111 protein-coding genes, 1 tRNA gene, 1 other RNA gene, 2 pseudogenes, 1 riboswitch and 1 other annotated feature (2 of these 117 cut by a window edge) are annotated in these 115,343 nt (G+C 36.9%); of the genes and pseudogenes, 88 read left to right on the plus strand and 27 right to left on the minus strand.

Translation table 11 applies throughout. From position 1 onward, the window contains the following. Positions 1-178 carry the start of a polysaccharide deacetylase family protein gene (locus AC3WTI_RS20255; protein ID WP_087959278.1) on the minus strand. It extends 560 nt beyond the left edge of the window, so the window shows 178 of its 738 coding nt (coding positions 1-178); its start codon is at positions 176-178; the stop codon falls past the left edge of the window. A gap of 207 nt (positions 179-385) precedes the next feature. Then, positions 386-1,459, minus strand: a complete 1,074-nt coding sequence (gene tagO, locus AC3WTI_RS20260) for a UDP-N-acetylglucosamine--undecaprenyl-phosphate N-acetylglucosaminephosphotransferase TagO (protein ID WP_016718934.1) — start codon at positions 1,457-1,459, stop codon at positions 386-388. Between the two features lie 559 nt (positions 1,460-2,018). Here tagO and AC3WTI_RS20265 point away from each other — a divergent pair. Together AC3WTI_RS20265 and wecB are read left to right on the plus strand one after the other, a co-directional pair. After that, positions 2,019-3,389, plus strand: a complete 1,371-nt coding sequence (locus AC3WTI_RS20265; RefSeq protein WP_144488548.1) for a UDP-glucose dehydrogenase family protein — start codon at positions 2,019-2,021, stop codon at positions 3,387-3,389. 74 nt (positions 3,390-3,463) lie between these two features. Continuing rightward, positions 3,464-4,579, plus strand: a complete 1,116-nt coding sequence (wecB, locus tag AC3WTI_RS20270) for a non-hydrolyzing UDP-N-acetylglucosamine 2-epimerase (RefSeq protein ID WP_087959282.1) — start codon at positions 3,464-3,466, stop codon at positions 4,577-4,579. Between the two features lie 39 nt (positions 4,580-4,618). Here the strand turns inward: wecB and AC3WTI_RS20275 are convergent, their stop codons facing one another. Next, positions 4,619-5,752, minus strand: coding sequence for an LCP family protein (locus tag AC3WTI_RS20275; RefSeq protein WP_087959284.1), 1,134 nt, complete (start codon positions 5,750-5,752; stop codon positions 4,619-4,621). A 74-nt stretch (positions 5,753-5,826) separates the two neighbouring features. Next, complete coding sequence (locus AC3WTI_RS20280; protein WP_087959287.1) at positions 5,827-6,462, minus strand: YigZ family protein; 636 nt, start codon at positions 6,460-6,462, stop codon at positions 5,827-5,829. 239 nt (positions 6,463-6,701) lie between these two features. On the opposite strand from AC3WTI_RS20280, the gene AC3WTI_RS20285 reads away from it, so the two are divergent. From AC3WTI_RS20285 to AC3WTI_RS20360, 16 genes are all read left to right on the plus strand, one after another. After that, positions 6,702-7,544, plus strand: coding sequence for a DegV family protein (locus tag AC3WTI_RS20285; protein WP_087959288.1), 843 nt, complete (start codon positions 6,702-6,704; stop codon positions 7,542-7,544). A gap of 172 nt (positions 7,545-7,716) precedes the next feature. Further along, positions 7,717-8,031 carry a winged helix-turn-helix transcriptional regulator gene (locus AC3WTI_RS20290; protein ID WP_000400857.1) on the plus strand — a complete coding sequence of 105 codons (315 nt, stop codon included), beginning with the start codon at positions 7,717-7,719 and terminating at the stop codon, positions 8,029-8,031. 148 nt (positions 8,032-8,179) lie between these two features. Continuing rightward, positions 8,180-9,610 carry a C40 family peptidase gene (locus tag AC3WTI_RS20295; protein WP_142286720.1) on the plus strand — a complete coding sequence of 477 codons (1,431 nt, stop codon included), beginning with the start codon at positions 8,180-8,182 and terminating at the stop codon, positions 9,608-9,610. Between the two features lie 126 nt (positions 9,611-9,736). Then, complete coding sequence (gene comFA / locus AC3WTI_RS20300; RefSeq protein WP_087959289.1) at positions 9,737-11,086, plus strand: ATP-dependent helicase ComFA; 1,350 nt, start codon at positions 9,737-9,739, stop codon at positions 11,084-11,086. Then, entirely contained in the window at positions 11,086-11,790 is a 705-nt protein-coding gene (locus AC3WTI_RS20305) for a ComFC family protein (RefSeq protein ID WP_087959290.1), read from the plus strand. The genes comFA and AC3WTI_RS20305 overlap by 1 nt, the downstream gene beginning before the upstream one ends. A 126-nt stretch (positions 11,791-11,916) precedes the next feature. After that, a complete protein-coding gene (gene cspC / locus AC3WTI_RS20310) occupies positions 11,917-12,114 on the plus strand; it encodes a cold shock protein CspC (RefSeq protein ID WP_001990088.1) in 198 nt (65 codons plus the stop codon). A gap of 320 nt (positions 12,115-12,434) precedes the next feature. After that, positions 12,435-12,977, plus strand: a complete 543-nt coding sequence (gene hpf / locus AC3WTI_RS20315) for a ribosome hibernation-promoting factor, HPF/YfiA family (RefSeq protein ID WP_087959291.1) — start codon at positions 12,435-12,437, stop codon at positions 12,975-12,977. A gap of 274 nt (positions 12,978-13,251) precedes the next feature. Then, positions 13,252-15,759, plus strand: a complete 2,508-nt coding sequence (secA, locus tag AC3WTI_RS20320) for a preprotein translocase subunit SecA (protein WP_087959293.1) — start codon at positions 13,252-13,254, stop codon at positions 15,757-15,759. Positions 15,760-15,903: 144 nt separating this feature from the next. Further along, positions 15,904-17,002, plus strand: a protein-coding gene (gene prfB / locus AC3WTI_RS20325) for a peptide chain release factor 2 (protein WP_097840497.1) whose coding sequence is annotated in 2 segments (ribosomal slippage) — positions 15,904-15,975 and positions 15,977-17,002 — 1,098 coding nt in all. Because the reading frame shifts where the segments join, the coding sequence is not laid out codon by codon here. Between the two features lie 443 nt (positions 17,003-17,445). Next, entirely contained in the window at positions 17,446-17,769 is a 324-nt protein-coding gene (cccB, locus tag AC3WTI_RS20330) for a cytochrome c551 (protein ID WP_087959294.1), read from the plus strand. A gap of 277 nt (positions 17,770-18,046) precedes the next feature. Then, a complete protein-coding gene (gene ftsE, locus AC3WTI_RS20335; RefSeq protein WP_000594323.1) occupies positions 18,047-18,733 on the plus strand; it encodes a cell division ATP-binding protein FtsE in 687 nt (228 codons plus the stop codon). After that, positions 18,723-19,616: a permease-like cell division protein FtsX gene (gene ftsX, locus AC3WTI_RS20340; RefSeq protein WP_087959295.1), complete on the plus strand. Its 894-nt coding sequence runs from the start codon at positions 18,723-18,725 to the stop codon at positions 19,614-19,616. Before ftsE ends, ftsX begins: the two co-directional genes overlap by 11 nt. A gap of 118 nt (positions 19,617-19,734) precedes the next feature. Next, positions 19,735-21,171, plus strand: a complete 1,437-nt coding sequence (locus AC3WTI_RS20345) for a S41 family peptidase (protein WP_087959296.1) — start codon at positions 19,735-19,737, stop codon at positions 21,169-21,171. A 243-nt stretch (positions 21,172-21,414) separates the two neighbouring features. Further along, complete coding sequence (locus AC3WTI_RS20350; RefSeq protein ID WP_087959297.1) at positions 21,415-22,617, plus strand: PDZ domain-containing protein; 1,203 nt, start codon at positions 21,415-21,417, stop codon at positions 22,615-22,617. A gap of 253 nt (positions 22,618-22,870) precedes the next feature. Beyond that, a complete protein-coding gene (locus tag AC3WTI_RS20355; RefSeq protein WP_087959298.1) occupies positions 22,871-24,586 on the plus strand; it encodes an ABC transporter ATP-binding protein in 1,716 nt (571 codons plus the stop codon). Positions 24,587-24,651: 65 nt separating this feature from the next. Next, the gene (locus tag AC3WTI_RS20360; RefSeq protein WP_000637523.1) at positions 24,652-24,963 is read left to right on the plus strand and encodes a heavy metal-binding domain-containing protein; all 312 of its coding nucleotides are present in this window, start codon (positions 24,652-24,654) and stop codon (positions 24,961-24,963) included. A gap of 99 nt (positions 24,964-25,062) precedes the next feature. Here the strand turns inward: AC3WTI_RS20360 and abc-f are convergent, their stop codons facing one another. Next, entirely contained in the window at positions 25,063-26,697 is a 1,635-nt protein-coding gene (gene abc-f / locus AC3WTI_RS20365; RefSeq protein ID WP_097840499.1) for a ribosomal protection-like ABC-F family protein, read from the minus strand. 348 nt (positions 26,698-27,045) lie between these two features. Next, positions 27,046-27,939 carry a LysR family transcriptional regulator gene (locus AC3WTI_RS20370; RefSeq protein WP_097840500.1) on the minus strand — a complete coding sequence of 298 codons (894 nt, stop codon included), beginning with the start codon at positions 27,937-27,939 and terminating at the stop codon, positions 27,046-27,048. A gap of 151 nt (positions 27,940-28,090) precedes the next feature. Between AC3WTI_RS20370 and AC3WTI_RS20375 the strand changes: the two genes are divergently transcribed. The 25 genes and pseudogenes from AC3WTI_RS20375 (at position 28,091) to AC3WTI_RS20495 (ending at position 49,858) form a co-directional block, all read left to right on the plus strand. After that, positions 28,091-29,113, plus strand: coding sequence for a YeiH family protein (locus AC3WTI_RS20375; protein WP_142305792.1), 1,023 nt, complete (start codon positions 28,091-28,093; stop codon positions 29,111-29,113). 243 nt (positions 29,114-29,356) lie between these two features. Continuing rightward, entirely contained in the window at positions 29,357-29,554 is a 198-nt protein-coding gene (locus AC3WTI_RS20380; protein ID WP_000538358.1) for a helix-turn-helix transcriptional regulator, read from the plus strand. Positions 29,555-29,565: 11 nt separating this feature from the next. Continuing rightward, positions 29,566-29,955: a hypothetical protein gene (locus AC3WTI_RS20385; RefSeq protein WP_087959302.1), complete on the plus strand. Its 390-nt coding sequence runs from the start codon at positions 29,566-29,568 to the stop codon at positions 29,953-29,955. An 18-nt stretch (positions 29,956-29,973) separates the two neighbouring features. Then, a complete protein-coding gene (locus AC3WTI_RS20390; RefSeq protein ID WP_144488545.1) occupies positions 29,974-30,195 on the plus strand; it encodes a hypothetical protein in 222 nt (73 codons plus the stop codon). Next, positions 30,192-30,557 (plus strand): annotated as a pseudogene (locus tag AC3WTI_RS20395) (ATPase). The gene AC3WTI_RS20390 and the pseudogene AC3WTI_RS20395 overlap by 4 nt, the downstream one beginning before the upstream one ends. Positions 30,558-30,753: 196 nt before the next feature. Next, a complete protein-coding gene (locus tag AC3WTI_RS20400) occupies positions 30,754-30,981 on the plus strand; it encodes a hypothetical protein (RefSeq protein ID WP_087959303.1) in 228 nt (75 codons plus the stop codon). A gap of 100 nt (positions 30,982-31,081) precedes the next feature. Continuing rightward, positions 31,082-31,843: a MerR family transcriptional regulator gene (locus AC3WTI_RS20405; RefSeq protein ID WP_142286722.1), complete on the plus strand. Its 762-nt coding sequence runs from the start codon at positions 31,082-31,084 to the stop codon at positions 31,841-31,843. Next, positions 31,840-32,460 carry a hypothetical protein gene (locus tag AC3WTI_RS20410; protein WP_097840924.1) on the plus strand — a complete coding sequence of 207 codons (621 nt, stop codon included), beginning with the start codon at positions 31,840-31,842 and terminating at the stop codon, positions 32,458-32,460. Before AC3WTI_RS20405 ends, AC3WTI_RS20410 begins: the two co-directional genes overlap by 4 nt. A 45-nt stretch (positions 32,461-32,505) precedes the next feature. Then, complete coding sequence (locus AC3WTI_RS20415; RefSeq protein WP_087959305.1) at positions 32,506-32,937, plus strand: DUF4362 domain-containing protein; 432 nt, start codon at positions 32,506-32,508, stop codon at positions 32,935-32,937. A 152-nt stretch (positions 32,938-33,089) separates the two neighbouring features. Next, positions 33,090-35,066, plus strand: a complete 1,977-nt coding sequence (uvrB, locus tag AC3WTI_RS20420) for an excinuclease ABC subunit B (protein ID WP_087959306.1) — start codon at positions 33,090-33,092, stop codon at positions 35,064-35,066. An 11-nt stretch (positions 35,067-35,077) separates the two neighbouring features. Beyond that, positions 35,078-37,948, plus strand: a complete 2,871-nt coding sequence (uvrA, locus tag AC3WTI_RS20425; RefSeq protein ID WP_142305838.1) for an excinuclease ABC subunit UvrA — start codon at positions 35,078-35,080, stop codon at positions 37,946-37,948. Positions 37,949-38,007: 59 nt separating this feature from the next. After that, positions 38,008-38,609: pseudogene (locus AC3WTI_RS20430) on the plus strand (DUF4275 family protein). Positions 38,610-38,723: 114 nt separating this feature from the next. Further along, positions 38,724-39,104, plus strand: a complete 381-nt coding sequence (locus tag AC3WTI_RS20435; protein ID WP_001267308.1) for a phage holin family protein — start codon at positions 38,724-38,726, stop codon at positions 39,102-39,104. 156 nt (positions 39,105-39,260) lie between these two features. Further along, entirely contained in the window at positions 39,261-40,190 is a 930-nt protein-coding gene (hprK, locus tag AC3WTI_RS20440; RefSeq protein WP_001975188.1) for an HPr(Ser) kinase/phosphatase, read from the plus strand. Between the two features lie 24 nt (positions 40,191-40,214). Further along, positions 40,215-41,027: a prolipoprotein diacylglyceryl transferase gene (gene lgt / locus AC3WTI_RS20445; protein ID WP_087959308.1), complete on the plus strand. Its 813-nt coding sequence runs from the start codon at positions 40,215-40,217 to the stop codon at positions 41,025-41,027. 67 nt (positions 41,028-41,094) lie between these two features. Beyond that, positions 41,095-41,745, plus strand: a complete 651-nt coding sequence (ppaX, locus tag AC3WTI_RS20450) for a pyrophosphatase PpaX (protein ID WP_048528166.1) — start codon at positions 41,095-41,097, stop codon at positions 41,743-41,745. A 76-nt stretch (positions 41,746-41,821) separates the two neighbouring features. Next, positions 41,822-42,328, plus strand: coding sequence for an acyltransferase (locus AC3WTI_RS20455; protein ID WP_097840928.1), 507 nt, complete (start codon positions 41,822-41,824; stop codon positions 42,326-42,328). A 145-nt stretch (positions 42,329-42,473) separates the two neighbouring features. Further along, positions 42,474-43,985, plus strand: coding sequence for a tetratricopeptide repeat protein (locus AC3WTI_RS20460; RefSeq protein WP_144488533.1), 1,512 nt, complete (start codon positions 42,474-42,476; stop codon positions 43,983-43,985). A gap of 86 nt (positions 43,986-44,071) precedes the next feature. Further along, positions 44,072-45,028, plus strand: coding sequence for a thioredoxin-disulfide reductase (trxB, locus tag AC3WTI_RS20465; protein WP_142286723.1), 957 nt, complete (start codon positions 44,072-44,074; stop codon positions 45,026-45,028). Between the two features lie 165 nt (positions 45,029-45,193). After that, positions 45,194-46,000 carry a DUF368 domain-containing protein gene (locus AC3WTI_RS20470; RefSeq protein WP_087959312.1) on the plus strand — a complete coding sequence of 269 codons (807 nt, stop codon included), beginning with the start codon at positions 45,194-45,196 and terminating at the stop codon, positions 45,998-46,000. A 228-nt stretch (positions 46,001-46,228) separates the two neighbouring features. Continuing rightward, entirely contained in the window at positions 46,229-46,687 is a 459-nt protein-coding gene (locus AC3WTI_RS20475) for an NUDIX hydrolase (protein WP_001190080.1), read from the plus strand. A gap of 20 nt (positions 46,688-46,707) precedes the next feature. After that, positions 46,708-47,589 carry an RNase adapter RapZ gene (gene rapZ / locus AC3WTI_RS20480; protein ID WP_000138462.1) on the plus strand — a complete coding sequence of 294 codons (882 nt, stop codon included), beginning with the start codon at positions 46,708-46,710 and terminating at the stop codon, positions 47,587-47,589. A 3-nt stretch (positions 47,590-47,592) separates the two neighbouring features. Continuing rightward, positions 47,593-48,546, plus strand: a complete 954-nt coding sequence (locus AC3WTI_RS20485) for a gluconeogenesis factor YvcK family protein (protein ID WP_144488534.1) — start codon at positions 47,593-47,595, stop codon at positions 48,544-48,546. A gap of 89 nt (positions 48,547-48,635) precedes the next feature. Then, positions 48,636-49,586, plus strand: coding sequence for a DNA-binding protein WhiA (gene whiA / locus AC3WTI_RS20490; protein WP_097840930.1), 951 nt, complete (start codon positions 48,636-48,638; stop codon positions 49,584-49,586). A 23-nt stretch (positions 49,587-49,609) separates the two neighbouring features. Next, positions 49,610-49,858 (plus strand): HPr family phosphocarrier protein, encoded by a 249-nt coding sequence (locus AC3WTI_RS20495; RefSeq protein ID WP_063259557.1) that lies wholly within the window; start codon positions 49,610-49,612, stop codon positions 49,856-49,858. A gap of 399 nt (positions 49,859-50,257) precedes the next feature. On the opposite strand, the gene clpP is transcribed toward AC3WTI_RS20495, so the two are convergent. From clpP to AC3WTI_RS20535, 8 genes are all read right to left on the minus strand, one after another. Continuing rightward, complete coding sequence (gene clpP / locus AC3WTI_RS20500) at positions 50,258-50,839, minus strand: ATP-dependent Clp endopeptidase proteolytic subunit ClpP (protein ID WP_001049162.1); 582 nt, start codon at positions 50,837-50,839, stop codon at positions 50,258-50,260. 241 nt (positions 50,840-51,080) lie between these two features. Next, positions 51,081-51,950, minus strand: coding sequence for a DUF421 domain-containing protein (locus tag AC3WTI_RS20505; protein ID WP_087959315.1), 870 nt, complete (start codon positions 51,948-51,950; stop codon positions 51,081-51,083). 20 nt (positions 51,951-51,970) lie between these two features. Then, positions 51,971-52,177 carry a DUF1657 domain-containing protein gene (locus AC3WTI_RS20510; RefSeq protein ID WP_002167398.1) on the minus strand — a complete coding sequence of 69 codons (207 nt, stop codon included), beginning with the start codon at positions 52,175-52,177 and terminating at the stop codon, positions 51,971-51,973. 9 nt (positions 52,178-52,186) lie between these two features. Continuing rightward, complete coding sequence (gene spoVAE / locus AC3WTI_RS20515) at positions 52,187-52,537, minus strand: stage V sporulation protein AE (RefSeq protein ID WP_000575924.1); 351 nt, start codon at positions 52,535-52,537, stop codon at positions 52,187-52,189. Continuing rightward, positions 52,534-53,550 carry a stage V sporulation protein AD gene (spoVAD, locus tag AC3WTI_RS20520; protein ID WP_000938958.1) on the minus strand — a complete coding sequence of 339 codons (1,017 nt, stop codon included), beginning with the start codon at positions 53,548-53,550 and terminating at the stop codon, positions 52,534-52,536. The genes spoVAE and spoVAD overlap by 4 nt, the downstream gene beginning before the upstream one ends. Beyond that, positions 53,551-54,027, minus strand: a complete 477-nt coding sequence (gene spoVAC, locus AC3WTI_RS20525; RefSeq protein WP_000095399.1) for a stage V sporulation protein AC — start codon at positions 54,025-54,027, stop codon at positions 53,551-53,553. It lies immediately after the preceding gene. A 29-nt stretch (positions 54,028-54,056) separates the two neighbouring features. Continuing rightward, entirely contained in the window at positions 54,057-54,542 is a 486-nt protein-coding gene (locus AC3WTI_RS20530; protein ID WP_087959316.1) for a YhcN/YlaJ family sporulation lipoprotein, read from the minus strand. A gap of 94 nt (positions 54,543-54,636) precedes the next feature. Next, positions 54,637-54,843: a DUF1657 domain-containing protein gene (locus tag AC3WTI_RS20535; RefSeq protein ID WP_000216166.1), complete on the minus strand. Its 207-nt coding sequence runs from the start codon at positions 54,841-54,843 to the stop codon at positions 54,637-54,639. A 205-nt stretch (positions 54,844-55,048) separates the two neighbouring features. Here AC3WTI_RS20535 and AC3WTI_RS20540 point away from each other — a divergent pair. From AC3WTI_RS20540 to AC3WTI_RS20565, 6 genes are all read left to right on the plus strand, one after another. Further along, positions 55,049-55,124 (plus strand) — tRNA-Arg (locus tag AC3WTI_RS20540). A 229-nt stretch (positions 55,125-55,353) separates the two neighbouring features. Then, complete coding sequence (locus tag AC3WTI_RS20545; protein WP_097840932.1) at positions 55,354-56,334, plus strand: tyrosine-type recombinase/integrase; 981 nt, start codon at positions 55,354-55,356, stop codon at positions 56,332-56,334. A gap of 2,808 nt (positions 56,335-59,142) precedes the next feature. Continuing rightward, positions 59,143-59,412: a helix-turn-helix domain-containing protein gene (locus AC3WTI_RS20550; protein WP_097840934.1), complete on the plus strand. Its 270-nt coding sequence runs from the start codon at positions 59,143-59,145 to the stop codon at positions 59,410-59,412. Continuing rightward, entirely contained in the window at positions 59,409-59,798 is a 390-nt protein-coding gene (locus AC3WTI_RS20555; RefSeq protein WP_097840935.1) for a phBC6A51 family helix-turn-helix protein, read from the plus strand. Before AC3WTI_RS20550 ends, AC3WTI_RS20555 begins: the two co-directional genes overlap by 4 nt. An 8-nt stretch (positions 59,799-59,806) precedes the next feature. After that, the gene (locus AC3WTI_RS20560; RefSeq protein ID WP_097840936.1) at positions 59,807-60,412 is read left to right on the plus strand and encodes a hypothetical protein; all 606 of its coding nucleotides are present in this window, start codon (positions 59,807-59,809) and stop codon (positions 60,410-60,412) included. A gap of 18 nt (positions 60,413-60,430) precedes the next feature. Beyond that, on the plus strand, positions 60,431-60,790 hold the full coding sequence (locus AC3WTI_RS20565) for a hypothetical protein (RefSeq protein WP_097840937.1): 360 nt from the start codon (positions 60,431-60,433) through the stop codon (positions 60,788-60,790). Between the two features lie 62 nt (positions 60,791-60,852). Here AC3WTI_RS20565 and AC3WTI_RS20570 read toward each other — a convergent pair whose 3' ends face one another. Beyond that, positions 60,853-61,056, minus strand: coding sequence for a hypothetical protein (locus AC3WTI_RS20570; RefSeq protein WP_064460075.1), 204 nt, complete (start codon positions 61,054-61,056; stop codon positions 60,853-60,855). 1,317 nt (positions 61,057-62,373) lie between these two features. Here AC3WTI_RS20570 and AC3WTI_RS20575 point away from each other — a divergent pair. From AC3WTI_RS20575 to eno, 9 genes are all read left to right on the plus strand, one after another. Further along, positions 62,374-63,255 (plus strand): hypothetical protein, encoded by an 882-nt coding sequence (locus tag AC3WTI_RS20575; RefSeq protein ID WP_255258664.1) that lies wholly within the window; start codon positions 62,374-62,376, stop codon positions 63,253-63,255. 623 nt (positions 63,256-63,878) lie between these two features. Next, positions 63,879-65,186 carry an RNA polymerase factor sigma-54 gene (gene rpoN, locus AC3WTI_RS20580; protein WP_087959317.1) on the plus strand — a complete coding sequence of 436 codons (1,308 nt, stop codon included), beginning with the start codon at positions 63,879-63,881 and terminating at the stop codon, positions 65,184-65,186. 9 nt (positions 65,187-65,195) lie between these two features. After that, positions 65,196-65,441, plus strand: a complete 246-nt coding sequence (locus AC3WTI_RS20585; RefSeq protein ID WP_144488536.1) for a glutaredoxin family protein — start codon at positions 65,196-65,198, stop codon at positions 65,439-65,441. Positions 65,442-65,576: 135 nt separating this feature from the next. Then, positions 65,577-66,605, plus strand: coding sequence for a gapA transcriptional regulator CggR (cggR, locus tag AC3WTI_RS20590; protein WP_087959319.1), 1,029 nt, complete (start codon positions 65,577-65,579; stop codon positions 66,603-66,605). 26 nt (positions 66,606-66,631) lie between these two features. Beyond that, entirely contained in the window at positions 66,632-67,636 is a 1,005-nt protein-coding gene (gap, locus tag AC3WTI_RS20595) for a type I glyceraldehyde-3-phosphate dehydrogenase (RefSeq protein WP_000161236.1), read from the plus strand. Between the two features lie 139 nt (positions 67,637-67,775). Then, positions 67,776-68,960: a phosphoglycerate kinase gene (locus tag AC3WTI_RS20600; protein WP_087959320.1), complete on the plus strand. Its 1,185-nt coding sequence runs from the start codon at positions 67,776-67,778 to the stop codon at positions 68,958-68,960. A gap of 32 nt (positions 68,961-68,992) precedes the next feature. After that, positions 68,993-69,748 (plus strand): triose-phosphate isomerase, encoded by a 756-nt coding sequence (gene tpiA, locus AC3WTI_RS20605; protein WP_001231038.1) that lies wholly within the window; start codon positions 68,993-68,995, stop codon positions 69,746-69,748. Continuing rightward, positions 69,745-71,274 (plus strand): 2,3-bisphosphoglycerate-independent phosphoglycerate mutase, encoded by a 1,530-nt coding sequence (gpmI, locus tag AC3WTI_RS20610; protein ID WP_098904021.1) that lies wholly within the window; start codon positions 69,745-69,747, stop codon positions 71,272-71,274. The genes tpiA and gpmI overlap by 4 nt, the downstream gene beginning before the upstream one ends. Before the next feature lie 30 nt (positions 71,275-71,304). Beyond that, entirely contained in the window at positions 71,305-72,600 is a 1,296-nt protein-coding gene (gene eno / locus AC3WTI_RS20615) for a phosphopyruvate hydratase (protein ID WP_062921916.1), read from the plus strand. Between the two features lie 204 nt (positions 72,601-72,804). Here the strand turns inward: eno and AC3WTI_RS20620 are convergent, their stop codons facing one another. Further along, on the minus strand, positions 72,805-73,755 hold the full coding sequence (locus AC3WTI_RS20620) for a nucleoside hydrolase (protein WP_097840939.1): 951 nt from the start codon (positions 73,753-73,755) through the stop codon (positions 72,805-72,807). Between the two features lie 324 nt (positions 73,756-74,079). On the opposite strand from AC3WTI_RS20620, the gene AC3WTI_RS20625 reads away from it, so the two are divergent. From AC3WTI_RS20625 to AC3WTI_RS20680, 12 genes are all read left to right on the plus strand, one after another. Continuing rightward, the gene (locus AC3WTI_RS20625) at positions 74,080-74,448 is read left to right on the plus strand and encodes a CidA/LrgA family holin-like protein (protein WP_000673220.1); all 369 of its coding nucleotides are present in this window, start codon (positions 74,080-74,082) and stop codon (positions 74,446-74,448) included. After that, complete coding sequence (locus AC3WTI_RS20630) at positions 74,445-75,137, plus strand: LrgB family protein (RefSeq protein WP_000078299.1); 693 nt, start codon at positions 74,445-74,447, stop codon at positions 75,135-75,137. Before AC3WTI_RS20625 ends, AC3WTI_RS20630 begins: the two co-directional genes overlap by 4 nt. A 94-nt stretch (positions 75,138-75,231) precedes the next feature. After that, entirely contained in the window at positions 75,232-75,465 is a 234-nt protein-coding gene (gene secG / locus AC3WTI_RS20635) for a preprotein translocase subunit SecG (protein ID WP_087959322.1), read from the plus strand. Between the two features lie 155 nt (positions 75,466-75,620). Then, on the plus strand, positions 75,621-76,361 hold the full coding sequence (gene estA / locus AC3WTI_RS20640) for a carboxylesterase (RefSeq protein WP_000761976.1): 741 nt from the start codon (positions 75,621-75,623) through the stop codon (positions 76,359-76,361). A gap of 142 nt (positions 76,362-76,503) precedes the next feature. Then, a complete protein-coding gene (gene rnr / locus AC3WTI_RS20645; RefSeq protein WP_087959323.1) occupies positions 76,504-78,930 on the plus strand; it encodes a ribonuclease R in 2,427 nt (808 codons plus the stop codon). Positions 78,931-79,179: 249 nt separating this feature from the next. Continuing rightward, positions 79,180-79,647, plus strand: a complete 468-nt coding sequence (gene smpB, locus AC3WTI_RS20650) for an SsrA-binding protein (protein ID WP_048528182.1) — start codon at positions 79,180-79,182, stop codon at positions 79,645-79,647. Positions 79,648-79,772: 125 nt separating this feature from the next. Beyond that, positions 79,773-80,127, plus strand: a transfer-messenger RNA (tmRNA) gene (ssrA, locus tag AC3WTI_RS20655). Between the two features lie 380 nt (positions 80,128-80,507). After that, a complete protein-coding gene (locus AC3WTI_RS20660; protein WP_097840946.1) occupies positions 80,508-81,185 on the plus strand; it encodes a response regulator transcription factor in 678 nt (225 codons plus the stop codon). 322 nt (positions 81,186-81,507) lie between these two features. Then, on the plus strand, positions 81,508-82,527 hold the full coding sequence (locus AC3WTI_RS20665) for a siderophore ABC transporter substrate-binding protein (RefSeq protein WP_098904023.1): 1,020 nt from the start codon (positions 81,508-81,510) through the stop codon (positions 82,525-82,527). A 19-nt stretch (positions 82,528-82,546) separates the two neighbouring features. Then, positions 82,547-83,563 carry an ABC transporter permease gene (locus AC3WTI_RS20670; protein WP_061679285.1) on the plus strand — a complete coding sequence of 339 codons (1,017 nt, stop codon included), beginning with the start codon at positions 82,547-82,549 and terminating at the stop codon, positions 83,561-83,563. Then, positions 83,560-84,624, plus strand: a complete 1,065-nt coding sequence (locus AC3WTI_RS20675) for an iron chelate uptake ABC transporter family permease subunit (RefSeq protein ID WP_087959326.1) — start codon at positions 83,560-83,562, stop codon at positions 84,622-84,624. Before AC3WTI_RS20670 ends, AC3WTI_RS20675 begins: the two co-directional genes overlap by 4 nt. Further along, positions 84,621-85,373 (plus strand): iron ABC transporter ATP-binding protein, encoded by a 753-nt coding sequence (locus tag AC3WTI_RS20680; RefSeq protein WP_087959327.1) that lies wholly within the window; start codon positions 84,621-84,623, stop codon positions 85,371-85,373. Before AC3WTI_RS20675 ends, AC3WTI_RS20680 begins: the two co-directional genes overlap by 4 nt. A 135-nt stretch (positions 85,374-85,508) precedes the next feature. Here AC3WTI_RS20680 and AC3WTI_RS20685 read toward each other — a convergent pair whose 3' ends face one another. From AC3WTI_RS20685 to AC3WTI_RS20695, 3 genes are all read right to left on the minus strand, one after another. Further along, positions 85,509-86,789 (minus strand): purine/pyrimidine permease, encoded by a 1,281-nt coding sequence (locus AC3WTI_RS20685; protein WP_098904024.1) that lies wholly within the window; start codon positions 86,787-86,789, stop codon positions 85,509-85,511. Positions 86,790-86,911: 122 nt separating this feature from the next. Further along, positions 86,912-87,361: a cyanase gene (gene cynS, locus AC3WTI_RS20690; RefSeq protein WP_097840961.1), complete on the minus strand. Its 450-nt coding sequence runs from the start codon at positions 87,359-87,361 to the stop codon at positions 86,912-86,914. A gap of 55 nt (positions 87,362-87,416) precedes the next feature. Beyond that, positions 87,417-87,998, minus strand: coding sequence for a beta-class carbonic anhydrase (locus AC3WTI_RS20695; RefSeq protein ID WP_097840948.1), 582 nt, complete (start codon positions 87,996-87,998; stop codon positions 87,417-87,419). A 167-nt stretch (positions 87,999-88,165) separates the two neighbouring features. On the opposite strand from AC3WTI_RS20695, the gene AC3WTI_RS20700 reads away from it, so the two are divergent. Continuing rightward, positions 88,166-88,597 carry an Lrp/AsnC family transcriptional regulator gene (locus AC3WTI_RS20700; protein WP_002008929.1) on the plus strand — a complete coding sequence of 144 codons (432 nt, stop codon included), beginning with the start codon at positions 88,166-88,168 and terminating at the stop codon, positions 88,595-88,597. A gap of 201 nt (positions 88,598-88,798) precedes the next feature. On the opposite strand, the gene AC3WTI_RS20705 is transcribed toward AC3WTI_RS20700, so the two are convergent. Further along, entirely contained in the window at positions 88,799-89,764 is a 966-nt protein-coding gene (locus AC3WTI_RS20705) for a DUF4822 domain-containing protein (protein ID WP_097840949.1), read from the minus strand. Positions 89,765-90,207: 443 nt separating this feature from the next. Between AC3WTI_RS20705 and AC3WTI_RS20710 the strand changes: the two genes are divergently transcribed. After that, positions 90,208-90,636, plus strand: a complete 429-nt coding sequence (locus AC3WTI_RS20710; protein WP_098904025.1) for an Lrp/AsnC family transcriptional regulator — start codon at positions 90,208-90,210, stop codon at positions 90,634-90,636. A gap of 40 nt (positions 90,637-90,676) precedes the next feature. Here the strand turns inward: AC3WTI_RS20710 and AC3WTI_RS20715 are convergent, their stop codons facing one another. Then, the gene (locus AC3WTI_RS20715; RefSeq protein ID WP_098904026.1) at positions 90,677-91,234 is read right to left on the minus strand and encodes a cysteine hydrolase family protein; all 558 of its coding nucleotides are present in this window, start codon (positions 91,232-91,234) and stop codon (positions 90,677-90,679) included. A gap of 288 nt (positions 91,235-91,522) precedes the next feature. Here AC3WTI_RS20715 and psiE point away from each other — a divergent pair, with 288 nt between their 5' ends. The 6 genes from psiE to AC3WTI_RS20745 all read left to right on the plus strand — a co-directional run bounded on the left by psiE (position 91,523) and on the right by AC3WTI_RS20745 (position 96,537). Further along, a complete protein-coding gene (gene psiE / locus AC3WTI_RS20720; protein WP_000671179.1) occupies positions 91,523-91,924 on the plus strand; it encodes a phosphate-starvation-inducible protein PsiE in 402 nt (133 codons plus the stop codon). A 139-nt stretch (positions 91,925-92,063) separates the two neighbouring features. Further along, positions 92,064-92,579: a spermidine N1-acetyltransferase gene (gene speG / locus AC3WTI_RS20725; RefSeq protein ID WP_000076820.1), complete on the plus strand. Its 516-nt coding sequence runs from the start codon at positions 92,064-92,066 to the stop codon at positions 92,577-92,579. Between the two features lie 437 nt (positions 92,580-93,016). After that, positions 93,017-94,564: an ABC-F family ATP-binding cassette domain-containing protein gene (locus AC3WTI_RS20730; RefSeq protein WP_097840952.1), complete on the plus strand. Its 1,548-nt coding sequence runs from the start codon at positions 93,017-93,019 to the stop codon at positions 94,562-94,564. A 5-nt stretch (positions 94,565-94,569) separates the two neighbouring features. Further along, positions 94,570-95,763, plus strand: a complete 1,194-nt coding sequence (locus tag AC3WTI_RS20735) for an MFS transporter (protein ID WP_142306596.1) — start codon at positions 94,570-94,572, stop codon at positions 95,761-95,763. Between the two features lie 189 nt (positions 95,764-95,952). After that, entirely contained in the window at positions 95,953-96,159 is a 207-nt protein-coding gene (locus AC3WTI_RS20740) for a DUF3955 domain-containing protein (protein ID WP_087959337.1), read from the plus strand. A gap of 138 nt (positions 96,160-96,297) precedes the next feature. Beyond that, entirely contained in the window at positions 96,298-96,537 is a 240-nt protein-coding gene (locus AC3WTI_RS20745) for a DUF3947 family protein (RefSeq protein WP_087959338.1), read from the plus strand. Positions 96,538-96,570: 33 nt separating this feature from the next. On the opposite strand, the gene crcB (AC3WTI_RS20750) is transcribed toward AC3WTI_RS20745, so the two are convergent. After that, entirely contained in the window at positions 96,571-96,927 is a 357-nt protein-coding gene (gene crcB, locus AC3WTI_RS20750; protein ID WP_097840954.1) for a fluoride efflux transporter CrcB, read from the minus strand. Beyond that, positions 96,924-97,328 carry a fluoride efflux transporter CrcB gene (crcB, locus tag AC3WTI_RS20755; RefSeq protein ID WP_142286741.1) on the minus strand — a complete coding sequence of 135 codons (405 nt, stop codon included), beginning with the start codon at positions 97,326-97,328 and terminating at the stop codon, positions 96,924-96,926. The genes crcB (AC3WTI_RS20750) and crcB (AC3WTI_RS20755) overlap by 4 nt, the downstream gene beginning before the upstream one ends. A gap of 54 nt (positions 97,329-97,382) precedes the next feature. Beyond that, a riboswitch (Fluoride riboswitch) is annotated at positions 97,383-97,442 on the minus strand. Between the two features lie 217 nt (positions 97,443-97,659). Between crcB (AC3WTI_RS20755) and AC3WTI_RS20760 the strand changes: the two genes are divergently transcribed. The 5 genes from AC3WTI_RS20760 (at position 97,660) to tyrS (ending at position 103,775) form a co-directional block, all read left to right on the plus strand. Next, positions 97,660-98,718 carry an endonuclease/exonuclease/phosphatase family protein gene (locus AC3WTI_RS20760; RefSeq protein ID WP_253621667.1) on the plus strand — a complete coding sequence of 353 codons (1,059 nt, stop codon included), beginning with the start codon at positions 97,660-97,662 and terminating at the stop codon, positions 98,716-98,718. 27 nt (positions 98,719-98,745) lie between these two features. Next, positions 98,746-100,248, plus strand: coding sequence for a DUF4077 domain-containing protein (locus AC3WTI_RS20765; RefSeq protein WP_087959341.1), 1,503 nt, complete (start codon positions 98,746-98,748; stop codon positions 100,246-100,248). A gap of 196 nt (positions 100,249-100,444) precedes the next feature. Further along, on the plus strand, positions 100,445-100,840 hold the full coding sequence (locus tag AC3WTI_RS20770; protein ID WP_000573651.1) for an SET domain-containing protein: 396 nt from the start codon (positions 100,445-100,447) through the stop codon (positions 100,838-100,840). A gap of 391 nt (positions 100,841-101,231) precedes the next feature. Further along, positions 101,232-102,149: a UDP-N-acetylmuramate dehydrogenase gene (murB, locus tag AC3WTI_RS20775; protein ID WP_087959342.1), complete on the plus strand. Its 918-nt coding sequence runs from the start codon at positions 101,232-101,234 to the stop codon at positions 102,147-102,149. A 95-nt stretch (positions 102,150-102,244) separates the two neighbouring features. Beyond that, positions 102,245-102,460: a binding site (T-box leader), on the plus strand. Between the two features lie 52 nt (positions 102,461-102,512). Next, complete coding sequence (tyrS, locus tag AC3WTI_RS20780) at positions 102,513-103,775, plus strand: tyrosine--tRNA ligase (protein ID WP_087959343.1); 1,263 nt, start codon at positions 102,513-102,515, stop codon at positions 103,773-103,775. A 190-nt stretch (positions 103,776-103,965) separates the two neighbouring features. On the opposite strand, the gene AC3WTI_RS20785 is transcribed toward tyrS, so the two are convergent. The 3 genes from AC3WTI_RS20785 to AC3WTI_RS20795 form a co-directional block, all read right to left on the minus strand. Further along, the gene (locus tag AC3WTI_RS20785; RefSeq protein WP_000043198.1) at positions 103,966-105,144 is read right to left on the minus strand and encodes an NAD(P)/FAD-dependent oxidoreductase; all 1,179 of its coding nucleotides are present in this window, start codon (positions 105,142-105,144) and stop codon (positions 103,966-103,968) included. Positions 105,145-105,188: 44 nt separating this feature from the next. Continuing rightward, positions 105,189-105,629, minus strand: coding sequence for a DUF1641 domain-containing protein (locus tag AC3WTI_RS20790; RefSeq protein ID WP_001115309.1), 441 nt, complete (start codon positions 105,627-105,629; stop codon positions 105,189-105,191). 430 nt (positions 105,630-106,059) lie between these two features. Continuing rightward, complete coding sequence (locus AC3WTI_RS20795; RefSeq protein ID WP_076541693.1) at positions 106,060-106,407, minus strand: winged helix-turn-helix transcriptional regulator; 348 nt, start codon at positions 106,405-106,407, stop codon at positions 106,060-106,062. A gap of 371 nt (positions 106,408-106,778) precedes the next feature. Between AC3WTI_RS20795 and AC3WTI_RS20800 the strand changes: the two genes are divergently transcribed. The 4 genes from AC3WTI_RS20800 to AC3WTI_RS20815 all read left to right on the plus strand — a co-directional run bounded on the left by AC3WTI_RS20800 (position 106,779) and on the right by AC3WTI_RS20815 (position 114,264). Next, positions 106,779-107,963 (plus strand): MFS transporter, encoded by a 1,185-nt coding sequence (locus AC3WTI_RS20800; RefSeq protein WP_179192028.1) that lies wholly within the window; start codon positions 106,779-106,781, stop codon positions 107,961-107,963. A 15-nt stretch (positions 107,964-107,978) separates the two neighbouring features. Further along, positions 107,979-108,818, plus strand: a complete 840-nt coding sequence (locus AC3WTI_RS20805; protein WP_097840956.1) for an aldo/keto reductase — start codon at positions 107,979-107,981, stop codon at positions 108,816-108,818. A gap of 125 nt (positions 108,819-108,943) precedes the next feature. Beyond that, positions 108,944-109,873 carry a thioester domain-containing protein gene (locus AC3WTI_RS20810; RefSeq protein ID WP_253621666.1) on the plus strand — a complete coding sequence of 310 codons (930 nt, stop codon included), beginning with the start codon at positions 108,944-108,946 and terminating at the stop codon, positions 109,871-109,873. A gap of 578 nt (positions 109,874-110,451) precedes the next feature. Further along, the gene (locus AC3WTI_RS20815; protein ID WP_098904029.1) at positions 110,452-114,264 is read left to right on the plus strand and encodes a putative mucin/carbohydrate-binding domain-containing protein; all 3,813 of its coding nucleotides are present in this window, start codon (positions 110,452-110,454) and stop codon (positions 114,262-114,264) included. A 39-nt stretch (positions 114,265-114,303) separates the two neighbouring features. Here the strand turns inward: AC3WTI_RS20815 and AC3WTI_RS20820 are convergent, their stop codons facing one another. Next, on the minus strand, positions 114,304-114,942 hold the full coding sequence (locus AC3WTI_RS20820; protein WP_087959348.1) for an NAD(P)-dependent oxidoreductase: 639 nt from the start codon (positions 114,940-114,942) through the stop codon (positions 114,304-114,306). A gap of 300 nt (positions 114,943-115,242) precedes the next feature. Here AC3WTI_RS20820 and AC3WTI_RS20825 point away from each other — a divergent pair, with 300 nt between their 5' ends. Next, on the plus strand, positions 115,243-115,343 hold the 5' portion of the coding sequence (locus tag AC3WTI_RS20825) for an alanine/glycine:cation symporter family protein (RefSeq protein WP_087959349.1). 1,330 nt of this gene lie beyond the right edge of the window; only the first 101 of its 1,431 coding nucleotides appear in the window; the start codon lies at positions 115,243-115,245; its stop codon lies off the right edge, out of view.

The following is a 115,343-nucleotide window of genomic DNA, read 5'->3' on the forward strand; positions in this document are numbered from 1 at the left end:
TAGTATATTTGTTTGGTCCGTCATCAAATGTTAAGTACGCGATCTTTTGGGTAGAAGAGGTAGTTTCGGTATTTGGATGATGTTCAGCAGGGGGAATTGTAGTTGCTCCTGCATAAGATGACGCGTACATCGTAATCGTTAAAAATAAAATAGTGTATTGGAATACTCGCTTGATCATAACATTCACCCTCAGTTTGACAATCAAGATGTAAAAAAGAAAATATAATCCTTTTCCTATTATGTATATCTTTCTCCAATAGTGGGACTCTCAAACAAACTATATTTTGGAAATATAAAATGAGGAGTAAAGAATAAAAAATAGCATCCTCTTATAAGAAGGAGGATGCTATTTGAATATTTCATAATTGTAAAGGCTATACTACAATTAGTCTTCGCGTTTTTTCACTTTTTTATAAAAGGAAATAAGTGGTTTGTAACGTTCGTGTACAAGCCCAATTACTTCAGCAATAATCTCTGTAAAGAAGATTAAAACGAAAAGAAGAATAATGGATAACCATAGTGTTGCACTAGAGAAAATAATTGCATTTACACTAAAGAAAATACCGAATGCGTATATAATTAGTACCGTTTTACGATGAGAGAAGCCCATTGCAAGTAAACGGTGATGTAAATGCGATTTATCTGGTGCTGAAATAGGTTTTTTATTTACGATACGACGAATAATTGCAAATGTCGTATCAAATACAGGTACGCCTAAAATGATAACTGGAACGATAAAGCTGAATAACGTTACACTTTTGTATAATCCAAGTAACGATATAACAGAAATACAGTATCCTAAAAATAGTGCGCCTGTATCTCCCATGAAGATTTTTGCTGGATGGAAGTTGTAGAATAAAAATCCGATTGTACTTGCTAATGTAATTAATGCTAGTGGTAAGATAATAGCAGCTCCAGTGCCCCATGGGCTAGTGAAGGCCATATATGCTAGCGTTGCAAGTACGATAGATGAAATACCAGCAGATAATCCATCTAAGCCATCAATTAAGTTGATTGCATTTGTAATACCTACAATCCAAAATACTGTAATTGGATAAGCGAGCCATCCAAGTTCAGTATCCCCGAGGATTGGGATGTATAATACTTGCACTAATAATCCACTTTTAACAATCATAATGGCAACTAGTAGTTGTCCACCGAATTTTACCTTCGCAGATAACTCGTACATATCATCTAAAATACCGATGATTACAATGATAATCGCACCTAGCGTTATCGATAACATTCTTTGTTCGTATAAGCCGCCGACAACAAATCCTACAGCCACACCAATAAATATCGCTAACCCGCCAAGACGAGGCATAATCTTTTGGTGCACTTTACGAGCGTTTGGCTTATCTGTTGCTCCTATTTTAAAAGCTAACTTAATAACTAAAGGAGTAACGACGAGTACAGTGATGAAAGATGCCAAAATGGCATAAATCACTTGTGAGTCCATTAATACCCCACCCTTTTATAGTCTAACGTAATTTTTAAAAATATATTTATCTGAAAATTATGATGTTTATTTACAGGCTCATAACATATGGTATCACAAAAAGATTAGAATTCAATCTTTTTTTCTATTTACGTTAAATGGAAGCAGATAGAATATATGACAATTGTATACAGAATGTAGAATCATTTGAGAAGGTTGATCGTATTAGGCTTTGGAATATGACATTTTCTCATTTTCTTTAATGGTGAATACTTTTATTTCAGTATTATAAGTGTTACACGTAGAAATGAGTAAGTTCCGTGTTAAAATGTGGGAATTTATCTGCATGAACGGGCAGTAAGGTTTCAGCCTCAAAATTCAGTTGGAGCAAAGAGGTGAGGGGGGAACCTTAATTCCTGTAAAATCCCGATTGGTGAAGGCTGATTAAAGTTTCACTTTATATTGATGCATTTAATTTTACAAAAACTTAAAAAAGAATGGGAAAAGTAATTCATATAATAAAGAAGTAAAAGAGTTTTCTCATTTTTAATGTGAGAGGGGGAAGCACAGGGAGAATTCTATGTATCCGTATATTTTCTATTGTATATTCCTGTGCGAAAAGGAAATGAAAATTACGATAATAGGTACCGGATATGTTGGATTGATTACAGGAGTAGGATTGGCGATGTTAGGCCACTCGGTCACATGTTTTGATATAAATGATGAGAAAATTGAACGGATAAAGCAAGGGGATTTGCCTATTTATGAAGCTGGTTTATATGAATTAATAAATGATGCGTGTGAGAATAATCATTTAACTTTTACAACAAGTAGAGTAAGAGCATTTAACGATGCAGAATTTATATTCATTGCAGTTGGAACGCCATCTTTGTTAGATGGAACAGCGGATTTAACATATATTCAAAATGCTTGTGAAGATATCGGAACATATGCGACTAACGATGTTATTGTTGTTACAAAAAGTACGGTTCCTGTAGGGACGAATGATGTTATGAGGGGATGGATTGAGGAGAAATTACAAAATAGATATGAATTACATATCGTATCAAATCCAGAATTTTTACGGGAAGGTTCAGGGATTTACGATTTTTTTCAAGGAGATCGTATTGTAATTGGAGCAGATAATGAGGAAGCAGCACGAAAAGTTGAGAATTTGTATAGTGAATTACGCTTAAAAACGTATGTTACAGATATAAAAAGTGCAGAGATGATTAAGTATGCATCGAATGCTTTTTTAGCCACAAAAATTAGTTTTATCAATGAAATTTCAAATATATGTGAAAAAGTAGGAGCTAATGTATTAGACGTTGCAAAAGGGATGGGAATGGATAAGCGAATTGGTGCGTCTTTTTTAAATGCGGGCATTGGTTACGGCGGATCGTGTTTTCCGAAAGATACGAAAGCACTTGTGCAAATTGCAGGGAATGTGGCGCATGACTTTCGCTTGTTAAAAGCAGTCATTGAAGTAAATAATAAACAACAGTTGTTATTGATTGAGAAAGCGAAGGAAGTAATAAATATGAACAAGAAGCGGATTGCTGTGCTAGGGGCGGCATTTAAACCGAATACGGATGATATAAGAGACGCACCGTCCCTTATTATGATACAAGAATTAATTCATATGGGTGCGGATGTAGTTCTATATGATCCGAAGGCGATTCGCAATATGAAAAATATCTTTGGGGAGACTATACAATATAGCGAATGTATAGATGAATCGATTAGAGGAGCGAGTGCGGCTTTTATTATAACGGAATGGGAAACAATTAGAGCTTATCCGTTAGAAAAGTACGCACAACTTATGAGAGAGCCTATTTTATTCGATGGAAGAAATTGTTATACTATTGAGGGTGTCAAAGAGCAAGGGATAGATTATTATTCGATTGGAAGAGAAAGTATTTGTAAGAGAGACTTTTCCGTTACTCGTTAAAAAGGTATGTATTCATGTATATTCTTATATGTCATAATAGAATTTGTAACTAGTGAAAGAAAAGAGGCAATGAAATGACTGAACGTTTAAAAGTAATGACAATTTTCGGGACACGTCCAGAAGCAATTAAAATGGCACCTCTTGTATTAGAGCTGCAAAAGCATTCAGACAAAATTGAATCGATTGTGACTGTAACAGCGCAACATCGTCAAATGTTAGACCAAGTATTAAGTATTTTTGGAATTACGCCAGATTTCGATTTAAATATTATGAAGGACCGCCAAACTTTAATTGATATTACAACGCGTGGCTTAGAAGGTTTGGATAAAGTAATGAAAGAAGCAAAGCCGGATATTGTACTTGTACATGGTGATACAACGACAACATTTATTGCGAGTTTAGCTGCTTTCTACAATCAAATTCCAGTAGGTCATGTTGAAGCAGGACTTCGTACATGGGATAAATATTCTCCATACCCAGAAGAGATGAACCGCCAATTAACAGGCGTAATGGCAGATCTTCACTTCTCACCTACAGCGAAATCAGCGACGAACTTACAGAAAGAAAATAAAGATGAGTCACGCATTTTCATAACAGGAAATACAGCGATTGACGCGCTAAAAACGACTGTAAAAGAAACATATAGTCATCCTGTACTAGAGAAACTTGGAAATGATCGTCTTGTACTTATGACAGCTCACCGTCGTGAAAACTTAGGAGAGCCAATGCGTAACATGTTCCGTGCAATTAAACGTCTTGTTGATAAGCATGAAGACGTACAAGTTGTGTATCCTGTTCATATGAACCCTGTTGTTCGTGAAACTGCAAATGATATTTTAGGCGATCATGGCCGCATTCATTTAATTGAGCCGCTAGATGTAATTGATTTCCATAATGTTGCAGCTCGTTCATACTTAATGCTAACTGATTCTGGTGGAGTACAAGAGGAAGCACCATCACTTGGTGTACCAGTTCTTGTTCTTCGTGATACAACAGAGCGCCCAGAAGGTATTGAAGCGGGTACATTGAAATTAGCAGGAACAGACGAAGAGACAATCTTTAGCCTTGCTGATGAATTGTTATCAGATAAAGAAGCTCATGATAAGATGTCGAAAGCATCTAACCCATACGGTGATGGCCGTGCATCAGAGCGTATTGTAGAAGCAATTTTACAGCACTTTAATAAGTAAAGAAAAAAGAGCCAAATCATTTGCGATTTGGCTCTTTTGTTATTGCTGATTTCTCATAATCCACTCTGCATGAGCATTTGTGGATGGAGGAGGTTCAGTTGGTGTTTGGTTCTGATTCTGATTCGTTTCTTTCTTCGTTTTTTCGTTAGAATTAGCATTTGAAGAAGGATTTGATTCGGTTTTTGTCGTTGCATTGTCTTGCGTGTTGGCTGCTTCGCCTAATTCTTTTTTTATTTCGTTACGTACTGCCTCAACACCGTTTGGATCAGGAAGGAAGTAATAAATACCACCTACTTTTTTGTCTTCTCCTTCAAGTTTGAACGTTTGTATTGTAGAAGGATCAAATCCAGATAGTTTATTGTAAAGAGCCAGTCCGTCTGAAATAGGAATGTCAGTTTTTATATATTTTCCCACGACTGTCGTTAAATCTTTAATTTTAAATACGGTAGAAGTGGAATTTAGCTTTTGAGCAACAGCGGCTAGTAATTGTCTTTGTCTAGCAGCCCGGCCATAATCACCGTTTGGATCTTGCTTTCGCATACGAACGTAAGCGAGTGCTTCTTCACCATTTAATTCTTGTTGTCCTTGCTTAAATTCGATTTTTTTGTAGTAATCTTCGTCAGAACGTTCCCAGAAATTGAAGGGAACATCTACGGTAACACCGCCAACAGCATCAACGATACCTTTAAAGCCTTGGAAATCAATTTTAAGATAATGGTCTACAGGCACTTTTAGAAAACCTTCGACTGTTTTGATTGCCATTTCTTCTCCGCCATAAGCGTGCGCAGCGTTAATTTTGTCCTCTTTATTCTTTCCAACAATTGGGACACGACTATCACGAGGGATACTCATAAGCGAAATCTTCTTCGTTTTCGGATTGACTGTTGCAAACATTAATGAATCTGTACGGCCATTTTGTCCGTCTGTCGCATAATCTTCTATACCCATAATGAGGATTGTAAAAGGTTCTTTTGTAATTTCTACATCTTCACTTCTCAAATCCGATTTTTCACGAGTAAAACCACTATACATCCCCATGAGAGAAGAGTAGGAATTTAATATATAAAGTCCTACACTACCAAATAAAAATAAGAAAATAAGGAAGTAGAAAAACTTTCTTCTTCGTTTCTTTTTTATTCTGCTATTTTGGAGATGATAATAACGTTCTTCCATATATAATCTCCTTAGTTCATTTGTAGGGAAGTAATTCACTACATTAATCTTTGAAGGGGATAATATAGTTATTCTTAGATAACATCTTGTTCTAAGTACAACATATCTCCCTCTGTAATTGTACATTTCCCATTTGTTAATTCAATCATCCAATCTGTGAATGCTTGTTTTCCATCTTCTTCTACATACGTATCAAATGTGACATTTTCGAGATAATGTATATCTTTAATGGCATATTTTGAATTACGTAATTCATTTTCAATTTTGCCAAGTAATGTGTAATCAATTTCGGTCTGCATAACACGCATGAGTTTTCGCTCGACAACACCGACATGATTAATGCCTTCACTTGTACATTTTCCATATGCGCGAATTAATCCACCTGCACCAAGTTTAATGCCACCAAAATAACGGGTAACGACAACGACGGTATCTTTTAAACCGCGTTTTTTTAGTACCTCTAACATAGGTACGCCAGCTGTACCGCTAGGCTCGCCATCATCATTTGCCTTTTGGATTTGATCTTGTTCGCCAATTAAATATGCGGAACAATTATGTGTCGCATTCCAGTTTTGTTTTTTTATTTTTTGGATAAATTCTTGAGCTTCTTCTTCGGTTGTAGCTCGGCTAATGTAACAGATAAATCTTGATTTTTGAATGACAATTTCGTGTTCACCGTAGTCTTTGATTGTTAAATATTGTAATAACACTCGAATACGCCCCTATCTACCAAAGTGACTAGTACTTTACATTTTAAAAGCGAGCGTTTTTATATTCAAACATTTTTTATAAATAAGTTAAAATTTTTGGTGAGTATTTCATCTTTTTGTTGTAATTTGTCGAGATGGTGAGTATAATTTCAAACCGGCATTTTCATGTATGGATGCACCATTTTTAGTTTTCGTGTAAACTTAGGGAATAAAAACTTTTTTATAAGGCAGGTACGCAAATGAAAACAGCTATTGTTACTGATAGTACAGCATATATACCGAAGCATATTCGTGATGAACTCAATATATATATGATTCCATTAAACGTTGTGTTTGGAACGGAATCTTATCAAGAAGAAGCTGAAATTTCAGTAGATGATTTCTATGTAAAAGTACGTGAGCAAGAAGAACTTCCGAAAACTTCTCAGCCAGCAATCGGAAAGTTTGTTGAGTTATTTGAAGAACTATCTAAGGAGTATGATGCGGTTATTAGCATTCATCTTTCAAGTGGGATTAGTGGTACATATCAAACGGCAACGACAGCCGGGCAAATGGTAGAGGGTATTGATGTATATACGTACGACTCTGAAATTAGTTGTGAGGTACAAGGATTCTATGTGCGTGAAGGTGCAAGGCTAGCAAGTGAAGGGAAGGATCCGAAAGAGATTATCGCCCGTTTTGATGAAATGAAACAAACGATGGACGCTTATTTTGTGGTCGATGATTTACATCATTTACAACGCGGCGGACGATTAAATAGTGCACAAGCTTTCATTGGTAGTTTGTTACAAGTAAAACCGGTTTTATATTTTAGAGATAAAATCATTATTCCGTTTGAAAAGATTCGTACGCGTAAAAAAGCGTTAAAACGAATTGTTGAAATTTTTGATGAGCAAGCAAGTAAAGGTGTACCTATGGAAGCAGTTATCATTCATGCACAGCGTGAAGAGGAAGCGAATGAATGGAAGGCTGAATTAGAAGCAAAATATCCTCATGTCACAATCCGCACAGGTTATTTTGGCGCTGTAATTGGTACGCATTTAGGTGAAGGTGCATTAGGTCTTGGATGGTATACGAAGTAATAAAGATATAAAAAGCTCTCTTTTTAAGAGGGTTTTTTTACGGATATTTTACGTGAAGTTGACAAGTTAATATTTGGAAATGGTAAAATGTACGTAAAATAAAATAATGAGGAAAGTTTTATAACTTACTTTTTACAAGAGACTATATTATAATGGAAGAGAGGTGAAACATATGGAGCATAATTCTTGTTTATGTCCAAAGTTTGAGTCAGCTTTTACTTTGCTTAGTAAAAAATGGACTGGCTTGATTATTAAATCTTTGCTTGAAGAGTCAAAGCGTTTTAGAGAAATCGCAGATATTATACCGAATATGAGCGATCGTATGTTGTCAGAGCGTTTGAAGGAATTGGAGAGCGAAGGCATTGTAGTTCGTAATGTTTATCCAGAAGTACCAGTTCGAATTGAGTACGGCTTAACTGACAAAGGAAAAGCATTAGAAAGTGTTATGGATGAAGTCCAAAATTGGGCTGAAAAATGGATGAAATAACGCTTGGATTGCATTCGTATTAGTATATTTAATAAAACGTAAGGGAAACCTTACGTTTTTTTCTTTGCTTATAAAAAAACGTTTAAAATCCTACACATACATACAAAAATATGCATATTTCGCGATAGAGTTACATATAATATTACATTTGTTTTACAATAGCGTAACATTAGCAAAAAAAATCCCGAATTATGGTATAAATTTTATAGGTTATATACGGAAAAAGAAAAAAGAAAGCGGTGTAAAAAATAAAATGAAAAAGCTAAAAATGGCATCTTGCGCATTAGTTGCAGGGTTAATGTTTTCAGGACTAACACCAAATGTATTTGCAGAAGATAAAATTTCTGACGTGAAATCACAAATTAATACACAAAATGACACTTTACATAAACAACAACAAGAACGTGATGAATTACAAAAACAAATGAATGACTTAAACAAAACAATTCAAGGATTGGATAAGTCTGTTCAAGAGAATGCTTCAAAACTTGATGAAACAACGAAAAAAGTAGCAGATACTGAGCAATTAATCGAAAAGAAAAATAAAGATATTGCAGAACTACAAACGAAAATTGCAAAACGTGAAGAGTTATTAAGAAAACGTTTAGTTGCACTTCAAGAACAACCAAACACAAATGTTGTAACAGAAGTTCTTGTAAACTCTAAAAACATTGCAGATTTAGTTGATCGTTTAAATTCAGTTTCTAAAATTCTTGAGTCTGACGAAGACATCATGAAAACGCAACAAGAAGATCAAGCGAACGTGAAAAAAGATGTTGAAACGGTAAAAACAAAACAAAAAGAATTAAAAGAAGCACAAGCTCAAATTGAAACTGCTAAAAAAGAACTTGACGCTGAAAAAGCGAAAAAAGCAACAGCAGTAAACGATTTAAGCGGTAAAATGGATACAGTTGTAACTTCAATGACAAGTACGGAAGATCAATTGAAGGAGCTTGAACAACAGGCATTAAAATTACAACAAATTGCTGAAAAAGAAGCACAAGAAAAAGCTGCACAAGAAGTTGCTGCTCAAAAGCAGGCAGAGCAAGCGGCTCAAGCAGCAGCTCAGCCAGCACAGGCTCCAGCTCAACCAGCACAAACACAGGCTCAACCAGCGGCGCCAGCAAACAATGATGGACAAGATAAAAAAGAAGAGCCTAAGAAAAAAGAAGAGAAAAAAGCAACACCAGCTCCAGAAGTACCAGCTGACACTGGTGGCGGTAGACAAGATGTTGTCTCAAAAGCTAAAGGTTTAGTAGGTCTGAAATATGTATGGGGTAGTGCGTCAATTTCAAATGGTGGATTTGACTGCAGTGGTTTAATCTCTTATGTTTATGGTTTAGGTCGTCAAGATACTAGAGGTTTATGGAACTCTGTACAAAAGATTAGCCCATCTGAAGCAAAACCAGGAGATCTTATCTTCTTACAAGGTACTTACAGAGCAGGCGTATCTCACGTTGGTATTTACATTGGTGGCGGTCAAATGATCCATGCTGCTGATGAATCAACGGGTGTTACTTACGGTAGTGTAAATAGTTCTTATAACCAAAAACATTTCTTAGGTTACGGTAGATTATAGAATTATAATTGAATAAAAAAACGTGTATAAAGTCGATAGCTTACTATTTTATAAGTAGGTTATCGGCTTTTTTGAGTTTTTACGAGATTATGAGAAAGGTTTATAGTAGTGCTGGAGGTGGCGTGAATGCTTGCTGGAAAACAGTTGCTATTAGAAGAACTCTCTTCAGATTTACGGAGAGAATTAAGTGACTTGAAAAAGAAGGGAGAGGTCGTATGTGTACAAGGCATAACAAAGAATGCTTCTAAATATATATGTCAGCGCTGCGGAAATATAGAGCAGCGATTATTTACATCATTTTTATGTAAAAGATGCAGTAAAAGATGCGCGTATTGCCGGAAGTGCATCACAATGGGGAGAGTTAGTGAATGTACTGTACTCGTTCGTGGGATTCAGGAAAGAGAAGAAGAAAGAGAGTTAAATCCGTTGCAGTGGAAAGGGGTTTTGTCTACTGGTCAGGAATTGGCGGCGCAAGGTGTGGTAGAAGCTATTAAGCAGAAAGAATCTTTTTTTATTTGGGCTGTATGCGGGGCTGGAAAAACAGAAATGTTATTTTACGGTATTGCAGAGGCGCTTCAAAAAGGAGAAAGGGTTTGTATCGCAACGCCAAGAACAGACGTTGTACTGGAATTAGCGCCGAGATTACAAGAAGTGTTTCCTAATATAAATGTAGCTGCTTTATACGGAGGGAGTGCGGATCGTGAAAAAGATGCAGCGTTAGTCGTTGCAACGACGCATCAATTGTTACGTTATTATAGAGCGTTTCATGTCATGATTGTAGATGAGATTGATGCTTTCCCGTATCATGCAGATCAAATGTTACAGTATGCGGTGCAACAAGCGATGAAAGAGAAAGCGGCGCGTATTTATTTAACTGCAACTCCTGATGAAAAGTGGAAGCGTAATTTTAGAAAGGGGAAGCAAAAAGGTATCATTGTTTCAGGACGATACCATCGTCATCCGTTACCAGTTCCTCTATTTAGCTGGTGCGGAAATTGGAAGAAAAGCCTTCATCATAAAAAAATTCCTCGAGTGTTACTACAATGGTTAAAAATGTACGTAAACAAAAAACATCCTATTTTTTTATTTGTTCCTCATGTGCGATATATAGAAGAAATGAGTCAGTTATTGAAAGGGTTGGATAATAGAATCGACGGCGTACATGCAGAAGATTCGATGAGAAAAGAAAAAGTAGCAGCGTTTAGAAAGGGAGATATTCCGTTATTAGTTACAACGACAATTTTAGAAAGGGGAGTAACTGTGAAGAACTTACAAGTGGCGGTGCTAGGGGCAGAAGAAGAAATTTTTTCAGAGAGCGCGCTCGTACAAATTGCAGGCCGAGCGGGTCGTAGTTTTGAAGAGCCATATGGCGAGGTTATGTATTTTCATTACGGTAAGACGGAGTCGATGGTACGCGCGAGAAAACACATTCAAAGTATGAACAAAAATGCGAAGGAACAAGGATTGATCGATTAATGCATTGTTTGCTTTGTGATGAGTTTATAGTGGAAACAGTTAGTTGGTACACCTTCTTTGTAAAGTCCCATAAAAAATATGTATGTAATAGATGTGAGCGGAAACTTTCCTATATTATAGGAGAGATTTGCAAGGAGTGCGGGAGGCCTTTAGAGGATTTACCTTCCGAATATAAAGAAAATGATATTTGTGTGGATTGCGTAAGGTGGATAAATGAGGAGAAGTATCGTCCTTTTAAAAATCGTTCTTTGCATGTGTACAATGATGAGATGAAAGAAATAGTAGCACAGTTTAAGTTTCGAGGGGATGCGGAGTTAGTTCGTATTTTTCATCAATCCTTTCGAGAGCTATTTCAAAAATATTTTACGAACGTTTCAACTGTTATTGCTGTTCCGCTTAGTAGGGAACGGCAATATGAACGTGGTTTTAATCAGGCAGAGTTATTAGCAACTTGTTTACCTGTCAACACTTCGTATCCATCATTAAGAAGAAGGGAAACAGAAAAGCAAAGTAAGAAGACGCGTAAAGAAAGGCTTTCGGGAAGTAATCCTTTTTATTTTCAGGGAGAAGAGATGTTTTATGGTCAACACATTTTACTCGTGGATGATGTATATACGACAGGAATTACAGTGAGACAAATTGGAAGTCTTTTATATGATAGAGGAGCAAGAGAAGTTTCTAGTTTGACGCTCTGTAGAAGTTGATCTGTAACTGTCGAAAGAGATAATAAAAAGACGATAAGTCTTCTTTGACTTCGTAAGTTGTCATTCGTTATAGTCAAATTATGGGGCAAATGCCCTGATTTTTAGAGTGAAGGGAATGGAATGAACATGCAAGGAAGAGTGAAATGGTTCAATGCAGAAAAGGGATTTGGGTTTATTGAGCGTGAAGACGGTGATGATGTGTTTGTTCATTTTTCTGCGATTCAACAAGATGGTTATAAGTCATTAGAAGAAGGGCAACAAGTTGAATTTGACATTGTAGATGGAGCACGTGGGCCACAAGCAGCTAATGTTGTAAAACTGTAGGAATATTGTTTTTGGGAAGAGAAAGCTGCGTTTGTGGCAACGTTATATATATGGTAGAACCTCTTGTTTTTTGCAAGGGGTTTTTGTTATGAATCGAGTTGTCAAAAAGTTGTTTCTTTTCTGTAACGAATTGTCCACAGTTATATTCGTTATTCACGATGTTAATAGGATAAAATAAAGATAGAAACGATGCATCTTTTCATTTCAACAAAAAACGATAAAAAAATCGCAATTCCACTAATTTTTTTAAAAAAGTTAGAAGGAGTTTTTAAGCCAGTGTCGAAATTATAGTACATAGGCTTGAAAGGAGGAATTCATCTATGAAATTCAACATTCGTGGTGAAAATATTGAAGTAACTCCAGCATTAAAGGAATATGTAGAGAAAAAACTAGGTAAGTTAGAGCGTTATTTTGATACATTCCCAGAGATTAAAGTTAATTTAAAAGTATACTCTGACAAGCAACGTGTCGAGGTAACAATTCCATTTACTGATTTATTACTTCGTGCAGAAGAAACTAATAGCGATATGTACGCTGCTATCGATTTAGTAGTTGATAAACTTGAGCGACAAATTCGTAAACATAAAACAAAAGTAAATCGTAAGTTACGTGAGAAAGGTTCTATGAAAACGAACTTTATCCTTCCAGAAGCAGTAGCTGTTCTGGATGAGGTCGAAGAGGATGAACTAGAACTTGTACGTACAAAACGATTCGATTTAAAACCGATGGACGTTGAAGAAGCAATCCTACAAATGGATATGCTAGGACATAATTTCTTCGTCTTCACAAATGCTGATACAAATGAAACTAATGTTGTATATGGCCGTAAAGATGGGAAATATGGTTTAATCGAAACTAAATAATAATTCAAAAGCGCAGCCGAAATGGCTGCGCTTTTTTTGCTGGAAATAGATTTCTATAAAAAGTTTTCCTAATTTAGAACGAGACATTCGGCCGATTGTTGTCATAGTTATAAGACAAGTGTTACAATTATCATTAGGTATATACATTTTAGTTTTTTTAATTAGGAGAAAAATTGGCATAACATACATTTGATTTTTATAACGACTGATTGTAATAGAGAAAAAGAAAAACAATCGGAAGTTTTATTTTAATAAAAAGAGGAGCGTATTTCCTATGATCGGTATTTTAAAAAAGGTGTTTGATGTAAATCAACGCCAAATTAAACGTATGCAGAAGACAGTTGAGCAAATTGATGCACTAGAGCCATCTATTAAGCCATTAACTGATGAACAATTAAAAGGGAAGACGCTTGAATTTAAAGAACGTCTAACAAAAGGTGAAACAGTAGATGATCTACTACCTGAAGCTTTTGCGGTTGTTCGTGAAGCTGCGACTCGTGTTCTTGGAATGCGTCCATATGGCGTACAGTTAATGGGTGGTATTGCCTTACATGAAGGGAATATCTCTGAGATGAAAACGGGTGAAGGTAAAACGTTAACATCTACATTACCTGTATATTTAAATGCTTTAACAGGAAAAGGTGTTCACGTTGTTACAGTCAACGAATACTTAGCACAACGTGATGCGAACGAAATGGGACAACTGCATGAGTTCTTAGGATTAACAGTAGGAATTAACTTAAACAGTATGTCACGCGAAGAAAAACAAGAAGCTTATGCTGCTGATATTACGTATAGCACAAATAATGAGCTTGGATTTGATTACTTACGTGACAACATGGTTTTATATAAAGAGCAGTGCGTTCAACGCCCACTTCACTTTGCTATTATCGATGAGGTCGATTCTATCTTAGTCGATGAAGCGCGTACGCCGCTTATTATTTCTGGACAAGCTCAAAAATCAACAGAGCTATACATGTTTGCAAATGCATTCGTTCGTACGTTAGAAAATGAAAAAGAATATTCATTTGATGTGAAAACGAAAAATGTAATGTTAACAGAAGATGGTATTACGAAAGCCGAGAAAGCTTTCCACATTGAAAACTTATTCGATTTAAAACATGTAGCACTTCTTCACCATATTAATCAGGCACTTCGTGCGCACGTTGTTATGCACCGTGATACAGATTATGTTGTACAAGAAGGCGAAATCGTAATTGTAGACCAATTTACTGGTCGTCTTATGAAAGGCCGTCGTTATAGCGAAGGTTTACACCAAGCTATCGAGGCAAAAGAAGGCGTAGAAATTCAAAATGAAAGTATGACGCTTGCGACAATTACATTCCAGAACTACTTCCGTATGTACGAAAAGTTATCTGGTATGACTGGTACAGCGAAAACTGAGGAAGAGGAATTCCGTAACATTTACAATATGAACGTTATCGTAATTCCAACAAACAAACCGATTGTTCGTGATGACCGTGCTGATTTAATCTTCAAATCAATGGAAGGTAAATTTAATGCTGTTGTTGAGGATATTGTAAATCGTCATAAACAAGGACAACCTGTTCTTGTTGGTACAGTTGCGATTGAAACGTCAGAGCTTATTTCAAAAATGTTAACGCGTAAAGGCGTACGTCATAACATCTTAAACGCGAAAAACCATGCGCGTGAAGCAGATATCATTGCAGAAGCTGGTATGAAAGGTGCTGTAACGATTGCGACGAACATGGCGGGTCGTGGTACGGATATTAAGCTTGGAGACGATATTAAAAACGTTGGTTTAGCAGTTATCGGTACAGAGCGTCACGAAAGTCGTCGTATTGATAATCAGTTACGTGGTCGTGCTGGTCGTCAAGGAGACCCTGGTGTTACGCAGTTCTACTTATCAATGGAAGATGAACTAATGCGCCGCTTCGGTTCTGACAATATGAAAGCAATGATGGACCGCCTTGGTATGGATGATTCTCAGCCAATCGAAAGTAAAATGGTTTCTCGTGCAGTAGAATCTGCGCAAAAACGTGTAGAAGGAAATAACTATGATGCACGTAAGCAGTTACTACAATATGATGATGTACTTCGTCAGCAACGTGAAGTTATTTACAAACAGCGTCAAGAGGTAATGGAGTCTGAAAACTTACGCGGCATTATTGAAGGTATGATGAAATCTACAGTAGAGCGTGCGGTTGCACTTCATACACAAGAGGAAATCGAAGAAGATTGGAACATTAAAGGTCTTGTTGACTACTTAAATACAAACCTTCTGCAAGAAGGAGATGTAAAAGAAGAAGAATTACGTCGCCTTGCTCCAGAGGAAATGAGCGAGCCAATTATCGCGAAATTAATAGAGCGTTACAACGACAAAGAAAAGCTTATGCCAGAAGAGCAAATGCGTGAGTTCGAAAAGGTTGTTGTATTCCGTGTTGTAGATACGAAATGGACAGAGCATATTGATGCGATGGATCACCTTCGTGAAGGTATTCATTTACGTGCTTACGGTCAAATTGACCCACTTCGTGAGTATCAAATGGAAGGATTCGCAATGTTCGAATCAATGATTGCTTCTATTGAAGAAGAAATTTCTCGTTACATTATGAAAGCTGAAATTGAACAAAACCTAGAGCGTCAAGAAGTTGTTCAAGGTGAAGCTGTTCACCCATCTAGCGATGGCGAAGAAGCAAAGAAAAAGCCAGTTGTAAAAGGTGACCAAGTGGGCCGAAACGATGTATGTAAATGTGGTAGCGGTAAAAAATATAAAAACTGCTGCGGTATTGGGAAGTAATACAGGGCGGTAGCTTAGGCTACTTTGCAAACTTTTATATCAAAAATGTATAATTAAGAAGGATTAAACTCTCTCCGTCATAAGTGGAGAGAGTTTCCCTTGTTTTCATACGAAAGTAACAGCAATTACATAGAGGTGAAGGAAATGGAATTAGTAGAAATTAGACAGGAATTAGAAAAAATGGCTAAGAGATTAGCGGCTTTTAGGGGGTCTCTTTGACCTTCCTACTAAGGAGAAACAAATTGCAGAATTAGAAGAGAAAATGATGGGCGCAGGATTTTGGGATGACCAACAAGGCGCGCAAGCTGTAATTAACGAAGCGAATGCACTGAAAGATATGGTTGGAAAGTTCCGTCAGTTAGATGAGACATTCGAAAATTTAGAAATTACGCATGAGCTTTTAAAAGAAGAGTATGATGAAGATTTACATGAGGAGCTCGAATCAGAAGTAAAAGGCTTAATTCAAGAAATGAATGAGTATGAACTTCAGTTACTACTAAGCGATCCTTATGATAAAAATAACGCGATTTTAGAATTACACCCAGGTGCTGGTGGAACAGAGTCACAAGACTGGGGTTCTATGTTATTACGTATGTACACACGTTGGGCTGAAAAACGTGGATTTAAAGTAGAAACAGTTGACTATTTACCAGGTGATGAAGCTGGTATTAAGAGTGTTACTTTATTAATTAAAGGTCATAACGCTTACGGTTATTTAAAGGCAGAGAAAGGTGTACATCGTCTAGTGCGTATTTCACCATTCGATTCTTCAGGTCGCCGTCATACATCGTTCGTATCTTGTGAAGTTGTTCCTGAGTTCAATGATGAAGTTGAAATCGAAATACGTTCAGAAGACTTAAAAATTGATACGTACCGTGCAAGTGGTGCAGGTGGACAGCATATTAATACGACGGACTCAGCAGTTCGTATTACACATACACCGACAAACACAGTTGTAACATGTCAGTCAGAGCGTTCGCAAATTAAAAACCGTGAGCATGCGATGAAAATGTTAAAAGCGAAATTATATCAAAAGAAATTAGAAGAACAACAAGCGGAGTTAGATGAAATTCGCGGTGAACAAAAAGAAATCGGATGGGGTAGCCAAATTCGTTCTTACGTATTCCACCCGTATTCTCTTGTGAAAGACCACCGTACAAACACAGAGGTTGGTAACGTGCAGGCGGTAATGGATGGAGAAATCGATCCATTTATCGATGCTTACTTACGTTCTCGCATTTAATAAACTACGCGAAAAAAAGCCAACAAAATTGTTGGCACATGTTGAGGATATAGAGGATATAAAAAGTGTTATTTTATCTATATGGATGAAGTACAGAGGAAGAGAAGTTGGAAACGACAACTTCTCTTTTTGATGGGATTATATGTAGCATACAATGTTGTATATTGTTTTGTAAAAAGTAGAGAATAGTAAAACAGAGCGGCCATAGAGTAAGACTTTATACAGAACTTTTTTAATTTCCCGTTCAAAAAGGGTACTTTATATAAGTTTTTATGTTGTTCACAGAATTGAAACAACTTATAAAAGCTTTATATTATTAGGGTTTTCGCTGTATTTTTGAAGAATATGAAATATACCTTAGTTTTTCTATATAAAGATAATGCTTATAATGAAAATGAGTGTGTTACAAATGAAAAGAATATCAACAATGGGGAGCGATAAAAGTGAAAAAGAAATTGTTGGCTATTGCACTAGGAACATCAGTCGTTTTTGCTTTAGGGGCGTGTGGAAATAAAGAAGAGAGTAAGCCTTCAAAACAATCTGCAAGCACGGATAGCGCAGAGCAAATTTATCAAAAAAGTTGTATAGGCTGTCACGCGAAAGATTTATCAGGAGCAACTGGACCGGATTTACGAAAAGTGGGACAGAAGTATGATGCAGCGGAGATTGAAAAAATTATTGAAAAAGGTCGCGGTTCTATGTCGCCAGGAATTATTCAAGGTGAGGATGCGAAAAAAGTAGCTGAGTGGTTAGCTGACCATAAATAAAGAGAGTAAAATAGACGAGATGGTTATATAGCCAACTCGTTTTCCTTTTTGTGGAATGTAACATAACTGTAACAAAAATGTATCCGAACTGGAAACCGTTTGATGTTACAATGGGGTTTGTAGAATTTTGCTGAAATATATTACATAGTAGTATTACTTATAAAAAATTGTAAGTAGACTACCTTCAACAAGAGTGGTTAAGTGAGAATAAAGTTTTTATTTTCAGGTGTACAGAAAAGTATTTCGAAAAAAATCATTAAGTATTGGGTGATAAATAATGATAAAAATGACGAATGTTTATAAGGAGTACCCGAATGGTATGAAAGCCATTGCTGGTCTCACAGTTAACATTAAACAGGGTGAGTTTGTATACGTAGTTGGACCGAGTGGAGCCGGGAAATCTACATTTATTAAAATGATGTATCGTGAAGAGAAGCCATCTACAGGATCAATTAATGTAAATGGGCTTGTTATCGAAACATTAGCAGAAAGAGATGTTCCATATTTCCGTCGTCAATTAGGCGTAATTTTCCAAGATTTTAAATTGTTACCTAAGTTAACGGTATATGAGAATGTTGCGTTTGCCTTAGAGGTAATTGAAGAAGAAAAAGAAGCAATTCTTGAGCGTGTAACAGAAGTTTTAGGTCTTGTAGGTCTTGAAGATCGTGCAGATGCACTTCCAAGCGAACTTTCAGGCGGAGAGCAGCAACGTGTTGCGATTGCGAGAGCAATTGTTAATAGACCAAAGGTTGTAATTGCCGATGAGCCAACAGGTAACTTAGATATTGAAACAGCTCTTGATATTATGAAGATTTTCACGCGCATTAATGAGCGTGGTACAACGATTGTTATGGCGACACATAACGCAGATATCGTAAATACAATCCGTCATCGTGTAATCGCGATTGAAGGCGGAAAAATTGTTCGAGATGAGATTGAGGGAGGATATGGATATGAAGGCTAAGACCCTTAGTCGACATTTGCGAGAAGGTGTAAAGAATCTATCACGTAACGGATGGATGACGTTTGCTTCTGTTAGTGCAGTAACAGTTACATTATTACTTGTAGGTGTCTTCTTAACAGCGATTATGAATATGAACCATTTTGCGACGAAAGTAGAGCAAGATGTAGAGATTCGTGTACACGTTGATCCAGCAGCAAAAGAAGCTGATCAAAAGAAATTAGAAGATGATATGAGTAAGATTGCAAAAGTAGACTCTATTAAATATTCTTCTAAAGAAGAAGAGTTAAAACGTTTAATTAAAAGCTTAGGCGATAGTGGAAAAACGTTTGAGTTATTTGAACAAGATAACCCACTTAAAAACGTATTCGTTGTAAAAGCAAAAGAACCAACAGATACAGCGGCAATCGCGAAAAAGATTGAAAAAATGCAGTTTGTAAGTAATGTTCAGTACGGAAAAGGGCAAGTTGAACGATTATTTGATACTGTAAAAACTGGTCGTAATATCGGGATTGTGTTAATTGCTGGTCTTTTATTCACAGCGATGTTCTTAATCTCTAATACAATTAAAATTACAATTTATGCTCGTAGTACAGAAATCGAAATTATGAAACTTGTAGGTGCGACAAACTGGTTTATTCGTTGGCCGTTCTTATTAGAGGGATTATTCTTAGGAGTATTAGGATCAATTATTCCAATTGGCTTAATTCTAGTCACGTATAATTCACTACAAGGTGTGTTTAACGAGAAACTTGGCGGAACAATTTTCGAACTTCTACCATACAGCCCATTCGTATTCCAATTAGCTGGTTTACTAGTGTTAATCGGGGCTTTAATCGGTATGTGGGGAAGTGTAATGTCAATTCGTCGCTTCTTAAAAGTATAAAAAGTTGCAAACATAATTCGTACAAGCTTATCATATAGTAGAAATAGGTAAAGGCATCACACACTGTGTGATGCCTTTTGCTACACCACCTGTGTGTTTTGGAAAGGGGAATTCCGCATTGAAACGTAGAGTTGCAATTATTGGAATGGTTGTTGCATTTTTAATTGGTGCTGGCGGAATGTTTGCAGGTATGTCTTTATTTGGGGTTAACCCAGCAGAAGTAACGCAAACAATTTCGAGTGGAAACGCTAGCACAGCGCAAGGGAATTTGGCAAAAATTAATGAGGCGTATGCACTAATTGATTCACGTTATGTGGAAGACGTGAAGGATGAAAAATTAGTCGAAGGTGCAATACAAGGAATGTTGTCTACGCTGAAGGACCCTTATTCCACGTATATGGATAAAGAAACGGCTAAACAGTTTAGTGAATCACTCGATCCTGAGCTAGAGGGGATTGGGGCTGAGGTGAACAAGACGGACGGTAAGCTTATTATCGTATCTCCAATTAAAGGATCACCGGCAGAAAAGATTGGAATTAAACCGAATGACCAAATTTTATCTGTAGATGGAAATAGTGTGAAAGATTTATCACGTGAAGAAGCGGTATTAAAGATTCGTGGTAAAAAAGGAACGACTGTTGCGATTGAAATTAAGCGTGCAGGAGTAGCTGATCCGATTGTATTTAAAATTAAACGTGAAAAAATTCCGATTTTCACAGTGTTTAGCTCTGTGAAACAAGAGAGCGGAAAAGATATCGGTTATATGCAAATCACTTCCTTTGCTGAAAATACAGCGAAAGAATTTAAGGATCAGTTAAAAGAGTTAGAGAAGAAAAACATAAAAGGCTTAGTTATTGACGTACGTGGTAATCCTGGTGGCTACTTAAATAGTGTAGAAGAGATACTAGGGGAAATTATGACAGATAAAAAGCCGATGCTACAAGTAGAAGAGCGAAATGGTGCGAAGAAGAAGTTCTCTACGGAACTGAAACAAAGAAAGCCATATCCAATTTCAGTATTAATTGATAATGGAAGTGCTTCTGCTTCAGAGATTTTAGCGGGTGCGCTAAAAGAAGGAGAAGGATACGATTTAGTTGGTGAAAAAACATTTGGTAAAGGCACTGTTCAGCAAGCCGTTCCATTTAAAGATGGCAGCAACATTAAATTAACGATGTTTAAATGGTTAACGCCAGATGGAAACTGGATTCATAAAAAAGGAATTGCGCCAACAGTAGAAGTGAAGCAACCAGATTATTATCATGCGACACCAATTCAAATTGAAAAGACACTTTCATACAATTCAAATGATGTACAAGTAAAACACGCGCAAGAGATGCTTAAGAGTTTAGGGTATGTAACAGGACGTGAAGATGGATACTTTAGTAAAGAAACAGAATCAGCGCTGAAAGCATTCCAAAATGCCAATAAAATGGATGCGACAGGACAGCTTGATAAAAAGACAGCTGAGGCGATTCAAACGAAAATTATTGAAAAAATCCGTTCTGGAGAAAATGATCTACAACTACAGTCAGCATTAAAATTAATAGCGAAATAAAGTGAAACTTTAATCAGCGGGGGGTTCTTCATCCCCCACTGATTATCAGCCCTCACCAATCGGACTTTTATGGGCAGTTGATCCCCTACCTAAATACTTTGTTTTCGCTAAATTTTGAGGTGGGGGTCTTACTGCCCATTAAAGTGGGGTAAAGTGAAATACAGGCAGTTTGCTGCCTGTATTTTTTTGTGTTAAACAAACGTTTGTCCAGTTATGATAATATAAAAAGAAAGAATGATATAAATGGTGGTGAATGGGTTCGTGGAGGCATGGATTTTTGAAATAATGCGGGCGGTTGGACGTTTTTTCTTACACCCTGCTGTCTATGTATTTTTAATAAGTAGTATCTTCGTCGGATACTTACGTATGTTACGAGAACGAAAGGACTTTTCCTTTAAAGTTTATGATATTTGGTTTGAACTGCGAACATCCTTATTTGCGGGAGTTAAATACGGATTAATCGTATCTATTATTACAATTGGCTTTGGACTTGTTGTTTCCAAAGCGAGCTTATGGATCATCTTACTTTGGACACTTCTATTTGGATTAACTGCTACGTATCGATATTTATCAGCGGCTTATACGTTTAGCATCGCAATTGTATGTGTTCTATTATCTTCTAAGCTACCAGTTTCCTTCTTACAGCTTGGAGAAGGTGAAGAGAGTACAATTGTATCTCTTGCTATTTTGCTAGGCGTCATGCTCGTTGTAGAGGGCTTATTGATTTCTAAAAATGCAGTAGGCTATTCCACGCCGAAGATGAGGAAGGGTAAGCGCGGATTAAAGGTCGGCTTACACGAATCAAAGCGTTTATGGATCGTTCCTATTTTTATTCTTATACCAGGTGACGCGGTAACGCAGTTTATTTCATGGTGGCCTGTCGTTTCAATCGGTTCAGATACATATTCTTTATTCCTCGTTCCATTTTTGATTGGATTTATGAGAAGGATTAGAAGTTATGAGCCGACAGAAGCTTTATTATTTACAGGAAGACGTGTATACGGATTAGCAGGACTTGTGCTAGTTTTAGGAATCGCAAGTTATTGGTGGCACGTACTTGCAATTATCGCGATGGGTGTTGCGATGCTTGGACGTTTCACAATTTCCATGCAAGAGAAAATTGCGGATGAAACAAGACCAGCGTACTTCGCTGCACGTAATGATGGACTCGTTGTATTAGATACAATCCCGAATACAATTGGGGCAGAGCTGAATTTACTACCTGGAGAAATGATTACGAAAGTAAATGGAGTCATTCCAAGAAGTGCTGAAGAATTTTATGATGCGCTTCAAACGAAGACGACAGGAGCATTTTGTAAATTAGAAGTATTAGATACAAATGGAGAGCTTCGCCTCGCTCAAACGGCATTATACGCCGGAGGACATCACGAATTAGGTATTGTGTTTGTTCAGCAGGAGCATGAGTGGGATTCGGAAGCTATGTAATAGAAGTGGGGGTGTCACCTTGTGGTGATACCCTTTTTGTATGGGATGGGGGGGCGGTAGGATAGTAAATGAAATTTATATCGTCGATTATTGGGATATATCAGCGATTATTCCAATATATCGACTTTCCGGCAAAAAACGACAACTATCGCAAACCTTCTTTTGAAGTTTCATAGACGGATAACTTGAATAATTATTTGATAATGGTTATCATTTAGGGAGTCTTTTTAATTTTGAAAAATGGGGGGAAGGTATGCTACGTAAATTTTTTTCTTACTATAAACCGTATAAAGGTTTATTTATACTCGACTTTTCTTGCGCAGTTGTCGCAGGGTTATTAGAACTTGGTTTCCCGCTTATCGTAAATCAATTTATTGATAAGTTATTGCCAGGGCAAAACTGGACGCTTATTTTATGGGCTTGTTTCGGTTTACTTGCAGTGTATATATTAAATGCAGGCTTACAATATGTCGTTACATATTGGGGGCATATGCTTGGCGTTAACATTGAAACGGATATGAGGCAGAAATTATTTGATCACATTCAAAAGCTATCATTTAGATTTTTTGACAATAATAAAACAGGTCATTTAATTTCACGTCTTACAAACGACTTAATGGAAATTGGGGAAATTGCTCACCACGGGCCAGAAGATTTATTTATCGCCGTTATGACTTTAGTTGGGGCATTCTCATTTATGATGATGATCAACTGGAAATTAGCGCTATTAACGTTCTTCGTCATTCCATTCTTATTATGGTTAGCACTTTACTTCAACAAAAAAATGACAGGTACATTTAGACGTTTATTTTCAGACGTTGCTGATTTCAATGCATGTATTGAGAATAACGTCGGTGGTATCCGCGTTGTACAAGCATTCGGAAATGAAAAGTTTGAGAAAGAGCAATTTGCTGTTAACAATGCTCGTTTCCGTACAACGAAATTAATGGCGTATAAAATTATGGCGTTAAATTCGTCAATCAGTTATATGCTTATGCGTCTCGTAACGCTCTTCGTTTTAATATGTGGTACATGGTTTGTTCTGCAAGGTGAATTAACGTACGGTGGATTTATCGGATTCGTTCTATTAACGAATATTTTCTTCCGCCCAATTGAAAAAATTAATGCGGTAATCGAAAGTTATCCGAAAGGGATCGCTGGTTTTAAGAGATATGTAGAGCTTCTTGAAACAGAGCCAGATATTGTAGACGCTAAAGATGCGATCGAAGTTAAACATGTACACGGTGATATTCAATATAGCAACATTACGTTCGGATATGAAAATAAAGAACCGATTTTAAATGATATTAGTTTGAAAATACATGCAGGTGAAACAGTTGCATTCGTTGGACCATCAGGAGCAGGGAAAACAACGTTATGTAGTTTACTCCCACGTTTTTATGAGCAATCGTCTGGATCGATTCAAATTGATGGTATTGATACGAAAGATATGACATTATCTTCACTTCGTAAGCAGATTGGAATTGTGCAGCAAGACGTGTTCTTATTCTCTGGAACGATTCGTGAAAATATTGCTTACGGAAATTTAAAGGCGTCAGAAGCGGAAATTTGGCAGGCAGTAAAACGTGCGCAATTAGAAGACTTAATTTACTCACAACCAGACGGTTTAGATACCGTTATTGGTGAGCGCGGCGTGAAACTTTCTGGTGGACAAAAGCAGCGTCTAGCGATTGCTCGTATGTTCTTGAAAAACCCGCCAATTTTAATATTAGATGAAGCGACTTCTGCATTAGATACAGAGACGGAACTAGCGATTCAAAAATCACTTGCTGAATTAGCAGTTGGTCGTACAACGTTAGTTATTGCTCACAGACTTGCGACGATTAAAAATGCAGATCGTATCGTCGTTGTAAATAAAGATGGTATTGCGGAACAAGGTTCACATGATGAATTAATTGAACAAGGCGGAGGATACAGCAGGTTATACGAAGCGCAGTTTAGTTCGTAAATATAATTTGTACTGAATTAGTGCACCATAAGTAGGTGAAAATCTCATATGGGAGGCTATAAAGTATGATTGTAACAACAACGTCTACAATTCAAGGAAAAGAAATTATTGAGTACATCGATATCGTCAATGGAGAAGCGATTATGGGTGCGAATATCGTTCGCGACCTTTTTGCCTCTGTCCGTGACGTTGTCGGCGGTCGTGCTGGCGCTTATGAAAGTAAATTAAAAGAAGCGCGTGACATCGCAATGGAAGAGATGAAAACTTTCGCAAGACAAAAAAATGCAAATGCAATTGTCGGCATCGACGTGGATTATGAAGTAGTTCGCGAAGGGATGCTAATGGTTGCAGTGAGCGGGACAGCTGTCCGTATTTAAAGTAAAAGCCGTGCACACCAGCACGGCTTTTTTTGTTATGTCGAAGTTTCAATATTTCTTGGGAAATGTGGAAGGCACCGTCGATATATAGGGAAGACATTAGAGCGCTTCTTTACATTTCCGGATTTGAACTAATAATGTTTCGTATTCTTGTTCGAGAGATGGGATGTTATCTTGCTGATTTGGCATGGAAATTCGTCCGATAATTTCCGTTAATTTTGTTTGTAAACGTAATAATTCTTGTTCAGTAACATTGACAGAATCCCCGGTTGTTCTTTTTGTGTATTGCTCGTAATTACCGTGGAATACTCTTGGTTCACTCTCATCTACTTGTAGAATATGGTCGGCAACAGAGCGAATAAAGGCACGGTCATGGCTAATGAAAAGTATTGTGCCCGGATATTCTCGTAACATGAGTTCTAATTCCTCTTGCGTTGCTAAGTCTAAATAGTTTGTCGGTTCATCGAGCAGAAGCAAATTATAGTTTCCTAAAAATACTTTTGCGAGTGCAACCTTCATTCGCTCGCCACCGCTTAGAACGTGTACAGGCTTATGAACGTCTTCACGGCGGAATAGGAGCCTTGCAAGTATTGTTCGAACGAACGATTCAGTATAATTTGTTTCTTCTAGAACGTTTTCTAAAATGGTTTTATCTGTTTTTAAAATGGATAGTGTTTGTTCGAAGTATCCAATTTTACAACTTTTCGAAAGCTGCATACCACGCTCGTTTGCGAGAAGCATGTTGAACAAAGTTGTTTTTCCACTTCCGTTTGCACCTAACACAGCAAGTTTTGCACCAGGAGCAATAGTTCCGTTCATACTTTTAAATAGTGTGCGGTCACCTATTTTCTTTGTTGCTTTATTGAACTGTACTGCCACTTTACTATGAATGGGTGTATGGTATTGCACGTCAAACTGAGCTTGAGGAAAATCTTTTGGCTTTTCTTTCTTTTCTAGTTTTTCGAGACGTGTTTCCAGTGCCTTTGCTGCTTTGCTAACCTGTTCTTGGCCGTGAGCCCCACTTAATTTATGCAGTTTAGATTCAGATGAACTGAACCGCGTTGGGATTTTTGTCATGTTAGAAGCACGTTGTTTTCTTTGTGAAATGGACTGCTCTAAACGATTTTTTTCTTGTGCATATTGCTCATACTCTGCTTGTTTTTGTGTTCGTTCACGTTTTTTTTGTTTTCGATAGTTGGAATAATTCCCTTTATACTCTTGAATCGTACCGTCTTCAATTTCAATAATTTTAGTACATATATTATCTAGAAATTCACGATCATGCGATATTAAAACAAGTGCCCCTTTATAAGATAAAAGTGCCTTTTCTAATTGCTCTGTACCGATCATATCTAAATGGCTTGTTGGTTCATCAGCGAATAAAATACCTGCCTCATGTTCGAGGGCATGAGCAATCTTTAGGCGCATTCGTTCACCACCGCTCATTGCATCTGTAACGTTTGAAATACTCCATTTTCCTTTTGCAAGAGAAGATGCAGTTTCCGGTAGTTCCTCACTAAGCTGAGGAATGACGCTGATAGAACTATGATGAGTTACTATGCCTTTGTCGGCTTCTATTTCTTTACTTAATATTTGTAATAACGTAGATTTACCAGCCCCGTTAACTCCAACAATTCCTATACGGTCGTGTGCTTGTATTTCCAGTGACGGTAACGTAAATAGTGTGCGATCACCAAAGCTCTTTTCAATATTACGTGCGAATAAAATAGTCATAAAAAAACCTCCCTAGTTTCACTAGAGAGGATAAACGTCGCCCTTGCATGTAAAAATCGTACATAAATAAACGATTTTTTACATGATTGTTTCGAAAGAAAGTATCGACAAATGGACAGACTAATCCCCTGCTAGTTTTCATCATTTTTTGTTCACTATTTGTGATGGATGAAATAAATAAGAGAATTAGAACTTCATTGGTCAAAGTACCTTCCTTTCATAATATTACTTTTATTGTATGCGCATACAAAATGGTTTGTCAAACTTATTTCTGTTTATGATTTTTGAATTCGTTATTATGCAATTGTACTTTTATCTGTATTTTAAATCTTTACACGAATGTGAAGGTCAAACCTGTTTTTTCGCAAAGGAATTTACATGATTTAAAAATACTTGAATAGCTTTAGACGGAATAAAATATTTACCGCGCACGATGGAGAATGGACGGATGAGTTGTTCATTTGGAACTTCGACGTGGAATAGTTCTTTTGCCAGTAGCTCTTTCCGTACAGTCCAATCAGAAAGGATAGCGATGCCAAGCCCGGCACTAACTGCTTCCTTTACGCTTTGGATACTACTAAATGTAAAGAATCGTTTCATTTTCAAATGGTGTTGATGAATAAAACGATCACTGTAAGCACGTGTACCAGAGCCGCTTTCTCTTAATACCCATACTTGATCTTGGAGTGTGCTTTCATTTATTTCATTTGTGCGGAGCAGTGGATGATTTGGCGGAACGACGAGCTTCATTTCATCTTGCATAAATGTTTCAACGTCAACGTCGGCGTATACGACTTGCCCTTCCACTAAGCCGATATCAATTTGATTAGAGCGAAGGTTTTGCAAAACATCTTCTGTATTTGAGATAAAAGTATGAACTTCGACGTGTGGATTTTCATTCGCATAGTTAGCCAGTATTTTTGGAAGTAAGTATTCACCGATTGTAAAACTAGCACCGATGCGAAGAGTTCCTGTTACAACGTTATGTAGTTCGTTAATTTCTTGTTTAGCATCTTCGTAAAGGGAGAGCATTTGCTTTGCGTGTATATATAAAATGTTTCCAGCCTCTGTCACTTGAACGTGCTTCGGGGAGCGCTGAATGAGTGTAGTTCCAAATTCATTTTCTAAGTTGCGAATGTGCATACTTACGCCAGGCTGTGAAAGGTTTAATAATTCTGCTGCACGGGAGAAGTGTTTCTGTTCTACGACAGTAACGAAAATTTTTAAAATATCTACGTTCATGTAATGAGCTCCTTTCTTTTTCTTTCATCTTATCATAAGTATTTCTGATGATAGAGATTTGGTATTGGTATTAAACTTATTATAGAAACTCTCTTATAATGTAAGTAGATAGAACATGCATGTTCCAATACGATTATTGGAGTGGTTCACAGTGGAACAAACACTTGTTATACAAAAGAAGAAGCGTTTTGGGTTTTCGCAAGGAATTGGGATTACACTATTAATCGCAATTGCGGCGAAATATTTAGCAGAGCTTCCATTTTTAAATATTATGGGACAATTAGTAATTGCTATTCTAATCGGGATGGTTTGGCGTGCGGTAATTGGAATTCCTCATGATGCAATTGCAGGGACGAACTTTGCGAGTAAGAAGTTACTTCGCTTCGGAATCATTTTACTTGGAATGCGATTAAATCTTGTTGATATTGCGAAGGCGGGGCCGAAAGTATTGGTCATCGCAGCGGTTGTGATTACATTTACGATTTTCGTAGTATATGGACTAACGAAAGTATTTAAAGTAGAGAAGAAACTTGGAATTTTAACAGCGTGCGGGACGGCAATTTGCGGCGCGGCAGCGGTCGTGGCAATTGCACCGCAAGTGAAAGCGAAGGATGAGGAAACGGCAGTCGGCGCAGCGATTATTGCCATTTTAGGTACAATATTTACACTTATTTATACGCTATTATACCCAGTGCTTGGCTTCTCACCGTACGGTTACGGTGTATTCTCAGGTGCGACGCTTCATGAAATCGCCCATGTGATCGCAGCCGCGGCACCAGGAGGAAGCGCAGCTGTAGACATTGCAGTTATTGTGAAGCTAACGCGCGTTGCAATGCTTGTGCCGGTAGCGATTTTAATTGGGTTATGGTTTGGTAAGAGCGAAGGTAGCGAAGAAAAAAGATCGTGGCGCGATCTTCCGATTCCGTGGTTCATCTTCGGATTTTTAGCGATGAGTGCGGTACACTCGCTTGGGGTTATACCAGAAGTTGTTGCGGGATACATTGTTGTCCTTGCTTACATGCTTATCGCAATGGCGATGGCGGGGCTTGGTTTAAATGTAGAATTTAAAACGTTCCGTAAGTTAGGAAGCAAAGCGTTTGTGGCAGGGCTAATTGGTTCGGTTTGCCTTTCTATTCTTGGATACGTTCTTGTATATGTGTTAGGATTTATGTAGTAGGGCGGAGAAGCTGTTCCCAGAGGTATTTGGGAACAGCTTTTTCTTATAATTATAGGGCTATGGATGTCGGTAAATCGATATATTAAAAAAATCGCTGATATAAATTGAATTACGCCTGTACTTTGTTAAAGAAGGTGCATAGTGAAATGTTTTTCTAAAATTTGTAAAGATATCTTTACTTGTAACTGGAAAATATTTATAATTAAAGTAAAGATATCTTTACTTTTGAAGGTGGAGCCTATGGGTGTAAAAAATAAAATAAAAGAATTAAGAAAGCAACATCATATAACGCAAGTTGAAATGGCAAAGGCGATGCAGGTGACGCGGCAGACGATTGTGGCGATTGAAAATCATCATTATAACCCGAGTCTAGAGTTATCCTTAAAAATCGCCAAATATTTTGGGATGAAGGTGGAGGAAATCTTTACGCTAGAGTAAGGGGAGAGAAAATGGACGATACTAAAAAGTTATTGATTGGTGCGACTATTGGATTGTTTTTGGGAGACATTGTAGTTCATATTATGAATCCGGCTATACCAATTTTACCGCTCGTAGTGAGTAACATTTTAGCAATTGTATTTTTCATAGTGTATACGTATTACAAAAAGCGTAAGTACAAAAAAGAAGAACTTCCAGATATAGACGAGCGAGTAAATGAAAATATAAAAAAATATGTAAATGTTTCATTTGTATTCGCGTTTCTATTGCTTATTGTTTATATTGTTGCGAGTAAAGCAATAGGAAGAGCTGTTATGCCTATCCAAGAAATATTTACAATATGTAGTTCCTTGTTTGCAGGTAGTCTCATCATAGGAGTTATGATAGGAAAACGAGCATAGGGATAGGAGGAATGAAAAATTCAAGATGAGTTTGAGAGATTTCAGTCGGATAAAGCGTTTAAATATGTAGGGTTGTTTTTTACGATTAGTTTGGCAATATGGAGTTTATATAATTTAATTGTAGATAGAAATGCTGGTATGCCGTTTGTTTTGTTTGTACTAGGGCAGTGGGTGTATTTTCTTGTGAACTATTGGCCGAAGTGGAAATATAGAAATCAAAAAGAGGCTGATCATGTATGAGTAAGCAACATATTATACGTTTTATAGGAAGTTTGTTTTTAGCAGGTCTTGTTTTAAATGTGAGTTTAATGATTGTAAGTATTTCGTGGGGAACTATTTTTATATCGAATGTAGCACTAGTCATTTTATATAGTATTGCGGAATATAGAGAATAGAAGCGTTTGAAAGAAGAGGGAGTACCGTCAATTGATGAGCGAGTTGTGAACAAGATGAAGTCATATTTTACGACTAGTATGACAAGCTTCGTGTTATTGTTCATTGTGTATCTTTGTGTAAATAAGTGTTTAGATAGGCAAGTAGTACATGTAAATGAGTTATTATATATTGTAATTTTTGGTTTATCCGACTTTAATGGGCAGTAAGACCCCCACCTCAAAATTCAGCGAAAGCAAAGAATTTAGGTGGGGGGATCAACTGCCCATAAAAGTCCGATTGGTTCAACTAATAATCAGTGGGGGATGAAGAAAACCCCCACTGCTTAAAGTTTCACTTTATTAATAAGTATGGCATCGACGAGTGTGTTAGCAACAAGGAATAGATAGAAAAAGGGGAACTGGAATGGGATTACCGGTATTATGTGTCGCTACGGCTATTTTTGCTTTGTTTTGGGGAATGCAAAACTTCTCTCGTTATCCAGTGCCAAGCGTTTGTATTATGATTGGTACTGTCGGTTTATCTTATTATTTATTACTATCAGCTCATTATCATAAAACAGCAACGAGTGTTGTTGTTGGAGCACTTATTTTATTTTGTGGGCGCGCTGTACAAAAAGGATTATTTCCGTAAAAGCTGTTTATACGAAGAGTATAAACAGCTTTTTGTATTTTTTTTACAAAAGTCTTGAAAGTGACGTAACGTCATCTTTTATAATGAAGGAGAAGAGGTGATGGTAGTGATTTCAATACAACAATTGACGAAAGAAACAGGGGTAACAGTACGTACATTACGTTACTATGATCAGATAGATTTATTAAAGCCGAGCGGGAAAACAGAAGGTGGGCATCGTTTATATAGTGAAGCTGACGTAATACGTCTCCAACAGATTTTATTTTTAAAGGAAATGGGATTTTCATTAAAAGAGTCTGCGAATATGTTAGTAAAAGGTGAGCTTAATTTAAAGGACTCGCTTGAAAAACAACTTCGATTTGTACAGGAAGAACAAAAGAAATTCAATCGAATGGAGCGTGTTTTACAAGCTGTTGTTTATTCGGTAGATGTAGAGGGTGAACTTGATTGGAAAGTTATGTTTGAACTGATTCAGCTTTCGAAACAGTCGTCTCGTATACGTGAAATATTTCAAAATGAAGTATTTTCAAAGGAAGAACAAAAATTGCTTCATAATTTGCCAAATATGAGTGAAGAAGATCCGAATGTTTTAGAGTGGGTAGATTTATTAAAGCAATTTCGCACTTTTATGAAAGATGGTAAAGAAATTGCAAGTGATGAGGTACAAGGGGCAACGAAAAGATTAATGCAGAAGTGTTTAGAAATGGCCAATGGTGATGAAGCATTTTTAGATAAGTTATGGGAAGTTAGAAAATCGAAGGAAGATTCACAGAAAATGAGCATGTATCCAATTGAAGAAGAACTTTTATTATATATGGATGAAGCTTTTCGTATATATGATGAAAAGGAGAAGGATAAATGAGTATACTTGCAGAATATCGTTGGTATTTTTTAATTGGGGCAGAGATTGTATTTTGGTTATCGGCTATTGGTTTCTTTTTACTCCGTTACGGATTCCGTTTGAAGAAGGCAAGCTTTATTATGGGGATTGTACTCCTCGTAAATGAAGTGTTCATTTTAACCTTAGGAGTAGTGGATTATTACCAAACAGGAAAGTTCTCTAACTTTCAAATCATTACAGTAATTATTTTATTGTATGCAGTTTTCTACGGGAAAAAGGATTTGAAGAAGCTTGATATATTTGCGCAAAAGCTAGTTGCGAAATGGCGGAATGAACCAGCGCCAATTATGGAAGAGCACGTAGAATTAACAGGTATGGCTTATGCGAAGCAGGAAATAAAAAATTGGGTATTACATGTTGTCTTATTTGTTGGTGTGCACATATTCTTTTTCTTCGCGTATGGATTTATTCCATTTGAACAATGGGGTAATTGGTTAGAATCGGGAATCGTTTTAAATAAAGCTGCAAGTCGTGTTAGCCAAGTTTGGGCGATTATACTTTTAGTGGATACAGTTATTTCATTTTCATATGTTCTTTTTCCGAAGAAGGAGAAAGGAAAAGAGAAGCTACTTTCGTAGAGGAAAGTAGCTTCTGCAGTATACAAATGCTTTTTCTAGGAGAGGATGACAATAGGAAAAAGAAGTGGTTTTATATGCCTATTTTTCTTTAGTTTAGTAGCATGCTCGCAATCTAACATTGCAATTGATAAAGAGAATGATGTCATTGTAAAGAGAGAGGGAATTTCCAATCTAGATAAATTCGAAAAGTTCATTTTGAATGTGGACCAAGGGGAAGTTGATAAAATAAGAATTGTACATTATACACATGAAGGTGATCCGATTTTTCAAACATTAGAGTATAGTGGGACAGATATAATTCATATGTTAGATAATAGGCAAGATCGATTTGCTGGTAATCATACAGGCATGGATGAAGATAGCTGTAAAAGGATTGTTAAAGAGCAGCGTGAATCACAAACGGCTTATAGGTTAATAGACTGTGTGAATGAAAATGGGCGCAATGGATATGATTTATTATATGTACCTAAAAAATAGAGTTAGTAGAGGAAGGAAGTTTTTACTCCTTCCTTTTTCTATGTATATATTGTCGAAAATTTTACCGAATATCTGTTCGTTTTTTTAGGTTTTTTATGGGCATTCGTGGTAAAATAATAATACAGATTTTTTATGAGGAGGTCGGACTTTCATTGGAACATCAATTTGAAATTATTTCAGCGTATTCCCCGCAAGGTGATCAGCCGGTAGCTATAGAGAAGCTTGTAGAGGGGATTAATAGTGGAAAGAAAAAGCAAGTGTTGCTTGGAGCGACAGGAACGGGTAAGACATTTACGATTTCAAATGTCATTAAAGAAGTGCAGAAGCCAACACTTGTCATGGCTCATAATAAAACGTTAGCGGGACAGCTATATAGTGAGCTGAAAGATTTTTTCCCGAATAATGCAGTTGAATATTTTGTTAGTTATTACGATTATTATCAGCCAGAAGCGTATGTGCCGCAAACAGATACGTTTATTGAGAAAGATGCGCAAATTAATGATGAAATTGATAAATTGCGTCACTCAGCAACGTCCGCATTATTTGAACGGGATGATGTAATTATTGTTGCGAGTGTTTCGTGTATATATGGTTTAGGTTCTCCAGAAGAATACCGCGAGTTAGTTGTTTCACTTCGAGTTGGTATGGAAAAGGACCGCAATCAATTGCTTCGTGAACTTGTTGATGTGCAGTATGGACGTAATGATATTGATTTCAAGCGTGGTACATTCCGTGTGCGCGGAGATGTAGTTGAAATCTTCCCAGCATCACTTGACGAGCATTGTATTCGAATTGAGTTTTTCGGCGACGAAATTGATCGTATTCGCGAAGTAAATGCGTTAACAGGTGAAGTATTAGCAGAACGTGATCATGTAGCAATCTTCCCAGCATCTCACTTCGTTACACGTGAAGAAAAGATGAAGGTCGCTATTGAAAATATCGAAAAAGAATTAGAAGAGCGTTTAAAGGAATTAAATGATAATGGCAAGTTGTTAGAAGCGCAGCGTATAGAGCAGCGAACACGTTATGATTTAGAAATGATGCGCGAGATGGGCTTTTGTTCAGGGATTGAAAACTACTCTCGTCATTTAACGCTTCGTCCGGCAGGTGCAACACCATATACGTTATTAGACTATTTCCCAGAAGATTTCTTAATCGTTATGGATGAGTCACACGTATCCGTGCCACAAGTAAGAGCGATGTATAACGGTGACCAAGCACGTAAACAAGTGCTTGTGGATCATGGATTCCGTCTGCCTTCAGCTTTAGATAATAGACCGCTCACATTCGATGAGTTTGAAGAGAAAACGAATCAAGTTATTTACGTTTCGGCAACGCCAGGACCGTACGAATTAGAGCAGTCACCAGAAGTAATAGAACAAATTATTCGTCCAACAGGGCTTTTAGATCCACCTATTGATATACGACCAATTGAAGGGCAAATTGACGATTTATTAGGAGAGATTCAAGATCGTATTGCAAAAAATGAACGTGTATTAATTACGACTTTAACGAAGAAGATGTCAGAGGATTTAACGGATTACTTAAAAGATGTAGGAATTAAAGTGAACTATCTTCACTCTGAAATTAAAACGTTAGAACGTATTGAAATTATCCGTGACCTTCGTCTTGGTAAGTTTGATGTACTTGTCGGTATTAACTTATTACGAGAAGGCTTAGATATTCCAGAAGTATCACTTGTAGCTATTTTAGATGCTGATAAGGAAGGGTTCTTACGTTCAGAACGCTCATTAATTCAAACAATCGGTCGTGCAGCACGTAATGAAAACGGACGCGTAATTATGTACGCAGATCGTATAACGAGGTCGATGGGAATTGCGATTGAAGAAACGCAGCGTCGTCGTACGATACAAGAAGCTTACAATAAAGAGCACGGTATTACGCCGAAAACGATTCAAAAAGGTGTGCGTGATGTGATACGTGCAACGACAGCTGCTGAAGAAACAGAAACATATGAAGCAGCGCCAGCTAAGAAGATGACGAAAAAAGAGCGTGAAAAGACAATTGCGAAGATGGAAGCAGAGATGAAAGAAGCAGCAAAAGCGTTAGATTTCGAGCGTGCAGCTGAATTGAGAGATTTACTATTAGAATTAAAAGCGGAAGGGTGAACAGAGTGAGCATGAGCAAGGATTTTATTGTTGTAAAAGGTGCTAGAGCACATAACTTAAAAAATATTGATGTAACCATTCCGAGAAATCAGCTTGTTGTTGTGACAGGATTGTCTGGTTCAGGGAAATCATCATTAGCGTTTGATACGATTTATGCAGAAGGGCAGCGCAGATACGTAGAATCGTTATCTGCGTATGCGCGTCAGTTTTTAGGGCAAATGGATAAGCCGGATGTAGATACAATTGAAGGATTGTCACCAGCGATTTCAATTGATCAAAAAACGACGAGTCGTAATCCACGTTCAACTGTCGGAACGGTAACGGAGATTTATGATTATTTACGTTTATTATTTGCGCGAATTGGTACGCCAATTTGTCCGAATCACGGCATTGAAATTACATCACAAACAGTAGAGCAGATGGTAGACCGTGTTCTTGAATATCCTGAACGTACGAAATTACAAGTGTTAGCTCCTATCGTTTCTGGACGTAAAGGTGCACATGTGAAAGTGCTTGAAGATATTAAGAAGCAAGGATATGTTCGTGTACGTGTTGACGGTGAAATGCTTGATGTATCTGAAGAGATTACGTTAGATAAAAATAAGAAACATTCTATTGAAGTTGTAATTGACCGTATTGTTGTAAAGGAAGGAATCGCAAGCCGTCTTGCGGATTCACTTGAAAGTGCATTAAAGCTTGGCGGAGGCCGAGTGTTAATCGATGTAATGGGAGAAGAGGAACTTTTATTTAGTGAACATCATGCTTGTCCGCATTGTGGTTTTTCAATCGGAGAATTAGAGCCACGTATGTTCTCATTCAACAGTCCATTCGGGGCATGCCCTTCTTGTGATGGACTCGGTTCAAAGTTAGAGGTGGATTTAGAACTCGTTATTCCGAACTGGGATTTATCATTAAATGAACATGCGATTGCTCCTTGGGAACCGACAAGCTCACAATATTACCCGCAGCTTTTACAATCTGTATGTAATCATTACGGCGTTGATATGGATGTGCCTGTGAAAGATATACCAAAAGATTTATTTGATAAAGTGTTGTACGGAAGCGGTGAAGAGAAAGTTTATTTCCGCTATGTAAATGAATTTGGTCAAGTAAAGGAAAATGAGATTTTATTTGAAGGTGTTATTCCGAATATTGAACGTCGTTATCGTGAGACGAGTTCTGATTATGTTCGTGAGCAAATGGAAAAGTATATGGCAGAGCAAGCTTGTCCGAAGTGTAAAGGTGGGCGCTTAAAGCCTGAAAGTTTAGCTGTTTTCGTTGGCGGGAAAACGATTGCTGACGTAACGAAGTATTCTGTTCAAGAAGTACAGGAATTCTTCTCGAATGTGGAGCTAACGGAGAAACAACAAAAAATTGCTCATTTAATTTTAAGAGAAATCCAAGAGCGCGTTGGGTTCTTAGTAAACGTCGGTTTAGACTATTTAACGTTAAGTCGTGCTGCAGGAACTTTATCAGGTGGTGAGGCGCAGCGTATTCGTTTAGCGACGCAAATCGGTTCTCGTCTTACTGGCGTACTTTACATTCTTGATGAGCCTTCTATCGGTTTACATCAGCGCGATAACGATCGTCTTATTCGTACATTGCAAGAAATGCGCGATTTAGGTAATACGTTAATTGTCGTTGAACACGATGAAGATACGATGATGGCTGCTGATTATTTACTTGATATCGGGCCTGGTGCAGGTATTCACGGTGGTCAAGTTGTGTCAGCAGGTACGCCAGCTGAAGTGATGCAAGATGAGAATTCGCTAACGGGTAATTATTTAAGCGGTAAAGAGTTTATTCCAGTTCCACTTGAAAGACGTAAAGGTGACGGACGTAAAGTGGAAATTATCGGTGCAAAAGAGAATAACTTAAAGAATGCGAAGATGTCATTCCCGCTTGGTACATTTGTAGCGGTAACGGGTGTATCTGGATCAGGTAAAAGTACGATGATTAATGAAGTACTATATAAATCGTTAGCGCAAAAGTTATATAAAGCGAAAGCGAAGCCAGGTACTCATAAAGAGATTAAAGGTCTTGAGCATTTAGATAAAGTAATCGATATTGATCAATCACCAATCGGCCGTACACCACGTTCTAATCCAGCGACGTATACAGGTGTATTCGATGATATTCGTGATGTGTTTGCGCAAACGAATGAAGCGAAAGTGCGCGGATATCAAAAAGGACGTTTCAGTTTTAATGTAAAAGGTGGACGTTGCGAAGCGTGCCGTGGTGATGGAATTATTAAAATCGAAATGCACTTCTTACCAGACGTATATGTTCCGTGTGAAGTTTGTCACGGTAAACGTTACAACCGTGAAACGTTAGAAGTGAAATATAAAGATAAAAACATTTCTGAAGTGTTAGGGATGACAATTGAAGATGGAGTAGAGTTCTTCGCTAATATCCCAAAAATTAAGCGTAAACTTCAAACACTTGTAGACGTAGGGCTTGGTTATATGAAATTAGGGCAACCAGCTACGACGTTATCTGGTGGCGAAGCGCAGCGCGTGAAATTAGCTTCTGAATTACACCGACGTTCTACAGGACGTACGTTATACATTTTAGACGAGCCAACGACTGGTTTACATGCGCATGATATCGCACGTCTTCTAGAAGTGTTGCAACGTCTTGTTGAGAGCGGTGAAACGGTACTTGTAATTGAACATAATTTAGATGTAATTAAAACAGCTGATTATATCGTTGACCTTGGCCCAGAGGGCGGGGACAAGGGTGGACAAATCGTTGCTTCCGGAACGCCAGAGCAAGTAGTGAAAGAAGAGCGCTCATATACAGGTAAATATTTAAAAGAGATTTTAAATCGTGATAAAGCAAGAATGAAAGAGAAAATAAAAGAAGTAGAGTTATCTCAATAAGTGTATTACGAAAAACCGAGTGGAAATGGCACTCGGTTTTTCGTTCATAGGGGGAGAAGATGGAGTTTACAGATGTTTTAAGAAAGAAAAACATGAAGGTAAGAGAGTTTAAAAATTGGGGTGTTTATCCCGCTTTAATGGGCAGTAAGACCCCCACCTCAAAATTCAGCGAAAGCAAAGAAGTTAGGCGGGGGATCAACTGCCCATAAAAGTCCGATTGGTTCAACTAATAATCAGTGGGGGATGGAGAAAACCCCCACTGATTAAAGTTTCACTTTATTTTCGCAAGCGCTGGGAGGATAACTTTGCAAATCATTTAAGTGATGAGGAAAAGGAAGACATCTTTCTGTATGGAGATAAGTATGCATGTGGGTATCTTTGGCACATATTTAGTTATGGGAAAAAGAAGTGTTTAGGGGGTAAAGAAGCGGAGAATGCGTTTCATAATGAAGTGAAAAAGGATTGCTATATATTCTATCAACATTGTGATGATGTACTGCTAATAAAAGATGCGAGTTTATTACATATGGATGATATATTGTGTGAGAGGGACGATATGTATAAAGGCGATATCTATATTGTAGGTAAAGATTTTACTTGGACCTTTGTGAAAACTCATGAACATAGATGGTGTGGTCCCTATTTCACAAAGAGATGTTAGTAGGTATACAAGCAGGAAGAGTAGAATAAGTTGATATAAGTGTTTGCATGATACTTGCGTTTATAATCTATTAGCGTATGATGAAATATATATGTCAAAAGGATGTGTAAGAAAATGAGATGGATTGTATCACTTCTTGTAAATAGCGTTGTGTTAATCGCTGTATCCGGACTTTTAAAAGGGATTGCACCAGACGCGTTTTACGTAGCGAATATACAAACTGCAATTATTGCGAGTATTATTTTGGCTGTTTTAAATGTGTTCGTAAAACCGTTTTTAATTTTAATTACGTTACCAATTACTGTTGTAACTTTCGGTTTCTTCTTGATTGTTATTAATGCGATTACGTTAAAAATAGCAGATTCATTATTAGGAGATGCATTTAATATATCAGGATTTGGTGTAGCAATTGTTGCGGCAATTTGTATTTCAATTTTTAATATGATTATTGAAAAGGCAATTGTGGAACCTTTATACGAAAAAAAGAGAAAATGACAAAAAGAAAAACATTTCATGATTTGTATGAAATGTTTTTTTCTATTTATTAGAAACCGTATTTCTTGTTTCCAGAAAAAAATGGTACAATATCCGGTAGAATGGAATTTTACATCAAATGAGACTGAACCCGCAGCGGAGTGGAGGTTTATACATATGCCGAAAGTAAGGACAAAAGATTTAATTGAACAATTTCAATTGGAGTTAATCAGTGGTGAAGAAGGAATTCATCGTCCGATTGATACAAGTGATTTATCACGACCTGGAATTGAAATGGCAGGATTTTTTACATATTATCCAGCTGATCGCGTACAGCTTCTTGGAAAGACGGAGCTTACGTTCTTTGACACGTTAACGTCAGAGCAAAAGCAAGAGAGAATGAAAGCGCTTTGTACTGAGGAGACGCCATGTATTATTGTAACTCGTAATCAAGATGTACCAGATGAGTTACTGCAAGCATCGCGTGAATCAGGCATGCCTTTATTGCGTTCTGCTCAAACGACAACAAGATTATCAAGTCGTTTAACAAATTATTTAGAAGGTAAGTTAGCGCCAACAACAGCTGTACATGGTGTATTAGTTGATATTTACGGTGTTGGTGTGTTAATTACAGGTCAAAGTGGTGTCGGTAAAAGTGAGACAGCTCTTGAGCTTGTGAAACGTGGTCACCGTCTTGTTGCGGATGATAGTGTAGAAATTCGTCAAGAAGATGAGGATATGTTAGTTGGAAGCTCACCAGATTTAATTGAGCATTTATTAGAAATTCGTGGTCTAGGTATCATTAACGTTATGACGTTATTCGGTGCAGGGGCAGTGCGAAATTATAAGCGTATTACACTTGTTATTAATCTTGAAATTTGGGATCAAAAGAAAAATTACGATCGCTTAGGTCTTGATGAAGAGAAGATGAAGATTATTGATACAGAACTTACGAAGATTACACTTCCAGTTCGCCCTGGTCGAAACTTGGCTGTTATTATTGAAGTGGCAGCGATGAACTTCCGTCTAAAACGTATGGGAGTCAATGCGGCACAACAGTTCTCTGAACGATTAATGAGTGCAATTGAGTTAGGGAATCAGGAGTAAACTTTGGAGAGGGAGGTCATACATATGCTGTTAGGTTCTGTACCACAGCTTGACCGCGTAGCGATCCAACTTGGACCGTTTCCTGTTTATTGGTACGGGATTATTATCGGTACAGGTGTGCTATTAGGTCTTTGGCTAGCAACTCGCGAGGGAGAAAGGCTAGGTATTCCAAAAGATACATTTGTTGACCTTGTATTAATTGCAGTACCAATCGCTATTCTATTTGCGAGAATGTACTATGTTATTTTTGAATGGGAATATTACGCGCAAAATCCGAGTCAAATTATTAATATTCGTCAAGGTGGCTTGGCGATTCATGGTGGTTTAATCGGGGCTGTTATTACAGGGATTCTTTTTGCGAAACGCCGCGGGGTTTCATTCTGGAAGTTGGCTGATATTGCTGCGCCAAGTATTTTACTAGGGCAAGCAATTGGTCGATGGGGAAACTTTATGAATCAAGAGGCACATGGTGATGAAGTAACGAGACAGTTTTTAGAAGGCCTTCATTTACCGGATTTCATTATTAATCAAATGTACATTGATGGTGTGTACTACCACCCGACGTTTTTATATGAATCATTATGGAATTTTGCAGGTGTCATTTTATTACTTGCATTACGAAAAGTGAACTTACGACGCGGGGAACTGTTCTTCACATATTTAATTTGGTATTCAGTAGGGCGCTTCTTCGTAGAAGGCTTACGTACAGATAGTTTAATGCTAGGACCACTTCGTATCGCGCAAGTAATGTCAATTGGACTTGTTGTTCTTTCTATTATTTTCATTATTGTGAGACGAAAAATGGGGCAAGCTGATAAAAGATATTCGGAAAATTAGAGAAAAGTAGCATCTTATTATGAGATGCTGCTTCTTTCATATTCAGGAAAGAGAAAGGACTAAGGCAATGAGAATAAATACAGTGTTATTTGATTTAGATGGAACTTTAATTAATACAAACGAACTTATTATTTCTTCTTTTTTACATGTGTTACATACATATTATCCAAATCAATATAAGCGTGAAGATGTATTGCCATTCATCGGTCCGTCTTTACATGACACTTTCAGCAAGATTGATGAAAACAAGGTTGAAGAGATGATTACATGTTATCGTCAATTTAACCATGATCATCATGATGAATTAGTAGAAGAATATGAAACTGTATATGAAACAGTCCAAGAGTTGAAGAAGCAAGGCTATAAAGTTGGGATTGTTACAACGAAAGCGAGACAAACCGTTGAAATGGGATTAAAGTTGTCAAAGCTTGATGAATTTTTTGATGTTGTCGTGACAATTGATGATGTGGAGCATGTGAAACCACATCCAGAGCCACTTCAAAAAGCACTTCAGTTATTAGATGCGAAACCGGAAGAAGCATTGATGGTTGGGGATAACCATCATGATGTTGTTGGTGGACAAAATGCGGGTACGAAAACAGCTGCTGTTTCATGGACACTGAAAGGTAGAGCGTATTTAGAGGCTTACAAGCCGGACTTTATGCTAGATAAAATGAGTGATTTGCTACCAATTTTGTCTAATATGAACCGTTCATAAAGGTCCAAGTAAGTTAGTAGGGGAGACATTTCTCTACTAACTTACAGTTTCACTTTTTAGTAGAGGAGCGAGCAAAGTGCGACGGACAACGCGCTACCCTGTTACGGGAGAAAATTCATTATGGAATGTGTATAAAACAGTGTCCTTTTGGAAGGTAATGAAGAACTTTTTTATTATCCAAATTGCTCGTTATACACCATTTTTATCCGTCAAGAATTGGTTGTACCGCACATTTTTACGGATGAAAGTCGGAAAGAAAACATCGTTTGCGCTTATGGTCATGCCGGACATTATGTTCCCAGAAAAGATAACTGTAGGAGAGAATTCGATTATCGGCTATAATACAACGCTTTTAGCACATGAATATTTAATTCGCGAATATCGACTTGGAGAGATTGTCATAGGAAATGAAGTGATGATTGGAGCGAATACAACGATATTACCAGGTGTAAAAATTGGAGATGGCGCGATTGTTTCAGCTGGCACACTTGTTCATAGGGATGTCCCAAGTGGTGCTTTCGTGGGTGGAAATCCAATGCGTGTTATTTATACGAAAGAGGAAATGGATGCTAGAGAAGGTTGATACTAAAAATGTAACATTTCTCTTCTTTTTTAATGAATAAAAAGGAAATAATTGAGTATAATATACTGTTTTGTTTTTTACGGAATCGTTTATACTTATAGATAGAAGAATGTGTGAACGAAGAAAACAAAAAACTGGAGGATATATGGGGAAAAATCAAGGAATATATAAGGAGAACGGACAAGTTATCTCTTTTAATCAATTAGCGGACTTCTTTTATAAAAAAGGGATGAGGGCTTATAAAGGGCAAAAATTGCAAGATGCAATTAAATATTTTCGAAGAGCGGCACAAAGTGAGAAAGAGCCGTTTATTTTATGCCAATTAGCAACAGTATTATCTGAGGCTGGTGAATATCAAGAGTCGAATCAAACCTTTTTTAAGCTTGTTAGATTTAATCCAGAACTTGAACAATGCTATTATTTTATTGCAAATAATTATGCATATATGGGGCTATTTCAGCAGGCGAAAAAGTATGCAGATCGCTATTTAGAAGTTGCAAAAGAGAAGGAATTCGTTGAAGATACATTAGAATTACTTGAAATTATGGAAGAAGAAGCGATGGGTGCGGAAGAGATTGAGGATGAAGATGATCTAATTGTTATGCAAGAAGAAGCGAATCGTTATATTCGTAACGGACAATTGGAAGAAGCAATTGCTACATTAGAAATTGTTACGAAAGATTATCCGGAATTTTGGTCGGGGCATAATAATTTAGCCATTGCACATTTTCAATCTGGTAATGTAGATAAAGCGCTGAAGTTAACGGAAATGATTTTAGAGAAAAATCCTGGTAATATACATGCGCTTTGTAATACGCTTATTTTCCTATATTCAATTGGAGAGCATAAACAAGTAGAAGCGTTAGCTGCTCAGCTAGTTGCAGTATATCCAATTTCATTTGAACATCGTTTGAAACTTGGAACGACACTTGCAACAATTGGTCATTTTGAGCCTGCATATAAATGGTTCAAAGTATTAAAGCGTCAAGGATACGAGGGAGACGTTAGTTTCTATTATTGGTTTGCATATTCTGCTTATATGGTGAAAGATCAGCAAGTAGCCGAAAAAATGTGGCAACATGTTGTAGAATTGCATCCTGATAAAAAGGGAAAAGAACCGTGGAACGCGCTGAATTTAGCGGATGAAGGACAAAACGTGTTATTTGAAGAATTAAGAAAATCATTTCAGCAAAGTGCAACGCTAGAGGAACAAATGCTAGCTTTATATTTAATGAATGAATTATCAACGCCAGAGAAGGTGGGATTCTTCTTTGATGTAACGCAGGCGAAGAACGGTGTTCCAATCGTATCGCAACTTGCAAAGTATTTCTTTTTACTTAATAGCCATAAGAGCATTGCAGCTGATTTACAACAGTTTGAACAGTGCGCACGAATCGCGGATGCCTTATACAATTATACGAAAAAAGATGATGAATTAATCGAAGAGTGTTTACAATTTTGGTTCTGTACGTTCATACGTTTATATACATCTGGGGCAGTCTTCACAAATGTATACGGCTGGTCAGCTGCGATTGAATATATCGTACGCAGCGAACAAGGAAATAAGATGACACAGTCGGAGCTTGGAGATGTATATAATGTATCTGTAGCGACTGTTCGAAAGTATGTGCAGGCTGTGAAACGTACGCACAAATAAGGTAAGCAAATCATTGGGAAAAAAATGATGCTAACAGTATAATGAGGGTAACTTAATTGTGTAGGAATGAATAGGAGTTGAATGGTGTGTCAGAAGAAAAAATTTATGATGTCATTATTATTGGTGCAGGACCAGCTGGTATGACAGCTGCGGTATATACATCTCGTGCGAACTTAAGCACATTAATGCTTGAGCGTGGTATTCCAGGTGGCCAAATGGCAAACACGGAAGATGTAGAAAACTACCCAGGTTATGAGTCTATTTTAGGACCAGACTTATCAAATAAAATGTTCGAGCATGCGAAGAAATTTGGTGCTGAATATGCATACGGTGATGTGAAAGCGGTCATCGATGGTAAAGAATACAAAACAATTATTGCTGGTAAAAAAGAATATAAAGCACGTGCAATTATCGTTGCAAGCGGTGCAGAGTATAAAAAAATTGGTGTACCGGGTGAAACAGAACTTGGCGGCCGTGGTGTATCATATTGTGCAGTATGTGATGGGGCATTCTTTAAAGGAAAAGAACTTATCGTAATTGGCGGCGGAGATTCTGCTGTTGAAGAGGGTGTGTTCTTAACACGCTTCGCATCAAAAGTAACGATCGTTCATCGTCGTGACACGCTTCGTGCACAGAAAATTTTACAAGATCGTGCTTTCCAAAATGAGAAAGTAGATTTCATTTGGAACCACACGATTAAAGAAATTAACGAAGCAAGTGGTAAAGTAGGAAGTGTAACACTTGTAGACGTAAACAGTGGAGAAGAGAAAGAAGTCAAAACTGATGGCGTATTCGTATACATCGGTATGTTACCATTATCAAAACCATTTGTTGAATTAGGTATTACAAATGAAAATGGTTACCTTGAAACAAATGAGCGTATGGAAACGAAAGTTCCTGGTATTTTCGCAGCTGGAGATGTTCGTGAAAAAATGCTACGTCAAATTGTAACTGCAACAGGTGATGGTAGTATTGCAGCACAAAGTGCACAACATTACGTAGAAGAATTATTAGAAGAACTAAAAACTGTATCAGAAAAATAAGGGATAACATACTTTTTGAGAAGAAAGCTACACATAGGAGCTTTCTTCTTTTTTTGTGTGAAAATGTCAAAGTTTTGTCAAAAATTATTATGATTATAAGCTTTCTTATTGATATACTGGACTTTACGGAAAAAATCACTATAAGAAATGAGGAATTTATTCAGTATGGAATGGCGTAATATATATCGTGGATTTTGTATGGGTGTTAGTGATTTAATTCCTGGTGTGAGCGGCGGTACAATCGCTGTTGTATTAGGGATTTATGAACAATTACTTGCGGCAATTAGTGGATTCTTTAGTCGTGAATGGAAAAAGCATTTAGGATTTTTAATTCCCCTTGCAGCTGGTGTGGCAGCAGCGTTTTTAACGTTAAGCCACGTTATTAAATATTTACTTGCAAATCATTATGAACCGACTCAATTTTTCTTTCTCGGTTTAATTATTAGCATATTACCGATGTTAATGAGAGAAGCTGATGCAAAGTCGTCGTTTAAAGGTAAGCACATTGTTTTACTAATAATTGCAGCAATTCTTGTTGCAATTACAGCTTTCTTTAAACCAGATAAGGCAGCAGATCCAATTACGACGTTAACAATTTTAAATGCAATTGGTTTATTTTTCGCAGGATGGATGGCTAGTATGGCTATGTTACTTCCTGGGATTAGCGGATCATTTATTTTATTAATTATTGGTGTGTATCCGACAGCAATTAATGCTTTAACTACACTGAACTTACCATTAATCGTAGTTATCGGTGCTGGTGTTATGGTAGGGTTTGTTGTAAGTAGTAAAGGAATTAGTTTCTTATTAGATCGTTATAAAAGTATGACATTTGCGGCAATTATTGGACTTGTTATCGGCTCAATTGTCATTGTGTTCCCTGGTATTCCAACTGGAGGATTTTCAATTATAAGTTCAATCATTACCTTTATTTTAGGATTTGCGATTGTTACTTATTTCGGTAAGAAATAAGGGCTAGAATCCCCTTAGCGATAAAAATCGTTAAGGGGATTTTTTATGCTATTTATTGAAAGTCTAGGCATTTACATTGCTTGTTGTAGAAAGCTTTTTTACAATTGTTGAGAAGCATGTGCTGAACAAAAGAGGACTGGCTCCTTCGTTGTAGCAAACTGTTTTTGATAGTATAATGAAATGAGTATGCAGTGAGAAATTTGCTGCAAGTAGCTGAGGTGAAGAAACATGCAAAGAGTGACAAACTGTGTGTTAATTAGAGATAATGAAGTACTCTTACTCCAAAAACCTCGCCGAAATTGGTGGGTTGCACCAGGCGGGAAAATGGAGCGTGGTGAGACTGTAAGAGATTCCGTTGTTCGCGAGTATCGTGAAGAAACAGGTATTTATTTAAAGAACCCAGCGTTAAAGGGGGTCTTCACCTTTGTCATCCAAGAAGGTGATAAAGTTGTTTCTGAATGGATGATGTTCTCCTTTTTAGCGACAGATTTTGCAGGAGAAAACAAACTAGAGAGCGAAGAAGGCATCATTGGTTGGCATACATTTGATAAAATTGATGATTTAGCAATGGCGCCAGGAGATTATCACATTATTGATTATTTAATTAAAGGAAATGGCATAATCTACGGTACATTTGTATATACCCCAGATTTTGAGTTGCTTTCATATCGATTAGATCCGAGTTAAACCGTCAAGGAGAGGATACGATGACAGAGAATAATGATATAAAAATGGTAATTATTACAGGAATGTCTGGAGCTGGAAAGACAGTAGCTTTACAAAGTTTTGAAGATTTAGGATATTTCTGTGTAGATAATTTACCACCGATGTTATTGCCAAAGTTTATTGAGCTTATGGCGGATTCAAAAGGGAAAATGAATAAAGTAGCACTTGGCGTTGATTTACGTGGCCGAGAGTTTTTCGAACATTTATGGGGAGCACTTGATGATTTATCAGAACGTACATGGATTATTCCTCATATTTTATTCTTAGATGCGAAAGATGGCACGCTTGTAACTCGTTATAAAGAAACGAGACGTTCGCATCCACTTGCACCAACTGGTTTGCCGTTAAAGGGAATCGAGATGGAGCGCAGTTTATTAACTGATATGAAGGCACGAGCGAATATTGTGCTTGATACATCGGATTTAAAACCGAAAGAATTACGTGAAAAAATTGTGCATCTGTTTTCAACTGAAACTGAGCAAGCATTTCGTGTAAATGTTATGTCATTTGGATTTAAGTACGGTATTCCAATTGATGCAGATTTAGTATTTGATGTTCGTTTTTTACCAAATCCATACTACATTCCACATATGAAGCCATTAACAGGACTAGATGAGGAAGTTTCATCGTATGTGCTGAAATTTAATGAGACACATAAGTTTTTAGAGAAATTGACGGATCTTATTACTTTCATGCTGCCTCATTATAAAAGAGAAGGCAAGAGTCAACTTGTAATTGCAATTGGATGTACAGGTGGACAGCATCGTTCTGTTACGCTTACAGAATACCTTGGGAAACATTTGAAACCAGAGTATAGCGTTCATGTATCTCATCGTGATGTGGAGAAGAGAAAGGGCCATTAAGGGATGAAAAAAGAGAGAAAACCTAAAATTGTCATCATGGGAGGCGGTACTGGACTCTCTGTATTATTACGAGGATTAAAACAATATCCGGTTGATATTACAGCAGTTGTTACAATCGCTGATGATGGTGGCAGTTCAGGTAGATTACGTGATGAGCTAGAAATTCCACCCCCAGGTGACATTCGTAACGTACTTGTTGCGTTATCAGATGTAGAGCCGCTGGTGGAAGCTTTATTCCAGCATCGTTTCACAACGGGAGACGGGCTGAAAGGTCATGCGTTAGGGAATTTATTATTGGCAGGTATGACCTCGATTACAGGAGACTTTTTCCATGCGATTACGGAAACGAGTAAAGTATTGAACGTCAGAGGGCGTGTGTTACCGGCAGCGAACCAAAGCGCGGTACTTCATGCGGAACTAGAAGATGGAGAAATTGTAACAGGTGAATCAAAGATTCCTTATTACGGAAAGAAGATTAACCGTGTCTTTTTAACTCCAGAAGATGTAGAACCGTTACATGAAACGTTGGCTGAGATTAAACGAGCGGATTTACTCGTTTTCGGTCCAGGAAGTTTGTATACGAGTATATTACCGAATTTAGTTGTTAACAAAATCGGGGACGCTGTTCTTGCTGCAAAAGCGAAGAAGGTATATGTGTGTAATGTTATGACGCAAGCTGGTGAAACGATGGGATATACTGCGTTTGACCATGTGCAGGCGTTACATGATCATTTAGGTAAGCCATTTATCGATACTGCAATTGTAAATAACCGTGATATTCCTTGTGAATTACGTCAGTTATATGAGGAAGAAATGTCGGCACCAGTTGTAGTAGATGAAGAGCGTTTTACCGAAAATAATATTGATGTCATTCAAGATCAATTAGCGAAGTATGATGACCGTGTTGTAAGACACGATACATTAAAACTAGCTTCTATTTTATATTCACTGTTGTAGATGTGCGTTGCCTCATTTGAGGTAACGCTCCTCATTTCATATAGGACAAGATTTTTGTTCCACAATAATCGTATAAGGAGGTGTTGGCTGTGTCATTTGCATCAGAAACAAAGAAAGAGTTGACGAATTTAGAGGTGAAGGAATGCTGTGAGAAAGCAGAATTATCAGCGTTACTTCGCATGAATGGATCGCTTTCTTTTTCAAATCGTCGTCTATCTATCGATATTCAAACGGAGAATGCGGCAATTGCAAGAAGGATTTATACGCTTTTGAAAAAAGGATATGACGTGACGGTAGAATTACTTGTTCGTAAAAAAATGCGATTGAAGAAAAATAACGTATATATCGTAAGACTCGTTGAGAAATCTCGCGAAATATTAGCTGATCTTCATATCGTGCGAGACGACTTTTCATTTATTCGAAATATATCACAAGAATTAATTGAGAAGAAATGTTGTAAACGATCGTATTTACGCGGTGCATTTTTAGCAGGTGGTTCAGTAAATAACCCAGAAACATCATCTTATCATTTAGAGATCTTTTCGTTATATAAGGAACATAATGATGCTATATGTGAATTGATGAACGGATTTGATTTAAATAGTAAGACGTTGGAAAGAAGAAAAGGGTACATTACGTATTTGAAAGAAGCAGAAAAAATTACAGAGTTTTTAAATATTATAGGTGCTCATAATGCACTTTTAAGATTTGAAGACATTCGAATCGTACGTGATATGCGTAACTCTGTAAATCGTTTAGTGAACTGCGAAACAGCTAATTTAAATAAAACAATTGGTGCAGCGCTAAGACAGATTGAAAATATCCGCTATATTGATGAGACGGTTGGTCTTGATATATTGCCAGATAAACTACGAGAAATTGCGCAACTACGAAGAGATTATCAAGATGTAACATTGAAAGAGTTAGGTGAGATGGTATCCGGGGGGAAAATTAGTAAATCGGGTATTAATCATCGTTTGCGTAAAATCGATGATATTGCAGAGAAATTACGCGCGGGGGAAACGGTAGCAAAAAAATAAGTGGGTAAAGGGGAAATGGAGCTGTGGTTCAAAAAAGAGTTCAGGTTTCATTAAAAAACGGTTTACAAGCACGTCCGGCTGCGTTGTTTGTACAAGAGGCAAATCGCTTTCATGCGGATATCTTCATCGAGAAAGATGGAAAGACAGTGAATGCAAAGAGCATAATGGGGATTATGAGCTTAGCAATTGGAACTGGCAGCATGATAATAATTACAACAGAAGGTTCAGATGCAGAAGAAGCTTTAGAAGCATTAGCTGCATATGTACAATAAAAAGCTATCGCGCGTGTGCGATAGCTTTTTTGTTTTAGTGTTTGTTGGCGGGGGTGGGGTATGTAGGGGGCGTGTGCTTGTCGAGGATTGTCGGTAAGTCGATAAGTTGTTTCGAATCGTCGATATATTGAAATAATCGCCGATATAATTGGAGTTACGGTCGATATATTTGAAAAATCGCTGATATATTCAGGTGGATACTAGCTGAGGTATGTGATTGCGGAGACCCCACTATAAAAAAGCGCCCTGTAAGAGGGCGCTTCCGCTTTAAATCTATCCAGCTCCAGCGGTTAGAATCTCCGGTTGTTTCGCTTTTACATTCGAGGCAAAAAGCGCCTCGGATGTAGAAGCTCCAACACCCTGCGATTCTGAACGAGCCGCTTCCGCTTTAAATATCTATTAACGATTTGTAAAGATCTTATCGATTAAACCGTATTCTAAAGCTTTTTCTGCTGTCATGAAGTTGTCGCGGTCTGTGTCGCGTTGTAGTACTTCAAGTGGTTGACCTGTGCGGTCAGCAAGAATTTGGTTTAGTTTTTCACGTAAGAATAGGATACGTTTAGCAGCGATTTCGATTTCAGTCGCTTGACCTTGTGCTCCACCAAGTGGTTGGTGAATCATAACTTCACTGTTTGGAAGTGCATAACGTTTTCCTTTTTCACCTGCTGCAAGTAAGAATGCACCCATAGATGCAGCCATACCGATACAGATTGTTGATACTTGTGGTTTAATAAACTGCATTGTATCGTAAATTGCCATACCTGCTGTGATAGAACCACCAGGGCTGTTGATGTAGATGTGAATATCTTTTTCTGGATCTTGAGATTCCAAGAATAAAAGCTGGGAAACGATTGAGTTAGCTACGTTGTCATCAATTGCACTACCAAGCATAATGATGCGGTCTTTTAATAGTCGAGAGTAAATATCGTAAGCGCGTTCTCCACGATTTGTTTGTTCAATTACTGTAGGAATTAAATTCATCTGTTATTTCCTCCTTCTAAAGCTTTCTTAGTCTTATAATACAATTATGGTCAATAAAGGTCAAACGAAACCACTTTAAATCAAAAAAATATGTAGTTGTAACATGAAATATTCGCTATGTTTTTGAAATTCCCTGCTTATGTATCTTCAACATCATAACCGAATTACATAAATTTAAACGTTATAAAAACTGTAGAAAAAAAGAAAAGAACGCCTTTTTACTGAAGCGTTCTTTCGATATCTATTCTTTTAAAAGATAGGTTACTTTATTTAAAATCTTTTCGATTTGTTTCGCGTTTTTACTATACATTTCACTTGCTGATTTCGACTTTGTTTCTAGGGAAAATAGTTCAAGATCAGCATGACATTTTTTTAAAGATGCTAATAATAAAGGTTTGTTTTGAGGAGAAGGCATTTGTAGTTTGTCATTATAAATGTCGACAGTAAGCTGTCCGTATGAATCCACTTGACCGAGAAAGACGTTTTCGATGACAACACCGAGTTTTTCTAGTTCAGAATGTAACCAAGCACGGTTATGCCCGCTTGCTGAAAGTGGTTCATCTAGTACATTTCCATCCATAATAACAGTTTGTGGTTCTTTTTCATTTGGCACTTTTAATCCGAGATCTTTTGCTGTAAGTGGCTGAGAATCTTTCTTTAATAATACATTTAATTCTCCGCTCGGCTCTAAGACAGCAAATTCGACTTCAGCTATACTGAATGCACCATTTCCTCTAAGAAGTTCAAGTAACTCATCACTTGTATATTTTTCTTTCTTTAAATTATCCTCGAGCACTTTCCCATCTTTTATTAACACGGTTGATTTTCCTTCAAAAAAATCCCTAGCGGCTTTGTTTTTTAAGGAAAGAATGCCAACAAAAAAAGGTACCGAGGCGAAAATAAGTATAGCAAAGACGCCGTGGAAAAATTTCGAATCGAGCCCTGTAGATACTTGAGCAGCGATATCACCGATTGTCATTCCCGCTATGTATTCAAAAAAGGAAAGTTGCGAAATTTGCCTTTTTCCTAAGCACTTTGTAATAGTGAATAAAATAATTAATATGAATACAGAGCGAAGGATGACAAGTGTCCATTCGGGTAGGTGAGACATAGTCATTTCCTCCAGTCTACTTAAAACCCTTTATATTGAGGTTCTTCACGTTCTAATACTGAAACTCTATTCTGTAAATCAGCGATAATGCTGTCCATTTCTAACATACATTCATGAAATACACGTTTTGATTCCGCGTCTTGTGAATTTAGTGAAAGGGAGCTTAAACTTGCCTGAGCGCCTCTTACACTAGCAAGACAGGTTTTAACGCTAGCGATAACTGTCATACGAACACCTTATCCTTTCGGTTTGAATAGCAATGCTCCAATGAAGCCGAAAATAATAGCTGCGGATACACCGGCACTCGTTACTTTAAACATGCCGGTAATAACACCAACGATGCCATGTTTTGCAGCTTCTTCCATTGCGCCGTGAACGAGTGCATTACCAAAGCTTGTAATAGGTACTGTTGCCCCGGCTCCAGCAAAGTCGATTAATGGTTCATACAAATTGAATCCATCTAATATAGCTCCGGCAACTACGAGTGTTGCCATTGTATGAGCGGGTGTAAGTTTTACAACATCAAACATAAGTTGGCCGATTACACAGATGAGTCCGCCGATGACGAAAGCCCAGAAAAAAATCATTGCGTTGCACCTCCAAATTCAATCGAAACGGCGTGAGCGATACACGGAATCGTTTCTTCTTGTTGGAATGTAAGTGGAGATAGTAAAGCGCCTGTCGCAACGACAAGTATTTTTTTGAACTCTCCTCTTTTCATTCGGTTTAATAAATGACCGTAAACGACTGTTGCAGAACATCCTGGTCCGCTAGCACCGGCTATGACAGGTTGTCCTTCTCTATAAATGAGTAGCCCGCAATCTTGAAACTGTTCGCTCGTTACTTTTGTTCCATGTTTATGTAGTAAGTCATAAGCAATTTCGCGACCGACATGGCCGAGATCGCCTGTTACGATTAAATCGTAGTAAGAGGCGTCAATTTGACGTTCGCGTAAATGAGCTTCAATTGTATCGACGGCAGCTGGAGCCATTGCGCCTCCCATATTAAACGGATCCGTTAACCCCATATCAACAACTCGTCCAATTGTTGCAGATGTTACCCTAGGGCCGTGCCCAGTATCGCTTAAAATAGCAGCTCCGGCTCCAGTTACTGTCCACTGTGCAGTAGGTGGCTTTTGTCCACCATATTCGGTAGGATAGCGGAACTGTTTTTCTACAGCAGTGTTATGACTTGATGCCCCGGTTAGTAAATATTTTGCGCCTTTTGCGTTTACGATACTTGCCCCGAGGGCTAAACCTTCCATAGAAGTAGAACAAGCACCGAATAATCCGAGATAAGGAGTGCCCAGTGTACGGCAAGCAAAGCTTGTAGGAGTAATTTGATTAATTAAATCTCCTGCAAGTACGAATTGAATATCGTCTTTACGAAGTTTTGCTTTTTCAGTGGCGCGGCTACAAGCTTCTTCAAATAAAATTTTATGTGCTTTTTCATAGGAATCTTGTCCGAGCCATAAATCTTCATGAAGGATATCAAAGTCTTCTGGAATTTTTCCTTTTGCTTCAAACGGCCCGCCAACGACTCCTGTCGAAATAATAACGGGTTTGTTCTCAAATACCCACGTTCGGTGTCCTTGTAACATTTATAGCCCTCCCCATTGAACAAGAATCGTTTTAATAAGTGCGATGACGAAAGCTGAAAATACACCAAACAAAATAACGGAACCAGCTAATTTGAACATGTTACCGCCAACACCAAGGACAAACCCTTCCGTTCGGTGTTCGATACATGCTGCAATAACAGAGTTACCAAATCCAGTGACAGGTACAGCTGTGCCAGCTCCAGCAAACTGTCCAAACCGATCGTATATACCAAATCCAGTTAGCAACATGGAGATGAAAATAAGAGTTGCGACTGTTGGATTTCCTGCTGAGCGTTCAGTGAAATCAAAATATGTGATATAAAACGTAGAAATGAGTTGTCCGATGAAACAAATAAAACCACCGACGAAAAAGGCTTTAATACAATTTTTTAAGACAGGGCGCTTCGGTTCTCGTTCTTGTTCGAATTTTTTATATTCCTGTTGCACAGGGGTTAAGTTTTTATCTTTACTAGACATTGCGATCCTTCCTTTTCTTTTAAAAAGCGTTAAGTGTTAGACTCCATTTTTTTACCAATGAATTTCAATTGTTTATTAATTTCATCTTTAGATACTTTTTTTTCCTTAATTTTTCTTTCGAGCTTTTCAAGTAACATAAAGATTTTTTTATCTGTACTTACACGAACATCGAAAGTAGGATGCTCGTCACTCAGCTGTTTTTGAAGCTTCTTACGAAGAGGCTTTAATCCAAATCTTTCGTGATGCTCAGGTGTAACTGCTATGTAGAGATCTAAATTTGAATTCACTGCTGTGCTTTTTGTAATTTCATCCATAGCAAGGGCCCTTTTCTTCGCTCCTTGTGATATAGATTGATTAAAGGATTCCGTACTCGTCTTTGTTAATTTAGGGCCTTTTTCTTTCTCCGTTCGTTTTGCTTCTTCTTTTACTTTCTTATCTAAGGGACTATTATCACATCCGGTAAATGAGCTAAATAGAAGTGCAAATAATGCGGTTATGAGGCCAAGTTTTCGCATAATTATCATTCCGTTTCTATTGCAATATGTAATGTGATAGAAAAAGGATGACTGCATATCATCCTTTTTTCTATTTCACAGCAAGACTGGTTCGTTATTGCTGTGAGTATTGTGGTTCTTCTTGTTGGACTTCTTCAACGCGAGGGTTTAAAGAATCGATAATCGTTTGTGTTTGCTGCGCAGCTGTTTGGAAAAGTTGCTTCGCTTGTTGGTTGTCCGTATCAAGAGCGAATCCCTCTAAGCTAGCTTGTGCACTTTTTAATCCAGAAACAGTTTGCTTTAATTTCGTAATTACAGTCATTGAATGAAGCCCCCTTTGGAATATCAATTCATAGGTTATAATTTGTGAGTTGGGGTGAATTTATGATTGGAAAATTTAGGGGAGAGTGTTTTGTTAATATACTCATAACTAAGTTTCATAATGGATTATGGGGATATTTTTATTGATTTAGATGGATTTTATTGCTATTATTATGAAAAGAAAATGAAGTGTTTTCTATAATCATGCGCCCATAGCTCAGTCGGATAGAGCGGTGGTTTCCGGTACCACGTCTGCCGGGGGTTCGAATCCCTCTGGGCGCGTTATATACCGCGAAAGCCTTACTATATCTACATTCCTTTGCGAAACCTTTTGGATAAACGTCATATATTTAGCGTTACTATGACACGTTCTAGTCTAAAACGGAAAGGTTTATGATATTAAGTAAGTGTCACTCAATAACGTTAATAACACGTAGAAAAAATAGTAGTAAGATTAGGGAAACCCCTTGTATGTGATTAGAAATAATCGTGTACAGGGGGTTTTTTCGTTATGAAAAGAGTTAAAAGACGTGCGATTGGAAAGCGTCGTGACATCGATACAGATATCGTTCTTTTTAAGCCTTCTATTACGGTTAATAGGGCGTTAGAACGTGTTATGGATATTTATGTGTCAGAAGGATATAGAGAACGTACTATAAGCGATTATAGAATGTTTTGGTCGGAGTTCATTAATGTTATTAATCGCCAACTCATTACCGATGTTACGAAAGACGATATAAGGAAATACGTGAATCATTTATTAAAAGTAAGAAAGTTATCACCTGTAACGGTTAATATTCGTTTGTCTGCTATTAGGGCGATTTTTAATCGTTTAGAAAAAGAAATGGTTATCGAGAATAATCCTGTTATGGGTATTAGGAAAGTAAAAGTCGATGAACAAAAAATTTATACTTTGACCGACAATCAAATAAAACGTCTATTTGCAATGGTTGATAAGACCTCTTATGCGGGATATAGGGATTATGTAGCTATGTTAGTAATGCTTAAATGTGGTTTGCGTATTAACGAAATTAACGCCTTAGAAATTGATGACGTTGACTTTGATAATGGAGTTATTTTATTACCGGGTAGAAAAAACAAGAACCGAAAGAGTCGAGTAATTCCGATGTCTAAAAAAGTTCAAAATGAATTAGCCCAACTAGTAACAGAAACAGGAGAGTATTTTGAAGGGCTAGGAACATCTGTATTCGTTAACTCGTTTGGTGACCCTTTGAATCCTGACCATATACGAAAAAGAATGAACTGTTACGGGAAGGAAGCAAGTTTAACAAAAGAATGTAGATGTTCACCACATAGTTTACGCCACACTTTTGCGGTTAACTTTTTAAAAAATGGTGGAGATATACGAACGTTAAGTCTTATTTTGGGTCATAGTGATTTATCGACCACACAAGTATATCTAAGTTATTCGGATACCCACGTAGTTGAACAGTATATGAAGGCTAGTGATAACGATGATTTAGAGGTTTAGAACAAAGGAAAAAGTCACCCACGGCAATGGATGACTCGAAATTGAAAATTACATTTTAAAACTAAATAACGGATATTCTCCGTACATTCAGCACTTGTATTATACCATTTTTGAAAAATGGATAGCAAGGGGCTTAGTTTCTTATCGCCTTTTTTAGATGATTAGAAACGTTGGTGTGCGGTGATTCCGAACGTGGAATTGCCTGATACCACGTTAAAAACTGATTGGATAGCCCACGTTCGTGCAGAGAGTACAAGTCATACTCTTACAAAGAGGGCAACCCGTAATGGATTCCTATTCATACGTTGCGGGAAGGCGAGAACTTGCCTAGGCGTTTAGTCTAAAAGGTTCGGTTGGTTATCGTTAACGCTACGGCGTTAGGGAGTGCATTCAGCTTGTCGTGTAGGGACGATATTACAAGGACAAGTCATTGTTAAAGGGTGCATACGATGAAAATCGTTAAGTGAATAGGGTCTACACACGGAATACTGACAAAGCAAAGCATGGCATTAACCGTAGACACTTATCCTATCTATTTTGTTAGATTACTTTTTTGTAGTCTCTCAAAGTAGGGGATAAGTCTGCCTATCAGCCGTTTTCCTAACTTCGCTTCAGCATGATAAAAACCGTAAGACCTTCAGGTCAAGGACTTTTAAAGGATTTAAATGATATATAGAGTAAGAACTATATAGGGGAAAATGAAAAAAGGACGTCTAGTCTTGAAGACTAAACGCCAAAATGAATAGATAAAAAAATAAGTACATAGAGGGAAGAGTGAAGTCCCTCATCTTTTTGTTATAATATCATAGAATCAGGTTATAAAGAATAAAGAATACAAAACGATAGTGATCGCGACTAGGTTTGTTAATCGTTGGGGGAGGAAAGCCCGTAGGGACAACAAACGATAGTGCGGTAGAAGATGATTAGTAATGTAATGATACGTAAATCAAAAGATAATTGCGTCAGAATGCGTTTCTCGGTGTTATAAAAAAAGGAAGTTAATAAGATATTGGTAAGCTTAGTATATTGAGGAATATATGAAGGGAAGAAAGGCTTAATACTAAGGGATTTTGGCTTAAAATGGTTTAAGTTGCTTTATGTTATTGTACAAATTTTTTTGTAAATTTCGAGTCGATATCTTGAAAAAAGGGAAGTATTGAACGTATAATGTATGTACAATACATTATGTATTGTGTTGTAAAACTTGTTGACTATTTTTTTACTTATAGTTAACATAGTGGGTTGCACAAGTTATTTAATATACGATAACGCATATTGTATAAAAAAAAGCACCCCAAGTGTCCTACCACTTGAAATGCTTTTAGTAAAAACTTGGTGAAATTAAAGATTAAAAGAACAGATTTAAAACGCCGAAGACGATATCAACGGCTAGTCCTAAAATTGCACAGACTAATAGCTTGTGGTCGTAGTTTTTCATCTTATCACCACCTTTTATGAAACTTAACGTATCCTACTACGTTAAGTTTTTTTCATGTGTCTATTTCATCTAATATTCCTTATTAATTTGAAATACCGAAATATTCAATTTTCGTTCTAAATTATTAGGACATTAGATTGATAGATTTTGTTGCATTTACGCTTAGATTTATTTCCTGTATTTCCTATATATTGTATTACGTTTCAAAATAAGACACAAGATATATGTATAAATTCTTTCTTTTTTTAAATTTTACTTTTCGACAAGACAGTCGCTTTTTTTCAATACAATGACTATGAAACAACATTTTAAAACTCATGTCAATACAATGCTTTTCAAAAAAGTTGTCAACGAATTTAACCTTATTTTTAAAAAAGTTACCAATATATTTTGTCATAAAACGGCAAATGCTGGAGGAAGTTATTTCTCTAGCATCACGCAAAAAAGAACAGCAGTTGTATATTATATATGTACCAGATAACTCAAACTTTGAGACATTTTAATGAAATATATTTGAAGAATGTTAAATGGGGTTCATTTCCTTATGAGTCACTGTCCTTTGTGATTGTAATTGATAACGTGATTTATACCGCATAGAATCAGTGTTCCGGAAAGTGATGCGTCACAAGCGAATGTTTCCTATGATATGGGATTATTAAAATATAACTAATTTACAAAATTTAGGTCACAAGAGATTTCGACCTTAATCCCAAAGATTGTGATTGTTAATAAAGTCAGTAGTATCAACATTAAGTATTATATTTTAATATTCCACTTTTTCTATATTACTTGTAAAAGTATCACATAGTTTGTGGTATAAGTAGAAAAGAAAAGAAACGAAAAATAAAACGTTATTAAAAAACTTAATGCTTTAGCATTTAAGCTTTAGCTTATAATCTTTTCTTTAATGGCTAAGTGTGTCTATCTTACGATAAACCGTTATTAAAGATAAAAGATACAATTCGACCTAAAGGTCTCATTGGGGCTATCGCCCTTGTTTGTTTAAAAGAAGAAGATTAATTATCTCTTTCTAACAAACTACAAGATAAATGATAAGAGTTGCCTTTCCTCTTTGTTGCTGTAAATTTCATATTTCCTCCTTGCCTCGCGATCGAATCGCGGGGTTCTTTTTTGTATCTGTTACTTTCACAAATAATATAAAAAGTTTCTTTTTCTCCTTGTTAAAAGACCTCATAGCCTGTCTTAAGAGTAAGGAAGTCTTACACTACTTCTCAACCAATCATTTCCGATAGAGTTATTACTATTGGTAACAAATCCTTCCTAAAAAGGGCAGACGTAATGTAGGAGTTACGTCTGTCCTTTTTCCTATTAATGAAAATCAATTTACATATAAAAACGGGGGTTACGTTATGGAACAAAAAGAACTGAAAATACCAGTTACGTTGAATCATAAAACAATCGGTATTTTACGAAAAATCAAAGGTGTTACGGCTTCTCAACTGGCGGATAGGATGTTCATATGTCATTCGTCTTTAAAGAAAGTAGAAAGTGGATGTACACCAATTACGGACTTAACGAATGTGCGTTTATGGAAAGGTTTAGCGGGGCTTGGTTATTCCATTGAAGAGATTTATGTAATAAACGCATTCGTAGACCACAAAGGGGGCGTTGTTAATTGAAGCAACGTAGATTAACACCACAACAATTAGAACTCTTAACGCAGGTATTTGAACGCCAAAGGGCGGGCGAGAGTGTTACGGCTATTGCTAAAGACATGAACCTAGACCGCCGAACCATTTACTATTGGCGTCAACGTCCCGAATGGGTCGAAATGGAGAAGGAATTACGAAGACGTCTTATTGAAGATGCAAATGAAGCGGTTATGGAGACACTTGCTAAAAATGCAATGGTGGGGAAGTCACCAAAATGGGTTGAATTGTATCTCAAAGCGACTGGACAACTCAAAGAAGTTTCAGAGGTTCAAGCAAAACAACAAATCAATATCGTGCAGGACGGCGTAACAGATGATTTACTAGCCGACATTGATGCACTTTTAAAGGGGTAGTAATAATTATGACAACAACTAATAAACCAGTATTAGCACAAGCGGAAAGCGTCGTACAAAAGACGGCAGCGGAACGCAATAAGTTACATATTCGTCTTATGCAGTTAAATGATGAAATAGCTTATTTACAAAGCGAAATTGCGTCGGGGAATGAAAGTCTTCAAGAGACATTAAATGAACGGGTAGCGGAGAAAGTTACCGTTGATACGGAATTAAAACAACGTAATGATGCGTTTCTATCAGAATTAAAATCAATGAGGGACGACCTGTTACGTGAAAGACTTGCGGTTCTGAAATCTGGCAAAGACCGACAAGAGGGTCTTGCAAGTGAGATTAAGCGTACGAAAGTAGAGTACCTAAAGAAGGTAATGGCATTAAAGGAACTAGCGGACGATACGTTTGCAGACGTGAGTTCTTACGATGAAATCATGACATACGTTGGTCAGAATCCAGTGGATATAACGACAATGATCGCTTATCCGTATCCATTAGTTAACGGAGATAATCGTTATTCTCCATATGTTACACCACAAGAAATTGGTGCGGCGTATGACGGAACCTTACCTTATCCAACTAGAAGTTACGAACAAAACTACATGCGAAAAGCATACTAACCAGGAGGAATTAAAAATATGAATAACAGACTTTCAGCAATTGAATTATTAGCCGTAGGATATAACAACGGACTTACTGAAGCAGAAAAAACAATGGAGGTACAACAACTAGAAGTACGCAAGCAACAACAGGCAGAAGAAAAACAACAGGGGTTTGGGAATCCGTTTCTTAAATTAAGTCAGGCGTATGGTGAAAGCACTTCTAGACGTGAAGAAAGACAGCAACAGGCGTTACATGAAGAGAGAATGAAGCGTCTAGCCGAATTAGAAGCGAAAGCACAGGCGGCAAACGAAGAACACGCACGCAAGCGGAAACTTGAAGCAGATATGCAACGCTTGGCACATCTTGAACAGGCTGAAAAAGCTGGTTTAATGTAGCCGTATGGAAGAAATTCATAACAAATCTAAACAATAGATACTAGTAGCAGAGAGAATGACATTTACATGTCGTTCTCTCCCTTTTTTTTATAGAAATGGTTCGAATTCTCGACAATAATCCATCCTATAGTTATTAATGTTATAGAAAATAATCTAAGACCCAATCTATACATATAATCTAAATCTTTAAGATAAAAGAAAGATAATATTCCTATAACAGCACCAATTATCCCAATAATCAAACCTTTATATTTTTGTAAAAACATATAGTTACCCCTTTCGTATAAATTTAATATTCCGTATATTTAATGATACATAATTTGGAAGTGGATTAAAAGAAATAATTTCCATAAAACGTACTAAGCACGTAACAGATTTCAATTTGATGTTTGTGCGAAGAAGCCGAGGAATCCGCACCATTACTAGATTTGTAGGCAATCGCGAATGGCAGGAATGAAGGGAATTGTGAAAGGAATCGGGAATTATTGCAAGTCATATTTGCATGCAATTGAATGCCGTATTCAAAATAACTACCTATAACATTGGTTATGTAAACTAAAAGATAGTGAAATGCCCTTTTATCAAGGGATTGTTATTTTGTTGTTAGTTTTTCGTTATGCAATATTTTATACATTGTTGTTAAATCAACGTTTTCAAAGAAGGGATTCCTTAGTTTCTTCGCTACACAATGAATAAACTGAAAATTCTTTCATTGGTTATTTTCGTTCATTTAATCAATATCAATATGCAAGTTTCTTATTATTAAAATTAAAGGGGCGGTGCATTAACAGGGGGTATGTAAAATGAACGGGTAGTATATTTCAAATGGGGTGATTTATTTAACACGCCGTACATCGTTTGTAACTCGGCATTCCAAGCGGCATGGCATTTGTTATGTGCAAGGACACAGCAGGAGGGAAGCAGGACGACTACACCTATGTATCATTACTTATCTATCACTATCGAATAACATGTAAGCAACGCTATGACGCATTGGTTATCGTATCTCATTATGGATAGCGAAGCCCAGTATCCCCGCAACACAATGATTACTAATGAATGCTATTACTATTACATATGTTTCGTACGTCCTGTGTATGGAACAGCAATGAGAGTTGTCTACTTATCATTCATTGATATTGATTTAATAATGTTTTATTTGGATTGAATTTTCATTCGAACCTTTCAATATCTTCTTTATTCGAATTGATTCATTTGATTATTAACATTCAAAATTTCATTATTTACTTCTCTTTATCTACAAACCTTCATGAAGAAGCCATTTCACAAACAAAATATACGTGTAATGAATCGAAGAATGGCGAAGACCCCCGCAACGGGTGACGCCCCCTCTTAGTTTGCCGTGTAGGGCATATCAACAATACATAATATATTTTTCATCCGAAGGCGGGAAGCCCGTTTGATTATCAGTAAAATTTAAAAATAAATGTCACGAAATCGACCGCCACGGACAAATAGAAAGTGTAAGGACAAAAAAACACTTTCGGAGGAATTTTATTATGACTACAATTATTAAAAACGAAGAAGCATTCATTATTGACGCTAATGTTCGAGAATCACACATGAACCGTGTGGACGTATTGGAAAAAGTGAAAGGTTTATTACTATTACCCAATTTAGAAATGGCGACAACACAACAAGTTGCCGATTTTTACGAAGTCCCTAAACAAGCGATACTCAGTCTTGTACATGACAACAGAAAAGAAGTTGAGGGCGACGGCTATAAGACATTAAAAGGTAAAGAGTTAGTTAATTCCTTAGAGGAATATACTACAATTTTGAAAAGAAAAGGACATTGCTTACTAGAAAGCGGCGATACGATCGCTTACGGAAATAACGGAGTTTTCCCACGCCGTGCAATCTTACGTGTTGGAATGTTGCTTCGCGATTCAGCTATTGCGAAAGAAGTTCGCACCCAACTTTTAAACATCGAAGAGAAAACGACGCAGGAAGTTAAAGTCGCGGACATTAACGAAGAACAAACGTTACAAATGGCGGTAGGGCAAGCGTTTATGTCTGGTGATATCAACGCGTTAGCACAAGCCGCAACCGGCTTAATGGCGTTCAAGAATCGACATATCGCTGAAATCGAAACGAAGTTAGAGGAACAAAAAACGGTTATCAAGGTGTTAGCTAAAGAGGAAGTGGCTTTTAAAACTCCAGACAAGGTACTTCAAAATTTAACAGCTAGATATGGTAAAGCAAATGGAGGGAATTATCAGATGGCGTGGAAGGACCTCCGAAATCATCTACGGTACAAAGTGACGCCAGGAATAAACTTAAAATCAAGAAAAACACGGGCTATTAGAAGTGGAAAAAAAGGTGTCACATATCCCAAAGTTATTAAGGAACATGAATTCCCTACGGTTATCTCTGCAATGATAGCTTTATGTGAAAATAAAGGGATTGACGTTGAAGATATTTTACAAGAAGTCGCGAAATAATCGCGGCTTTTATTTAAAAAGGTTTCTTTTTGTGTGTCAAGAAATCGATTGATACAGACAAATAGAAAGTGTGTGGTGCGTATGGCACTTGTAGAAGATACGGATTGTTAGATTGGAACGGAATTAATCTATCAGATGAAAATAAGATAATGAAGAGAAAGCGTGTACTCGTTATTGTAAAAAGGAAAGAAAGCGTTTATAATCGAAATATATTTGCATACATAACGTTGTATGTTCATGTCTAAAAAGATTATTTCTACATTATATATAAGGAAATACCTTGTTTTTACTGATATTTCACGTGAAAATTAACGGGTGGTTTCCGGTACCACGTCTGCCGGGGGTTCGAATCCCTCTGGGCGCGTCAAAAAGTCCTAACTTACGTTTTGTAGGTTAGGACTTTTTTTATTACCCTCTTGTTATATCTGGTTATAAGATTTACTATTAGTATGTGGTAATAATTTAGTTACGTTAATATTTTCTTTCAATATTATTCAAATTTCAGTTGTAAGTTGTAAATCTCATTAATACATATAAATTAATAATATTTTGGAATGGGTGTCTGTGATAGGATTCTCCTTTTACCAAACTTATTGTACAATAGAAACGAGGGGGAGATTAGTTTGAAGGCAAGTCTTTTACAAGAACAAAGCTTACGTTTGGCAATGACACAAGAGTTAAGGCAAGCGATTACAATGCTCCAGTATAATGTACAAGAATTATCGGAGTTTTTGTATGAGCAATCGTTAGAGAATCCCCTTATTGAGTTAGGTGGTTTTGAGAGGGAGAAGAAAAAGAGCTCTAACACAAGTAAAAGTACCAGCAAACAAGTCGAGAATCAGATGGAAATCTACAGTGTGGATTCCACAACGATTCAGCAACATTTATTAAATCAAATACAGTATTATAAAATAGATGAAGAAGAGCGAAAAGTAGCTTCTTTCATTATTATGAACATGGATGGAAATGGGTATTTACAAGAAACGAACGAAGAGTTAGCAGATCTCCTTTCCGCACCGATTGATGTAGTCGACCGCTCTGTAGAGCTTGTCCAATCACTTGAGCCAGCAGGGGTAGGAGCGCGTAATATTCAGGAATGTCTAACTTTACAATTGAAGCGCTTACAAAGACGGAATGGATTAGCGGAAGAGGTTGTGGAAGATCACTTCGCTTATTTCGTGAAGAAAGATTGGCGAAAGCTCGTTCAAGTGTTGAAGTGTAGTAATGAAGAATTGCAATTAGCGGTGAACTGTATTACGTCATTACAGCCGAAACCAGGTCTTGCGTTTTCTTCAGATAAACCACTTTATATTGTGCCTGATATGGCAGTGAAAAAAGATGGTGATCGTCTCGTTTTACAAATGAATGAGAGAAATATGCCGAGAATTGAAATTCACTCTGAGTATAGTGCGCTTCTTAATAATAGTGAAAGTGAAGTAGCATCTTATGTATCAGAAAAGTATCAGCATGTGCAGTGGATTATGCGTAGTTTGAAACAAAGAAAACAAACGCTTCTGCAAGTGATGACCATTATTATGGAAAAACAACGTGATTTCTTCTGGAAAGGTCCGGAGTATTTAAAGCCACTTGCTTTAAAAGAAGTAGCAGAAGAATTAAGTGTACATGAATCTACAATTAGCCGTGCAACGCGAAATAAATATGTCCAAACACCACACGGTTTATTTGAGATGAAATCGTTCTTTAGTAATGCTGTTTCGACTACGGAAGATGAAGCAGTTTCTACAAAGCGTGTAAAACAATTTATCCAAACGCTTGTTGAGGCGGAGAATAAGAAAAAGCCACTATCAGATCAAAAGATTTCAAAATTATTAGAAGAAGAGCATGAAATCGTTATTTCTCGAAGAACAGTGGCGAAGTATAGAGAACAAATGCACATTCCAGCGTCGTCATTACGAAAAACGATCGGATAGGTGAAGAAAATGAAAGTTGTACTGTACACAAAAAAAGATTGTGGCCTTTGCGTGAAGGCGAAACAAGTTTTACAGGAAGTACAATTTGAATATTCTTTTCAAATCGAGGAAATAGATATATATGAAGATAATGACCTTTTAGAAAAATATCACCTCATGATTCCGGTTGTAGAAATAGGCGGGAAACAAGTAGAATATGGTAACATTCACAAAGGTGTCATAATAAACTATATAAAGAATGCAGTTAAGAGTTGAATAAGTTTCTATCTCCTGTTACAATAATACACGTAGCAGGGATTATTTTTTTAACCTATGTGGGACACAAAATGTCACTACGGGACGTAAAGTGACCACGAGGAAAAATGAACCAATGTAGTGAGGAGAAAAGATATGCGCTCATGGATTCAGAACACAAAAAAATTATTACCTGATCTGCTACCTGTTATGCAAACGAGAATGCAGATTCTTCAATACATTAGGCTTATGCAGCCGATTGGAAGAAGAAACTTATCAGCAAGTCTCGGTATGACAGAACGAGTATTGCGAAGTGAAGTTCAAGTTTTGAAAGAACAAAACTTAGTTCACGTCGCTTCTTCTGGAATGACTTTGACAGAAGAAGGAACAGCTTTAGTTCTTGCTTTGGAAGACTTTATGAAAGAAATTTCCGGGTTAAAGGTTTTAGAAAAGCAACTTAAGGAAACATTAGACTTGGATGAAGTTTTCGTTGTCCCTGGTGATAGTGATGAATCACCTTGGGTCAAACTGGAGATGGGCCGTGCTTGTGTGACTTGTATAAAAGACCGTCTGACAGCGAATAATATCGTTGCTGTGGCTGGAGGAACTACACTAGCTGCTGCTGCGGACATGATGCAGCTTGATTGCAAAGATTTACATATGCTATTTGTCCCAGCGCGTGGTGGAATTGGAGAGGGCGTCGAATTAGAAGCCAATACCATTTGTGCCAAGATGGCGCAAAATACGATGAGTAATTATCGCTTATTGTATGTTCCAGACCATGTTAGTAGCGAAGCATATGCGTCTATTGTGACAGAGCCTTCCGTGAAAGAAGTTCTTGAGTTGATTCGATCTTCCAATATCGTCATTCATGGAATAGGTGATGCGTTAACAATGGCACGTCGCAGAAATACTTCAGAAGCAGATTGGTTAAAGATTCAAGCAAGCGAAGCAGTTGGCGAAGCTTTCGGTTACTACTTTAATGAACAAGGAAATGTTGTTCATAAAGTAAGAACAGTTGGTATGCAACTTGAGGATTTAAAACATGTATCTCACGTTGTTGCAGTCGCTGGAGGTTCTTCAAAGGCAAAGGCAATACAGGCTGTAATTAAACAAGGGCACACTTCAATTTTAATTACAGATGAAGGTGCAGCAAAACAGTTAACAAAGGGTATTACCCTTTAATATAATCCCCCAAGGAGGAAATTCAAATGACTAAAATTGGTATTAATGGATTTGGACGTATCGGACGTAACGTATTCCGCGCAGCTCTTAACAACTCTGAGGTAGAAGTAGTAGCAATCAACGACTTAACAGATGCTAAAACATTAGCTCACCTTTTAAAATATGACACAGTTCACGGAACTTTAAATGCAGAAGTATCTGCTAACGAAAACAGCATCGTTGTTAACGGTAAAGAAATTAAAGTTATCGCTGAGCGTGACCCAGCTCAATTACCATGGAGCGACTACGGAGTAGAAGTAGTAGTAGAATCTACTGGCCGTTTCACTAAAAAATCAGACGCTGAAAAACACTTAGGTGGATCAGTTAAGAAAGTTATCATCTCAGCTCCAGCTTCTGACGAAGATATCACTGTAGTTATGGGTGTTAACCACGAACAATACGATGCAGCTAACCACAACGTAGTATCTAACGCTTCTTGTACTACAAACTGTCTAGCTCCATTCGCTAAAGTATTAAACGAAAAATTCGGCGTAAAACGCGGAATGATGACTACAATTCACTCTTACACTAACGACCAACAAATCTTAGACTTACCACACAAAGATTTACGTCGTGCTCGTGCAGCAGCTGAAAACATGATCCCAACATCTACTGGTGCAGCTAAAGCTGTAGCATTAGTATTACCAGAACTTAAAGGTAAATTAAACGGTGGCGCTGTACGTGTTCCAACTGCTAACGTTTCTCTAGTTGACTTAGTTGTTGAACTTGACAAAGAAGTAACAGTTGAAGAAGTAAATGCAGCATTCAAAGCAGCAGCTGAAGGCGAATTAAAAGGTATCCTTGGATACAGCGAAGAGCCATTAGTATCTATCGACTATAACGGATGTACAGCTTCTTCTACAATCGATGCATTATCTACAATGGTAATGGAAGGTAACATGGTTAAAGTACTTTCTTGGTACGATAACGAAACTGGTTACTCTAACCGTGTAGTAGACTTAGCAGCTTACATGACTTCTAAAGGTCTTTAATTCTTAATTATATAAGCTATCAATGACAAAACGAGGGAGAGGGTTTGTTCCCTCTCTCTCTTCTTTCGTTTTAAAAGCAAATGTGTTAAGCTTTTGAGTGGGTTTTGTCAATCCTAACTAGTAGTCGGAGGGAAATCCAATGAACAAAAAATCAATTCGTGACGTAGATTTAAAAGGTAAGCGTGTATTTTGCCGTGTTGACTTCAACGTACCTATGAAAGAAGGCAAAATTACAGATGAAACTCGTATCCGTGCAGCTCTTCCTACAATTCAATATTTAGTAGAGCAAGGTGCGAAAGTTATTTTAGCAAGTCACTTAGGCCGTCCAAAAGGTCAAGTAGTAGAAGAAATGCGTTTAACTCCAGTGGCAGCACGTTTAGGCGAGCTTCTTGGTAAAGACGTTAAAAAAGCAGACGAAGCATTCGGACCAGTTGCACAAGAAATGGTTGCAGCAATGAACGAAGGCGACGTATTAGTTCTTGAAAACGTACGTTTCTATGCGGGCGAAGAAAAGAACGATGCAGAACTTGCGAAAGAATTTGCAGCTCTTGCTGATATCTTCGTAAACGATGCATTCGGTGCAGCTCACCGTGCTCACGCTTCTACAGCAGGTATCGCAGACTACCTACCAGCAGTATCTGGATTATTAATGGAAAAAGAGTTAGATGTATTAGGTAAAGCACTTTCTAACCCAGAACGTCCATTCACAGCTATTATTGGTGGTGCGAAAGTAAAAGATAAAATCGGTGTAATTCGTCATCTATTAGACAAAGTAGATAACTTAATCATCGGTGGCGGACTTGCTTACACATTCGTTAAAGCTTTAGGTCATGAAATTGGTCTATCTCTATGTGAAGACGACAAGATCGAACTAGCTAAAGAATTTATGCAACTTGCAAAAGAAAAAGGCGTAAACTTCTACATGCCAGTTGATGTTGTAATCACAGAGGAATTCTCTGAAACTGCAACAACTCAAATCGTTGGTATCGACTCTATCCCTTCTAACTGGGAAGGCGTGGACATCGGTCCTAAAACACGTGAAATTTATGCAGATGTAATTAAAAATTCTAAGCTTGTTGTATGGAATGGACCAATGGGTGTATTCGAAATGACTCCATTCGCAGAAGGTACAAAAGCAGTAGGACAAGCATTAGCAGATGCAGAAGATACATACTCTGTTATCGGCGGTGGTGACTCTGCAGCAGCTGTTGAAAAATTCGGTATGGCTGATAAAATGAGCCACATTTCTACTGGCGGCGGTGCGTCATTAGAATTCATGGAAGGTAAAGAGCTTCCAGGTGTAGTTTGTCTTAACGACAAATAAGTAGCAGCCAAAGAAAAAGGACGGTGCAAAGCATGCGTAAACCAATTATCGCAGGTAACTGGAAAATGAATAAAACTCTATCTGAAGCAGTTAGCTTCGTAGAGGAAGTTAAAGGTCAAATCCCAGCAGCTTCAGCTGTTGATGCAGTAGTTTGCTCTCCAGCTCTATTCTTAGAGCGTTTAGTAGCAGCAACTGAAGGAACTGACTTACAAGTAGGTGCACAAAACATGCACTTCGAAAAAAATGGTGCATTCACTGGCGAAATTAGCCCAGTAGCACTTAGCGACTTAAAAGTAGGCTACGTAGTACTTGGCCACTCTGAGCGTCGTGAAATGTTTGCTGAAACAGATGAGTCAGTAAACAAAAAGACTATTGCAGCATTTGAACATGGTTTAACACCAATCGTATGTTGTGGTGAGACTTTAGAAGAGCGCGAAAGCGGAAAAACATTTGATCTAGTAGCAGGTCAAGTGACAAAAGCACTTGCAGGTTTAACAGAAGAGCAAGTTAAAGCAACTGTTATCGCTTATGAGCCAATCTGGGCTATCGGTACAGGTAAATCTTCTTCTTCTGCAGATGCAAACGAAGTATGTGCGCACATCCGTAAAGTTGTTGCAGAAGCTGTTTCTCCAGAAGCTGCAGAAGCTGTTCGTATTCAATACGGCGGTAGCGTAAAACCAGAAAACATTAAAGAGTATATGGCACAATCTGACATCGACGGCGCTTTAGTTGGCGGTGCTAGCTTAGAGCCTGCTTCGTTCTTAGGTCTTCTGGGGGCGGTAAAATGAGAAAGCCAACAGCTTTAATCATTCTTGATGGTTTCGGACTTCGTGAAGAAACTCATGGGAATGCTGTAGCACAAGCTAAGAAACCTAATTTTGATGGTTACTGGAACAAATTCCCTCACACAACGCTTACAGCTTGTGGCGAGGCAGTAGGTCTTCCAGAAGGTCAAATGGGTAACTCTGAGGTTGGTCACTTAAATATCGGTGCTGGCCGCGTAGTATATCAAAGCTTAACACGCGTAAACGTTGCAATTCGTGAAGGTGAGTTCGATCAGAACGAAACGTTCCAAAATGCAATTAAAAGCGTAAAAGAAAAAGGTACTGCACTTCATTTATTCGGTTTACTTTCTGACGGTGGTGTGCATAGTCACATGAACCACATGTTTGCTCTTCTTCGCTTAGCAGCTAAAGAAGGCGTTGAGAAAGTATACATTCATGCATTCTTAGATGGCCGCGATGTTGGACCAAAAACAGCACAAGGTTATATCGATGCAACAAATGAAGTAATTAAAGAAACAGGAGTAGGACAATTCGCGACTATCTCTGGTCGTTATTACTCCATGGACCGTGACAAGCGTTGGGATCGCGTAGAAAAATGTTACTGTGCTATGGTGAATGGTGAAGGCCCTACTTATAAATCAGCAGAAGAGTGTGTAGAAGACTCTTATGCAAATGGTATCTATGATGAATTCGTATTGCCGTCTGTAATTGTTAACGAAGATGACACGCCAGTTGCAACAATCAATGATGATGATGCAGTTATCTTCTATAACTTCCGTCCAGACCGTGCAATTCAAATTGCTCGTGTATTTACAAACGAAGACTTCCGTGAGTTCGATCGTGGTGAAAAAGTACCTCACATTCCTGAATTCGTTTGTATGACACATTTCAGTGAAACTGTAGATGGTTACGTGGCATTTAAGCCAATGAATCTTGATAACACATTAGGTGAAGTTGTTGCGCAAGCGGGATTAAAGCAACTTCGCATCGCGGAAACTGAAAAGTATCCGCACGTTACTTTCTTCTTTAGCGGTGGTCGTGAGGCTGAATTCCCAGGAGAAGAGCGTATCTTAATTAACTCACCGAAGGTTGCAACATATGACTTGAAACCTGAAATGAGCATTTACGAAGTAACGGACGCTTTAGTAAATGAAATCGAAAATGATAAACATGATGTTATCATTCTTAACTTTGCGAACTGTGATATGGTTGGCCATTCTGGGATGATGGAACCAACAATTAAAGCAGTAGAAGCAACTGACGAATGTTTAGGAAAAGTTGTAGAAGCGATTCTTGCAAAAGATGGTGTAGCACTTATTACTGCTGACCATGGTAATGCTGATCAGGAGTTAACTGCTGATGGCGAGCCAATGACAGCTCATACAACTAACCCGGTTCCTTTCATCGTTACAAAAAATGACGTAGAGCTTCGTGAAGGTGGTATTTTAGGAGATATCGCCCCAACAATGCTTACACTTTTAAATGTGGAACAACCGAAAGAAATGACAGGTAAAACAATTATTAAATAATTTGCTTATATAAAAAGGAGAGAATTTATTATGTCAACAATTATTGATGTTTATGCTCGCGAAGTCCTTGACTCTCGTGGTAACCCAACTGTAGAAGTAGAAGTTTACACAGAAAGCGGCGCTTTCGGACGCGCTATCGTACCAAGTGGTGCATCTACTGGTGAGCACGAAGCAGTAGAATTACGTGACGGTGACAAATCTCGTTACCTTGGTAAAGGTGTTATGAACGCAGTAAACAACGTTAACGAAGCAATCGCTCCAGAAATCGTTGGTTTCGACGTAACTGACCAAGCTGGTATCGACCGTGCTATGATCGAATTAGATGGCACTCCAAACAAAGGTAAACTAGGCGCTAACGCTATCCTTGGTGTATCTATGGCAGTAGCTCACGCAGCAGCTGACTTCGTAGGTCTTCCATTATACCGTTACCTTGGTGGATTCAATGCAAAACAATTACCAACTCCAATGATGAACATCATCAACGGTGGTTCTCACGCTGATAACAACGTAGACTTCCAAGAGTTCATGATCTTACCAGTTGGTGCTCCAACATTCAAAGAATCAATCCGTATGGGTGCTGAAGTATTCCATGCACTTAAAGCTGTATTACATGACAAAGGTCTTAACACTGCAGTAGGTGACGAAGGTGGATTCGCTCCAAACCTTGGTTCTAACCGTGAAGCATTAGAAGTAATCATCGAAGCTATCGAAAAAGCTGGTTACAAAGCTGGCGAGAACGTATTCTTAGGAATGGACGTTGCTTCTTCTGAGTTCTACAACAAAGAAACTGGTAAATATGACCTTGCAGGTGAAGGCCGTACTGGCTTAACTTCTGCAGAAATGGTTGATTTCTACGAAGAGCTTTGCAAAGACTTCCCAATCATCTCTATCGAAGATGGTTTAGACGAAAACGACTGGGATGGTCACAAATTATTAACTGAGCGTATCGGTGATAAAGTACAATTAGTTGGTGACGACTTATTCGTAACTAACACTCAAAAACTTGCTGAAGGTATCGAAAAAGGTATCTCTAACTCAATCTTAATTAAAGTTAACCAAATCGGTACTTTAACTGAGACTTTCGAAGCTATCGAAATGGCTAAACGTGCTGGTTACACAGCAGTTGTATCTCACCGTTCTGGTGAAACTGAAGATGCTACAATCGCTGACATCGCAGTTGCAACTAACGCTGGCCAAATCAAAACTGGTTCTATGAGCCGTACTGACCGTATTGCTAAGTACAACCAATTATTACGCATCGAAGACGAGCTAGGCGAAGTTGCTGTTTACGATGGTATCAAATCTTTCTACAACATCAAACGATAATTGTAGAAAATAACGACAGACCGTGAGAAATCACGGTCTGTTTTTTTTATCCCGCTTTAATGGGCAGTAAGACCCCCACCTCAAAATTCAGCGAAAGCAAAGAATTTAGGTGGGGGTCGGGCTACCCATTAAGGTCCGATTGGTGAGGGCTGATAATCAGTGGAGGATGAAGAAAACCCCCATTAATTAAAGTTTCACTTTATGTTAAAACTCTTCACCCGTCATAAGTGACATGAAATGTTTAAAGAAACGGTTATAATCAAAATCAATTGCGATTTGATGACTCGGCCAATCGACAAATGGCTTAGATTCTCTTAAAGAACGAAATTCCCCAATGCTTGCTCCTTGTGCATAGGATTCTGTCATGACAACGATAGGTGATTTGTGATACGTAAACATAGAGTTATCAAGTAAGGCGAGTATTGGCATTGTGTCATGAAAAGGGCTTCCTTTTAAATCTGGTAGGGCATCTTTATAATATCCGTAGTAATAATGATCGAATAACGGTTTAACAAGTGGGGCTTTTCCTTTCGCTTCAATGTATTCAGCCATTTCTGGTGTAATGATGGAATACTGGGTGACGTTTAATGGATAGATGTACATGTTAGCTGTGGATTGAAGGACTATATTAGCGGCAGTAGGATCGCCATAAAAGTTTGCTTCGGAAATAGGTGTAACATTACCAGGGTGTAAAAAGGCACCTCCCATTACGTAGTAAGATTTAATTTGCTTCATTAGCTGTTTACATAAGATGAATAAAATTGCTAGGGAGGTAAGTCTTCCTAAACTTACGATGATTAATTCATCTTTATACTCTTCAATAAGAGGGATAACTTCAAAGAAATTCTCCATTTCTCCGTTAGTTACATTCTCCTTTGGAATAATTGGCCCGAGCCCTTGTTTCCCGTGTACATCCGTAAAGAAAGCAGGAGGGGCACCAGTAAGCGGTTGTCCTGAACCACCAAATACCTTAATATTTCTATTTTTTGTTTCGTGCTTAAGAAAATGAGCATTTTGTACGGCCATTTCTTTTGAAACATTGCCGTAATCAGCAACAATGCCGATGATTTCTATTTCATCGATAAAGAATGCTAAGAGGAGAGCCATCGCATCATCAATTCCAGGATCACAAAAAATAAGAACTTTTTTGGGCATATGTTCACCACCTATCTTATTTATCCCGCTTTAATGGGCAGTAAGACCCCCCACTGATTAAAGTTTCACTTTATATATATGTAAGCGTAAGGATAAAAAGATTATTTTATTGAAATAACAACCTATAAATTCAGAAAATAAAAACTTTTTATATTAGGTCAAGGTTTTTGACTTAATTTCCACGCAGAAACCCAGTCATATCAAGGTTGTAAGCGTCTAACATAGGCTGTTTTTGCTGTCAAGTTGATAAATTGCAGCTTTTTACAATTTATACTATGATAAAGATATTAACAGAAGATCGTATAAACATGAGGGATGATGAACATGAAATTTACAAAGATTCTTGTCCAAATTGCTGCTCTTTACGTTTTTTATATGGTTGGAACTTGGGTACAAGAAATGTTAAATATTCCGATTCCAGGAAGTTTGATTGGGATGTTCCTCTTACTTGTTTTACTTAGTCTAAAAGTTCTTCCAGTGAAATGGTTCGATTTGGGAGCAGAAACACTTGTTGCTATTATGCCGTTTTTATTAATTCCGCCAACGCTTGGCCTAATGAATTACGGTGCTTTTTTTATGAGTAAAGGAATTTCTCTTTTCATTACAATTGTAGCGAGTACATTTTTAATTATTATTGTCGCAGGACATACAGGACAATATCTTGCGAATAGAAAGGAAAGAGAGTCGAGATGAGCCAAATATTAATCGGAATTGGTTGGGTTCTTTTTACGGTGCTATTATACCAATTATCTAAAAAAATCTATAAACTATTTCCAACACCATTCACCATTCCAATGCTTGTAGCAACAGGATTAATGGCTTTCTTATTTATCATGCTTGATATACCATATCAACATTATATGGAAAGTGGTGGCGGCTGGATTGCAAAACTGCTTGGACCCGGTGTTGTAGCGTTTGCAATTCCTCTTTATAAACAACGTCACGTTCTGCAAAAATATGTTGTACCGATTGCTGGTGGCGTATTAGTAGGTACAACAGTTGCCATTGCGAGTGATTTTGCTATTGCATCACTTATGGGGACGGATAAAAGCTTAATTTTATCTTCTTTACCAAAATCGGTAACAATGCCAGTGGCGATGAGTGTTTCAGAACAAGTTGGTGGTGTACCGTCATTAACTGCAGCTTTCGTTGTTATTGCGGGTATTACTGGAACGATTACGGGCCCGCTTTTATTAAAATGGAGCCGCGTTACAAACTCAGTTGGTAAAGGTATCGGATTTGGATGTGCGTCTCATATTATGGGCGTCATGAGAGCGATGAAAAATAATGAACATGAAGGTGTTATTGGATCGGTAACAATGACATTAACAGCCATTTTGACATGTTTGCTAGGACCATTATTTGCAATGATGTTTATGTAATAGAAGAAAAGCGAGAGCCACTCTATAGCTCTCGCTTTTCTATAGAATTTATGCTACAGTTACAATAACTGAATCTTTGTAGGAGGTACGCCAAGTGCATACGTTATTATCCGTTTTACTTATTATTGTATCGATTTTAATGATTGTTATGGTACTTATGCAGTCTAGTAATAGCTCAGGCCTTTCAGGTGCAATTTCAGGCGGTGCAGAGCAATTATTTGGTAAGCAAAAAGCACGTGGAATTGAAGCGGTATTAAACCGTATTACAATTGTTTTAGCTGTATTGTTCTTTGCATTAACAATTGCTGTTACGTACTTAAACTTATAGAATTGAAAGAAGAAGCGTTAGTAGATTATTCTAATGGTTCTTCTTTTTTGTTATTTGAAAAAAGTTTCTAATTAGATTATGGAAATATAAATATGGTACACTAGATATAGAAAGAATACGACTAGATTACAGAAGAGAAAGAGGAGAAATACATGATGAAATTAGCATCTCCGAAACCATTTACATTTGAAGGTGGAGACCGCGCTGTTTTATTACTACATGGATTCACAGGAAACTCAGCTGATGTACGTATGTTAGGGCGTTTCTTAGAAAAGAAAGGCTACACTTGTCATGCTCCAATTTATAAAGGGCACGGTGTACCACCAGAAGAGCTTGTTCATACAGGTCCTGAAGACTGGTGGCAAGATGTAACAGAGGCATATCAGCTGTTAAAAGATAAAGGCTTTGAGAAAATTGCTGTTGTTGGATTGTCACTTGGCGGTGTATTTTCTTTAAAATTAGGATATACAGTACCGGTTTTAGGTGTAGTACCAATGTGTGCACCAATGTATATTAAGAGTGAAGAAACAATGTACCAAGGTATATTGGCATACGCCCGCGAATATAAAAAGCGTGAGCAAAAATCACCAGAGCAAATTGAGCAAGAAATGTTGGAATTCCAAAAGACACCGATGAATACATTAAAAGCATTACAACAATTAATTGCTGACGTACGTAACAATGTGGACATGATTTATGCCCCAACTTTTGTAGTACAAGCGCGTCATGATGAAATGATCAATACAGATAGTGCTAACATTATTTATAACGGTGTAGAATCAACGTTAAAAGACATTAAATGGTATGAAGACTCTACGCATGTCATTACACTTGATAAACAGCGTGACGAGCTACATGAGGATGTATATAACTTCTTGGAGCAACTAGATTGGTAAGATCTAGTTGCCTCTTTTTTTCATAAGGAATTTTTTGTGAAAACTGTAAAAATCATAAGGGGAGTATTGAAGTTTCGCTTTATACATCCCCTATCTTTCGGATACACTAAATAATATAAGGTTTTAAAGGAGGTATTTTTGCTTGGAAGAAATCACACAAGAACATATTGATAAGTTGTTATTATTTATGAGAGAAGAAGCGTATAAACCGCTAACGATACAAGAGTTAGAAGAGGCATTTGGAATTGAAGGTTCTGAGGGCTTTAAAGATTTTGTAAAGGCACTTGTAATGATGGAAGAGAAGGGACTTGTTATTCGTACGCGTAGCAATCGTTACGGTCTTCCAGAAAAGATGAATTTAGTACGTGGTAAATTAATTGGACATGCACGTGGCTTTGCATTCGTTGTACCAGACGAGAAGAAAACAGGAGACGATGATCTTTTCATCCCGCCTACAGAATTAAACGGTGCACTTCATGGTGATACAGTATTAGCGCGCCTTAGTTCCCAATCGAGCGGTTCGCGTCAAGAAGGTTCAATTGTACGCATTTTAGAGCGCGGCACGAAAGAACTAGTTGGTACATATACAGAATCGAAAAACTTTGGATTTGTTATACCGGACAACAAGCGCTGGACGAGTGACATTTTCGTATTGAAAAGTGCATCAATGGGCGCTGTAGAAGGTCATAAAGTAGTTGTGAAAATTACGAGCTATCCAGAGAATCGTTTAAGTGCAGAAGGTGAAGTTATTCAAATTCTAGGTCATAAAAATGACCCAGGAGTAGACATTTTATCTGTCATTCATAAACATCACTTGCCTTTAGCGTTCCCTGAAGAAGTGATGGAGCATGCAAACAGTGTACCAGAAACGATTTCGGAAGAAGATTTAAAAGATCGTCGTGACCTGCGTGACCAAATGATCGTAACGATTGACGGTGCAGACGCGAAAGATTTAGATGACGCTGTTACAGTAACGAAGCTTGAGAATGGTAACTATAAGCTTGGTGTTCATATTGCGGATGTAAGTCATTACGTTCAAGAAGGTTCTCCAATTGATGTTGAAGCAGCAGAGAGAGCGACGAGTATATATCTTGTTGACCGTGTAATTCCGATGATTCCGCACCGTCTATCTAACGGTATTTGTTCATTAAATCCGAAAGTAGATCGTCTGACATTATCTTGTGAAATGGAAATTAACAACTTAGGTGACGTTGTAAAGCACGAGATTTTCCAAAGTGTAATTAAAACGACAGAACGTATGACGTATGCTGACGTAAGAAGCATTTTAGAAGATGAGGACGAAGAATTAATTAAGCGCTATGAGCCGCTTGTACCAATGTTTAAAGAGATGGGGCAATTAGCACAAATTTTACGTGAAAAACGTATGCGCCGCGGTGCAATCGACTTTGACTTTAAAGAAGCGAAAGTATTAGTAGATGAAGAAGGAAAACCGACAGATGTTGTTATGCGTGATCGTTCTGTATCAGAAAAACTAATTGAAGAATTTATGCTTGTTGCGAACGAAACAGTAGCAGAGCATTTCCACTGGATGAACGTACCATTCATGTACCGTGTCCATGAAGATCCAAAAGAAGATAAGCTAGAGCGTTTCTTCGAATTTGTAACGAACTTCGGATATGCGGTAAAAGGACGTGCAAATGAAGTACATCCTCGTGCGCTTCAACAAATTCTTGAAATGGTACAAGGACAGCCTGAAGAAGTAGTTATTTCAACAGTTATGCTTCGTTCCATGAAGCAAGCGCGTTACGATGCGGATAGCTTAGGACATTTCGGTTTATCAACTGAGTTCTACACGCATTTCACATCACCAATTCGTCGTTACCCAGATACGATTGTTCATAGATTAATTCGTGAATACATCATTAATGGTAAAGTCGACAGTGAAACACAAGCAAAATGGCGTGAAAAATTACCTGAGATTGCAGATCATTCTTCTAATATGGAACGCCGTGCTGTTGAAGCAGAACGTGAAACAGACGAAATGAAAAAAGCAGAGTATATGGTTGATAAGATCGGTGAAGAGTATGACGGTATGATTAGCTCTGTAACAAACTTCGGTTTATTCGTAGAGCTTCCAAATACAATTGAAGGTCTTGTACACGTTAGCTACTTAACGGATGATTACTACCGTTATGACGAGCAGCATTTCGCAATGATCGGTGAACGTACAGGTAACGTATTCCGCATCGGTGACGAAATTACGATTCGCGTTATTAACGTAAACAAAGACGAGCGTGCAATCGACTTTGAAATCGTTGGCATGAAAGGTACGCCTCGTCGTAAGTTCAAAGATCGTCCAGTCGTGATCGAACAGCCAAGAACAGGCAGAAAGAAACGCGGTGGACGTAGCGAGCGCAGTAATGAGCGCGGCGGCGAACGTGGCACAGGTAGAAAATTTGACCGTGGTGGCAAAGGTAAAGGAAGAGGATCCGCGTCAGCGTCAGCATCCGCTAGCCAACCAGGGAAAAAAGATGGTAACGGCAAGAAGAAAAAAGCATTCTTCGAAAACGTACCAGGATTCAAGAAGAAAAAGAAAAAGCGTAAGTAAGAAAAGAAAGGCTTCGCTTTGATGAAAAGCGAGGCTTTTTCTTTTTTTTTGGTGGCTTGAGAGCGAGCCACTTTCGCTTTTGGTTGTAATCCAGCTACAGTGGCTAGAATCTATTGGCCATTTCACTCCCTCGGACGAAGCAAAAAGCGCTTCTCTGTCGGGTGTTCCAATGTCCAAAGATTCTGAGCGAACCACTTTCGCTTTTGGTTTACATTTGTTACAATAGTAAAAATAGAGGAGGGACGTTATATGCCAAAGGGTACAGGTAAGGTTATTGCACAAAATAAAAAAGCTTTTCATGATTATTTCATCGAAGAAACATACGAAGCAGGGCTTGTCCTTCAAGGAACGGAAATTAAGTCGATTCGCGCTGGACGTGTGAACTTGAAAGATGCATTTGCTCGTGTACATAATGGTGAAGTATGGGTTCATAATATGCATATTAGTACGTACGAACAAGGGAATCGTTTCAATCATGATCCGCTTCGCACGAGAAAGTTACTTCTTCATAAAAAAGAAATTGAGAAGTTAACAGGTGCTTCAAAAGAAACAGGCTATGCGTTAGTTCCAGTTAGAATCTATTTGAAAAATGGATTCGCGAAAATGGCACTGGGTTTAGCAAAAGGTAAGAAACAATATGATAAGCGTCACGATTTAAAAGAGAAAGAAGCTAAACGTGAAATTGCACGCGCATTCCGTGATCGTCAAAAGATGTAATACAGATATTTACATTTGTAAAACGGCGCGCGTATGATATAATAACTTATGTAAGATTGTTGCACATTGAAAAACAGCTCTTAGTAGCTATCACGAAATTTCTTCGTATGCTCCATTTTTATCATGGGGACGTTACGGATTCGACAGGGATAGTTCGAGCTTAGGTTGCGAGTCGAGGGGATCGGCCTCGTTAAAACGTCAAAGCCTATAATTGGCAAACAAAACAATCTTTCTTTAGCTGCTTAATTGCACTAAAGGTTCCTCCCTCCATCGTCCATGTGGTAGGGTAAGGGACTCAAACTAAGTGGACTACGCCGGAGTTCGCCGTCTGAGGACAAAGGAAGAGAACAACCAGACTAGCAACTTGGAAGCCTGTCGATAGGCTGAAGAGTTCGCGAAATGCTAATATATCGACTACACTCGTAGAAGCTTAAGTGCCGATATTTTTGGACGTGGGTTCGACTCCCACCGTCTCCACCAATACATAACTGTTTGGTGGTTTTTTATTTTGTATGATATGAACCATAACTTTGCCAGATTGGCGAGGGTATGGTTCTTTTTGTTTTGTAGTTTTATAAAATGCTCAAGATGAGAACGGTACCCTTGAAGCAGAACCTGAAAGAATAGTTATTGCTGATAAGCCGCTAGATACTATAGCTGCCCTTAATGATTAAATAATATATATTTAAATCTTCATATCCTTTGTGTTTCTATTTATATCTATTGTAAGATTATATAGAGTTCTCCTAATAAGCTGTTATAATGGCTCCTTTAGGAATTTAGTGTTTATAAATCTCGATTTATTTTTTTGAGATAGTTTTTATCTAACTAAGTTATATTGAAGTAGAGGTGAACCATCGGTGAGGCAGGTGTTAGTAATTAAGAATGAAAGGTCTTTAGCGAAGAAAATCGTAAGCGGTCTAACGCAAGAAGGCTATTTCATTTTAAAACTTCACAATGAAAACCAAGGTTTAAATATAGTATATGAACAAGATTGGGATATTATCATATTGGATTGGGATTCATTAAGTATATCGGGACCAGAAATTTGTAGACAAATACGACTTGTTAAAACGACACCAATCATTATTGTGACCGACAATATTTCTAGTAAGGATTGCATAGCAGGGTTACAAGCAGGAGCAGATGATTATATTAGAAAACCATTTGTGAAAGAAGAATTAGTAGCAAGAGTTCAAGCTATTTTAAGAAGAAGTGACTATAACCAGCAAAATGAGACAAACTTTTTTCAGTTTAAAGATCTCTTTGTTGATGCATCTAGCAATATTGTGAAAAAAAGTGGCGAAAATCTCGTGCTTACTAAGCGCGAGTACGATTTACTTGTATTTTTAATCAAGAATAAAAATACGATATTGAGCCGTGAAATGCTTTTGAACCAGGTTTGGGGAGATAATGTAGTAGTAAATCCAAATGTAGTAGACTTATATATTGGGTATGTAAGAAAAAAGTTAAAGTGTGAGAGAAAAGACAGATATATTCAAACGATACATGGCAGAGGCTATTCAATGATTGAATGATAAAAATAAGATAATAAGATAGTTTCTGTGAAACATTAGCTATTACTGGGCGTATTTTGTAAGGGAAGGGCTCTGTCTCGCATACGTTGAGACAGTATTTAATGAAGGTTAATCAACAAACCTGACCGCACATATTACTTTTTAGACTTGATTTTATGAATTCGCACCATTCACAAGATTTTCACATAATTAACGACTATACTTATTATCAGGATGTTCAAATGAAAATGATTATCAATAGCAATTTAGATGTATGAAAGTTACTATCTAATCTATGGACGTCATCATTTTCGAACTAAATTACATAATAAGGAGTATACGTATGAAAAAAACTATGCTTTTAAAATTAGTAAGTATTCTAGCAATCTTCACTTTAATGTTAGTAGCTTGCTCAAATCCAAGTAATGACACGAAAGAGTCGAAGGCTAATAAAGAGAATGGTAGTGATAAGCCAAAAACGGTTGAAATCACTGATGCTCATGGAAAGGTTACTGTCCCTGTAAATCCAAAGAATGTAGTTGCTTTAGATAATAGAACGTTTGAAACTTTAGCTGATTGGGGAATTAAATTAGCGGCTGCTCCACAGGATATTATGCCTGCAGATTCAGCGTATAAAAATGATAAAACAGTTAAAAATATCGGGAATCACCGCGAACCAAACCTTGAAATTATTGCAGCAGCAAACCCTGAACTTGTAATCGTTGGTCAAAGATTTGCTGATCATTACGAAGAAATCAAAAAACTAGTGCCAGATGCAGCTGTTATTGATCTTAATTTTGATGTTTCTGAGAAGGCTACTAAGCCTGGGGAAAACTTAGTAAAAGGACTTAAAGATTCTACAACTACTTTAGGAAAAATCTTTGCTAAAGATAAAGAAGCTAAACAATTAGTAGCTGATTTTGATAAATCTATTGAAAAAGCAAAATCTGCTTATAACGGAAAAGATAAAGTTATGAGTGTTATCGTTACTGGTGGAAATATTGGCTTTGCTGCGCCGCACTCTGGTCGCGTTTGGGGACCAATGTATGACATTTTCGGTTGGACTCCAGCATTAGAAGTATCTAATTCTACTGCAGGTCATAAAGGTGATGACGTTTCTGTTGAAGCTATTGCACAAACAAATCCTGATTGGCTTTTCGTATTAGATCGTGATGCTGCAACATCTGATGCAGCTAAGTCAACACCTGCTAAGGATGTTATTTCTAAATCACCAGCTCTTCAAAACACAACTGCTGTTTCTAAACAACAAGTTGTTTATGCACCAGAAGATACTTACACAAATGAATCAATTCAGACTTATGTAGAGTTATTTGGAAATCTTGCAAAAACTTTAGCTAAGTAGTGTAAAGGGGTACGAAACAGTGTCAAAAAATATGATTTCTAGGGTTGAGAATATTTCTCAACCCCAGTTTTATAATCACAATAAAATATGGACAAAACCTTTTATAATAGCGGTTATAGTTGTTATAATTTTAGGGATTATATCACTGTTTACTGGAGTTTATGATATACGTGGACAAGAGGACGGAATGGAGATGTTTTTCATCACTCGTGTTCCGAGAACAGTTGCATTAATGCTTACTGGAGCTGCAATGGCGATGGCAGGGCTCGTCATGCAACTCATTACACAGAATCGCTTTGTTGAACCTACTACAACGGGGACGATTGAATGGTCAGGCTTAGGCCTGCTTTTTGTGTATTTACTATTTCCTGCCCCGACTTTAGTTCAAAGAATGACTGGTGCAATCATTTTTTCTTTTATAGGAACTATGATTTTCTTTCTATTTTTAAGAAGAGTTAAGCTTCGCTCATCTTTAATTGTTCCGATTATTGGATTGATGCTTGGAGCAGTTATTTCTGCAGTGTCTACTTTTTTGGGACTCCTTTTTCAAATGACGCAAAGTATTGAAACTTGGTTTGTAGGTTCATTTGCTAACATTCAGGTGGGAAGATATGAATATTTATGGCTAATTGTTATCATTACTTTGCTTATTTTTATGTATGCGAATAGATTGACTTTAGCTGGACTAGGAGAAGATGTCGCAACAAGCCTTGGCGTTAATTACAATAGAATTGTTCTTTTTGGGACTGCTCTTATCTCTGTTGCTGTTGGAATTGTTGCAGCTGTTATTGGACACTTACCTTTCTTAGGATTAATTGTGCCAAATATTGTTTCCATGTTTAGAGGTGATGATCTTAGAAGTAATTTACCTTGGGTTTGTGTGATTGGAATGGGGACAATCACTGCCTGTGACATCATTTCTCGAACAATTATAAAGCCTTTTGAAGTCCCTGTTTCTTTAATACTTGCAACAGTGGGAGCGGTCGTGTTTATTACTATTCTATTGAGACAAAGAAAACCAAGGAGGCTGCGATGATCACATTAGAATATAAAAATAAAGAAAATGTCGAAATCGATTCTAGCCTTCATAATGCAAGTAGATCAGCTAGTGCTTTTCGTTCTAAGAAGGAAGCAAGACGTTATTGGATTTTACTCATAACATTGATTGCTTTAGGTCTCCTTTCTTCATATGGACTTTTAGTTTATAACAACCCAGTTCCGATAGATTCACCTTCTTTTATCCCAGTTGTTCAGAGAAGGATAGTAGCTATCGTTGCAATGATTATTGCTGCAGTTTGCCATAGCTTGGCGACAGTTGCGTTCCAATCTATTACGAATAATAAGATTATTACTCCTTCACTTTTAGGTTTCGAATCACTTTATTCAGCAATTCAAACGAGTACAATATTTTTCTTTGGTGCTAGTGCATTAATAAACTTTAATGGAATTGGATCATTTTTATTTCAAGTTGTTGTGATGGTCTTCATGAGTTTGATACTTTATGGATGGTTACTTTCTGGTAAATACGGGAATTTACAACTTATGCTTTTAGTTGGAATTATTATTGGTACCGGGCTAAATTCTGTATCAACTTTCATGAGAAAACTACTTGCGCCTTCAGAATTTGATATTTTACAAGCGAGATTATTTGGTTCTGTTAATCATGCAGATCCTGCATATTTTCCTATTGTAATTCCTATGATCATAATTGTAGCAGTATTAATTTTTGCTCATTCTAAGAAGTTGAATGTTTTGTCATTAGGAAAGGATGTTGCTACTTCTTTTGGGGTTAAATATCAACCTAGTGTAATTTATACGCTTGTGTTAGTAGCTATTTTAATGTCTATCTCCACAGCTCTAATTGGGCCACTTACGTTCTATGGCTTTTTAGTAGCAACTTTGAGTTATCAGGCGGCGTCAACTTATGATCATAGATATATTTTCCCAATGGCTTTTGCTATAGGATTTTTAATAATGACGAGTGCATACTTTTTAATGTATCATGTATTCCATGCTCAAGGTGTAGTTTCAGTTATTATTGAATTATTTGGTGGAATCATATTCTTAACTATAGTTTTAAGGAAGAGGGCTTTATGATAAAAATTGATAATGTTAAAAAGTTCTATACTGATAAGGTGAAAATAGGACCTTTGGATATTGAAATACCAAAAGCGGGCTTTACTTCTTTAATTGGGCCAAATGGTGCTGGAAAGTCTACGACACTTTTGATGATTGGAAGACTTTTGGATATGGATGAAGGTCAAATCCAAGTAGCGAATATGGATGTTTCTGAATCCAAATCAAAAGACTTAGCAAAAGTTTTGACTATATTGCGACAAGAAAATCATTTTGTAACGAGGCTTACTGTTAGACAACTAGTTGGATTTGGACGCTTTCCGTATTCAAAGGGAAGATTAACGAAAGATGATGAAGTTATCATTTCTAAATATATTGATTTCTTAGATTTAACTAGTTTAGAGAATAGATATTTAGATGAGCTTTCTGGTGGTCAAAGACAAAGGGCATATGTAGCTATGGTATTGTGCCAAGAGACTGAATATGTGCTGTTGGACGAGCCTCTGAACAACCTTGATGTTGCTCGTTCTGTTCAAATGATGGAGCATTTGAGACGTGCAGCTAATGAATTCGGAAGAACAATTTTGACTGTTATGCATGACATAAATTTTGCTGCTAAATATTCTGATAAAATTTGTGCTATGAAAGATGGACAAATTGCTGCTTTTGGAACAGTAGAAGAGGTTATGGACCCAACACTTTTGACAGATATTTTTGAAACGAAAATAGAGATTATTAATGGTCCTTATGGGCCGATCGCTGTTTATTAGTTACAAAATTTTCTATTAAAAATTGAAATAACAGTTTCAATTGGAGGAACAACATTACATCCATCTTTCAGTATTAGTCATTAGGTATAAAAAAGCGCCCTGTAAGCAGGGCGCTTTTTTACTTAGTTATAAATTTTACTCTTTCCAAAACTGTTCTAGCAAAATAACAATCATAGTACCTACGAGTAATCCGTTACTTAAAACATATTGTAAGGAAGAAGGAACTCCGCTAAATACACCTTCTGGAAGAAACATTATACCCAAACTGATTAATAATGAAATTCCTAATATAGTGAATCGGCGTTGATTTAATTCTTCACGTAATATGGATTGAAATGAAATGCCTATTACTTGGACAAATGTTGCTAAAAGTGCAGCATTAGCAATAGGTCCTGGTAGCAAGGATATAAAGCTTACAATTGAGGGGATAAAAGAAATACATACTATTATAAGACTTGCTATAAGGAACGACTTCACTTTTCTTTGTCCTGTTAGTTGGATAAATCCTGCCGATGCAGGTAATGGTACAATTCCAATTGTAGAGAACAACGAAGAGATAATATGTGATATACCTCCGACCCATACACCACGGTTCAGTGTTTGCTTTTCATTTTCTTTAGATAACGGAGCCACTTGTTTTACAGCTGAAACAGCAGCAATCGTATTTGCAACTAAAAGAAATGTAAATAAAGTTGCAGTTAGAGTCATTCCAATATCGAATCTAGGCATGCCCCAAGCGAATATCTGTGGTAACTTAACTAGCGGCGTGTATGAAGGCATATGAGAGGACTTTCCTAATAAAGCATACAAAAGCCAACCAAATGAAATGCCAAGTAATACAGCGTAACTTTTCAGCCATCCTTTCCCTTTAATTGATAAGAAAGTAATAAGGGCGAAAACAAAGAGCGCAATAGTAGCTGTTGTATAGTCAGGATGAGTTGCAGATCCTTGTAATCCCATCATGCCTTTTAGTAACACACCACTAAGCTGAAGTGCTAAGATTAAAAGAAAAGTTCCTGTAACTAAAGGGGTAAATAAACGTAAGCTTCGATGAACAAGCCCTGTTATACCGAGAACGAAGAGTAATATACCTGCAATAATTAATCCACCTTCTAAAAGTTGTAATATATCTTTTGCACTTTGTCCTTGATGCATAGCGACTTGTCCCAATATGACAAATATACTTACCCATGAACCGGCTGGCCCATCCGCAATAGGATAGCGATGCCCAAACCATGCTTGTATAAATGAACTTACCCCCACTACTAAAAAAGTTCGCTGCATTAATGTTGAGATATCTTCTATTGGTAAATGGAATACGCCACCAATAATTATAGGTAATGCAATTGCATTTGCTAATAAAAACACAAACCACTGTAGAATACTGAAGCTCGTATCAAAGTATTTTTTATTCATATTAGTCTCCTTTGCCGAAAAAGAATTTCATAGTTAAAATCCATCCTTTCTACATAGTTAGAAAGGATGGATTTTGTAAATCTATAAAATCAATTTAATTATATAGACGAATTTTTAATTGTTTACCATGTACGGAATGGTAAGAATTTCCCGTTAAGTGTAATGACGATACGAGGATCGCCACCTTGTGGATCTTCTTGTGTATCCACACCAAGGTTGAAGTTAATTGCACTCATTACACCTTCGCCGGCTTTTTCTAAGATTAATTCTCTAATAGTTGGTGCATATTGTAACATCATTTCATATAAACGATATGCAATCGGGTCAGTAGGAGGCATTTCCATTACTTGGCCACGAAATGGAACTACTGTTAATGCTTGAACTACTTCTTCATCTAATTCTAATAGTTTACCGATTTTTTCTGCTTCTGGACGTGTCATTGTAGCTTGTCCTAATAACGCTGTTACAACCCAAGTCTCAGAGTTTTCACTTACTTTTGCAATTTCTTCCCAAGTTAACCCTTTTTTAATTTTTGCCGCTAGAATTTTTTGCGTAGCTTCTTGTCTATTCATATCTAATACTTGTTTTTTCATATCTCATAACTTCCCTTCATGTACGTAATAATTATTATTTTGTTTCACTATTTAACGCTTTATATCCATCAACCACTACATCTAATTTCCCTGTGTGAGGATCAATAACTAAACCATGTACAGGAACATCTTTTGGAATAAGTGGATGATTTCTTACTAAATCAACATTAGCTTGAGTTGAATCGCAGACATCATCGAATCCAAATAACCATTTTTTAAGGTCGATACCAGCATATTCAATTGCTGATAAAATTTCTGGTGAAGCTACTCCACGATCTAATATTTTTTGAAGTGTTCCTTTTGGATTCGTTTGGCTCGCACCACATCTATGGTGTCCAATAAGGAAGATTTCATCTGCATTTAAATCGTATACTGACGCTACAACACTTTGCATAACACTATCGAAAGCAGAAGCAATTTTACCACCTGCATTTCTGATAACTTTTGCATCACCATCATGTATATCTAAAGCTTTTGGAAGTAGCTCAATTAAACGAGCATCCATGCAAGAAACAACAACCATACGTTTTTTAGGCATCTTTGTCGCTTCACGAGGAGCGTATTCCTTATTTTCTACAAAATGTTCATTGAACGATAGAATTTCTTGTAATAACATATTTGTAACCTCCTTTAAATCTAGATGTATTTTTTTGTTGCGTCCTCTGTGTTATAAGTAAATATAACTGATAAATAATGTGATGTAAGAGGATAAACTAAGTATAGTGAATTGTATTGATAAGCAGAATAAGTTGGCGAAACACTTTCGGGCTTTCTACTTTCACGGTGAAAGGATTGGTTTATATCATTGATCAAACAGATTTTGAGATACTGAAATTATTAGGAGAAAACTCGAGAATACAATGGAAAGAACTTGGTCAAAAAATACATATGACAGGGCAGGCTGTAGGAAATCGAATTCGGAGATTAGAGGATCTAGGAATTATTGAACAATATACAATTGCAATAAACCGAATCAAATTAGGACAAGTAGTGACTGCATTTGTTACTTTGTTCGTAACAACAGCTAATCACCAAGAGTTTATGAATTTCTTTCAAGGAGAAGAAGGGATTTCTGAAGTACACCGTATAAGTGGTGAGGGGTGTTATTTATTAAAAACACATTTTGCTTCCAATGAAGACTTGGATAACTTTCTAGGACGACTATTAAAATACGGGAATTATCGTGTCAACTTATCAATAGGAAAGTTGAAATAAGGTTTCTTTTCCTTGGAGGGAATGGTAACATTATTTGCTAAACATTATTTGTATAGAGATAATGAAGTCGTTTAATGTTTATCTTAAATAGTCAGAGCCTTACTACAATTTATGTGTAGTAAGGCTTTTTTAAGGGAATCGTAAATAATTTCGCCTTAAAAAAATCCTGTAGCTCAGTACAGGATTTGTAATAAAATGTTTTTAAAAGCTAAATTGTGGTTTCATATCACCTTTATAAGGCTCATGTTCAACGAATATAGTTATGTCCTTACCAGCTTGGTCTTTACCGGTTCTTTTATACGTAAATTTATTCTTATTCAACTCGGTAAGTTCAAGGGCGGCACCATATTTATTATTTCCAATTGAAACATGAGCTCTTATTTTATTTTCGTGTACAACATCGAAGTAGCCGTAATCTCCGCGGCTTTGACCTGTTTCGCTATTGAAGAACTCATATTTATTAGACGTATCATTAAATTTTGCTAGACTTATAAAATTCGAATTAAATTGTGTTACATCGTTACCAGCTTCATCTAATACTTTTGTTCCATGCCAAAGGGTACCGCCTAAAATTTTATCTCCGTCAACATTTTTAACGATATCTCCTGTAGTAGAGTTCAGTTGTTTGTCCGGATCAGTGAAAGAAAGTTTTTTTTCTTTATATGGAACATGTTCAACGAAGACTTCTACATCTTTACCGTTAGCGTCTTTCCCCATTCTTTTATAAGTAAATACATTTTTATTTAGTTTTGTCATGTCAACAACAGCTTGATACTTCATTGATTCTGAAATTAGTATTCTCTTCTTCCCATCATTTGTGACAAAGAAAATTCCTTTATCGCCACGACTTGCACCCGATTTAGCATCAAAGAATTCATATCTTCCTGATTTAGCATCATATTTTGCAAGACCAATGAAGTTTGCATTCTCTTTTGTTAAGTCATTTTTATCTTTGTCATATACTTTTGTACCTTGCCAATTCATATCGCTAAGAATATTAGCCATTTTTTGTCCTTTCGTTAACTTATGTTCCTTTTTTGTTTCTTTAGCAGTTTGTTCTTGTTTCGGCTTACTATGATTTTCTTCGGCTTTAGTACCAACGCACCCTGTTAGTGCTAGTGTGAATCCGAGCAGTATGGATGATAGTGCTTTTGTTTTTTTGTTCATTTTTTATCGTCTCCTTATTGTATGATTTTCATGTTATTCACATGGTTTTAAGTAGTACGGTTTGTGATTAGCAGTTCATCCTTCTGAATTTTTGTTATATGAAAAGATTCAGAAGGATGAACTTAGTTGCTACGTTTATTATGTTAATACTCGAGTATTAACTGCCTCTAAATAAAACATTAAAAAAAGATAAACTAATTCCTAAAATTTGTTCATACTTATAAAAATAATCGCTAGTTTGCAGTATGTCTCTTTCGAACACTTACCAACGTTGTTCCTGATACTTCGAGTAATCCCAAAATACAAAGTACGGAAGAAGGAAAGGCGTTAACAATAATGTAATTTCTAATAGAGTTAATCGATTGTATTACAAAATTTTTGGGTGAAAACGTAGGGGGAATGGAAATCTTATAGAAGTTGTTTCATATAGGAAGGGGACGGCTATGTTTGATTCAACAGATTTTAAAATTATAAAGTTACTACAAGAAAACGCTAGGATGAATTGGAAGGAAATTGGAGAGAGAGTACATTTGACGGGCCAGGCTGTTGGGAAACGAATTAATAAATTAGAAGAGGCAGGTGTCATTCGAAAATATACGATAGATATCGACAGGGCTAAGCTGGAAGGGTCCATCATGACCTTTGTTACGCTATTTTTGCATGCACCACATTATCATAATCAAATGCAAACCTTTTTCGAAAAAACGGACGTAATTGCTGAAATGTATCGTATAAGTGGTGATGGGTGTTATATCATGATTCTTCATACATCTTCGCACCAGCAATTAGAAGAGACTCTTGCAGATGTTTTACATTATGGTGATTATCGTATAAATACTGTCATTAAGACAATCGAAAAAAAGAAAGAATAAGATATTTATTCTTTCTTTTTTCGTATGGAACTGTAATTCTTTATTTGCTTTTGTTTATAAAACTGCTCGCTGATATGACTTTTGCGTAAATATCACCAAACTCCAATGCACTCATGAACGATTGATGAGCGTGTGCTGCTGGGATTAGATTTCCTTGAAACTCTAAATCTTTTGTTGTACAAGCATCTTCAATTACAACACATTGAAATCCAAAATCACTGGCAGCACGTACGGTTGCATCAATACATACGTGAGTCATCATACCGCAAATGACTAGTTGGTCTATTTTCTCTTTCTTTAATGTTTGTAATAAATTGGTTCTAAAAAAACTGTTAGGGTGATGTTTTTGTATGACTATTTCGTTAGCAATCGGTTGTACATCATCATGAATTTGAACGCCCACTGTTTCGGGTAAGAAGAAAGTAGCTCCGTCATTGTTCGCAATATGTTGTACGTGAATAACTGTTTTATGATTTTCACGAAATACTTTCAAGACTTCTTTCGCTTTTTGTACGGCTTTTTCAGATTGATGTAATTCCATATTGCCGCCTTTAAAGTAATCATTTTGTATGTCGACTAACAGTAAAGCTTCGTTCATAGTTAATCCCCCCACATATATTTGTACAGTACGTTGTTTATACTGTACCGTTATTATATAAACTGTAGGTATGTGCAGGTAATAATGTCATGAAACGATTTTGACGCATATAGTTTCATTGTGAAAAAGCTCAAAGATACAAAGTGAAGATTGGGGAAGCGACTATATTAAGCGTAAATATCAGAATGGTGAAGTGATAGTGAAAGAGGACGATCATATTGGATTTAACACTTTTGTAATTATAATTTTGCTATAATAAATAAGTATTTACGTGAAGGGGAGTGTGAAATGAAGTTTAATATCGATCATTATATAGCTAGCGTTTTACAGTGGATATTAAATATAGCGTTAATTATATTGTCCATTGTTTTATCGATCTTTTTAATAAATGAGACAATCACATTTATTCAATACATATTTTCAACAAAGGAATATACGTCGTATAAATTGGTTGAGAGCATCATCGTTTATTTCTTATACTTCGAGTTCATCGCATTGATTATTAAGTATTTTAAGTCGAATTATCATTTCCCGTTACGTTATTTTATTTATATCGGGATTACGGCGTTAATTCGTTTAATTATTGTATCTCATGAGGAACCGATGGAGACGTTGTTATATGCAGGATCCATTCTCGTTTTAGTCGTTGCTTTATACATATCAAATATGAGAGATTTGAGAAAAGAGTAGTGCAGGCATAAGTTTGCACTACTTTTTTATGTCTTGACCTTCAAGTTGCTTGAAAGTTTACAATGTAAATAGGGCGTTTGAAATTGAAAAAAATTGAGAAATTAAGTGAAGAGGTTTCTTTTACTTGGAGGTTATAATAATGAGTCAGGAATTGAAGTTACGTCCTTTAGAACGGGAAGATTTAAAGTTTGTACACGAACTTAATAATAATGCACATATTATGTCGTATTGGTTTGAAGAGCCATATGAGGCATTTGTAGAGCTGCAGGATTTATACGATAAACATATACATGATCAAAGTGAACGCCGATTTATCGTTGAGAAAGATAATGAGATGGTTGGATTGGTCGAGTTAGTGGAAATCGATTATATTCATCGTAGAACAGAATTCCAAATTATTATTGATCCAAATTATCAAGGACATGGCTACGCAGCAGAGGCGACGCGCTTAGCGATGGATTACGCTTTTTCTGTATTAAATATGCATAAGATTTATTTAGTTGTGGATAAAGAGAATGAGAAAGCAGTCCATGTGTATAAAAAGGTTGGATTTATAGTGGAAGGCGAGCTTTTAGACGAGTTTTTCGTTGATGGTAACTATCATAATGCGATAAGAATGTGTATGTTCCAGAAGGAATATTTTAAAAATAAGTAGTTGAATGATTTGGAAGTAATGTTGACGCTTCATAAAACCGTGTGCTAAAATCCCTTTTAAGTATTAAGGAAGGTGCAGAACATGCTTTATATAAAATTTGTAAAACTCATTAGAAAACTTTGCTCCGCACAAATGTATACGGTGAAGCGTTGTACGGAGCTTAATCAAGGGGTATAAATCCCCTATATTCATCGGCTGAATAACTTTTCGAAAAAAGTATAGTTTACCTATGCTTATTTGGTTATGGTTTTTCAGCTGATGTATAAAATAGATTAAGGGGCCATAGACAATGCTTTGTCTATGGCCCTTTGTGTATATTATTCCAATGAGCTTTTACTGTAAATTGGAGTAGTATGGGAAAAATCACGAAGCAGAGGGCTAGTGTCGAATGACGCTATCTCTCTGCTTTTTTTAATTTCAGGAAAAGAGGAATAAAAATGAGTTTACTTAAAGTTGAAAGCTTATCACATAGTTTTATAGACAAAGTATTATACGAAAATGCTTCTTTTGATTTGCATAAAGGGGAACATATGGGGATTGTTGGACAGAATGGTGCGGGGAAAAGCACATTAATGAAAATATTGGTGGGGGAAATTATTTCTGATAAGGGGAGCATTAAGTGGCAACCGAATATTCAAATTGGACATCTTGATCAATATGCAGAAATTGATGGGAGCTATACCATTTCACAATATGTAAAGCGAGCCTTTTATGATTTGTTTGAAATGGAAAAGAGAATGAGTAAGTTATATGAAGAAAGTGCGATGACTGGAGATGAGAATCAACTATTGAAAGCAGCTGAAATACAAGAGCAGCTTGAAGCTCGTGATTTTTATTCAGTAGACAGCGTAATAAATAAGGTGGCAGTGGGTTTAGGTATTGATGCTATTGGGATGGATCGTGTTATTGGGGAATTAAGCGGAGGGCAACGGACAAAAGTAATTTTAGCAAAGCTTTTATTAGAAGAGCCTAATATTTTATTACTAGATGAACCGACAAACTTTCTTGATAAAGAGCATGTTGAATGGCTTGCTAATTATTTAATGAATTTTGAAGGAGCATTTATTGTCGTATCACATGATTTTGATTTTCTAGAAAAAGTGACTTCTTGTATATGTGATGTAGAGTTTGGAACGGTGAAGAAGTATTACGGAAAATACTCGGATTTTGTAAGACAAAAGGAGCATTTGCGAAAAGATTATATTCGTCAATATCATGCACAACAAAAGAAAATTGAAAAAACGGAAGAGTATATTCGTAGAAATATTGCTGGGGTCAATTCAAAAATAGCACAGGGACGTAGAAAGCAGTTGCAACGTATGGAAAGAATTGCGCCACCAAGTTTTACTCATAAACCGTCTATTCATTTTCGGGAACTTCCCATTTCAGTTCAGACAGTTCTTGAAGTAAATAATCTTGAAGTTGGTTACGATTTTGCTCTCTTACCAAAGTTGAATTTTTCAGTAATGGGTGGACAAAAACTTGTTATTACAGGTTTCAATGGAGTAGGGAAATCCACTTTGTTAAAAACAATCGTTGGAAATATTGCTAGTATTTCTGGAGAGTTTCACTTTTCAGAGCAAATAAAGATTGGATATTATGAGCAAGATTTAAATTGGAGCAATGATTCTTTAACGCCGCTTCAAATTATTTCAGAACAGTTTCCTAAACTAAATATGAAGGAAATACGCCATCATTTAGCTGCGTGTGGTGTGAAGGATACGCACGTTCCGCAAGAAATTCGTACGTTAAGTGGTGGTGAACAATCGAAGGTGAAACTGTGCGGATTATTGCTATCACCTTGTAACTGCTTAATTTTAGATGAGCCGACAAATCATTTAGATGCAGAAGCGAAGGGAGCTTTGCAAAAGGCGCTAATTCAGTTTAAGGGCAGTATTATACTCGTATCTCACGAAGCAAGTTTTTATCTTGATTGGGCAGATAGCATCTTAGATATAGAGACAGGATTAGTTAAGGAGGTGTGAAACATATGAGTGAAAACAATTGGAAAACGAAAATTATATTATTTTTGGCCGCTCAAACTATTTCGTTGTTCGGTTCCTCTCTCGTGCAATACGCGATTATATGGTATATCACCCTTACAACATCATCAGGGGTGATGCTGACCATTTCAACTGTTTGCGGCTTTCTACCACAAATTGCGATATCTTTGTTTGCAGGTGTTTGGATTGATCGTTATGACCGTAAAAAGATGATTATGTTATCGGATGGGGTTATAGCGATTGCGACGTTAGTTTTAGCAGTTTTATTTTTAACTGGATATAAAAGTATTTGGTTACTTTTTATAGTACTACTCATTCGTTCAGCTGGGACAGGGGTACAAACGCCAGCTGTGAATGCGTTAATCCCACAAATCGTTCCGAGAGATCATCTTATGAAAGTAAATGGGATGAATAGCAGTATTACATCTTTAATTATGTTTCTTTCTCCAGCAGCAAGTGCTGCAATTCTTTCTATTGCTAACATTGAAACGACATTTTTTATTGATGTTATTACGGCTATGATTGGAATTAGTATTATGTTTATCATTCAAGTGGAGAGACATGTGAGTGCAGAGAGTAAGCAAAAATCTAATCTACAAGGCATAAAAGAAGGCTTTGCCTATTTAAAAGAAAATGTATTTATTAAAAGGCTACTCTTTTTATTAATTATTGTCATGATTTTAATAAGTCCAGCTGCCTTTTTAACTCCTTTAATGGTAACTCGTTCTTTCGGTGCAGAAATGTGGAGACTTACTGCTAGTGAGATGACTTTTAGTGCGGGAGCGGCAGCTGGTGGCATATTGATTGCAGCGTGGGGGGGGTTCCGTAATCGTATGCATACAACAGCGCTAGCTTGTGCGTTGTATGGACTGCTTATGATTGGACTAGGGATCGCTCCGGTATTTATTATGTATTTAGTATTTAACTTTTTAATTGGTATAACAATGCCATGCTTCAATACACCGGTTAACGTGTTGTTGCAGGAAAAAGTAGAACCTTTCATGCACGGGCGAATGTTTAGTCTTGTACAAATTGCTAATTCATGCGCGCTTCCTTTAGGAATGATACTATTTGGCCCATTGGCTGATATGTTTAGTGTAGAAATTTTGTTAATTTATGCTGGGATATTCGTATTGTTGTGTGCGATTTATGTTGTAGTAAGTAAGAGGTTTGAAGTGTAAATATTTATGTTTGAAAAGGTTTGTGAGGCAATTTAAGTTGCTTCATAAAACTTTTATTTTAACTATAAGCCAATAATAGTTTATCGAAAAACGATAAAAAGTTATTGACTTATAGTTATGTTAAATTTATTATGATGGTAGTAAAAGGAATACAAATAAGTGAATTATGAAGTTTAAGGAGAATATATTATGAAAAATAAATTTTTATTAGCTATCGTACTGCTATCGTTAGGAGTTACTTGTTTATTAATGCACGGGGCAACTAGTAAAGTAGCGAATAATGGTTTGCTTATAGAACCTTTCTTTTTCCTAGTACCAATAAGTTATTTATTGTTCTTTAGTGGTATTGGTGTATTACTATTTGGATTTATTACTTCGAAGTTGAAAAAACAGTAATAGACAAAATAGAACTTTAGTATGTGGGGCCAGCCTGATAGGTTATTAGCTTACGGCAAATCGAATTTTATGAGCTAAAACACCTACTATGAAATAGAAACATATAATCTGGAAGAAAAATAATAAGTGAGCTGAGTCATAATGAAACATTATTTTTATAATGGTAGACAAGTGGGAGCAGCTATTACTTTGGCTGGAGCACAGGGGACAATTCATGCTGTGAATCAAGCGATTCAAATGCAACAACAAGTATATTTTGCACAAATGATGCAAGGGCAGTATATGTCGTACTCACAGCCTCCGATGCAAGTTGTACATTATGATGTGCATCCAGCAGTTTCATTTTCCATTCCATATGGCGGGACATACTTCTTATAAAAGAAAGCGACTGATCAGAGTCGCTTTCTTTCTTTATATGCCGCCTAGCTTCATTCCAAGGAATGCGAAGAGGATACCGATTATGTAAGTAGTGCTTACGTATAAAAGGAGTGTGCTAAATTTTTTAAGAGTGAGAAGCTGAACAGATTCTAATTTAAACGTCGAAAATGTCGTGAAGGCACCCATAAATCCAGTCCCTAATAATAATTGCCAACTTGTAGAGACTTCATTACCAATTATATATCCGAGTAAAAATGCGCCTGTTATATTAATGAGAAATGTTGCGATTGGAAAGGAAGTTTTATTTCTTTTTTTAAACCAATTGCTAATTGCAAATCTTGTAATAGCACCGAAAAAACCGCCTATTGCTACTAATAAAGCTTCTATCATAAGTGATCACCTTCCGCAAGGTGTTTCTTAATTAAGAAATCACCTAGTGTATAGCCAAGAGCAGACATAATGAGACCACCAAGTATGCTGCATGATACATATAAGAAAGCAGTACTCCATTCAGAGTGATTGATTAATTGTACAGTTTCTACACTGAATGTCGAAAACGTCGTAAAGGAACCGATGAATCCAGTTCCAATGCCTGTAATAATCTCTGAGGGCAAGATATTTCTCCGAGCGACATACGTAGTTAGCCACGCTAATAAGAAGCAGCCGGCTAAGTTAATCAGTAACGTAGCTAATGGAAAAGAATGATGCCATGAAGTGTGAATAGTAAGACCTAAATAATAACGAGAGAGGGCTCCTAATATACCGGCAATGCCAACAATAATATAAATCAATATCTTCACCTCTTTAAGTAGCTTGCTCAAAAAAATAGACTCCTACCAGTAGTGATACTGGTAGGAGTCATTAGCTAAGCAGCGCTTATGGCGAACTCCATCGCCTATGGTTATTACATATAGTGTACTAAACATCGCGCTTAATTTCCAGTGAAGGAGTTAGGGGATTTTGTATTTTTGAGAATGTAAGAGCAAGAATTATTGTTTATAAACTAAATATAGTGATATAAGGTTTTTGGTGTGATAAAATATTTCTTATGTCTGTCATTCAGTTTTAGTTAACTGAAAATAAAGAAAATTAAGTTGTCTGTTTTAGAAAAGGGGCGTTTATTTGAAAAAATTATTAAAAATAGTACTTATATGTATTTTAGTAGGATTGGGAGTTGTAGGTGGTTTTTTAGCGTATATGACACTTACAAAAGAACAGCCTGCTGATGTTATAAGCTTGAAGGTGGAAAATAATAAGGAGCGCGTATTAGCGCCTGACAATGAGTTTAAAGTTACAACGTTTAATATTGGATATGGTGGATTAGATAAGGATCAAGATTTCTTTATGGATGGCGGGAAGGGGTCTGGTTCAAGTAGTAAAGAGCAAACGGAAACAAACTTAAAGAATATGCTTTCGTTTTTACAAAATGAGAATAGTGATTTTGCGTTATTACAAGAAGTTGATATAAAATCAATGCGATCTTTTGATGTAAATGGGCATGAGTTTTTGAAAAAGGGATTCCCTGATTATGCATCGTCATTCGGGAAGAACTATGATACAAAATGGGTCCCTGTCCCAATTACAAGTCCAATGGGATATGCGGAGGCTGGATTAAGTACGTTTTCTAAATATAAAGTTCAAACAGCAGAGAGGTTCCAGCTTCCTGGAATGGAGCCTTGGCCGAAGCGTTTGTTTGATTTAGATCGAGCGATTGTTGAGCACAAAATACCTGTTAATAATGGGAAGTTTGTTAGACTCGTAAATTTACATTTGTCTGCTTATGATGAAGGCGGGAAAATTAGAAAGCAACAAGTAGAGTATTTAAAAGAATATATGAACAAGCATTATAAAAATGGCGATTACGTAATAATGGGCGGAGATTGGAATCAGTTACTTTCTGATGTTCAGTTAAGTGATCCGAAGTTTGTGAAAGAGCGTCCAGAATGGTTAGTAGAGTTACCAAAGGACTTTACTGATGGCGGCTTTAAGTGGGCTGTAGATCCGTCTGTTATGACTGTAAGAGATGATGTGAAGAAATATGTGGAGGGTGAAAACTTCGTCACGATTATTGATGGCTTTATCGTTTCACCGAATGTGGAGATTGTAAATGTACAAGGGAAAGATTTAAAGTTTGAGAATAGCGATCATAACCCAGTGAGTGTGGTATTTAAGCTGAAGTAATTAAGTGTGGAAGGCGGGACTTTATATATGGAGTGGTTAAAGAAGACTTGTTTTTCTAACCTGGAGAAAGAATCACAGAAAAATCATTTATTGCTGTTTATCACGATTTGTAGTTTCTTCCTTGGAATAATCGCGATTGGATATTACGGATATATTTTTACAGAGAGAGCAATAGCTTTTTGGGTTTGTGGTATTTCTGTTGTTGTATTTGGAACACTGTTTACTTTTATAGAAAGCATGGAAGCGATGTATAAATATATCATGACATTTATGCTGCTTATTATGTCTTTTATTATGGTACAAGCTTTTAATGAAAGTCCGGCTGTATTTCAAATGGTCTATTTTACATTAGCAGTTTCACTCATTTATTTAAGTGAACGTCTCGTTATCATTCTTGGCGGAGTAGCGGTTGTGATCACATTTATTCTTTGTAGTTATTGGCCGGAGCAATTTTTTGCTTATACGGCAGCATCTGAAGCTGCAAACTTTGCAAGTTTGTTAGCGATTGTAACGATTGCGATGTGGGGCGTAACGAAGATTGGCTCTAATCTGCTAGCTCGTTTAAGTGATGAGAAGCAAGAAGTAATGAGGAAAGCTCAGGAGTTAGAAGAAACGCAAAGACTTATTGAGGAAACGGTTGTAAAGTTAGATAGTAATTTCAATCATTTAAGACAAAATATGAATACATCGATGGAGTCGATGAGTGAAATTAATTTCGCTTTTGAAGAGGTAGCAGTTGGCACTCAATCACAATCAGAGATGATGCATCGTTCAGTAGAAGTATTGAATGATATGGAGGGGAATATTGAACAAATCATTTCTCAAGTAAGAAATGCCTCGATTCGTGTTGATGAAAGTTTAGAGATTTCAAAGGGCAGTGTAAATACTTTACGAAATTTTGAAGCGAATATGAGAAGTTTAAATGATGTTGTTTCACAATCAGGAATTATATTTAGAGATTTAATGATGCAGTCGAAGCAAATTAATGAAATTGTAGATGTAATAACGAATATTTCTAGTCAGACGAGTTTGCTAGCTTTAAATGCAAATATTGAAGCGGCAAGAGCGGGTGAGCATGGAAAAGGATTTGCTATTGTAGCGAATGAAGTATTAAAGCTTGCAGAAGAATCAAATCGTTCTGCGGGGAGAATTCAAGGTATTTTGAAGGAGTTTAGTAATCAAGCAAGTAAGGTGGAAGTGCAGGTAGAAAAATCAGAAAGAGTACAAGAAGAATGTAACGAAATGTTAGCAAGCGTTTTAACAAACGTAACGGATTTAGGAAAGTTTATTGATGCAATTAATGATGTAATGAGAGAGATTGTGGGTCATCAAGAAAGTTTCCAAGTTAAAACGACGAATATCGTAAAGGATGTTACACATGCTTCTAACGTAATTCAGCAAACTTCTGCGGCTACGGAAGAAGTGTTAGCAAGTGTGGAAGAAGAAAAACATCGAAATGATATATCAGTGAAGACGTTACATACTGTTAGTGAGCAAGTGAAGTTGCTAGAAAATATTTTAGAAAAGTAATATCGCTTCAAAGGGGCACACGATGTGTGCTCTTTTTTCATTTAAACGAATACTTAATCGGAATTTAATTGCTTTTCTGCGCGTTTTCTGCCAAGCTTAAGGAGATAAAGTGAGACTAATACCTACTCATTATTAGTTGAACCTCGCGAATAGCGAGATAAAATACTTCAAAGAAAGAATTATATAGGTGACGCATATGATCGAAGTTAAGACTTCTGAACTTAGTGATGGGGAATTTAATAGAGGTGTATTTGCAACTCGTGATATTAAAAAGGGTGAGCTGATTCACTCAGCACCAGTTATCTCTTATCCGAATGAACAGCACGAACACATTGAGAAAACGTTACTTGCTGACTACGCATTTGAGTATGGGGTAAATCATACGGCATTCCTGTTAGGATACGGTATGTTATTTAATCATGCATATAATCCGAATGCAACGTATGAGATTGTCTTCGAGAATCATACGTTTAACTTCTTTGCTTACAAAGATATAAAAGCGGGAGAAGAGATTCTAATCAATTATAATGGTGAAGTTGATGACGATGAGCTATTATGGTTTGATAAGGAAAAAGAAGAGAACGAAAAGTAAATTAAAATAAGTAATGAAAGGGATGCTTTTACATAGGTAAAAGCATCCCTTTTTTAGTAATGAAAATAAAGTAAAGATTACAAAAAAATACCACTTTATTTTCGTGTGATATAGTAAGATACTGAAGGATAGTGTTTTGAAAAAGTAATATATTTTACAAATTGTTGTCTTTCTGATGACATGTCAAGTTTAGTAGCTCATTTGGGTTGCTTTATTATGCAATATATATTTTAATATGAGTGGCACCTCTTATAAATTAAGAGGTTTATAGGTGTCTCGAATTGATTTTGGGTACACTGTATCCACCACTTTAGGTTCATTTCATGTATGTGGGGATATTATGGGCCCGTATAACGGGATAAAAAGAATATAGAAATAGAGGAATCGTAAAATGAATATGCAAGAGGTTTATGAATATTTAAGTACGGTATTGCCTGAAGGTCATGTGAAACAAGATGAAATGTTAAAGAATCATACGCATATTAAAGTTGGTGGAAAAGCAGATGTGTTCGTTGCACCGACAAATTATGATGAAATTCAAGAAGTTATTAAATATGCTAACAAATATAATATTCCAGTTACGTTTTTAGGAAATGGATCGAATGTCATTATTAAAGATGGTGGAATTCGCGGGATTACAGTAAGTTTAATTCACATTACAGGTGTGACTGTAACAGGAACGACAATTGTAGCACAGTGTGGTGCAGCAATTATTGATGTATCACGTATTGCATTAGATCATAATTTAACGGGTCTTGAGTTTGCTTGTGGCATTCCAGGTTCAGTTGGCGGAGCATTATATATGAATGCTGGTGCTTACGGCGGTGAAGTATCGTTTGTATTAACAGAAGCTGTTGTAATGACAGGTGATGGAGAGCTACGTACTTTGACGAAAGAAGCATTTGAATTTGGATATCGTAAGAGTGTATTTGCGAACAACCATTACATTATTCTTGAAGCGAGATTTGAACTTGAAGAAGGTGTACGTGAAGAAATTAAAGCAAAAATGGATGATTTAACGTTCAAACGTGAATCAAAACAGCCTCTAGAATATCCTTCATGTGGTAGCGTATTTAAGCGCCCACCAAATAACTTTGCTGGTAAATTAATTCAAGAATCAGGACTACAAGGTAAACGAATTGGCGGAGTGGAAGTTTCTCTAAAACACGCTGGATTTATGGTGAATGTGGATAACGGAACAGCACAAGATTACATTGATTTAATTCACTTCGTACAAAAGACAGTTGAAGAGAAATTTGGCGTGAAGTTAGAGCGAGAAGTAAGAATTATTGGAGAAGATAAAGAATAAAAATACGTATAAAACTGCGAATTATTTTAAAATAACATTTGGGTATTGTTGACAATTTGTTTTCAATTCAATATAATGGCTAATAATTTAACAAATAACATACGTTGAAAGAGCCCAGTAGCAGTTTGTCACTGTTAATGAGAGAGCTAGGGGTTGCTGGAACCTAGCACAAACAAACTTGCGAATTACACTCTGGAGTATCTTAGGTAATGCTAAGCGGATTGGCAATCGATATTGTTGCTAAGAGTGGTATGAGTAGCTATGCTCTTCATACAAACTGGGTGGTAACACGGTGAATAATCGTCCCTATGTCATAGACATAGGGACTTTTTGTTTTCAAAAAAATAGAGGGGATGACAAAAGATGAATATCATTGATGAATTAGAATGGCGCGGTGCCATTAATCAACAGACGGATGAAGAAGGTTTACGTAAGCTAGTAGAAGAGAAAAAGATTTCACTATACTGCGGAGTTGATCCGACTGGTGATAGTATGCATATTGGACATTTGATTCCGTTTATGATGATGAAGAGATTCCAGTTAGCTGGCCATCATCCAGTTATTTTAATTGGCGGGGCAACAGGAACAATTGGTGATCCGAGCGGACGTCAATCAGAACGTCAACTTCAAACGTTAGAAGTTGTTCAGCATAACGTGGATGCGTTAACAGCGCAAATGAAAAAGCTATTTGATTTTGGCGGAAATAGCGAAGTAAAGATGGTAAATAACTACGACTGGACACATGAAATAAACATTATCGAATTTTTACGTGATTACGGAAAAAACTTTAGCATTAATAGCATGTTAGCGAAGGACATTGTAGCAAGTCGTTTAGATACAGGAATTTCTTTCACAGAATTTACGTACCAAATCTTGCAAGCGATGGACTTCCATCATTTATACACGAAAGAAGATGTTCAACTGCAAATTGGCGGTAGTGACCAATGGGGCAATATTACGAGTGGTTTAGATTTAATTCGTAAGTTAGAAGGGCACGAAGCGAGAGTGTTCGGACTAACAATTCCGTTATTATTGAAATCAGACGGTACGAAGTTTGGTAAATCAGCAGGTGGTGCGGTTTGGCTTGATCCTGAAAAAACAACACCGTTTGAATTTTACCAGTTCTGGGTGAATACAGATGATCGTGATGTTGTTAAATATTTGAAATACTTTACGTTCTTAACCAAAGAGCGCATTGATGAATTGGTAGTGAAGGTAGAAACAGAACCTCATAAACGTGAAGCGCAAAAAGTATTAGCGGAAGAAATGACGAAATTCGTTCATGGAGAAGAAGCATTCCTGCAAGCTGTGAAAATTACAGCGGCGTTATTTAGCGGAGATATTAAATCGCTAACAGCCGATGAAATTGAGCAAGGCTTTAAAGAGATGCCAACGTTCCAGTCTTCAAAAGAGACGAAAAACATCGTAGAATGGCTAGTTGATTTAGGGATTGAACCATCTAGACGACAAGCACGTGAAGATATTAATAACGGAGCTATTTCGATGAATGGCGAAAAAGTAACAGATGTGGGTACGGATGTTACGGTAGAGAATTCATTTGATGGACGATTTATTATTATTCGTAAAGGGAAGAAGAATTACAGCTTAGTGAAGTTAGGGGAATAGTTTGTGTGAAAGGATGGGGGTAGAAAGAATACTTCCATCCTTTCATATACACAATTTAGACATAAAATAATCAGTAAATTTAGATAATTAAAAGGGTTATATTCTTCATCCGCCGAATAAATAAGTTAGAGGAAATTACGGACAAAAATAGCCCGAACCATGCAGGGCATGATTCGGGCTTATATTCAGATTAGTAAGCTAAGCTGAATAGACCTTTAATGTGTGATAAGTAACGAACGTTACTTGCTTCTTTCATTAATGATGCTGGTAAGCCTTTAAGTGGAGTATTACTTGCTCCGATTGTAGCAACAGCATCTTTACGTCCTAGACTAGCAAGTGTTCCAGAGTTTACAGGTGCGAACTCTTCGAATGCTTTGCCTTCTAGTGCTGCGTATAAGTTGTATCCAATTAACTCACCCATTTGCCAAGCGATTTGTGCAGTTGGTGGGTATGGACGTCCGTCTGGAGCGAAGACAACAGCGCTGTCTCCAGCAACGAATACGTCTTTGTGAGAAGTAGATTGTAGGTATGCATCAACTGTTGCACGACCACGGTTTACTTCAAGACCTGATTCACCGATTAGTGGGTTACCTTGAACGCCACCTGTCCAAACGAATGTGTTAGCAACAAGTTTTTGACCGTCTTTTAAGTCGATTTCATTGCCAGCAACGTTTGTTACAGGAAGACCAGTTAAGAATGTAACGCCGCGTGCTTCTAGGCTAGTAGTTGCACGTTCGATTAAGTGGTCTGGTAATACTGGAAGGATTTTTGGACCTGCTTCAACAAGAAGAAGTTTAACTTCTTTTGGATTTACGCCGTGGCTTTTTGCAAGTTTAGGCATAATGTCAGCAAGCTCACCAACTAGCTCAACGCCAGTTAATCCGCCACCACCGATTACGATTGTAGCATCAGCTTCGTTTTTCGTTTTCGCGTATTCACGAATACGGTCTTCAACGTGTTTGTAGATTTTGTTTGCATCAGCAGCAGATTTTAATACCATGCTGTTTTCTTCTAGTCCTGGAATACCGAAGTAAGCAGTTTTACTTCCTAAAGCAACTACAAGTGCATCGTAAGATAAAGTAGTGCCACCAGCTAGTTTGATTTCTTTGCTATCAACTGAGAATGACTCAACTGTTGCGATTTTAAGATCGATATCTTTACCTTTGAAAAGCTTTGTAAGTGGCATTGCAATTGCTTGCTCAGACACGTTACCTGCTGCAAGGCGGTGTAATTCAGTGATGATTTGGTGTGTTGGGTATTGGTTAATCACTGTAACTTGTGCTTCTGATTTGCTGTAATATTTACGTACGTTTAAAGCGGCAAGAAGACCGCCATAACCAGCGCCTAAGATGACAATTTGTTTTGACATAGTATGATATCCCCCGTCTTTACTAATTGTTGTTATAAGTTAAATTATTTATTGTTACGTTCTGCACTAATTTGAAGGTATGCGTTCACAAAGCGGAACATTTTTTGTGCTTGTGGGTCTTTTAGTAACTTTAATAGACCGAACAGGCCGATAACTTCGTTGCTTTCGTCAGCACGATCTTTCGCTTCGATAGCAGTTGCAGCCATGCTTTTCACTGTATCTTTTACAGGTTCTACAAGCTCTGTGATTGCACCAACAGTGTCGCTTTTTAATACTTCATCAGTAGCAACAGTTTGAGCGAAGTCATAAGACTTAGTTAAAATGTTAACAAGCTCAGTTAATTTTGGAAGCTGTTCTACTAGTGTTGTTAATGATTCTTGTACCTCAGGTTTTAACAACTGATCAAGTACATCAAGTTGTCCTTGGCTAGCAGAAATTTGTACAGTTTCTTGTTCTGGCTTTGTTTGAGTCATAGTTTCTGGCATCTCCAATTCTCCTTTACGATAGCAATACTCTTATTTTTGATAGGTAAGATAGTAAACGTTTGCGAAACTTTATACAAAGTTTCACAAAGCACAATAAAATGCCTTTAAATTTATGCCAGCAAGTAAGCTGAAATCATAAATCCAAAACCACAATGTCCTACCTATTATTTATGAACTGTCCGATACATGGCTTGTCCGCATAATGGAAAGTTCCTTTATCGGAAAGTGTATATAATATATATCCTATATTATATACTATATGCACCTATGTTAACATAAAAATGATTCCTAATTATTTGATATTAAGTGTATAACGTAGTACTGACAAGGCATGAAAGCGCATAAATTATTTTGTTAAGCTTAGAAATATACATATATATAAAGAAAAAAAGGAAAAAATGGACAAATATATGTTCATTTTTTCCTTTTTTTATTGTTCACCTTCTGTAATTAGCATCGATGTATTACCGCTTTTTTCAAGATGGCATTCGCCCCAAGTGCAAAGAGAATCAAGAATGGATTCTAAAGACCAACCGTAGTCTGTAAGGGAATATTCTACTTTCGGTGGTACTTGGTTGTATATCTTTCTTTGAATAACTCCATCTTCTTCTAACTCGCGTAATTGTTGTGTTAACATCTTTTGTGTAATACCAGGCATAAGACGTTTTAATTCACTCGTTCTCTTTGTACCTTTCGTTAAGTGGCAAAGAATAACGACTTTCCATTTTCCGCCGATAACCTCTAAAGTCGCTTCAACGGGAATGTTATATTTCTTCATATAAAAATCTCCTTTGATGAATGTAGATTTCAGTTCTCCAACAAAAGAAGCTAAATAATTTAAATGTTACTAAAAAGTGCCTATAGCACTTTAAAGTACGTACTTTTTATCATGTTGAATATGTTCCATAATAGCATACGTAAGAGGGAAATGAGTAGTACGGTACTAAAAAGTGCCTATGTTACTTTTTGGTACCTATCGTACTTTTAAGTGCGTTCTTCAAAAAAAGAGTGAAGCCATTCATAATAGCATATATGAGCAGTAAAGTTATTTTTGTAGAAGAAAAAAGGCCTTTTTTCATACTATTATGATTGGATTTCTCGCATTAAGGAGGAGTTCAATTGAATTCATATACAGTATCTTCTTCGGCAATGCAGACGAATCGAAGAAGTATGTTTGCTTTATTAGCATTAGCCATTAGTGCGTTTGGAATTGGTACAACCGAATTTATTAGTGTTGGTTTATTACCATCTATTTCAGAGGATTTACATGTTTCTGTTACAACAGCGGGTTTAACCGTTTCTTTATATGCGTTAGGAGTAGCATTTGGTGCCCCAGTATTAACGTCATTAACAGCTAGTATGTCGCGAAAGACGTTATTAATGTGGATTATGATTATTTTCATTATTGGTAATGGAATTGCGTCAGTGGCAACAAGTTTTACTGTGTTACTTATGGCGAGGGTTGTATCTGCGTTTGCACACGGCGTTTTTATGTCGATAGGATCCACAATTGCGGCTGCACTTGTACCAGAGAATAAACGTGCAAGTGCAATTGCATTTATGTTTACTGGTTTAACTGTTGCGACCATTACAGGCGTACCAATTGGAACATTTATCGGTCAACAATTTGGCTGGAGAGCATCGTTTATGGTAATTGTGGCAATTGGAATCGTTGCCTTAATCGCCAATAGTATGCTAATTCCTTCTAACTTAAAAAAAGGTACGTCTGTATCATTTCGCGATCAATGTAAGCTGATTACGAATGGAAGACTATTACTGGTATTTATCATTACTGCATTAGGGTACGGGGGAACATTTGTAACATTTACGTATTTATCTCCGCTATTACAAGAAGTAACAGGATTTAAAGCAAGTACGGTTACAATTATTTTGTTAGTGTACGGAATTGCAATTGCGATTGGGAATATGGTTGGCGGAAAATTATCAAATCATAATCCGATTCGAGCATTATTTTACATGTTCTTTATTCAAGCGATTGTATTATTTGTTTTCACATTTACAGCACCGTTCAAAGTCGCTGGACTCATCACAATTATTTTTATGGGACTATTCGCATTTATGAATGTTCCAGGGCTACAAGTGTATGTCGTTATATTGGCTGAACGATTTGTACCTAGCGCTGTTGATGTAGCATCTGCGATTAACATTGCAGCATTTAACGCAGGGATCGCTCTTGGTGCTTACTTGGGCGGTATTGTAACGAACTCGTTAGGGTTAATTCATACAGCTTGGGTAGGGGGAATTATGGTAGTAGGCGCTGTTATGTTAACAGCGTGGAGTATGACATTAGAAAAAAGAGATCAAGTGGAATAAGGGAGAGAAAATATAATGAAAAATTTACAAAGTACAACAACATTGCATAACGGTGTAAAAATGCCTTGGTTCGGTTTAGGTGTATTCAAAGTAGAAGATGGACCGGAACTTGTAGAGGCTGTGAAATCGGCGATTAAAGCAGGATACCGCAGTATCGATACAGCTGCGATTTATGGAAATGAGAAAGCAGTAGGAGAAGGAATTCGCGCAGGTATAAAAGAAGCAGGGATTTCGCGAGAGGATTTATTCATTACTTCAAAAGTGTGGAATGCAGATCAAGGATATGAAACGACACTTGCTGCATATGAAGAAAGCTTAAAAAAATTAGAGCTAGATTATTTAGATTTATATCTTGTTCATTGGCCTGTGGAAGGGAAATACAAAGATACGTGGAGAGCGTTAGAAACACTTTATAAAGAGGAACGCGTGCGTGCAATTGGCGTAAGTAACTTCCAAATTCATCATCTGCAAGACGTACTAGCAGGTGCAGAAATTAAGCCGATGATTAACCAAGTAGAATATCATCCACGTTTAACGCAAAAAGAATTACAAGCGTTCTGTAAAGAGCAAGGTATTCAAATGGAAGCATGGTCACCACTTATGCAAGGTCAATTATTAGATAACGAAACATTGCAAGAAATTGCTCATAAGTATGGTAAAACGACAGCTCAAATCATTTTACGTTGGGATCTTCAAAATGAAGTTGTAACAATTCCGAAGTCAACGAAGGAACACCGAATCGTTGCGAATGCTGATATATTTAATTTCGAATTAACGAAAGAAGATATGGAGAAAATCGATGCGTTAAATGAAAATCACCGCGTTGGTCCAGACCCTGATAATTTTGATTTCTAAAAGTATAGCGGAGAAGAAGAGTGCAAACAGTTTGCACTCTTTTTTTGTTTTATTTATGCATAAAAAATTTTTCTAACTAAATAATAAACAGTAGTAAATTTGCTATTTTATAAGGGGTTGTAAACATGAATATAAAACGATCGTTCAAGCTAATGGCCGCTTTTTTGAGTGTTTTAGTTGTATTTGCGAACTTATTATTTCCACTTCAAAAGGCCTTCGCAGAAGTTATGGATCACACGAAGTATGAAATGGATTGGAGTTATAGTAAGTCAAAGAAGAAACCAATTCGAACAGAGCTTATTAAAACAGCAGATGGTAAAATCGCCTTTTGCTTAAATGTAGATTTGAAGTCGCCAAGCGGCCAAGATTTACCGGAAATGGGGAAAGTGGATATTAATGTGTACCGTGTACTATTGAATGGATATCCACAAAAGAGTCCACAAGAATTAGGTGTTTCTGATTGGAGAGAAGCACATTATGCAACGCAGCTTGCAGTATGGAATGCGTTAAAGCAAATCGATATTAATGATTTAGATTTCCGAAATAAAAATGTAGAAAAGGTAACGAAACATATCGTTGCAAAAGCAAATGCTAGTGAGGAATTACAAGAAATTACGATGAGCGTCGTGCCATCAGAAGAACAACAAGCAGTGTTGAAAAATGATTTCTTTGAAACAGGTTTATATACAGTAGAAACAAACGCGAAAAGCGGAACGTATAAGGTGCAAGCAACAGGTGCACCAGCGGGCGCGAAGTTTGTAAATGAAAAAGGCGAAGCGAAAACGGAATTTAATGTGGGAGAAAAGTTCCGCATCTTAATTCCGAAACAAACACCAGCTGGTGGGTTTAGCTTTAAAGTATTAGGGAATTTAACAAAGTTACAAGGGATTGCGCATAAAGGGACACCGACTATTCAAAATGCAGTTGTATTACTTGAAAGAAGTGAGGAAAAAACAAGTCCGGAGTTATCGGTAAGTTGGAAAACAACAAATGGTCATGATAACAATAAACCACATACTCCAAATGAACCACATAAACCGAATCAAAAGAGATAATGAAAAAGCATTGGCTGTGTGCCAATGCTTTTTTATACGAATGATAAAATTATATTAGGAAAATTAAATGTGGGATAAAATTACTGTTTATACAGTTTAAACTCTATTTAGGAATAATATAGATATATTAAAATTCAAACGTTACAATTAATAGATTGTATTCACGAAATTGTAACATTATTCTGATTGGAAAGTCTATCAAACAGTGTAGAAAGCGTGTAAAATTCAGTTGGAAAAACTACCTATAGATGGTCATATATGAAGGAAATGTAAGTTTCTATTATTATTCACAACTTTAGATGTATAGATGACAATACTGAAATATATCTTTTACTATTCTCTTTTTTTATGTAGAGAGAACTCATCACAAGTAGAGGGAAGTGAGGAGGATACGTTACATAAAAATTTTTATAATGTAAGAAAGTGAATACATTGAGAGGAATGCGGTAGTAATTGATACAGGTGCGCGAGGTGTCAGTCTATTCGTTAAATGTTTTTATAAAAATAATAGGATGTCTTATTAAATGAATATTTATATAGGAAGGTTTTTCTAAATAAAGGAACAGGGGACACAGATTATGTCGAAGAAAAAGACGAGTAGGGTATTAGTGGCTGGAATATGTATATCTACATTATTATCGCCAGTAGCTTTCGAAGCATCGAAAGGATATGCGGCACCTTTGGAAGAAAATAAAGGTGGTAAATTAGAAGAGGTTAAAGAGAATAAATTTGAGCAGAGGACGTTTCATGTACCTGGAAAAGGTGATATAGAAAAGGAAACAGAACGCTTAAAAGTAACTTTTCACCTTTCGGTTAACGAACCGACTGGAATTTATGCAGCGCCAAATGAAAAGATTACAATTGAAATAAAAGGAAAGCAGTCTATTCAAGCTTTTATAGGAACAAGATCATATGATGAAAAGGATCCTGAAAAGTTTGATTTAAAACCTGGTAAAAATGTTATTTCATCATCAAATGGTGGTATTTTGTATTTTTATAATATGAATGACGAAGGTGAGGTAACGGCTTCTGTTACGAATGGTGGAAGTCACTTTCCTTTGTTTATTTTAGGTAAGCATACGAAAAAAGATTTTGATGAAATGTTGAAGAAATATAAAGATCCTTATGCGGTGGAATTAAAAGGTGAGAGAAGTTTAATTACTGCGAGTTATAGTGCTGTTCAAGATCATATGAACGATACAGATCCAACAAAGTTAATGGAATTACATGATAAGATTATTCGTTTGGAAAATGCAGTAGCAGGATTATCTGAGGACGGTATTGGAGTCGCGAAATCTCCAAATCATTACGTTCAGTTCGTTGAAAAACTGAATCCTGATGAAGATGACTTTATGTTTGCAACAAATTATCATACAGGATATATTCCAAGCGCAATGAATAGAGTTTTAGATATAGAAGTGCTTGAAAAGGACGGCTGGGGACCATGGCATGAAGTTGGACATTTACATCAACAAAGGGCTTGGGACTGGGGTGCTGTTGGAGAAGTAACAGTCAACATTTATTCTTTAGCAGTACAAAAAGCATTAGGGAATAAACTAGACATGGAAGAACATTATGAAAAATCATTTGAGTATTTACAAAGACCTATTGAGGAAAGAGTAATTGATGAAATTAATCCGCTTACGATGTTTTGGCAATTAAATGTAGTGTATGGGGAACATTTCTATCCTAGGTTACATCAAGCTTATCGTTTGTTACCACAGAGTGAAATGCTTGCGTCTGATGAAGAGAAAAAGCAAATGTTTGTTTATATGACATCAAAAGTGGCAGGGCAAAATTTAATTCCTTTCTTTGAGGAATGGGGATTAACGCCAAATGATGATATTAGAGAGAAAATAGAAAAATTAAATTTACCTAAATTAGAAAAGGAAATTTGGAAAGCTACAGATAGTAATGATATTCGCGAGAAGCAAGTTGAAGCATACGAAGTTCCATATGGTGAACCATCTAATGAGATGAGAAATCTTTTAGTTGGTACAGATTTTGATGAAAATGAAGCAAGTAAGCTTGTTCAAAAGTTAGGTGAGAATGTAAAAGTAACAGGTAATATTATATGGCCTAAATTAGAGAATGGGAAACAGGAAGTGTTAGTAGAAATTGAGGATGAGAAAGGAAATGAAAATTTAATTCCTGTCCAAGTCAATGGGATTTATGGCGACAGTATCATTTTTCAAGGACTTTCAAATGATGTAATGTCGACGGTGATGCTTCATCACAATGAAAAAAAATTAAATGCAAACTTTACTAATAATAAAATACATTACCGTTTTGGAAATGAAGAATATATGGGCTTAAAGCTATATGATCGAAATGGGATTGAAAAGAAAAGTGTATTAGCAGAAGGACAAGAAACTGGAAAACGATTCGCGCTGGAACTAAATGGAGTGGATTTTGAATATGGTGATGTAGTAAAAGTATTCCACGCAGAACCAAGCCGTCTGAAATGGTACCAAAATAATAAACTTGCAGATCAAGGGGAAGCTAAAAATAAAAAAGAAAAATTCTTTAAGATTACTCCGCAAGGATTTGAATTAAAAGATAGTTTACAAGAAGTAACGGCGAAACCACAGCAAGTAGTAGTCGGAACCAACATTGAAAAGCTAGATCCAAAAGCTTTTGTTGAAGTAAAAGACGGTGAAGTAATCGGTTTTGTAGAAAAACCAATTACAACAAAAATCGGTGAACAAAAGGTAAAAGTAGAAACGAAAGATCGTTTCGGAAATAAGCAAGTGACGGAAGTGTCTTTAGAAGTAATTTATGGAGATAGTATTGCGTATGTAGGATACAATAATGAAATTGCTTCAGTTGTAACGTTAAAGCATGAGGAGAAGAAATTACATGCGATTGATATGAATAAACAAATTCACAAATATTTTGATAAAGAACAATATATGGGAATCACTTTATATGATCAAAATGGAACAGTGAAAAAACATGTAACAGCAGAAGGGCAAGAAACTTCAAAGAACTTTGCAGAGCAAGTGAATGGAGTGCAGTTTGAGTATGGAGATGTTGTGAAAGTATTCCACGCAGAACCGGATCGTTTGAAATGGTATCAAAATAATACCCTTACTGGTCAAGGTGAGAAAAAAGGGGCAAAAGAACTATTCTTCAAAGTGACAGAAAAAGGCTTTGAGAGAATGGATATGTTGCAAGAAGTAACAGCAAAACCACAGCAAGTAGTAGTCGGAACCAACATTGAAAAGCTAGATCCAAAAGCTTTTGTTGAAGTAAAAGACGGTGAAGTAATCGGTTTTGTAGAAAAACCAATTACAACAAAAATCGGTGAACAAAAGGTAAAAGTAGAAACGAAGGATCGTTTCGGAAATAAGCAAGTGACAGAAGTTCCTCTAACAGTAACATATGGAGATAGCCTATTAGTATATGGATTAGGTTATAGAGATGGTGACTTGAAATCAATTGTAACTCTGCATCATGATACGCAAAAATTTAGTGCGACAGATACAAAGAATCTAATTCATGATTACTTTAAAGATGAAAAGTATTTTGAATTCACAATGTACGATAAAGAAGGAAAAGCGAAGAAAAATATAGCGGTAAAAGGTTTAGAGAATACGCAAGCTTTTGCCAAGGAAGTAAATGGGCTTGCATTTGAGTATGGAGATGTCGTGAAAGTATATCATGCGGAATCTTCTCGTTTACATTGGTATCAAAAAGATGTATATGTGGGCGAAGGGAAGAGTAAAGAGATAAAGGAATTAGTCTTCAAAATCACTGAAAATGGATTTGAAAGATTAGACGGCGAGCAAACAGTAAAAGCAAATCCACAAAAAATAGTAATCGGAACAAATAGCGAAACGTTAGACGCGAAGAACTTTGTTGAAGTAAAAGATGGAGAAGTAGTTGGGTTTGTGGAGAAACCAAATACAGCGAAAATCGGTGAACAAAAAGTAAAAGTAGAAACGAAAGATCGTTTTGGAAATAAAAAAGTAACAGAAGTAGCATTGGAAGTAACGTATGGAGATAGTCTTGTATACAAAGGGCTTAGTGACGTAATTCGTTCTATTGTAACGTTCAATCATGAAGAGCAGAAATTACATGTAACGCATACAAATGAACAAATTCATAGTTACTTTAAAAACGAATTATATATGGGGATTACACTATATGATCAAAACGGAACGGAGAAAAAACATGTAACAGCAGAAGGACAAGAAACTTCAAAGAATTTTGCTGAGCAAGTAAACGGAACTTCCTTCCAATATGGAGATGTAGTGAAAGTATATCATGCCGAATCAGATCGTTTAATTTGGTATAAAAATAGTGAGTTAGTTGGAAAAGGAGATAAGAAAAAGTTTAAAGAAATTTCCTTTAAGATTACTCCGAATGGCTTAGAACAAGTGCAATAATAAAAAGCTCGTAAACATAATGTTTACGAGCTTTTTCTATTATTCAGCTTCCGAAACAACTGTGAAGCGTTCGTTTACGTGTTTTGGATTTTCGATTTCATCAAGTGCTGCTACTGCGAAGTCTTCGTAACTTACGTAGCTATCACCTTTTGCGTTCACAAGAAGATTGTCTTTACCAGCTTTGTAAGAACCAGTGCGTTTTCCTAATGCGAATAGTGCAGAAGGGCTGATGAATGTCCAAGTGATGTCGTTTGTTTGTTGCAAGATTTCTAAGTTTTTACCTTGGTTTTGAGCAGTTGCAAGGTATTCTTTCGGGAAACCTGGTGTCTCAAATACACGTGTTGTTTTCTCTTCGTCTACAAATAAGCTTCCAGCGCCGCCAACTACAAGTAATTTTGTATTTGGTGCACCTTTCATAGCTTCAATAAGTACGTTTCCTGCATCTACGTGAAGGTGTTCTTCGCCTGCTGGAGCACCGAATGCATTTACAACTACGTCAAATGCTTGTAGGTCATTAGATGTAAGAGAGAATACATCTTTCTCTAAAACTTTTACGTTTTCTTCTGTAATTTTTGTAGCGTTTCTTACGATTGCAGTTACTTCATGTCCGCGATCTAATGCTTCTTTTAAAATACGACTTCCTGCTTTACCAGTTGCTCCGATAATTCCGATTTTCATAATAAATCCCTCCAAAGTGTTTTGTTAAAGTGTATATCTGAAAGTAAATGAATTTGTTGTAATTAGGTTTGTTACAACCCGTTGTAATCATTATAGTTACAGGTTGGTGTTTTTGTCAATAGGGTTGTTGGTGAATTTATTTTTGGTTTTAGTATGCACAGTTAGAGGGAGGGTAGTCATAAAGATATTGTTACTGTGAGCCTGGCTAATATTTGGAAATTGCAAATTGTCGAAAAATGTTGATTTTTGAATGTTTTTTAAATATAATTCGTTTTATGGAGAAAAGGAGGGGTTAATTGTATGAATATTTTAGAGCAATTTATTTCATCAACAAATACAATTCTTTGGTCATATATTCTTATTGCGATGTTAATTGGTTTAGGTCTTTATTTTTCTATTAA

The organism is Bacillus sp. EB106-02-03-XG38 (assembly GCF_058792175.1).

What these genes read in the sequence shown, in the direction of transcription:
- tagO (WP_016718934.1), bottom strand. Translation starts at nt 1,459, where the DNA reads ATGGACTCACAAGTGATTTATGCCATTTTGGCATCTTTCATCACTGTA.
- AC3WTI_RS20265 (WP_144488548.1), top strand. Translation starts at nt 2,019, where the DNA reads ATGTATCCGTATATTTTCTATTGTATATTCCTGTGCGAAAAGGAAATG.
- wecB (WP_087959282.1), top strand. Translation starts at nt 3,464, where the DNA reads ATGACTGAACGTTTAAAAGTAATGACAATTTTCGGGACACGTCCAGAA.
- AC3WTI_RS20275 (WP_087959284.1), bottom strand. Translation starts at nt 5,752, where the DNA reads ATGGAAGAACGTTATTATCATCTCCAAAATAGCAGAATAAAAAAGAAA.
- AC3WTI_RS20285 (WP_087959288.1), top strand. Translation starts at nt 6,702, where the DNA reads ATGAAAACAGCTATTGTTACTGATAGTACAGCATATATACCGAAGCAT.
- AC3WTI_RS20290 (WP_000400857.1), top strand. Translation starts at nt 7,717, where the DNA reads ATGGAGCATAATTCTTGTTTATGTCCAAAGTTTGAGTCAGCTTTTACT.
- comFA (WP_087959289.1), top strand. Translation starts at nt 9,737, where the DNA reads ATGCTTGCTGGAAAACAGTTGCTATTAGAAGAACTCTCTTCAGATTTA.
- AC3WTI_RS20305 (WP_087959290.1), top strand. Translation starts at nt 11,086, where the DNA reads ATGCATTGTTTGCTTTGTGATGAGTTTATAGTGGAAACAGTTAGTTGG.
- cspC (WP_001990088.1), top strand. Translation starts at nt 11,917, where the DNA reads ATGCAAGGAAGAGTGAAATGGTTCAATGCAGAAAAGGGATTTGGGTTT.
- hpf (WP_087959291.1), top strand. Translation starts at nt 12,435, where the DNA reads ATGAAATTCAACATTCGTGGTGAAAATATTGAAGTAACTCCAGCATTA.
- secA (WP_087959293.1), top strand. Translation starts at nt 13,252, where the DNA reads ATGATCGGTATTTTAAAAAAGGTGTTTGATGTAAATCAACGCCAAATT.
- ftsE (WP_000594323.1), top strand. Translation starts at nt 18,047, where the DNA reads ATGATAAAAATGACGAATGTTTATAAGGAGTACCCGAATGGTATGAAA.
- ftsX (WP_087959295.1), top strand. Translation starts at nt 18,723, where the DNA reads ATGAAGGCTAAGACCCTTAGTCGACATTTGCGAGAAGGTGTAAAGAAT.
- AC3WTI_RS20350 (WP_087959297.1), top strand. Translation starts at nt 21,415, where the DNA reads ATGGTGGTGAATGGGTTCGTGGAGGCATGGATTTTTGAAATAATGCGG.
- AC3WTI_RS20355 (WP_087959298.1), top strand. Translation starts at nt 22,871, where the DNA reads ATGCTACGTAAATTTTTTTCTTACTATAAACCGTATAAAGGTTTATTT.
- AC3WTI_RS20360 (WP_000637523.1), top strand. Translation starts at nt 24,652, where the DNA reads ATGATTGTAACAACAACGTCTACAATTCAAGGAAAAGAAATTATTGAG.
- abc-f (WP_097840499.1), bottom strand. Translation starts at nt 26,697, where the DNA reads ATGACTATTTTATTCGCACGTAATATTGAAAAGAGCTTTGGTGATCGC.
- AC3WTI_RS20370 (WP_097840500.1), bottom strand. Translation starts at nt 27,939, where the DNA reads ATGAACGTAGATATTTTAAAAATTTTCGTTACTGTCGTAGAACAGAAA.
- AC3WTI_RS20380 (WP_000538358.1), top strand. Translation starts at nt 29,357, where the DNA reads ATGGGTGTAAAAAATAAAATAAAAGAATTAAGAAAGCAACATCATATA.
- AC3WTI_RS20385 (WP_087959302.1), top strand. Translation starts at nt 29,566, where the DNA reads ATGGACGATACTAAAAAGTTATTGATTGGTGCGACTATTGGATTGTTT.
- AC3WTI_RS20400 (WP_087959303.1), top strand. Translation starts at nt 30,754, where the DNA reads ATGGGATTACCGGTATTATGTGTCGCTACGGCTATTTTTGCTTTGTTT.
- AC3WTI_RS20405 (WP_142286722.1), top strand. Translation starts at nt 31,082, where the DNA reads ATGGTAGTGATTTCAATACAACAATTGACGAAAGAAACAGGGGTAACA.
- AC3WTI_RS20410 (WP_097840924.1), top strand. Translation starts at nt 31,840, where the DNA reads ATGAGTATACTTGCAGAATATCGTTGGTATTTTTTAATTGGGGCAGAG.
- AC3WTI_RS20415 (WP_087959305.1), top strand. Translation starts at nt 32,506, where the DNA reads ATGACAATAGGAAAAAGAAGTGGTTTTATATGCCTATTTTTCTTTAGT.
- uvrA (WP_142305838.1), top strand. Translation starts at nt 35,078, where the DNA reads ATGAGCAAGGATTTTATTGTTGTAAAAGGTGCTAGAGCACATAACTTA.
- AC3WTI_RS20435 (WP_001267308.1), top strand. Translation starts at nt 38,724, where the DNA reads ATGAGATGGATTGTATCACTTCTTGTAAATAGCGTTGTGTTAATCGCT.
- hprK (WP_001975188.1), top strand. Translation starts at nt 39,261, where the DNA reads ATGCCGAAAGTAAGGACAAAAGATTTAATTGAACAATTTCAATTGGAG.
- lgt (WP_087959308.1), top strand. Translation starts at nt 40,215, where the DNA reads ATGCTGTTAGGTTCTGTACCACAGCTTGACCGCGTAGCGATCCAACTT.
- ppaX (WP_048528166.1), top strand. Translation starts at nt 41,095, where the DNA reads ATGAGAATAAATACAGTGTTATTTGATTTAGATGGAACTTTAATTAAT.
- AC3WTI_RS20460 (WP_144488533.1), top strand. Translation starts at nt 42,474, where the DNA reads ATGGGGAAAAATCAAGGAATATATAAGGAGAACGGACAAGTTATCTCT.
- AC3WTI_RS20470 (WP_087959312.1), top strand. Translation starts at nt 45,194, where the DNA reads ATGGAATGGCGTAATATATATCGTGGATTTTGTATGGGTGTTAGTGAT.
- AC3WTI_RS20475 (WP_001190080.1), top strand. Translation starts at nt 46,229, where the DNA reads ATGCAAAGAGTGACAAACTGTGTGTTAATTAGAGATAATGAAGTACTC.
- rapZ (WP_000138462.1), top strand. Translation starts at nt 46,708, where the DNA reads ATGACAGAGAATAATGATATAAAAATGGTAATTATTACAGGAATGTCT.
- AC3WTI_RS20485 (WP_144488534.1), top strand. Translation starts at nt 47,593, where the DNA reads ATGAAAAAAGAGAGAAAACCTAAAATTGTCATCATGGGAGGCGGTACT.
- clpP (WP_001049162.1), bottom strand. Translation starts at nt 50,839, where the DNA reads ATGAATTTAATTCCTACAGTAATTGAACAAACAAATCGTGGAGAACGC.
- AC3WTI_RS20505 (WP_087959315.1), bottom strand. Translation starts at nt 51,950, where the DNA reads ATGTCTCACCTACCCGAATGGACACTTGTCATCCTTCGCTCTGTATTC.
- AC3WTI_RS20510 (WP_002167398.1), bottom strand. Translation starts at nt 52,177, where the DNA reads ATGACAGTTATCGCTAGCGTTAAAACCTGTCTTGCTAGTGTAAGAGGC.
- spoVAE (WP_000575924.1), bottom strand. Translation starts at nt 52,537, where the DNA reads ATGATTTTTTTCTGGGCTTTCGTCATCGGCGGACTCATCTGTGTAATC.
- spoVAD (WP_000938958.1), bottom strand. Translation starts at nt 53,550, where the DNA reads ATGTTACAAGGACACCGAACGTGGGTATTTGAGAACAAACCCGTTATT.
- spoVAC (WP_000095399.1), bottom strand. Translation starts at nt 54,027, where the DNA reads ATGTCTAGTAAAGATAAAAACTTAACCCCTGTGCAACAGGAATATAAA.
- AC3WTI_RS20530 (WP_087959316.1), bottom strand. Translation starts at nt 54,542, where the DNA reads ATGCGAAAACTTGGCCTCATAACCGCATTATTTGCACTTCTATTTAGC.
- AC3WTI_RS20535 (WP_000216166.1), bottom strand. Translation starts at nt 54,843, where the DNA reads ATGACTGTAATTACGAAATTAAAGCAAACTGTTTCTGGATTAAAAAGT.
- AC3WTI_RS20545 (WP_097840932.1), top strand. Translation starts at nt 55,354, where the DNA reads ATGAAAAGAGTTAAAAGACGTGCGATTGGAAAGCGTCGTGACATCGAT.
- AC3WTI_RS20550 (WP_097840934.1), top strand. Translation starts at nt 59,143, where the DNA reads ATGGAACAAAAAGAACTGAAAATACCAGTTACGTTGAATCATAAAACA.
- AC3WTI_RS20560 (WP_097840936.1), top strand. Translation starts at nt 59,807, where the DNA reads ATGACAACAACTAATAAACCAGTATTAGCACAAGCGGAAAGCGTCGTA.
- AC3WTI_RS20565 (WP_097840937.1), top strand. Translation starts at nt 60,431, where the DNA reads ATGAATAACAGACTTTCAGCAATTGAATTATTAGCCGTAGGATATAAC.
- AC3WTI_RS20570 (WP_064460075.1), bottom strand. Translation starts at nt 61,056, where the DNA reads ATGTTTTTACAAAAATATAAAGGTTTGATTATTGGGATAATTGGTGCT.
- AC3WTI_RS20575 (WP_255258664.1), top strand. Translation starts at nt 62,374, where the DNA reads ATGAACCGTGTGGACGTATTGGAAAAAGTGAAAGGTTTATTACTATTA.
- AC3WTI_RS20585 (WP_144488536.1), top strand. Translation starts at nt 65,196, where the DNA reads ATGAAAGTTGTACTGTACACAAAAAAAGATTGTGGCCTTTGCGTGAAG.
- cggR (WP_087959319.1), top strand. Translation starts at nt 65,577, where the DNA reads ATGCGCTCATGGATTCAGAACACAAAAAAATTATTACCTGATCTGCTA.
- gap (WP_000161236.1), top strand. Translation starts at nt 66,632, where the DNA reads ATGACTAAAATTGGTATTAATGGATTTGGACGTATCGGACGTAACGTA.
- AC3WTI_RS20600 (WP_087959320.1), top strand. Translation starts at nt 67,776, where the DNA reads ATGAACAAAAAATCAATTCGTGACGTAGATTTAAAAGGTAAGCGTGTA.
- tpiA (WP_001231038.1), top strand. Translation starts at nt 68,993, where the DNA reads ATGCGTAAACCAATTATCGCAGGTAACTGGAAAATGAATAAAACTCTA.
- gpmI (WP_098904021.1), top strand. Translation starts at nt 69,745, where the DNA reads ATGAGAAAGCCAACAGCTTTAATCATTCTTGATGGTTTCGGACTTCGT.
- eno (WP_062921916.1), top strand. Translation starts at nt 71,305, where the DNA reads ATGTCAACAATTATTGATGTTTATGCTCGCGAAGTCCTTGACTCTCGT.
- AC3WTI_RS20620 (WP_097840939.1), bottom strand. Translation starts at nt 73,755, where the DNA reads ATGCCCAAAAAAGTTCTTATTTTTTGTGATCCTGGAATTGATGATGCG.
- AC3WTI_RS20625 (WP_000673220.1), top strand. Translation starts at nt 74,080, where the DNA reads ATGAAATTTACAAAGATTCTTGTCCAAATTGCTGCTCTTTACGTTTTT.
- AC3WTI_RS20630 (WP_000078299.1), top strand. Translation starts at nt 74,445, where the DNA reads ATGAGCCAAATATTAATCGGAATTGGTTGGGTTCTTTTTACGGTGCTA.
- estA (WP_000761976.1), top strand. Translation starts at nt 75,621, where the DNA reads ATGAAATTAGCATCTCCGAAACCATTTACATTTGAAGGTGGAGACCGC.
- smpB (WP_048528182.1), top strand. Translation starts at nt 79,180, where the DNA reads ATGCCAAAGGGTACAGGTAAGGTTATTGCACAAAATAAAAAAGCTTTT.
- AC3WTI_RS20665 (WP_098904023.1), top strand. Translation starts at nt 81,508, where the DNA reads ATGAAAAAAACTATGCTTTTAAAATTAGTAAGTATTCTAGCAATCTTC.
- AC3WTI_RS20675 (WP_087959326.1), top strand. Translation starts at nt 83,560, where the DNA reads ATGATCACATTAGAATATAAAAATAAAGAAAATGTCGAAATCGATTCT.
- AC3WTI_RS20680 (WP_087959327.1), top strand. Translation starts at nt 84,621, where the DNA reads ATGATAAAAATTGATAATGTTAAAAAGTTCTATACTGATAAGGTGAAA.
- AC3WTI_RS20685 (WP_098904024.1), bottom strand. Translation starts at nt 86,789, where the DNA reads ATGAATAAAAAATACTTTGATACGAGCTTCAGTATTCTACAGTGGTTT.
- cynS (WP_097840961.1), bottom strand. Translation starts at nt 87,361, where the DNA reads ATGAATAGACAAGAAGCTACGCAAAAAATTCTAGCGGCAAAAATTAAA.
- AC3WTI_RS20695 (WP_097840948.1), bottom strand. Translation starts at nt 87,998, where the DNA reads ATGTTATTACAAGAAATTCTATCGTTCAATGAACATTTTGTAGAAAAT.
- AC3WTI_RS20705 (WP_097840949.1), bottom strand. Translation starts at nt 89,764, where the DNA reads ATGAACAAAAAAACAAAAGCACTATCATCCATACTGCTCGGATTCACA.
- AC3WTI_RS20710 (WP_098904025.1), top strand. Translation starts at nt 90,208, where the DNA reads ATGTTTGATTCAACAGATTTTAAAATTATAAAGTTACTACAAGAAAAC.
- AC3WTI_RS20715 (WP_098904026.1), bottom strand. Translation starts at nt 91,234, where the DNA reads ATGAACGAAGCTTTACTGTTAGTCGACATACAAAATGATTACTTTAAA.
- psiE (WP_000671179.1), top strand. Translation starts at nt 91,523, where the DNA reads ATGAAGTTTAATATCGATCATTATATAGCTAGCGTTTTACAGTGGATA.
- speG (WP_000076820.1), top strand. Translation starts at nt 92,064, where the DNA reads ATGAGTCAGGAATTGAAGTTACGTCCTTTAGAACGGGAAGATTTAAAG.
- AC3WTI_RS20730 (WP_097840952.1), top strand. Translation starts at nt 93,017, where the DNA reads ATGAGTTTACTTAAAGTTGAAAGCTTATCACATAGTTTTATAGACAAA.
- AC3WTI_RS20735 (WP_142306596.1), top strand. Translation starts at nt 94,570, where the DNA reads ATGAGTGAAAACAATTGGAAAACGAAAATTATATTATTTTTGGCCGCT.
- AC3WTI_RS20740 (WP_087959337.1), top strand. Translation starts at nt 95,953, where the DNA reads ATGAAAAATAAATTTTTATTAGCTATCGTACTGCTATCGTTAGGAGTT.
- crcB (WP_097840954.1), bottom strand. Translation starts at nt 96,927, where the DNA reads ATGATAGAAGCTTTATTAGTAGCAATAGGCGGTTTTTTCGGTGCTATT.
- AC3WTI_RS20765 (WP_087959341.1), top strand. Translation starts at nt 98,746, where the DNA reads ATGGAGTGGTTAAAGAAGACTTGTTTTTCTAACCTGGAGAAAGAATCA.
- AC3WTI_RS20770 (WP_000573651.1), top strand. Translation starts at nt 100,445, where the DNA reads ATGATCGAAGTTAAGACTTCTGAACTTAGTGATGGGGAATTTAATAGA.
- murB (WP_087959342.1), top strand. Translation starts at nt 101,232, where the DNA reads ATGAATATGCAAGAGGTTTATGAATATTTAAGTACGGTATTGCCTGAA.
- tyrS (WP_087959343.1), top strand. Translation starts at nt 102,513, where the DNA reads ATGAATATCATTGATGAATTAGAATGGCGCGGTGCCATTAATCAACAG.
- AC3WTI_RS20785 (WP_000043198.1), bottom strand. Translation starts at nt 105,144, where the DNA reads ATGTCAAAACAAATTGTCATCTTAGGCGCTGGTTATGGCGGTCTTCTT.
- AC3WTI_RS20790 (WP_001115309.1), bottom strand. Translation starts at nt 105,629, where the DNA reads ATGCCAGAAACTATGACTCAAACAAAGCCAGAACAAGAAACTGTACAA.
- AC3WTI_RS20795 (WP_076541693.1), bottom strand. Translation starts at nt 106,407, where the DNA reads ATGAAGAAATATAACATTCCCGTTGAAGCGACTTTAGAGGTTATCGGC.
- AC3WTI_RS20800 (WP_179192028.1), top strand. Translation starts at nt 106,779, where the DNA reads ATGCAGACGAATCGAAGAAGTATGTTTGCTTTATTAGCATTAGCCATT.
- AC3WTI_RS20805 (WP_097840956.1), top strand. Translation starts at nt 107,979, where the DNA reads ATGAAAAATTTACAAAGTACAACAACATTGCATAACGGTGTAAAAATG.
- AC3WTI_RS20810 (WP_253621666.1), top strand. Translation starts at nt 108,944, where the DNA reads ATGAATATAAAACGATCGTTCAAGCTAATGGCCGCTTTTTTGAGTGTT.
- AC3WTI_RS20815 (WP_098904029.1), top strand. Translation starts at nt 110,452, where the DNA reads ATGTCGAAGAAAAAGACGAGTAGGGTATTAGTGGCTGGAATATGTATA.
- AC3WTI_RS20820 (WP_087959348.1), bottom strand. Translation starts at nt 114,942, where the DNA reads ATGAAAATCGGAATTATCGGAGCAACTGGTAAAGCAGGAAGTCGTATT.